This is a genomic window from Bradyrhizobium elkanii USDA 76 (genome assembly GCF_023278185.1).
In the GTDB taxonomy this organism is placed as follows: Bacteria; Pseudomonadota; Alphaproteobacteria; order Rhizobiales; family Xanthobacteraceae; genus Bradyrhizobium; species Bradyrhizobium elkanii.
In genome coordinates this window covers 8590917-8706259 of sequence record NZ_CP066356.1, presented here as the reverse complement: position 1 = coordinate 8706259, position 115343 = coordinate 8590917, and the positions used below count along the sequence as shown (strand labels likewise).

General features: G+C 64.9%; 94 protein-coding genes, 1 pseudogene and 1 riboswitch (1 of these 96 only partly in view). Of the genes and pseudogenes, 34 read left to right on the top strand and 61 right to left on the bottom strand.

Features of this window, described 5'->3' with window-relative positions:
* Window positions 1-29 precede the first annotated feature (29 nt).
* Window positions 30-1040 (bottom strand): UDP-glucose 4-epimerase GalE, encoded by a 1011-nt coding sequence (gene galE, locus JEY66_RS41255; protein ID WP_016847155.1) that lies wholly within the window; start codon window positions 1038-1040, stop codon window positions 30-32.
* A 97-nt stretch (window positions 1041-1137) separates the two neighbouring features.
* Window positions 1138-2058: a LuxR C-terminal-related transcriptional regulator gene (locus JEY66_RS41250; protein ID WP_018269449.1), complete on the bottom strand. Its 921-nt coding sequence runs from the start codon at window positions 2056-2058 to the stop codon at window positions 1138-1140.
* Window positions 2059-2520: 462 nt separating this feature from the next.
* Here JEY66_RS41250 and JEY66_RS41245 point away from each other — a divergent pair, with 462 nt between their 5' ends.
* Complete coding sequence (locus JEY66_RS41245; RefSeq protein WP_240536745.1) at window positions 2521-3177, top strand: LuxR C-terminal-related transcriptional regulator; 657 nt, start codon at window positions 2521-2523, stop codon at window positions 3175-3177.
* Between the two features lie 53 nt (window positions 3178-3230).
* Here JEY66_RS41245 and JEY66_RS41240 read toward each other — a convergent pair whose 3' ends face one another.
* Window positions 3231-3647 (bottom strand): VanZ family protein, encoded by a 417-nt coding sequence (locus JEY66_RS41240; protein ID WP_018269450.1) that lies wholly within the window; start codon window positions 3645-3647, stop codon window positions 3231-3233.
* Window positions 3648-3970: 323 nt separating this feature from the next.
* Entirely contained in the window at window positions 3971-4207 is a 237-nt protein-coding gene (locus JEY66_RS41235; RefSeq protein WP_016847160.1) for a DUF6894 family protein, read from the bottom strand.
* Window positions 4208-4663: 456 nt separating this feature from the next.
* Between JEY66_RS41235 and JEY66_RS41230 the strand changes: the two genes are divergently transcribed.
* Window positions 4664-4924 (top strand): hypothetical protein, encoded by a 261-nt coding sequence (locus JEY66_RS41230; RefSeq protein ID WP_018269451.1) that lies wholly within the window; start codon window positions 4664-4666, stop codon window positions 4922-4924.
* A gap of 207 nt (window positions 4925-5131) precedes the next feature.
* Here the strand turns inward: JEY66_RS41230 and JEY66_RS41225 are convergent, their stop codons facing one another.
* Window positions 5132-5542: a hypothetical protein gene (locus tag JEY66_RS41225; protein ID WP_129964810.1), complete on the bottom strand. Its 411-nt coding sequence runs from the start codon at window positions 5540-5542 to the stop codon at window positions 5132-5134.
* 692 nt (window positions 5543-6234) lie between these two features.
* Between JEY66_RS41225 and minC the strand changes: the two genes are divergently transcribed.
* From minC to JEY66_RS41205, 4 genes are read left to right on the top strand one after another with little or no spacing between them, the layout of a single operon-like run.
* A complete protein-coding gene (gene minC, locus JEY66_RS41220; protein WP_016842306.1) occupies window positions 6235-6951 on the top strand; it encodes a septum site-determining protein MinC in 717 nt (238 codons plus the stop codon).
* Window positions 6952-6972: 21 nt separating this feature from the next.
* Complete coding sequence (gene minD, locus JEY66_RS41215) at window positions 6973-7788, top strand: septum site-determining protein MinD (RefSeq protein WP_016842305.1); 816 nt, start codon at window positions 6973-6975, stop codon at window positions 7786-7788.
* The gene (gene minE / locus JEY66_RS41210) at window positions 7788-8066 is read left to right on the top strand and encodes a cell division topological specificity factor MinE (protein WP_026192121.1); all 279 of its coding nucleotides are present in this window, start codon (window positions 7788-7790) and stop codon (window positions 8064-8066) included. Before minD ends, minE begins: the two co-directional genes overlap by 1 nt.
* Window positions 8063-8359 (top strand): hypothetical protein, encoded by a 297-nt coding sequence (locus JEY66_RS41205; RefSeq protein WP_016842303.1) that lies wholly within the window; start codon window positions 8063-8065, stop codon window positions 8357-8359. The genes minE and JEY66_RS41205 overlap by 4 nt, the downstream gene beginning before the upstream one ends.
* Before the next feature lie 24 nt (window positions 8360-8383).
* On the opposite strand, the gene JEY66_RS41200 is transcribed toward JEY66_RS41205, so the two are convergent.
* Window positions 8384-9226, bottom strand: a complete 843-nt coding sequence (locus tag JEY66_RS41200) for an NAD-dependent protein deacetylase (protein WP_259171311.1) — start codon at window positions 9224-9226, stop codon at window positions 8384-8386.
* Between the two features lie 111 nt (window positions 9227-9337).
* Here JEY66_RS41200 and JEY66_RS41195 point away from each other — a divergent pair, with 111 nt between their 5' ends.
* On the top strand, window positions 9338-9718 hold the full coding sequence (locus tag JEY66_RS41195; protein ID WP_100213783.1) for a c-type cytochrome: 381 nt from the start codon (window positions 9338-9340) through the stop codon (window positions 9716-9718).
* A 20-nt stretch (window positions 9719-9738) separates the two neighbouring features.
* Here JEY66_RS41195 and JEY66_RS41190 read toward each other — a convergent pair whose 3' ends face one another.
* Together JEY66_RS41190 and JEY66_RS41185 are read right to left on the bottom strand one after the other, a co-directional pair.
* Entirely contained in the window at window positions 9739-10908 is a 1170-nt protein-coding gene (locus JEY66_RS41190; RefSeq protein WP_240536744.1) for an Ig-like domain-containing protein, read from the bottom strand.
* Between the two features lie 186 nt (window positions 10909-11094).
* Entirely contained in the window at window positions 11095-11559 is a 465-nt protein-coding gene (locus JEY66_RS41185) for an Lrp/AsnC family transcriptional regulator (protein ID WP_016842299.1), read from the bottom strand.
* Window positions 11560-11720: 161 nt separating this feature from the next.
* Here JEY66_RS41185 and JEY66_RS41180 point away from each other — a divergent pair, with 161 nt between their 5' ends.
* Both JEY66_RS41180 and JEY66_RS41175 read left to right on the top strand, forming a co-directional pair.
* Window positions 11721-12734, top strand: coding sequence for a 1-aminocyclopropane-1-carboxylate deaminase (locus tag JEY66_RS41180; protein ID WP_016842298.1), 1014 nt, complete (start codon window positions 11721-11723; stop codon window positions 12732-12734).
* Window positions 12735-13167: 433 nt separating this feature from the next.
* The gene (locus JEY66_RS41175) at window positions 13168-13410 is read left to right on the top strand and encodes a hypothetical protein (RefSeq protein WP_016842297.1); all 243 of its coding nucleotides are present in this window, start codon (window positions 13168-13170) and stop codon (window positions 13408-13410) included.
* A gap of 930 nt (window positions 13411-14340) precedes the next feature.
* Here the strand turns inward: JEY66_RS41175 and JEY66_RS41170 are convergent.
* On the bottom strand, window positions 14341-14622 hold the full coding sequence (locus tag JEY66_RS41170; RefSeq protein WP_240536743.1) for a hypothetical protein: 282 nt from the start codon (window positions 14620-14622) through the stop codon (window positions 14341-14343).
* A 763-nt stretch (window positions 14623-15385) separates the two neighbouring features.
* Here JEY66_RS41170 and JEY66_RS41165 point away from each other — a divergent pair.
* Window positions 15386-16645, top strand: a complete 1260-nt coding sequence (locus JEY66_RS41165; protein ID WP_018269456.1) for a S1C family serine protease — start codon at window positions 15386-15388, stop codon at window positions 16643-16645.
* Between the two features lie 163 nt (window positions 16646-16808).
* On the opposite strand, the gene JEY66_RS41160 is transcribed toward JEY66_RS41165, so the two are convergent.
* From JEY66_RS41160 to recQ, 3 genes are all read right to left on the bottom strand, one after another.
* A complete protein-coding gene (locus JEY66_RS41160) occupies window positions 16809-17750 on the bottom strand; it encodes a metallophosphoesterase (protein WP_016842292.1) in 942 nt (313 codons plus the stop codon).
* A gap of 80 nt (window positions 17751-17830) precedes the next feature.
* Complete coding sequence (locus JEY66_RS41155) at window positions 17831-19579, bottom strand: flavin-containing monooxygenase (protein WP_016842291.1); 1749 nt, start codon at window positions 19577-19579, stop codon at window positions 17831-17833.
* 285 nt (window positions 19580-19864) lie between these two features.
* Window positions 19865-21733, bottom strand: coding sequence for a DNA helicase RecQ (gene recQ / locus JEY66_RS41150; protein WP_018269457.1), 1869 nt, complete (start codon window positions 21731-21733; stop codon window positions 19865-19867).
* Between the two features lie 132 nt (window positions 21734-21865).
* Here recQ and JEY66_RS41145 point away from each other — a divergent pair, with 132 nt between their 5' ends.
* Genes JEY66_RS41145 through JEY66_RS41135 form a run of 3 tightly spaced genes read left to right on the top strand, consistent with a single transcriptional unit; the run spans window position 21866 to window position 25919 of the window.
* A complete protein-coding gene (locus tag JEY66_RS41145) occupies window positions 21866-23209 on the top strand; it encodes a c-type cytochrome (RefSeq protein WP_018269458.1) in 1344 nt (447 codons plus the stop codon).
* Window positions 23206-23697 carry a (2Fe-2S)-binding protein gene (locus tag JEY66_RS41140; RefSeq protein WP_016842287.1) on the top strand — a complete coding sequence of 164 codons (492 nt, stop codon included), beginning with the start codon at window positions 23206-23208 and terminating at the stop codon, window positions 23695-23697. The genes JEY66_RS41145 and JEY66_RS41140 overlap by 4 nt, the downstream gene beginning before the upstream one ends.
* A complete protein-coding gene (locus JEY66_RS41135) occupies window positions 23694-25919 on the top strand; it encodes a xanthine dehydrogenase family protein molybdopterin-binding subunit (protein WP_018269459.1) in 2226 nt (741 codons plus the stop codon). The genes JEY66_RS41140 and JEY66_RS41135 overlap by 4 nt, the downstream gene beginning before the upstream one ends.
* A 228-nt stretch (window positions 25920-26147) precedes the next feature.
* Here the strand turns inward: JEY66_RS41135 and JEY66_RS41130 are convergent, their stop codons facing one another.
* Both JEY66_RS41130 and JEY66_RS41125 read right to left on the bottom strand, forming a co-directional pair.
* Window positions 26148-27368 carry a DUF2235 domain-containing protein gene (locus tag JEY66_RS41130; RefSeq protein ID WP_016842285.1) on the bottom strand — a complete coding sequence of 407 codons (1221 nt, stop codon included), beginning with the start codon at window positions 27366-27368 and terminating at the stop codon, window positions 26148-26150.
* Window positions 27350-27724 carry a hypothetical protein gene (locus JEY66_RS41125; protein ID WP_157183408.1) on the bottom strand — a complete coding sequence of 125 codons (375 nt, stop codon included), beginning with the start codon at window positions 27722-27724 and terminating at the stop codon, window positions 27350-27352. The genes JEY66_RS41130 and JEY66_RS41125 overlap by 19 nt, the downstream gene beginning before the upstream one ends.
* A 107-nt stretch (window positions 27725-27831) precedes the next feature.
* On the opposite strand from JEY66_RS41125, the gene JEY66_RS41120 reads away from it, so the two are divergent.
* Window positions 27832-28359 (top strand): hypothetical protein, encoded by a 528-nt coding sequence (locus tag JEY66_RS41120; RefSeq protein WP_210291274.1) that lies wholly within the window; start codon window positions 27832-27834, stop codon window positions 28357-28359.
* 15 nt (window positions 28360-28374) lie between these two features.
* On the opposite strand, the gene JEY66_RS41115 is transcribed toward JEY66_RS41120, so the two are convergent.
* From JEY66_RS41115 to JEY66_RS41075, 9 genes are all read right to left on the bottom strand, one after another.
* Window positions 28375-29751: a vWA domain-containing protein gene (locus tag JEY66_RS41115; protein ID WP_016842282.1), complete on the bottom strand. Its 1377-nt coding sequence runs from the start codon at window positions 29749-29751 to the stop codon at window positions 28375-28377.
* 225 nt (window positions 29752-29976) lie between these two features.
* A complete protein-coding gene (locus tag JEY66_RS41110) occupies window positions 29977-30924 on the bottom strand; it encodes an AAA family ATPase (RefSeq protein WP_026192123.1) in 948 nt (315 codons plus the stop codon).
* A gap of 457 nt (window positions 30925-31381) precedes the next feature.
* Window positions 31382-32014: an HAD-IA family hydrolase gene (locus JEY66_RS41105; protein ID WP_174771020.1), complete on the bottom strand. Its 633-nt coding sequence runs from the start codon at window positions 32012-32014 to the stop codon at window positions 31382-31384.
* A gap of 155 nt (window positions 32015-32169) precedes the next feature.
* Window positions 32170-32856, bottom strand: coding sequence for a methyltransferase family protein (locus tag JEY66_RS41100; RefSeq protein ID WP_016842279.1), 687 nt, complete (start codon window positions 32854-32856; stop codon window positions 32170-32172).
* A 97-nt stretch (window positions 32857-32953) separates the two neighbouring features.
* A complete protein-coding gene (locus JEY66_RS41095) occupies window positions 32954-33295 on the bottom strand; it encodes a hypothetical protein (RefSeq protein WP_125459406.1) in 342 nt (113 codons plus the stop codon).
* Between the two features lie 36 nt (window positions 33296-33331).
* Window positions 33332-33511: a hypothetical protein gene (locus JEY66_RS41090; RefSeq protein ID WP_016842277.1), complete on the bottom strand. Its 180-nt coding sequence runs from the start codon at window positions 33509-33511 to the stop codon at window positions 33332-33334.
* Between the two features lie 58 nt (window positions 33512-33569).
* Window positions 33570-33761 (bottom strand): hypothetical protein, encoded by a 192-nt coding sequence (locus tag JEY66_RS41085; RefSeq protein ID WP_016842276.1) that lies wholly within the window; start codon window positions 33759-33761, stop codon window positions 33570-33572.
* A gap of 172 nt (window positions 33762-33933) precedes the next feature.
* Window positions 33934-36387: a S8 family serine peptidase gene (locus JEY66_RS41080; protein ID WP_016842275.1), complete on the bottom strand. Its 2454-nt coding sequence runs from the start codon at window positions 36385-36387 to the stop codon at window positions 33934-33936.
* A gap of 352 nt (window positions 36388-36739) precedes the next feature.
* Entirely contained in the window at window positions 36740-37414 is a 675-nt protein-coding gene (locus JEY66_RS41075; RefSeq protein ID WP_016842274.1) for a LuxR C-terminal-related transcriptional regulator, read from the bottom strand.
* 416 nt (window positions 37415-37830) lie between these two features.
* Here JEY66_RS41075 and JEY66_RS41070 point away from each other — a divergent pair, with 416 nt between their 5' ends.
* Window positions 37831-38592 (top strand): S1 family peptidase, encoded by a 762-nt coding sequence (locus JEY66_RS41070; RefSeq protein WP_026192126.1) that lies wholly within the window; start codon window positions 37831-37833, stop codon window positions 38590-38592.
* A gap of 151 nt (window positions 38593-38743) precedes the next feature.
* Here JEY66_RS41070 and JEY66_RS41065 read toward each other — a convergent pair whose 3' ends face one another.
* From JEY66_RS41065 to JEY66_RS41055, 3 genes and pseudogenes are all read right to left on the bottom strand, one after another.
* Window positions 38744-40966, bottom strand: coding sequence for an acetate--CoA ligase family protein (locus JEY66_RS41065; protein WP_018269462.1), 2223 nt, complete (start codon window positions 40964-40966; stop codon window positions 38744-38746).
* A gap of 170 nt (window positions 40967-41136) precedes the next feature.
* A pseudogene (locus JEY66_RS41060) lies at window positions 41137-41727 on the bottom strand (class GN sortase).
* Between the two features lie 266 nt (window positions 41728-41993).
* A complete protein-coding gene (locus tag JEY66_RS41055; protein ID WP_370146020.1) occupies window positions 41994-44207 on the bottom strand; it encodes a marine proteobacterial sortase target protein in 2214 nt (737 codons plus the stop codon).
* Window positions 44208-44460: 253 nt separating this feature from the next.
* Between JEY66_RS41055 and JEY66_RS41050 the strand changes: the two genes are divergently transcribed.
* A complete protein-coding gene (locus JEY66_RS41050) occupies window positions 44461-45225 on the top strand; it encodes a helix-turn-helix domain-containing protein (RefSeq protein WP_016842255.1) in 765 nt (254 codons plus the stop codon).
* Window positions 45226-45497: 272 nt separating this feature from the next.
* Here JEY66_RS41050 and JEY66_RS41045 read toward each other — a convergent pair whose 3' ends face one another.
* A complete protein-coding gene (locus JEY66_RS41045) occupies window positions 45498-46718 on the bottom strand; it encodes an ABC transporter substrate-binding protein (protein ID WP_018269465.1) in 1221 nt (406 codons plus the stop codon).
* Window positions 46719-46843: 125 nt separating this feature from the next.
* Window positions 46844-48385, bottom strand: coding sequence for an acyl-CoA synthetase (locus JEY66_RS41040; RefSeq protein WP_016842253.1), 1542 nt, complete (start codon window positions 48383-48385; stop codon window positions 46844-46846).
* 215 nt (window positions 48386-48600) lie between these two features.
* Between JEY66_RS41040 and JEY66_RS41035 the strand changes: the two genes are divergently transcribed.
* The 4 genes from JEY66_RS41035 (at window position 48601) to JEY66_RS41020 (ending at window position 52700) form a co-directional block, all read left to right on the top strand.
* Entirely contained in the window at window positions 48601-49737 is a 1137-nt protein-coding gene (locus tag JEY66_RS41035) for an acyl-CoA dehydrogenase family protein (RefSeq protein WP_018269466.1), read from the top strand.
* A 132-nt stretch (window positions 49738-49869) separates the two neighbouring features.
* The gene (locus tag JEY66_RS41030) at window positions 49870-51039 is read left to right on the top strand and encodes an acyl-CoA dehydrogenase family protein (protein WP_018269467.1); all 1170 of its coding nucleotides are present in this window, start codon (window positions 49870-49872) and stop codon (window positions 51037-51039) included.
* Window positions 51039-51695, top strand: coding sequence for a glutathione S-transferase family protein (locus JEY66_RS41025; protein ID WP_016842250.1), 657 nt, complete (start codon window positions 51039-51041; stop codon window positions 51693-51695). Before JEY66_RS41030 ends, JEY66_RS41025 begins: the two co-directional genes overlap by 1 nt.
* Before the next feature lie 174 nt (window positions 51696-51869).
* Window positions 51870-52700, top strand: a complete 831-nt coding sequence (locus JEY66_RS41020) for a helix-turn-helix domain-containing protein (protein ID WP_016842249.1) — start codon at window positions 51870-51872, stop codon at window positions 52698-52700.
* Window positions 52701-52821: 121 nt separating this feature from the next.
* Here the strand turns inward: JEY66_RS41020 and JEY66_RS41015 are convergent, their stop codons facing one another.
* Window positions 52822-54045 carry an ABC transporter substrate-binding protein gene (locus JEY66_RS41015; RefSeq protein ID WP_016842248.1) on the bottom strand — a complete coding sequence of 408 codons (1224 nt, stop codon included), beginning with the start codon at window positions 54043-54045 and terminating at the stop codon, window positions 52822-52824.
* 213 nt (window positions 54046-54258) lie between these two features.
* Between JEY66_RS41015 and JEY66_RS41010 the strand changes: the two genes are divergently transcribed.
* From JEY66_RS41010 to JEY66_RS40995, 4 genes are all read left to right on the top strand, one after another.
* Window positions 54259-55125, top strand: coding sequence for a beta-keto acid cleavage family enzyme (locus JEY66_RS41010; protein ID WP_016842247.1), 867 nt, complete (start codon window positions 54259-54261; stop codon window positions 55123-55125).
* A gap of 142 nt (window positions 55126-55267) precedes the next feature.
* Window positions 55268-56866, top strand: a complete 1599-nt coding sequence (locus JEY66_RS41005; RefSeq protein WP_016842246.1) for an AMP-binding protein — start codon at window positions 55268-55270, stop codon at window positions 56864-56866.
* Window positions 56866-58482, top strand: a complete 1617-nt coding sequence (locus tag JEY66_RS41000) for an acyl-CoA carboxylase subunit beta (RefSeq protein ID WP_018269468.1) — start codon at window positions 56866-56868, stop codon at window positions 58480-58482. The genes JEY66_RS41005 and JEY66_RS41000 overlap by 1 nt, the downstream gene beginning before the upstream one ends.
* Window positions 58479-60509: an acetyl/propionyl/methylcrotonyl-CoA carboxylase subunit alpha gene (locus tag JEY66_RS40995; RefSeq protein WP_018269469.1), complete on the top strand. Its 2031-nt coding sequence runs from the start codon at window positions 58479-58481 to the stop codon at window positions 60507-60509. Before JEY66_RS41000 ends, JEY66_RS40995 begins: the two co-directional genes overlap by 4 nt.
* Here the strand turns inward: JEY66_RS40995 and JEY66_RS40990 are convergent.
* The 9 genes from JEY66_RS40990 to JEY66_RS40950 all read right to left on the bottom strand — a co-directional run bounded on the left by JEY66_RS40990 (window position 60461) and on the right by JEY66_RS40950 (window position 71024).
* Window positions 60461-61456, bottom strand: coding sequence for an ABC transporter ATP-binding protein (locus tag JEY66_RS40990; RefSeq protein WP_018269470.1), 996 nt, complete (start codon window positions 61454-61456; stop codon window positions 60461-60463). The genes JEY66_RS40995 and JEY66_RS40990 overlap by 49 nt on opposite strands.
* On the bottom strand, window positions 61453-62466 hold the full coding sequence (locus tag JEY66_RS40985; protein WP_018269471.1) for an ABC transporter ATP-binding protein: 1014 nt from the start codon (window positions 62464-62466) through the stop codon (window positions 61453-61455). Before JEY66_RS40985 ends, JEY66_RS40990 begins: the two co-directional genes overlap by 4 nt.
* Window positions 62466-63359: an ABC transporter permease gene (locus JEY66_RS40980; protein WP_016848340.1), complete on the bottom strand. Its 894-nt coding sequence runs from the start codon at window positions 63357-63359 to the stop codon at window positions 62466-62468. The genes JEY66_RS40985 and JEY66_RS40980 overlap by 1 nt, the downstream gene beginning before the upstream one ends.
* Before the next feature lie 4 nt (window positions 63360-63363).
* A complete protein-coding gene (locus JEY66_RS40975) occupies window positions 63364-64311 on the bottom strand; it encodes an ABC transporter permease (protein WP_016848342.1) in 948 nt (315 codons plus the stop codon).
* A gap of 90 nt (window positions 64312-64401) precedes the next feature.
* Complete coding sequence (locus JEY66_RS40970; RefSeq protein ID WP_016848343.1) at window positions 64402-65997, bottom strand: ABC transporter substrate-binding protein; 1596 nt, start codon at window positions 65995-65997, stop codon at window positions 64402-64404.
* A gap of 455 nt (window positions 65998-66452) precedes the next feature.
* The gene (locus JEY66_RS40965; protein WP_016848344.1) at window positions 66453-67340 is read right to left on the bottom strand and encodes a TauD/TfdA dioxygenase family protein; all 888 of its coding nucleotides are present in this window, start codon (window positions 67338-67340) and stop codon (window positions 66453-66455) included.
* Window positions 67341-67416: 76 nt separating this feature from the next.
* Window positions 67417-68115 (bottom strand): DUF2270 domain-containing protein, encoded by a 699-nt coding sequence (locus tag JEY66_RS40960; RefSeq protein ID WP_240536741.1) that lies wholly within the window; start codon window positions 68113-68115, stop codon window positions 67417-67419.
* Window positions 68116-68237: 122 nt separating this feature from the next.
* On the bottom strand, window positions 68238-69788 hold the full coding sequence (locus tag JEY66_RS40955; protein ID WP_018269472.1) for an AMP-binding protein: 1551 nt from the start codon (window positions 69786-69788) through the stop codon (window positions 68238-68240).
* An 81-nt stretch (window positions 69789-69869) separates the two neighbouring features.
* A complete protein-coding gene (locus tag JEY66_RS40950; protein ID WP_026192127.1) occupies window positions 69870-71024 on the bottom strand; it encodes an iron-containing alcohol dehydrogenase in 1155 nt (384 codons plus the stop codon).
* A gap of 501 nt (window positions 71025-71525) precedes the next feature.
* Here JEY66_RS40950 and JEY66_RS40945 point away from each other — a divergent pair.
* On the top strand, window positions 71526-71831 hold the full coding sequence (locus tag JEY66_RS40945) for a DUF6916 family protein (protein ID WP_210291191.1): 306 nt from the start codon (window positions 71526-71528) through the stop codon (window positions 71829-71831).
* On the opposite strand, the gene JEY66_RS40940 is transcribed toward JEY66_RS40945, so the two are convergent.
* The 6 genes from JEY66_RS40940 to JEY66_RS40915 all read right to left on the bottom strand — a co-directional run bounded on the left by JEY66_RS40940 (window position 71813) and on the right by JEY66_RS40915 (window position 82443).
* Window positions 71813-72373 (bottom strand): GNAT family N-acetyltransferase, encoded by a 561-nt coding sequence (locus JEY66_RS40940; protein WP_018269474.1) that lies wholly within the window; start codon window positions 72371-72373, stop codon window positions 71813-71815. The genes JEY66_RS40945 and JEY66_RS40940 overlap by 19 nt on opposite strands.
* The gene (locus tag JEY66_RS40935; RefSeq protein ID WP_016839793.1) at window positions 72370-72897 is read right to left on the bottom strand and encodes a phage tail protein; all 528 of its coding nucleotides are present in this window, start codon (window positions 72895-72897) and stop codon (window positions 72370-72372) included. The genes JEY66_RS40940 and JEY66_RS40935 overlap by 4 nt, the downstream gene beginning before the upstream one ends.
* Window positions 72898-72919: 22 nt before the next feature.
* Complete coding sequence (locus tag JEY66_RS40930; RefSeq protein WP_026192128.1) at window positions 72920-73984, bottom strand: IS630-like element ISRj1 family transposase; 1065 nt, start codon at window positions 73982-73984, stop codon at window positions 72920-72922.
* A 42-nt stretch (window positions 73985-74026) separates the two neighbouring features.
* Window positions 74027-74530, bottom strand: a complete 504-nt coding sequence (locus tag JEY66_RS40925) for a phage tail protein (protein WP_016839792.1) — start codon at window positions 74528-74530, stop codon at window positions 74027-74029.
* 12 nt (window positions 74531-74542) lie between these two features.
* A complete protein-coding gene (locus JEY66_RS40920; RefSeq protein ID WP_016839791.1) occupies window positions 74543-75010 on the bottom strand; it encodes a phage tail protein in 468 nt (155 codons plus the stop codon).
* A gap of 314 nt (window positions 75011-75324) precedes the next feature.
* Window positions 75325-82443 (bottom strand): cadherin domain-containing protein, encoded by a 7119-nt coding sequence (locus JEY66_RS40915; RefSeq protein ID WP_018269476.1) that lies wholly within the window; start codon window positions 82441-82443, stop codon window positions 75325-75327.
* Between the two features lie 783 nt (window positions 82444-83226).
* Here JEY66_RS40915 and JEY66_RS40910 point away from each other — a divergent pair.
* The 3 genes from JEY66_RS40910 (at window position 83227) to JEY66_RS40900 (ending at window position 88980) form a co-directional block, all read left to right on the top strand.
* On the top strand, window positions 83227-84492 hold the full coding sequence (locus tag JEY66_RS40910) for an efflux RND transporter periplasmic adaptor subunit (RefSeq protein WP_016839789.1): 1266 nt from the start codon (window positions 83227-83229) through the stop codon (window positions 84490-84492).
* Entirely contained in the window at window positions 84489-87662 is a 3174-nt protein-coding gene (locus JEY66_RS40905; protein WP_016839788.1) for an efflux RND transporter permease subunit, read from the top strand. The genes JEY66_RS40910 and JEY66_RS40905 overlap by 4 nt, the downstream gene beginning before the upstream one ends.
* Window positions 87663-87789: 127 nt before the next feature.
* Window positions 87790-88980 carry an ABC transporter substrate-binding protein gene (locus JEY66_RS40900; protein ID WP_018269477.1) on the top strand — a complete coding sequence of 397 codons (1191 nt, stop codon included), beginning with the start codon at window positions 87790-87792 and terminating at the stop codon, window positions 88978-88980.
* Window positions 88981-89052: 72 nt separating this feature from the next.
* Here JEY66_RS40900 and JEY66_RS40895 read toward each other — a convergent pair whose 3' ends face one another.
* The 5 genes from JEY66_RS40895 to JEY66_RS40875 form a co-directional block, all read right to left on the bottom strand.
* The gene (locus JEY66_RS40895) at window positions 89053-89445 is read right to left on the bottom strand and encodes an MAPEG family protein (RefSeq protein ID WP_016839786.1); all 393 of its coding nucleotides are present in this window, start codon (window positions 89443-89445) and stop codon (window positions 89053-89055) included.
* 95 nt (window positions 89446-89540) lie between these two features.
* The gene (locus JEY66_RS40890; RefSeq protein ID WP_018269478.1) at window positions 89541-90626 is read right to left on the bottom strand and encodes a lipocalin-like domain-containing protein; all 1086 of its coding nucleotides are present in this window, start codon (window positions 90624-90626) and stop codon (window positions 89541-89543) included.
* Window positions 90616-93075, bottom strand: a complete 2460-nt coding sequence (locus tag JEY66_RS40885) for an ABC transporter permease (RefSeq protein ID WP_018269479.1) — start codon at window positions 93073-93075, stop codon at window positions 90616-90618. Before JEY66_RS40885 ends, JEY66_RS40890 begins: the two co-directional genes overlap by 11 nt.
* The gene (locus tag JEY66_RS40880; RefSeq protein WP_016839783.1) at window positions 93072-93725 is read right to left on the bottom strand and encodes an ABC transporter ATP-binding protein; all 654 of its coding nucleotides are present in this window, start codon (window positions 93723-93725) and stop codon (window positions 93072-93074) included. Before JEY66_RS40880 ends, JEY66_RS40885 begins: the two co-directional genes overlap by 4 nt.
* Before the next feature lie 36 nt (window positions 93726-93761).
* Complete coding sequence (locus tag JEY66_RS40875) at window positions 93762-94523, bottom strand: class I SAM-dependent methyltransferase (protein WP_016839782.1); 762 nt, start codon at window positions 94521-94523, stop codon at window positions 93762-93764.
* 223 nt (window positions 94524-94746) lie between these two features.
* On the opposite strand from JEY66_RS40875, the gene JEY66_RS40870 reads away from it, so the two are divergent.
* Entirely contained in the window at window positions 94747-96063 is a 1317-nt protein-coding gene (locus JEY66_RS40870; protein ID WP_016839781.1) for an MFS transporter, read from the top strand.
* A 39-nt stretch (window positions 96064-96102) separates the two neighbouring features.
* On the opposite strand, the gene JEY66_RS40865 is transcribed toward JEY66_RS40870, so the two are convergent.
* From JEY66_RS40865 to JEY66_RS40855, 3 genes are all read right to left on the bottom strand, one after another.
* On the bottom strand, window positions 96103-97200 hold the full coding sequence (locus JEY66_RS40865; protein WP_018269480.1) for an ISAs1 family transposase: 1098 nt from the start codon (window positions 97198-97200) through the stop codon (window positions 96103-96105).
* Between the two features lie 253 nt (window positions 97201-97453).
* Window positions 97454-99172, bottom strand: coding sequence for an N-acyl-D-amino-acid deacylase family protein (locus JEY66_RS40860; protein ID WP_018269481.1), 1719 nt, complete (start codon window positions 99170-99172; stop codon window positions 97454-97456).
* A gap of 167 nt (window positions 99173-99339) precedes the next feature.
* On the bottom strand, window positions 99340-101148 hold the full coding sequence (locus JEY66_RS40855) for a chloride channel protein (protein ID WP_018269482.1): 1809 nt from the start codon (window positions 101146-101148) through the stop codon (window positions 99340-99342).
* Window positions 101149-101226: 78 nt separating this feature from the next.
* On the opposite strand from JEY66_RS40855, the gene JEY66_RS40850 reads away from it, so the two are divergent.
* Window positions 101227-101679 carry a MarR family winged helix-turn-helix transcriptional regulator gene (locus tag JEY66_RS40850; protein ID WP_016846984.1) on the top strand — a complete coding sequence of 151 codons (453 nt, stop codon included), beginning with the start codon at window positions 101227-101229 and terminating at the stop codon, window positions 101677-101679.
* 27 nt (window positions 101680-101706) lie between these two features.
* On the opposite strand, the gene JEY66_RS40845 is transcribed toward JEY66_RS40850, so the two are convergent.
* Entirely contained in the window at window positions 101707-102945 is a 1239-nt protein-coding gene (locus JEY66_RS40845) for an MFS transporter (RefSeq protein ID WP_016846985.1), read from the bottom strand.
* Window positions 102946-103107: 162 nt separating this feature from the next.
* Between JEY66_RS40845 and JEY66_RS40840 the strand changes: the two genes are divergently transcribed.
* Window positions 103108-104355 carry an ATP-grasp domain-containing protein gene (locus tag JEY66_RS40840; RefSeq protein ID WP_018269483.1) on the top strand — a complete coding sequence of 416 codons (1248 nt, stop codon included), beginning with the start codon at window positions 103108-103110 and terminating at the stop codon, window positions 104353-104355.
* A 152-nt stretch (window positions 104356-104507) separates the two neighbouring features.
* Here JEY66_RS40840 and JEY66_RS40835 read toward each other — a convergent pair whose 3' ends face one another.
* On the bottom strand, window positions 104508-104681 hold the full coding sequence (locus tag JEY66_RS40835; RefSeq protein ID WP_016846987.1) for a hypothetical protein: 174 nt from the start codon (window positions 104679-104681) through the stop codon (window positions 104508-104510).
* A gap of 112 nt (window positions 104682-104793) precedes the next feature.
* The gene (locus tag JEY66_RS40830; protein WP_018269484.1) at window positions 104794-107061 is read right to left on the bottom strand and encodes a TonB-dependent receptor; all 2268 of its coding nucleotides are present in this window, start codon (window positions 107059-107061) and stop codon (window positions 104794-104796) included.
* 109 nt (window positions 107062-107170) lie between these two features.
* Window positions 107171-107368: riboswitch (cobalamin riboswitch) on the bottom strand.
* Window positions 107369-107480: 112 nt separating this feature from the next.
* Here JEY66_RS40830 and JEY66_RS40825 point away from each other — a divergent pair.
* From JEY66_RS40825 to JEY66_RS40815, 3 genes are all read left to right on the top strand, one after another.
* Entirely contained in the window at window positions 107481-108524 is a 1044-nt protein-coding gene (locus JEY66_RS40825; RefSeq protein ID WP_018269485.1) for a FecCD family ABC transporter permease, read from the top strand.
* Entirely contained in the window at window positions 108521-109294 is a 774-nt protein-coding gene (locus JEY66_RS40820) for an ABC transporter ATP-binding protein (protein ID WP_016848033.1), read from the top strand. Before JEY66_RS40825 ends, JEY66_RS40820 begins: the two co-directional genes overlap by 4 nt.
* 206 nt (window positions 109295-109500) lie before the next feature.
* Window positions 109501-110316 (top strand): ABC transporter substrate-binding protein, encoded by an 816-nt coding sequence (locus tag JEY66_RS40815; RefSeq protein WP_016848039.1) that lies wholly within the window; start codon window positions 109501-109503, stop codon window positions 110314-110316.
* Window positions 110317-110397: 81 nt separating this feature from the next.
* Here the strand turns inward: JEY66_RS40815 and JEY66_RS40810 are convergent, their stop codons facing one another.
* The 6 genes from JEY66_RS40810 to soxZ all read right to left on the bottom strand — a co-directional run.
* A complete protein-coding gene (locus JEY66_RS40810) occupies window positions 110398-111438 on the bottom strand; it encodes an MBL fold metallo-hydrolase (RefSeq protein WP_016848040.1) in 1041 nt (346 codons plus the stop codon).
* A gap of 311 nt (window positions 111439-111749) precedes the next feature.
* The gene (locus JEY66_RS40805) at window positions 111750-112205 is read right to left on the bottom strand and encodes a DsrE family protein (protein ID WP_016848041.1); all 456 of its coding nucleotides are present in this window, start codon (window positions 112203-112205) and stop codon (window positions 111750-111752) included.
* Entirely contained in the window at window positions 112202-113950 is a 1749-nt protein-coding gene (soxB, locus tag JEY66_RS40800; RefSeq protein ID WP_026192130.1) for a thiosulfohydrolase SoxB, read from the bottom strand. Before soxB ends, JEY66_RS40805 begins: the two co-directional genes overlap by 4 nt.
* A 34-nt stretch (window positions 113951-113984) precedes the next feature.
* Entirely contained in the window at window positions 113985-114299 is a 315-nt protein-coding gene (locus JEY66_RS40795; RefSeq protein ID WP_016848043.1) for a hypothetical protein, read from the bottom strand.
* Window positions 114296-115153, bottom strand: a complete 858-nt coding sequence (soxA, locus tag JEY66_RS40790) for a sulfur oxidation c-type cytochrome SoxA (protein ID WP_016848044.1) — start codon at window positions 115151-115153, stop codon at window positions 114296-114298. The genes JEY66_RS40795 and soxA overlap by 4 nt, the downstream gene beginning before the upstream one ends.
* A protein-coding gene (gene soxZ, locus JEY66_RS40785; protein ID WP_016848045.1) for a thiosulfate oxidation carrier complex protein SoxZ crosses the window boundary here: on the bottom strand, window positions 115150-115343 show its 3' portion. It continues 118 nt past the right edge of the window; only the last 194 of its 312 coding nucleotides appear in the window; its start codon lies beyond the right edge, outside the window — the gene reads right to left on this strand; the stop codon is at window positions 115150-115152. The genes soxA and soxZ overlap by 4 nt, the downstream gene beginning before the upstream one ends.

Here is a 115343-nt window from a genome sequence, read left to right as displayed (position 1 = left end):
TCGCGCAAGACGCAGACGGCTTTCGCCACCTACGCGCCGCGATAGCCATTCGGGTTCTTCATCTGAAAATGCCAATGGTCGGCACACATCTGTGTCAGGGATCGCTTTGATGTCCAGCCCAACAGGTTCTTCGCGAGAGTTGGATCGGCATAGCAGATTGCGACGTCACCGACCCTGCGTTGGTCGATCACATACGGAACTGGCCGGCCACTCACTTCCTTGAATGTCTGGATCACGTCCATGACGCTACTGCCGCTTCCTGTTCCGAGATTGACAGTCAGAAGGCCGGGCTGCCTCAGTTGGCTCAGGGCGCTCAGATGTCCGGATGCAAGATCGACAACGTGAATGTAGTCACGGATCCCGGTGCCGTCCGGAGTATCGTAGTCGTTTCCCCAAACATGCACCTTCGGACGCCGTCCGATCGCCACTTGTGCGACAATCGGCAGCAGATTGTTCGGCACATCCAGAGGATCTTCTCCGATCAGTCCGCTTTCGTGGGCGCCAACCGGATTGAAGTAGCGCAAGATGGCAATCCGCCAATCCTTGTCGGACCCATGAAGATCCTTCAGGATTTCTTCGATGAAGTATTTTGTGCGGCCGTACGGATTGATCGGTGCGACAGGATGCTTCTCGTCCAGCGGCAGGTACGCGGGTGTCCCGTAAACGGTTGCGGATGAACTAAAGACCAGCGTCTTGACGGCTGCTCGCGTCATGGCCGACACGAGCCGCATCGTTCCCACGACGTTGTTGTCGTAATAGGTCATGGGTTGAGCGCTGGACTCGCCCACCGCCTTGAGGCCGGCGAGATGAATGACCGCGGTCACGTCATGGGCGCGCAGGATCTGGTAGATCGCCTCTTCATTGCGGATATCGGCATGCCGGAAAATGACCGATCGTCCGCAGATGGCCCGTATCCGTTCGAGGGAGGTGCTGTTGCTGTTGGAAAGATTGTCGACCGCGACGACATCGAGCCCGGCGTCGAGTAGCGCGACAGCGATATGGGATCCGATATAGCCGGCACCGCCGGTCAACAAGATCATTTCCGCTTCCGTTTCGCGTCTGCGTGGTCAATGCTCGCCGCGCGCGGGAAATCATCCCGCGCGGTGATGTCGATGCGCCAGACCGGACGAGTCTCGGCTATTTTCGCAGTCGGATCGCCCCGTCGACTTTTGAGCTCATGTCCTTGCGGGTATGGCCGTTGGCGAGGGAGGCTTCAAAGTAGTTCTCCGCATGGTCGATCGCGCCAAGTGGCACCGGCCGGCCCGCTCTCGCGATCTTGGAAATTTCCCGGCCAGGCGGGAGAAGCCGCTCGGTTACGTCAACGACCTGATGCGCCGAACTGCTGTTTCTCGACCAGGCCGCAGATCGATGGTTCAATCCCCAGATTGCTGCCTGCGTTCTGTTTTGAACCCGGATCTTGCGAAGGATCGCCTTGATGTGAACCTTCACCGTGGCTTCGGCAATCTTGATCTTGCGCGCAATGCACTTGTTGGAATCGCCCTCAATCAAGCACTGAACGATTGAAACTTCCCGCGGCGAAAGTTGCTGAGCCAACGTGTCATCTGCCGTCGCGACGGCGCGATCGTCATCGTTGGGTACAGGGGCATCGTCCACGTCGCGTTTCTCGCTATCGAGAGCGGACGTCAAGAATGCCGGCGGGAATACCGTCCCGCCCATCATGACGAGTTCGATGGACTTGATGAACGCGTCGCAGTTCATCACGTCGATGAAATAGCCGGTGGCGCCGGCCCGGAATGCGGCAACCAGATCACTCAGATGAAAGTGATCCGCGACAACCGCGACACGTGCATCCGCGCAGCGGCGCTTGAACGAGTCGATCTGCCCGACTGTCGAGCGAAAATCATCGCCGCTATGAACAATGAGGAACAATGCCTGACTGGCGGGGACGTTCTGAAGCGCCTCGTCGCTCGGCCAATCGTCGGCATCGTCTATTGAGGCTAGGACAAAATTCTCCGAATTTAGAATTCTTGCAAGGCCTTCTTTGCGAAGACTATTTTCACCAACCAGCGCAATGGCAAAAGGATATCGCCGTCTCATGGAAACTCTCCCGGACGCTACAATGATACAAGCGGTTGAAGGGTTGAACCCGGTTCATTTTTGGTGGCCCGCCCAGCTAAAAAGAACGACGTAAAAACAAGCTTCCTCAGATTTGGTCGCCTGAACAAACCTGGGACGAAAAGCGCTTAACCCACTCAGAAAATATTTACGAATGTTAGATGCTAATCCCCAATATCCCTATATACCGTTGGTTATAGGCATTTGGGGGCCGCCAACTTGGCGAGGGCGATCTCTCGGTCCTTGCCGACGGACGCTCGCTTGGGGTGCGTCCGGTTGCTGCCGCGATTACACGTTGTGAACCATGTTCGTTGCGGCGCTCCAGGCAGTAAATTCACGGGACCAAGCGACAACAAAACCTTACTGGAATGTCTCATATTAGAGTAGCTTATTGATGACTTGGGCGCCGATCTGAACTGGAGGGGGACTGAGGGTTGATCGGAAATGCATTTCAGTCGTGTTGTAATTGCCAGTAGATATCCAGTCGTTTTATTGGGTCTGAACTGCCTGCTCGAAGCAGAGCGTGATTTCAAAGTTGTTGCGCGCTGCAATGATATTGCGAGCTGCTTCAAGGCAATGCAGACCCTTGCGCCCGACATCGCCATTTTGGACATGTCGATGCCCGACATTTTTGGGCAGGCCATGCTCGAGGTCGCAAATTCCGGGGCGCTTGGTGTGCGGCTCGTGTTTCTTGCCGCCTCGGTTGAGGATCGCGATCTCGCCATGCTCGCAGCAGCGGGAGCTTGCGGTGTTCTTCTGAGTGAGGAGGAGCCTGAGACGCTCTTGCAGACGTTGCGGCAAGTCGCCGACGGCCAGAAGACGTTGCCTTCGCCCTCGTACGAAGAAGCCATCCCTTATGCGCAAACGACGATCCCGGAGAAATATCTTGCGGTGCTGACGGACCGCGAGCGTCAGATCATGCGTTTGGTGTCGGAGGGCTTGTCGAACAAGGAGATTGGCCGCCGTCTAAAGGTGGCCGACGGTACCATCAAGGTTCATCTGCACCACATCTTCCGCAAGCTCGAGATCAGCAACAGGACCGTCCTTGCTACGCTTGCCGTCTCATATTCCGGGCCGGCCGGCTCTCCATCCGCCGAATAGCGGCGACGGATCGGCATTTTTTCATCGAGCTTCGCGCGAGATGAACATTTTGGCTAGATCAACGGGCTGCCTGTTCGCCTGGAGATTGCCGAAAACGAGCGTCTCAAGGCAGTTGCGATGAAAACGCCTGCACAGCAGCCGGCACCTTTGACGAGCATGTCCTTCACGTACCCATGTCTGTCGGGGAGCAGTCTTTGGATGAGCTCGAAGCCGACGACGATGGCTAGCAGGAGGAGCAGTATCGGCAGCACGTGCTTCGGATAGGCGAGCGAAAAGGCGACCCCGATAACGAACAGAGCTGCGAAACGATCGATGTTCGCCGATACCAACGTGTGCGGACGCAATGCCAGCGGTGTATCGGTGACGATGAAGAGGCCCAGGACTAAACCCCAGGCCAAACATCGGAATACGGTTTGCGTCATCCCCTGTGGGTCGGCAAGAACGGAGCAGCTTGGTTTCATCATTCGCATTCGCAACTACTCTCCAGGCGCGGCCGTTTTAAAAGATGGATCGTCGTTTCACGATGGGGTCTGCGGATCACCATGGTGGGCTAAGTCTTGCCAAGCCACTGGTCGATGTCCCTGGATCCGATGACCCGTTTTGGCCGGTACGGGTTGATCGTTCCAGCCGAAAGTCTCTCGATGCGCCGGTCCTCCGCCAGTTTCCTCGTGAACTGCTTCGCATCCTGTTCGGATACGAATGTCGCAGTCCTTCGTGCGTGCCTGTCGGGCGGCGCATCGCGTTGATCAACGAAGGAGACGTACCAGATGTGTCTTGCTGTCATGCGGGACCTTCATACCGCAATGGAAAACTGAAGGACGAACAGCGACTGGCCGCCCGGTTCGGGGCTGTCGCTGATTTCGACGTGCCAGCGAAGATGACGCAAGAATGGCTCCGTCACGTCGTGCTTGAGTATCTCGCCGCTCAGTTCAATCGCCGTCGTCCGTGCGGCGAGAATGTCGGGAAGATCCAGGCCGACATCATCGAGCACTGAATGGCCGCCGTGGATATGAAAAAAATACCGCGGCATTGGTGTCTCCGGATGAGGCGAACATTCCGACGACTGCGCCGAGCTCTACGCGTCAGGATGGTGTCATCGCACCACGGTGAGGCGGACAGCAAGCCGCTATTCTAGGAGGGCGGATCATCATTGTTGAGTACCCCGACGTGGACCTGCATCATCATCGGTTCGGAAGGTCGAACGACGCATCGGGTCGATCGCAGGGCAATCGCATTTGGATGAACCGATTCTTCCGCGCCGTCATGCCCGGGACAAGCCCGGACGCGCCGAGCTCTCTCTCGGACGGTCAAGGAAGCGTGCGGCGATACCCGACGCCCGAAGCTATCGAGCAGCGGTTCACGACGGCCGCTGGTGCCCGCCTGGCGCGCCGGCGATCAACTATTTGTGCAGTGCGGTAATATTGATATTGCATCGCAATAATAGCTGACTAACTCTGCTTCTCACGTGCCATTTGAGGAGCCTTCCGTGATCAAGATTTCCCTCTCCACCCTTGCCGCCGCTCTCGCGATCGCAACCGCCGCGTCAGCTGCGGAGCTTCCGACCTACGAGGCTGCGGGCCTGCCGATCTCGGCCGTGCAGGCCGGCGTGATTGGCGCCGCCAACGCCCGCGAGCAGGCCCCCGTTGCGACCACGTCGGCCACGCCGCATCAGCTCAGCGTCTTGACGCCCCGCAACCAGATGACGACCGCGCGGGCCGCTGCCCGCACCGACCGTTCGGTCCACTGATCGGCATAGTCCTTCCCGGGAGGCCCGCGACGAAGTCGCGGGTCTTCCTCGGGCGTAGAGCAAATACATCGATGCCCGTTGCGTCCGGCGCAAGCTCGTGCCGCTCGCCGCCGCCAAGTGGTGCCTTGCGGCGGGCGGCAAGCGCCATGTCGATTGGTTGAACCCGCGCAGATGCCGATCGGGTAGCCCAGCCTCCCTTTCAGGAGCTCATGGGCAATCCGCGCACCCCAACATGCAAGCAATCTGAGCAAATGGGTCGTCCGGAGGAAGGACGATCAGCTTGCAGGCCTCGAGACAACGGATGCATGAGTCGCTCGCGTGCGTTGCCTTGCCGGTGCTGTCCAGGGCGGGGGCGACCTTCCGCGAAAGCGAGACGATCGCGGTGTTGAGCCCGTCGGTCAGTGCTGCCAAGACTTTTCCCTCAGGCGAGGTCGGCTCCGCGAGCTTGATGCCCACCCTGATGTGAGCGCCTTGTGCCGCCTTGCCGGGCAATTCCTTGATATTCTCGATCAGGCCCCGCGGTATCGATATCCAGGTGTCCGGGGCCAGGTCAGACGCGAACTCGATAACGTTCTGGGATTTGGCGTCTCTTGTGAAGCCTGTCACATACGTGGACATAGAGTTCTCCTCCTGCACAAGTCGTTCGCACAATTCAACCTCATCGCTTGCGAGTTGCATGTGAAGCACCTTACACCGCCAATAATTATTGGAGCGGCGCTCGCGGCCTGCCATACGCGTGACGGTGCAACGAGGAACGCCGCCGCCACGTGGTGCCTGGCGGCGGATGACACGCCTCACGCCGCTGGCGCAAACTCCCGCAGGTGCAGTTTGATTGCGGCGTCGACCTCGTGATTGGGTGATTGGCAGCTGCGAGCCAAGGCATCCTCTGTCATGGCAGGGCTGGCAGCTTGCAAGCTCGGCACTGGAAATCGTCGCCGCGCTCGTCGGTGCGAACTTCGAATTCCTCCGAGACCCGAACAATTCGGTTGCGAAGCGGGGCGACCTCCGAAAGCTCAGCCTAACCCGTGCGTCGGCATTTCGGGCACCGCAGGATCTCAATCCAGCTGGAATGGGTCATGACGTCGCCTGCAAACGCTCGTGAAATAATCCCATCGGCGCGAAGAAAATTGATCCAGCTCAAAAACGCGGCCGCATCTCCTCCAATTCCACAGCTTTTCAAACGCCAAAGCGCGTTTTGAGGCCCCCGGGCGAGCGCTGTCCAAATCGGTGAAAACCCTGACCGCGTTAACCTTTGATTAACCATGCGGTCCGATTGTTAACCATTCGACAAGACAACCGAGTCAGGGGCGATGGACGCAACTCAACAGGTCGCACGTCAGCAGGTCCGCATGCGCGGCCGTTCCTACGTTGCGTTCGTTTTCTCGCCGGTCGTGCCCGTGGTGTCCTGGCTGGCCGAGATCGACGCGACGCTGGCGAAGTCGCCGGGCTTCTTCACCGGCAAGCCCATCGTGCTCGACCTTTCGGCGGTCGACCTCAGCCAGACCGCGATCGCGCATCTGATCGGTAGCCTCGCTGAGCGCAATATCCGCATTCTCGGCATCGAGGGCGTCGACGAATCGAAGCTCGGCGCCAACATGCCGCCGCTCCTGACCGGCGGCCGGGCCTGCGCGATCACCCATGTCGAGCCGCAGAAGCCGCAGGTGCAGGAAAAAACCAAGGACAAGGACAAGACCAAGCTGCCGTCGCTGCTGCTGGAGAGCCCGGTCCGTTCCGGCCAGTCGATCGTGTTCGCCGAGGGCGACGTCACCGTGCTCGGCTCGGTCGGCTCCGGCGCCGAGATCGTCGCCGGCGGCTCGATCCATGTCTACGGCACGCTGCGCGGCCGCGCGATGGCCGGCATCAACGGCAATTCGGCGGCCCGCATCTTCTGCCAGAGGATCGAAGCCGAGTTGCTCGCCATCGACGGCTACTACCAGACGGCGGAAGAAATCGCCGACAGCTTGCGCAACCGGCCCGCCCAGGCGTGGCTCGAGGGCGAAATGCTGCGCATCACACCATTGAACTGACCGACCACAAGGAGAGAGAGAATGGCCAAGGTATTGGTCGTGACGTCTGGGAAGGGCGGGGTCGGCAAAACGACCTCAACCGCCGCGCTCGGCGCGGCGCTCGCGCAAATGGGTCAGAACGTCGTCGTCATCGATTTCGACGTCGGCCTGCGCAACCTCGATCTGGTGATGGGCGCGGAGCGTCGGGTGGTGTTCGACCTCATCAACGTGGTGCAGGGCGTCGCCAAGCTGCCGCAGGCGCTGATCCGCGACAAGCGGCTGGAGAATCTCTGGCTGCTGCCGGCGTCGCAGACCCGCGACAAGGACGCGCTGAGCGAAGAGGGCGTCAAGCGCGTGATCGCCGACCTCAAGACCAAGTTCGACTGGATCCTGTGCGACAGCCCGGCGGGCATCGAGCGCGGCGCGACGCTCGCGATGCGCTACGCCGACGAAGCCGTCATCGTCACCAATCCGGAAGTGTCGTCGGTGCGCGACTCCGATCGCATCATCGGCATGCTCGATTCCAAGACGGTCCGCGCCGAGCGCGGCGAGCGAGTCGAGAAGCATCTTCTGGTCACCCGCTATGATGCCGGCCGCGCGGCGCGCGGCGAGATGCTGTCGATCGACGATATCCTGGAAATCCTTGCGACCCCCTTGCTCGGCATCGTCCCGGAAAGCCAGGACGTGCTGCGCGCCTCCAATGTCGGCTGTCCGGTCACGCTGAACGCAGCAAGCAGCGCGCCGGCGCGGGCCTATACCGACGCGGTACGCCGCCTGATGGGCGAGGCGGTGGAGATGACCGTGCCGGTTCAACGCAAGGGGCTGATGGATCGGCTACTGCGACGGAGGGCGGCATGATGAACGTAATGCGGCTGTTCGGCGGCCGCGCCGCATCGGCGCCCGTCGCGCGGGAGCGGTTGCAGATCCTGCTTTCGCATGAGCGTGGCCGGACTGGCGCGCCCGATCTCCTGGAGACACTTCGCTCGGAAATCCTGAGCGTGGTTTCCAAGCATATCGACGTCGACCCCGACAAGGTCGTGGTCCGGATGGACCGTGGCAAGTTTGTCTCGATGCTCGAGGTCGACATCGAGGTTCCCAATGGCGTGCAACGATCGAAGATGGTGGCGGCTACATGACCGCAGACAGCGATAGTCACATTGCCTGGCAGCGCGCGCAGCTCAAGAAGCTGCGGGCGGCGTTGAAGGCGATCGAGGCCGATCAGCTCGGCAAGGCCAATTGCGGCCGCGCGACGCAGATGACGATCGACGAGTTGCAGCGCAAGATCGGCGAGTCGGGCCGCTGCATCGCCGAGTACGAGCGCCGCACCCGTCGTCCGCTGGCGACGGACCTCGGCAGCCTTGCCAGCGTCAGCTGGACGCACTGGAACGCCAATATGCCGATGGCCAAGGCGCCGCGCCACCGCGCATGAGGGCATAGGCGAGCAGGCGCTGACCTACAGCAAAAAGGACAGCGCCGTCTCGCAACTATCCTCGATCTTGAGGGTGAGCAGCTCGTCGGCGCGGGTGCGGCCGAGATTGACGGCGGCGATCGGCAGGCCGCGCTGCTCTGCCATCCGGACGAAGCGAAAGCCGGAATAGACCATCAGCGAGGAGCCGACCACCAGCACGGCGTCGGCCTGCTCGAGATGCGCCTGCGCCGACGCGACCGTGTCGCGCGGCACGTTCTCGCCGAAGAACACCACATCGGGCTTCAGCACGCCGTCGCAGGCCTCGCAGGCCGGCACCACGAACGACGAAAAATCCTGCTCGAGATCGGCGTCGCCGTCCGGTGCGTCGGCGGCATCGAGCGTGAGCCAGGCTGGGTTCAGTCGCGCGAGCTCGTCCTGAAATCGTTCGCGCGGCATCGTCGCGCCGCAGCCGAGGCAGCGCACCACGTCGAGCCGGCCGTGCAGGTCGATCACGCGCTGGCTGCCGGCGGCCTGGTGCAGGCGGTCGACATTCTGGGTCAGCAGCAGCTCGCAGCGCCCCTGCTGTTCGAGCTTGGCGAGTGCGCGATGCGCGCCGTTCGGCGCGGCACGGCCGAACCGCCGCCAGCCCACCATGCTGCGCGCCCAATAGCGCTGCCGCGTCGCCGCCTCGCCCAAGAAGGCCTGGATGGTGACCGGGCGCGTCCGCTTCCAGTTGCCGTCGCTGTCGCGGTAATCGGGAATGCCGGAATTGGTGCTGCAGCCGGCCCCGGTCAGGACAAACAGGCGCTGGTGCTGATCGATGAAATCACGCAGGGCGGGGTGTTGCATGGCAGCACATCTAGTGCGGCGCGCACGTCTGCGCCAGATGTGGGGCCTGCCACGAGCGGACCTTTCACGCGGCCTCTGCGTTGACGACATGGCACCACGAGACGTGACGCTGCGCGCGCCTGCCTGGCGCAGTTGCCGACGGAGTGATCGATGCGGCCGGGATTCATCGTCGTCGTTTGCGGGCTGATGTCGCTGGCGTCGTCGCCGTCCCATGGTCAGGATGCGGGCGCGTCCGGCGAACAGGCGTTCAACAATTCCTGCCGCACCTGCCACACGGTCAAGGACGGCGACAATCGCGTCGGCCCGAACCTGCACAATGTCGTCGGCCGCAAGGCCGGATCGGTTGCGAACTTTCCTTATTCGGAGGCGATGAAATCATCCGACATCGTCTGGGATGAGAGCGCGCTGCTGCGCTTCATCGAGGATCCCGAGGCCGTGGTGTCGGGTAACGGCATGAAGCCGTATACCGGCGTGCGCTCGGCGGAGGATCGCGCCAGGATCGTGGCGTTCCTGAAATCCCCCGGCAAGTGACCGTTGGCGGAAGGCCGGTCTCACCTTGCCGGCACGACGAAGACCTGGCCGGGATAGATCAAATTGGGATTGCGGATCTGTTGCGAGTTGGCCCGATAGATCACGGCGTAGCGCTGTCCGGCGCCGAATGCGCGCTGGCTGATCCGCCACAGGCTGTCGCCGCGGACGACGGTGGTGGTCGTGATCTTCGGCACGATCACAGCGGAGGGGGACTTCACATCAGATGCGGTGGCGGTTGCCGCTGCCGCGAGCTGCGGTTTGGCCACATCCGCACGGCCGGAGGAGGTTGGCGATACCGGGATCGATGCGGTCGTCATCGTGTCCGGAACGTTGAACGGCACCTCGGCACGCGCGCGAACCTTGCCGGAGGTGGGGTCGACGTCGTCAAGCCGCACCTGATAGTTGCCGGCGGTCACGCCCTTGTTGATCGTGACCGAGAGGTGCCCCGCCTCGTCGGCTGTGGCAGACGTGATCAAGCTGCCGTTGAGATAGAGCCTGACGGTCGCGCCGGGAGCTGCCTGACCGCTCACATGGAGCTTGCCGTCCGGTTCGGTCTCGACGGTCTCGATGGCTACTTTTCCGGCCGCCGCAGTGGCGGCAGGTTGCGACAGCACGCGGACCGGCTTGTCCGGTGCCATCAGCGCCACCATCGGCCGCTCCCTTGTCGCAGCCTCGAGCGCCACCGCCACGCTTTGCTTGGAGGTCACCTGCTTGCCGTCGCGCGTCATGCGCAGGGTCAGGTCATAGTTTCCCGGCGGGAGCGGGCGCGGGACCATGACGAACTGGCCGGACTTGTCCGCCACGGCGCGATCGTGCACCTCGCCATTGCGCAGCAGTTCCACCGTGGTGCCCGGTAGCGCCCGGCCGGCGACAACGGTCTCGCCGGTCGGCTCGATGTTGACGACGTCGAATTCCGGCACCGCGTCGCCGCCTGGTGCTGGCGCCGGCCCTGCCAGCACGTCAGCCAGGGCGGCGGTCTCGGTTTGCGCCTTTGCCAGCGCAGTCTTGTCCTGGTTTCGCGCGTCTTGGTTTCGCGCGGGAGCGCTTGGCGCGGATGGTGCCGTCGCCGTCAAAGGCGTGTTCCCGCCCAGGATTTGCTGGGTTTGGCGGATGCCGAAGACGAGCGCCGCCGTGCCGCCGGCGGCAAGTGCCAGCAACGGAATGACCAGTCGAATCGCCGTGGCGTTCATGATTGTCATCCGCGGATCAATGCCCCCGCGCGTCCGCGCGCGCGATCCCGCACCCCGCGGGGATTCCGCAACAGACTGCGCCGGTTTGCGCCGGCCATCAAGTCGGATGAAGGGATTACTTCTCTCGGGCAGGCCGGCCGACCTCGTGGCTCACGGCGCTGGGCCCGTGCCGGGATCACGTCAGCTTCAAAACTCCAGCGCTGCATTGTCCACCACCTCCTTCATGACGAAGAAGGTGCGGGTCTGCCGTACGCCGGGCAGCGCGATCAGCTGATCGCCATGGATGCGCTTGAAGTCATCGACGTCGCCGGCGCGGATCTTGAGGAAGTAGTCGAAATCGCCGGCGACGAGGTGGCAGTCGAGCACGCATTTGAGCTTCGCCACCGCCTGCTCGAAGCTCGCAAAGCTTTCCGGCGTGGAGCGATCGAGCACGACGCCGACCATGACCAGCGTGCCCTTGCCGAGCTTGCGCGGCGCCACCATGGCGCGGACGCCGCTGAGATACCCCTCGTCGAACAGCGCCTGCGTCCGGCGATGGCAGGTGGCGGGGCTGACGCCGACCTGTTCGGCCAGCTCGGCATTGCTGAGCCGGCCGTTCTTCTGCAGCAATCTCAACATCTTGAGGTCGATGCGGTCGAGTCGCGCGGCCATGGAAGAATCTCTCACCATCGGTGAATTTCGTGGGAGAAAACATATCATCTGGGCCAAATCCAGCAATCTTTAAGAAATCCGCGAGCTGAGTTAGAGAGCACCTTTCGCGCCAGGGGTGATAGCTGTGGCCGCCGTTCCAGACCACCAAAGAGGATGCCAGCATGCTGGAGAAGTTCGCGCGCTATCCGCTCACATTCGGGCCGACCGCCATCGAGAAGCTCGATCGGCTGTCAAAGCACCTCGGCGGCAAGGTCGAGCTCTATGCCAAGCGCGAGGATTGCAATTCCGGGCTCGCCTATGGCGGCAACAAGCTGCGCAAGCTCGAATACATCATCCCCGACGCGATCGCCTCCAATGCCGACACGCTGGTCTCGATCGGCGGCGTGCAGTCGAACCACACCCGCATGGTCGCGGCGGTCGCGGCCAAGATCGGCATGAAGTGCCGGCTGGTGCAGGAAAGCTGGGTGCCGCATGAGGACGCGGTCTATGATCGCGTCGGCAACATCCTGCTCTCGCGCGTGATGGGCGCCGATGTGCGGCTGGTCGACGAAGGCTTCGACATCGGCATCCGCAAGAGCTGGGAGCAGGCGATCGAGGAAGTGAAGGCGGCGGGCGGCAAGCCTTACGCGATTCCGGCCGGCGCTTCCGTGCACAAATATGGCGGGCTCGGCTATGTCGGCTTCGCCGAAGAGGTGCGCGCGCAGGAGCGCCAGCTCGGCGTCAAGTTCGACTACATCGTCGTCTGCACGGTGACCGGCTCGACCCATGCCGGCATGCTGGTCGGCTTCGCCGCCGACGGGCGCGCGCGCAACGTGATCGGCATCGACGGCTCGTTCACGCCCGCGCAGACCAAGGCACAGGTGCTGTCGATCGCGCAGAACACCGCAAAGCTCGTCGAGCTCGGCCGCGACATTGTCGAGGACGATGTCGTGCTGATCGAGGACTATGCCTATCCCGCCTACGGCGTGCCGTCGGAAGAGACCAAGGAGGCGATCCGCCTCAGCGCGCGGCTCGAAGGCATGATCACCGACCCCGTCTATGAGGGGAAGTCGATGCAGGGCATGATCGATCTGGTGCAGAAGGGCTTTTTCCCGGCCGGATCGAAGGTGCTCTACGCCCATCTCGGCGGCGCGCCGGCGCTCAACGGCTACGCCTACGCGTTCAGGAACGGCTGAGGTAGGACGGGGCTTCTGATCTCGTGGCTTCGTAGCCCGGATGAAGCGCAGCGCAATCCGGGTAGATCTCTCGGCGGCGCGAGATTCGCGGATTTCGCCGCGCTCCGTCCGAGCTACGCATTCTCACCTCCCCTTGAAAAGGGGAGGTCGCTTTGCTCGCCAGAGCAAAGCGGGTGGGGATCTGCGCTCTCCGCTTGCAGCGTCGCCTTTGGCCGACCCCCATCCCAACCTTCCCCCTTTCAGGGGGAAGGAGAAGACAGGGCACCTTCCGGGGAAAAGACCGTCCCGGATTTCGCGGAGCCTGTCATCGGGCGCGCGTTCGCGCGACCCGTTGGCTCCATCCGGGCTACGTTCCATGTCCCACGTCAGGTCCGCGTCAGCTTCGCCCGGTATTTTTGCCGGGCCGGGCGAGTTGGGAGACCATCGCGTGAGGATGAATGCATTCGGCCGAGCCGTTGCCGCGCTCGGCGTAGGCATCGTCGCCGTGGGGCACTGGTTCTGGGTCTACCAGGGCCAGGGTGCCGCGCCGCATGCCCGCCTGCTGGCGATGAATCACGCAGTCGAGCTCTATGCCGGCATTTTCCTGATCGGCGTCGGCGTCCATGCCCTCGCATCCCGGTACTGGTTCAGCGAACCAAATCCGCCGTCGCGCTCCTCGGTTGGGGAGCCGCAATAGCGTCCGCCTTGCGGCGAACGGGAAGTGTCCGGGTTGAGGTGCTGTTCTGGTTAGGACACTTGCCTGGGGAAATCAGGACACTCATTCACATATGCAAATGCCCTTCCGTGCCATCGAGGTTCTAGCTCACGCGGGGGTGTCCAGAATCTTTCCCTACCCCACGGGCGCTCCTCGGCCTCAGCCTCCTTGCCCGAGTGCTGGGGCCGTCTGTTTGAGCTCCAAGGCGGGGCATGTCGAATGCGTGCGAACCGATTCAAGAGTTGGACTGAGATCGAAGAGCGCTTGTTGGTTGCGTTGCATGAATCTGGGTTGGATCATCGTCTGATAGCGGATCATATGCGCCGGACCGAAGCCGGGGTTAATAACCGGCTCGCGGTGATCGCCGACAGGGCCAAATGGGCTGAGGGCGCTCAGCGCGGCCTGACGCCGTAGGCATTCCCTCGCTGGGCCGTTTCTTTAGGCCGCCGACCTGGAGGAGAGGAGCGGCGCGCAGTGAGCCACGTTCGGGCTCACGGCTGCGGCGTGGTGATCTAGCTTCTTTGCCTTGGCGGCGAACGGGAAGTGTACGGGTTGAGGTGCTGTCCTGGCTAGGACACTCGCTGCAAGGAACCAGGACACCTGCAATCGGTTAAAGAATTTCGATCCCTTTTCGCCGGAGGGCGGTTTGATGCGATTGCATTCTGAGCGGATAGACGGTGTGGAGATTGCCTTCGCCAGCGTTTTGGCAATGTCGTTCATCGGGCTTCTTGCCAGCATAGCGTGGCTTCTGTTCGCGTGAACGCGGGACCTTGCCGTCGTCTCAGTGTCCCCGGCACTGGGGCGGTGCTTCTACGGAAGTGGCGAGCCCGAGCGCCTTTGTAGCGATTTGTCTGGAGATAGGACGCCATGACTGAGGCGGCCTTACTCAACGACGCCTTTGATATCGGACCTTCACCGAAACAGTCTTGTTTGTCCGATCAGCGGCCGGATCAGATATTTGAAAACAAGGCCAAGACAGATGATCGGCACCAAGATCGGCAAGTATGCCAAAATCGCAAGAGCGGCCAACCATTCCGGACGGCGCTGCTCCCGCCAATAATACACCGACGCCGCGATGACGTGGGCCACCAATAGCGCCGCCCAGATGGCCAGCGCGACGTTGACCGGCTCATCGAATGTCAACGCTTCCCATGCGGCTTCACCCGGCCTTGAAGGCGTGCTTTCGCTTTCCACGGCTTGCTCGACCTCCCTCAGCTTCCAACCCCTGCGACGGCGGGCTTATTCCATGCGGAATGCTACGGGGGACGATAGCAGCGCCCAGGCTGGCTGGAACTCCGTTCACCCACGGAGAACCCCGGATGCCGCCTCTGTTCCGCTCGTTGACTTGGATCAAGAACGAGGTGTCCCATGGACATTGATGGGGCCAGAACATCCGATGGCCGTCTCGATTGTCCGAGAGCGATTGGCCCGCTTCTGACTAAGAGAGGATGGAGCTGACGGGCACTCAAACACCTTGGGGCGTTTGCGCCATAATACCGGACCGTTAAGCATCCGGACGATTTCTTTACCTTTGATTTACGCAAGTTAATTGACTGGCTCACGCTTTGATTCGATCATCCGCGCACTGGGCGGGGAAGGTTTCATTAAGGACAATTTTTTGAGGCCCAGAGGGGCTAGCCCGATTACCGACAGCGGCGGCTCGGACAGGAATGAGAACGACCCCAGCATTACCCTCCAAGGGTGCTGGGGCCGTTTCTTTGGGGATTTTGCTCAGTCCTCTCCGAAATCCAACTCAGGACACGGGGGCTTAAATACGGAAGCACCCCGATTGACATTAGGAACAAAATAGGAACACAAGTTCTGTAACTTGAGGGTGTGGCGGTTGCCTCATCCGCGGCGGGCTTGCGTGGTTGCAGGACCAAAGTCCAAGCCGCGCTCCACTTGCGGATGAATTTCTCCGCCTCCTATGATGGGTTGTGGCTGGGGAGTGTGCGTCATGAGAGTTGCGATCTGGGCGGTCGTTGCGGCCGCGTGGCTGTTTGCGTCTGCAACTCCGTCGAATGCCCGCGGTCCCTACGGTTCGATCAGCGTCGGCAACTGGAAGGGTGGCGCCTTCACCAACGACAAGAATGGCGCCTTCACCCATTGCTCGGCGGGCACCACGTATCAAAGCGGCATCTTCTTCATGGTGTCGATCGCCGAGAATGGCAGCTGGCGCCTGGGTTTTGCCCACGAGAGCTGGCGCCTGACGGCGGGCGAGGCCTTTCCGCTCGCGCTGACCTTCGACGGCCAGCCGGCCTTCAACGTCTACGGCATGCCGCTCGGCACCCAGCTCGTGAATGTCGAGATGCCGGTGAATTCGGCGCTGATCAACCAGTTTCGCAAGGCGCGCCAGATGACCGCCTTCGCGCAGGGCCAGTTGTTTCAGTTCAACCTCAATCAGACCGCGCAGCTGCTGCCGGCACTGCTCAACTGCGTCGTCTCGGTCAAGAAGAACGGCGTCGCCAATGCCGGCGAGTTCGCCGTCGCGACAAAGCCCGCGGCTGCGCCGCCGCAGCAGGCGGCTCCGGGACCCACGCAGAAACCGGCGAGATCGGGGACGGGGACCGGCTTTGTGGTCAGCAGCAGCGGCCACGTCGTCACCAATCACCATGTCGTCGGCGGCTGCAGCGAGATCACGGGCAACCTGAGCGGCGAGGCGCCGGTCAAGCTGCGCCTGGTGTCCGATGACGAGACCAATGATCTCGCGTTGCTGCAGGCGCCGACCCCGTTCAAGGATGTCGTCAGCCTCAGGCAAAACCCCATCCTGGTCGGCAACGGCGTGGTGGCGATCGGCTATCCCTATCACGGATTGCTGACATCCGATTTCACGGTCACCACGGGCATTGTCTCTTCGTTGAGCGGCATCCTCAACGATACCCGTCATCTGCAGATCAGCGCCGCCGTGCAGCCCGGCAACAGCGGCGGTCCGCTGTTCGATCTCACCGGCGCGGTGGTCGGCGTCGTGGCTGCCAAGCTCGACGCGGTCAGGATGGCGCGGGCGACGGGGACCATCCCGGAGAACATCAACTTCGCGATCAAGACCGGCGCGCTGCGCGACTTCCTCGACAACAGCGCGGTGGCGTACCGGACCGCCGAGTGGCGCGAGGAGATGAAGAAGGAAACCGCCGAGATTGCCAGGAATGCGCGCGGCTACACGCTGCTGATCACCTGCACGGTGAACGAGCAGAGCGCGAACGCGAAGAAGGGCAATTGAGACCTCCGCTACGCCTTCTTCCCGTCCTCACGGCAGGGCGGCGGCATCTGGCTACCGGCCACGCGTCTTTCCTTGCGACGTCCGGGCAGCCTCCGGCTACTTTGCATGGGGTTGTTTTCGATATTTTGGCAATGCGCGCCTGCGACGTACGGGCGGGGTGAGTTCAACCGAGCCGCTGCAGCGTGTGCACGGTGATCTCGGCCGGACAGTTGAGCCGCACCGGCGCAAGGCTGGTGCCGGCGCCGGCCGATGTGTAGCCGGCAAGCGCCCCGAACCGCCAGGCGCCGCTGCCCATCCGGCGCGGCAGCCGTGCCTCCAGCTTGATCGCGATGCCGCCGGGCAGGCAAAGCTGGCCGCCATGGGTATGGCCGCTCAGCATCAGGTCGAAGCCGGCCGCCGCCGCCACGCGATAGGATTCCGGCGTATGCGCCAGCAGGATCGAGAATGCATCGCGCGGGATTGCCGCCGCGGCTGTTGCAATGTCGTCGGTGCGATAGAAATGCGCGTCGTCGATCCCGGCGAGGTGGATCGTCGCGCCATCGCGCGTGATCGGCTCCTGCTCATTGAACAGCATCCTGATGCCCATCGCCTCCAGTGCCGGCGTCATGCGGATGCTGTCGTGATTGCCGAGGACGCCGTAGAGCGGCAGCTTGATCCGCGCGCACAGATCCCGCATCAGCGCGAGGCTCGTTTCAAACGGCCCATACGTCTTGCCGCGGTAGTCGCCGGTGAGAACGCAGATATCGCAGGCGATATCGCGCACGATGTCAGCCAGGTGCCGCATCGCGCCTTGGCTGATGTCGGCGTGAAGATCGCTGAGCTGCAGGATGGTGAAGCCGTCGAAGGCCGCCGGCAGCCGCGCCGACGTCACCAGATTGCGCCGCACTTCGACCCTGTCGGCGTTGCGCCGCGCGCGGCCATGGAGGCCGGTCACCTTGAGCGCGGTCTCGATGATCCGCGGCGCCAGCTTCCAGTTCTCGACGTTGAACACCAGCGTGCCCTGGCCGAACAGCTGCTTCTCGTGCGCGGCCTCGATCCCAAGCCGGCGCACCACATGGTCGGCGCCGATCCGCTCGATCAATCCCTGCAGTGCCGTGTCGGCCATGTTCCCCGTCGGCCCGCGGTTTGAAGCGCGGACCGGCGCGACACTATCATGCGCAATCCCGGTGGGGATACCGCCGGCACTCAGATCACGGGAACCCGCTTCGCGGCGACCGCGGCCGGCGAGATCACCTCGATGTCGAGCGGCACCTGCCAGCGCTCGGTGAAACGCACCTGCGGCGGTGCATTGCCGTTGCGCCCGCCCTGCAGCACGAAGCCGTCGTAACCCGAGTTCATCACCTCATTGCACTTCTGCACATAGATCGGGAAGCCGCCGATATAGGGCATGAACACGCGGGGGCGGCCCGGGATGTTGGCGCCGACATACCAGGAGCTGCAGGTCGAGCGCAGCGAGACTGTGGAGACGTCGTTGACGTGGGCGACCCAGGCGTCCTCGTCGTCGCGGACCGCCTCGATCGTGCCGGCGCCGATGTCGCGCATGTGACTGATGCAATCCGCCAGCCAGTCGACATGCTGCTCGATCGCCTGGATCATGCTGGCGAGCACTGATGGGCTGCCGGGCCCGGTGATCATGAACAGGTTCGGAAAGCCCTCGGAGGCAAGGCCGAGATAGGCGCGCGGGCCCGCACGCCATTTCTCGGCCAGCGTCTGGCCGCCGCGGCCGGTGATCGCGATCTTGTCGAACGAGCCCGTCATGGCGGCAAAGCCGGTGGCGGAGACGATCGCATCGAACTTGTATTCGGTGCCGTCGACCACGACGCCTTCGGTCGTGAAGCGATCGATCGGCGTCGTCGACACGTCGACCAGCTTCACATGCGGCAGATTGTAGGTCTCGAAATAATTGGTGTCGACGCAGAGCCGCTTGCAGCCGAACACGTTTCGCGGGCACAGCAGCTCGGCCGTCGCGGGATCCTTGACGATGCCGCGGATCTTCTCGCGCGCGAAATCGGCGATGGTGTCGTTGGCGGCCTTCTCGAACAGGAGGTCGCCGAACGCGCCGAGGAAGGGCAGGCCGCCGCGCTGCCAGGCCTCCTCATAGAGTTGCTCGCGCTCCTGCTCGCTCGCCTGCAACGCGGGCTGGGCGTTGAATTGGAAATAGAAGCCGGTCGGGCGCGCGCGGGCCTTGGCGCGCAGCTCCGGATAATGCGCCTTGGCTTCCTTGAGATATTCCGCCGACAGCCGCTCGTTCCACGCCGGGACCGACCAGGTCGCGGTGCGCTGAAACACGGTGAGCGAGGAGGCCTGCTGCGCGATGATCGGAATCGACTGGATCGCCGACGAGCCGGTGCCGATCACGCCGACGCGCAGGCCGGTGAAGTCGACGCCCTCATGCGGCCATTCGCCGGTGTGATAGATCGGTCCGCGGAAATCCGCCATGCCTGGGAAAGCCGGCCGGTTCGGCGCCGACAGGCAGCCGACCGCCATGATGCAGAACTTTGCGGTGACCCTGTCGCCGCGGTCGGTCTCGATCAGCCAGGTGCCTGCCAGCTCGTCGAAGGTCGCCGCGGTGACGCGGGTGTCGAACACGATCTGGCTGCGCAGGTCGAAGCGATCGGCGACGTGATTGGCGTAGGCGAGAATTTCGGGCTGCGGAGAATACTTCTCCGACCAGCTCCAGTCCTGATCGAGTTCCTCGGAGAACGAGAAGGAATATTGCAGGCTCTCGACGTCGCAACGCGCGCCGGGATAGCGATTCCAGTACCAGGTGCCGCCGACGCCGCCGCCGGCCTCATAGACCCGCGCGGTGAAGCCGAGACTGCGCAGCCGATGCAGCATGTACATGCCGGCGAACCCGGCACCGATCACTACGGCGTCGAACGTTCCGGTTTCGGCAGGGCGCGCAGCCTTGCGCGCGGTGCTCTCCTGAGCCATGGCCCGTCTCTTCCCTATGTCTTGTCGTTATGTCTTGTCGTTTTGTCGTGGCCGCGCCCTCGTTGGACGGGCGAGCGAAAGATTAGGGCGAGGCCGGCGCAGCCCGCAAGCGCATGCGCGGCCGCGCCGGGTATGGCTCCTATGCCGCGGGAACGATGGCCGCGGTATCCGGAGCAGGATCGGTCGACGCAGCCAGGGATTGCATAGAGATGCGCCGCTCCTCGGGCAGCGTGTGATCGCAGTCAAACAAGCGCGCTTGGACCGGTTTGAGATCCTGCGTGCCGCTCAGCCGTCGTTGGACTTCACGATGCGGATCAGCTCGTCGCCGTAATGCTCGAGCTTCTTGTCGCCGATCCCGGCGATGTTGCGCAGCTCGCCCAGCGTGTCCGGCCGCATCGCGGCGATGCCGTCGATGGTCGAATCGTGCAGCACGACATAGGCCGGCACGCCGCGCTGGCGCGCGACGTCCGAGCGCCAGGCGCGCAACGCCGCATGCAGCGCGGGATTTGCGACACCGCCCGGGCTGTCGGCTGCGGGCACAAGCTCGCCGCGGCGCGACTTGCCGCGGACCGCGCGGTTGCGCGCCCCTTCCGGCTGCTCGCGCAGCATCACCGCGGTCTCGCCCTTCAGCACGCCGCGGGCGCTGTCGGTCAGAACAAGCGCGCCGAAGGCGTCGCTGTCGGCGCGCAGATGGCCCATCGCCACCAGCTGGCGCAACACCGCGCGCCATTGCTTCTCATTGAGCTCGCGGCCGATGCCGAACACCGACAGCTGGTCGTGGTTGAACTGCTTGACCCGTTCGGTCAGCCGCCCGACCAGCACGTCGATCAGGTGCATGGCGCCAAAACGCTGGCCGGTGCGGTAGACGCAGGACAGCAGCTTTTGTGCAAGCACCTTGCCGTCGCGGACGCGCGGCGGCGTCAGGCAGTTGTCGCAATTGCCGCAGCTTTCCTCCGTGCGGGTCTCGCCGAAATAGCCGAGCAGGCGCTGCCGGCGGCAATGCACCGTTTCAGCCAGCGCAACCAGCGCGTCGAGCTTGCCGACCGAGACGCGCTTGAAGGCGTCGGAGCCGGTCGATTCATCGATCATGCGGCGCTGCTGCACGATGTCGGAGAGCCCGTAGGCCATCCACGCGGCCGACGGCTTGCCGTCGCGGCCGGCACGCCCGGTCTCCTGGTAGTAGGCTTCGATGCTCTTCGGCAGATCGAGATGCGCGACGAAGCGCACGTCGGGCTTGTCGATCCCCATGCCGAAGGCGATCGTGGCGACGATCACGAGCCCGTCCTCGTTGAGGAAGCGGTCCTGATGCCGGGCGCGCACGCCGGCATCGAGACCGGCATGATAGGGCAGCGCCGCAATGCCGGCCTCGCTGAGCGCCGCCGCGACATCCTCGACCTTGGCGCGGGACAGGCAATAGACCACGCCGGCGTCGCCGGCATGCCGTTCCTTGATGAAGGTCTTCAGCTGCGTGGTCGCATTCTGCTTGTCGACGATCTCGTAGCGGATATTGGGCCGGTCGAAGCTCGCGACGAATTGCGGTGCGTCGGTCAGCTGCAGCCGCTCGGCGATCTCCCTCCGGGTCAGCGCGTCCGCGGTCGCGGTCAGCGCGATGCGCGGCACTTTGGGGAAGCGCTCGGCGAGTGCGGACAGGCCGATATACTCCGGGCGGAAGTCATGGCCCCATTGCGAGACGCAATGCGCCTCGTCGATCGCAAACAGCGCGATCTGCGCCTGGCCGAGCAGATTGAGGCAGCGCGGCGTGAGCAGCCGCTCCGGCGCCACATAGAGCAGGTCGAGATCGCCGGCGAGCAGCCGCCGCTCGACCTCGGAGGCTTCCTCATAGGACAGCGTCGAATTCAGCACCGCGGCGTTGACGCCGGCTTCAGTGAGGCCCGCGACCTGGTCGCGCATCAGCGCGATCAAAGGCGATACCACGATGCCGCAGCCGTCGCGCAGCAGCGACGGCAATTGGTAGCACAGCGACTTGCCGCCGCCGGTCGGCATCAGCACCAGGCAATTGCCGCCATCGGTGACGTGGCGGATGATGTTTTCCTGCGCGCCGCGGAAGCCCGACAGGCCGAACACGGAACTGAGCACGGACAGCGCGTCGCGAGACGGGGCGGATGCGCGATCGAGGGCGGGCTGGGCGGTCATGATCCCTTGCGCGATCCCTTTGGGATTTTCCAGGATTCCTTGAGGTCAACAGGCGGTGATCGAGGTCTTCTGGCCGAACGATACCGGAATGAAAGGTGTTAATACACGTCCCAACAACAAACTCAATTCAGCATGACCGGTCAGCTGCGGATCATCACAGGCATTGCCGCGATCGTACTGGTCGCGGGCGCGGCGGCAGCCTTTGCCGTCGCCTGGCGGCCGCAGATTGCCGCCATTGCGCCGCCGCGGGCCGATACCTTCGACCCTGACGTGGTCAAACGCGGCCGCGAACTCGCCGCGATCGGCAATTGCAACACCTGCCACACCGTGCAGGGTGGCGCGACTTATGCCGGCGGGCTCCCGGTTCCAACGCCGTTCGGCATCGTCTTCTCATCCAACATCACGCCGGATGCCGAAACCGGCATCGGGCGTTGGCCGGAGGAGGCGTTCGTCCGCGCGATGCGCTCGGGTGTGGCGCGCGATGGCCAGCATCTCTATCCGACCTTCCCCTATGACCATTTCACCAACGTCTCGGATGCGGACGACCGGGCACTGTATGCGTTCCTGATGACGCGGCAGCCGGTCCACGCGTCACCGCCGGCGAATCAGCTTTCGTTTCCGTTGAACTATCGACCGCTGATTGCAGGGTGGAAGCTGCTGTATCTGCGCAGCGGCGATGCCCCTCAGGACGCGGCGAAGGGTGCGGAATGGAACCGCGGCGCCTATCTGGTGGAGGGGCTCGCGCATTGCGGCGCCTGCCACACGCCGCGCAACGCGCTCGGCGCCGAGCGTGTCAATGCGCAGTTCTCCGGCGGCGAGGTCGACAATTGGCACGCCTACGCGCTGAACGACACCTCGCACGCCCCGGTGCGGTGGACCGCCGACACGCTGTATGCCTATTTGCGCCACGGCTGGCAGGCCGATCATGGCACCGCGCGCGGGCCGATGGCTGAAGTGGTCGGCAATCTGGCGACGGTGCCCGATAGCGACGTGCGGGCCATCGCCGTGTACATGGCCGATATCTCGGGCGCGCGGGCGCCGGATCGCAAGCGGCCGGCCGACGTCATCGCGCAATCGTCTTCCGATGATGCGGCGCAGACCCATGCGGCCGGCGCAGCGATCTATGCCGCGGCGTGCGCCTCCTGCCATGAGGGCAACCGCGCGCTGCCCTATGGCGGCGTCAATCTCGCGCTCAGCACGGCGATCGCAAGCCCCGACCCGCGCAACCTCCTCAATATCGTGCTGTCGGGCGTCGGCGCCGTCGAAGGCGAGCGCAGCCCGATCATGCCGGGCTTCTCCGCCAGCATCGATGATGCGCAGATGGTCGCGCTCACGGCCTATCTGCGCGAGCGGTTCGGCAAGCGGCCGGCGTGGGCCAATCTCGACAAAGCGGTGCGCGATGCGCGCGCGGTGCAGGCGACGTCGCTTGCGGCGCGCGACACGCCAGCGGAATCCAGACAGCGAGGCAAGCCATGATGACATTGAAGGTCAATGGCAGGGATCATCAGGTCGATGCGGAGGCGGATACGCCGCTGCTCTATGTGCTGCGCAATGATCTAGCGCTCAATGCCGCCAAGTTCGGCTGCGGGCTCGGGCAATGCGGCTCCTGCACGGTGATCGTCGACGGCAAGGCGGTGCTGTCCTGCGTCACGCCGCTGGTTCTGGTCGAGGGCAAGCAGGTGACGACGCTCGAGGGGCTCGGCACCGTGGCCGCGCCGGCACCGATCCAGCGCGCCTTCATGGAGGAGCAGGCGGCACAGTGCGGCTACTGCATCGCCGGGATGATGATGCGCGCGCAGGCGCTCTTGATGCGCAACGCGAAGCCATCCGATGCGCAGATCCGTGCCGAACTGGAGCCGAATCTCTGCCGCTGCGGCACCCATATGCGCATCCTGCGCGCGGTGCACCATGCCGCCAGGTTGATGGATACGGCCGACGCCGCAAGCGACAGGAGCGTCCGATGACCGCGCCGGTGGTTCTCGATCGCCGCAGCGTGCTGGCGGGCGGCGGCGCGCTGATCGTCAGCTTCTCGTTGCGGCATGCGGTGGCGCAGGAGCAGACTGCTACGCAGAGCCCGGAGTTGCCGGGCAGTCTGGCGAAATCGCCCAATCTGGATTCCTGGATCCGTATCGATGCCAATGGCCAGGTCACGGCCTTTACGGGCAAGGCCGAACTCGGCCAGGGATTCCGCACTGCGTTCCAGCAGATCGCGGCCGAGCAGCTCGATATTCCCTTCGATGCGCTGAAGGTGATCACCGCTGACACCAAACTCACGGCGAACGAGGGCTACACGTCCGGCAGTCATTCGATGCAGGACAGCGGCACGGCGATCCTGCATGCCGCAGCGCAGGCGCGCATGTTGCTGGTGGCCGAGGCGGCAAAGCGTTTCGACTTGGCGCCCGATGTCTTGCGAACCGAGAACGCCGCCGTCGTCGCTCCCGATGGCCGGCGTCTCGGCTATGGCGAGCTTGTCGCCGCGGACATGTTGCACGTCCAGGCGCAACCGACATCAAGCCTGAAGGATCCGGCGAACTTCAAGGTGATGGGCCAGCCGGTGCCGCGCGTCGACATTCCGGCCAAGGTCACGGGCGGCGCCGCCTATGTGCAGGACATGCGGCTTCCCGGCATGGTGCACGCGCGCGTGGTGCGCCCGCTGAGCTACGGCGCGCAGCTCGTGGAATGCGACACGGCCGCAATCGAGAAAATGCCCGGCGTGATTCAAGTCGTGCGCGACGGCAACTTCCTGGCCGTGGTGGCGGAGAAGGAATTTTCAGCGGTCAAGGCCATGCACGCGCTGGCCGCCGCCGCGAAGTGGCGGGAGAGCGCGAAGCTGCCGAACCAGCACGATCTGGCCAACGTGCTGACTGCGCTGCCGTCGCAGGATTTCGCGATCTTCCAGCGTAGCGATCCCACGGTGAGCGGCGCGCGGTCGCTCCAAGCGACCTATACGCGGCCTTACCAGTCGCACGGCTCGATCGGGCCGTCCTGCGCGGTCGCGCAATTCGTCGATGGCGCGATGACGGTGTGGACGCACACGCAGGGCGTCTATCCCGACCGGCAGGCGATCGCCGAGATGCTCGGTATGACGCCCGCCAGCGTCCGCCTGATCCATGTCGAAGGCTCCGGCTGTTACGGCCACAATGGCGCCGACGATGCCGCGGCCGATGCCGCGCTGGTCGCCCGGGCGCTGCCAGGGCGCCCAATTCGGGTGCAGTGGATGCGCGAGGAGGAGCACGGCTGGGAGCCGTATGGTCCGGCGATGGTGACGAAATTGAGCGCGTCGCTCACGGCCGACGGCAAAGTTGCCGACTGGAATTTCGCGGTGTGGAGCAACACTCATTCGATGCGGCCGGGCGGCGCCGGCGCGCTGCTTGCGGCCCAGCACATGGCGCGATCATTCGCGGTGCCCGCACCAAAGCCGTTGCCGTTGCCGGAAGGTGGCGGCGACCGCAACGCGATCCCGATCTACAACTTTCCGAACGCGCATGTGATGCATCACTTCATCCCCGCGATGCCGCTGCGGATCTCCGCGATGCGCGCGCTCGGTGCGTATCACAACGTGTTCTCGACCGAGAGCTTCATGGATGAACTGGCCGCTCTCGCCGGCGCCGATCCAGTCGAGTTTCGCCTCAGGCATCTCGACGACCAGCGCGGCCGCGCGGTGGTCGAGAAAGCCGCGGAGGAATTCGGCTGGACGCGCGGGCGGCAGCCGCCGCGGAATGGCGGCTACGGCTTTGCGTTCGCGCGCTACAAGAATCTCGCCGCCTATTGCGCCATCGCGTCCGAGGTCGAGGTCGATCGCGAAACCGGGCGGGCCCGGCTGGTGCGCGCGGTCGCCGCCGTCGATGCCGGCCAGGTCGTCAATCCGGACGGCATCACCAACCAGATCGAGGGCGCGATCGTGCAGTCGACGAGCTGGACGCTGTATGAAAGCGTCACCTTCGACGACACAAGGATCACCAGCATCGACTGGCAGACCTACCCGATCCTGCGCTTCAATGCGGTGCCCGACAGCATCGCCGTCCACATCATCAACCGTCCGGGCCAGCCGTTCCTCGGCAGCGGCGAGACCGGGCAGGGGCCGGCCGCCGCCTCGCTCGCCAATGCCATCGCGCATGCAACCGGCAAGCGGCTGCGCGACCTGCCGCTCAGCCGCAAACGGATCAAGGACGCGATCGACGCGTGAAATGAAACTGATTTGGATTGATCTCACCGCAAACTCGTTGCACCTCTCCCGTTTGCGGGGTCGAGACGAGCGAAGCTCGCTCTTAGGTCGCATCGCATCGAAGATGCGATGCGGGTGGGGGCTCTTTCCTCGATGTGACTCGCGGTGATACCCCCACCCCAACCCTCCCCCGCAAGCGGGAGAGGGAGCAGGCTGCCTTCTCGGTTGCTAAATCATTCTCTAACGCTGTCAGGCCGTCGGGGCGGGTGGCGCCGGGGGCGGCGTCATTGGCTCGACGTTGTAGGTCTTCGGCATATTGATCGGCTTGTAGGCAGGATCCTTCTCCATGCGCTCCAGCACCGAGGCATGGATGGTCGCGCCGTCCGCAATCGGCCGCGGTTCGCCGCGCGGCAGATAGAAGCCGAGGAAGGATTTCCGCTCCGGCCATTCCTTCCATTTGTCGCTCTTCGGAATCCATTCCAGGATTTCCCAGGCGGCGGTCAGCGAATTGTGCAGCGGACCGGTCGCGCTCGGCGGCACATAGTCGTGCTTGTGCGGCGGCAACGGCATCCCCCAGGCGAGATGATCGATCAGCGCCTGATCCATCTGCAGCCCGGCCGCCTTGGCCTGTTCGAGCATCCAGATCAGCGGAAACTTTGACGGTCCGCTCTGGTCTTCCGGATAGCCGCCGCCGACGTCGGAATGCACGCCGGCAAACCAGACCTGGCGGATGTCCTGCTCCACCTCCGTTGCCGGATCGAATGGATCCGAGCGGAATTTTTGCGGCTCGATCCAGCGATTAAGTCGGAACATGCGCCTGCGCTCGTCGATCGCGATCGCCTGGCGGAACCGTTTGACGCTGGAATTGGTCCGGGTGAACAGCAGCGTCTGCAGGTCGAACAGGAAGTTGTCCTGCCGCGGCACGATGATCGAGGCCACCGTGTCCCAGACCCCGACGAACTCGATGTCAATGTTGCGGCCGCCGGCAATCTGGCTGAAATGCCAGGCTTCCTTCAACGGAGCATAGTCGAACGTGCCATCGGACTTCTGGGCGTCAGAGCTGGCTTTCTTGTAGGTGCCGAAGGCGTAGCTCGCGAGGTCGAGCTGGTCGACCGGCAGAAGGCCCATCGCGTGGACGAAGGCCGCGAGCACGCGCACCGTGTAGGCACCGCGGCTGAAGCCGAACATCCAGACCCGGTCACCGGGCTCCCAGGTTCGGCACAGGAACAGGTAGGCGCCGAGCGTGTCCTGGTCGAGACCGGCGCCGAAGGCCAGCCCGAACAAGCCGCGCATCTGCTGCTTGAAGCGGCCCCAGGCGTTTTGCAGGCCGATGGTGCCGAGGCCGGGATGATAGTAGATCCGCTGCCGGTCATTCTTGTCGGCGACGCGGAACAGCTTCAGCACGTTGGAAATATTGTCACCGATCTCGTTGCCGGTGCCGTCGCAGCAAATCACAATATCCTTCGGCATCCGTTGCCCTCGCGGCCGCCGTGAAAATTCGCGGCCTCTATGTACGGCAGAATGCGGTGAAAATTCAATCTCCAATTGAAGACGGTTATGTGGCGGCGGCGTGACCGCCGGTGGTGCCGGGTCGCCGAAGCGCGATGCGCGCCGGCGTTGCCTGCCTCTGGATCGAATTGAATCTCGCCACGGCCGGCCAAAGCTGCGCCAAGGACGGCGTCGCTTGAGCTCGTCGATGCCCGGCCATGACGGAGTTTCCGTGAGAGACCCAATCGCGTTCGCGGTGTCTTGAGTCGATCGCCAATGGCGCTCCCAGAATTCAATTGCAACACTTCGGAAAAGATGGAAATCTGCTTGTCGATCATTGCTATATGCGTCGACATTTTCTCCCTTTCAGGGACTCCGCGGTGCACGCGATCATCTTTCCTGCTGCCTCCCGCAGCTTCCTCGACAACAGCAGGAACAGGTCGGCATGAGCCCGCAAGCTCTCGTGACGGCCATTCTCTCAGGACTTGTGGTGGCGGCGTTCGGGCTATTCTGGTGGGTCGGCAGCTATTCCGATCGCGTGTTCGCAAGCAGGTTCCGCACCCGCTTTCCGGAGAAGACGCTGAGCTACACCGGCGACCAGCTTGGCGAACTGGTGCAGTCGGATCTGCGGATGAAGTATGTGTTTCCGATCCTGTTTCCGCTCGATCTGATCGTCATGCTGGCGCTGGCGGGCGCGATGGGCGCGGCGTCATCGCACTGGCTCAGCCGGATCTACCCGTCCGCGGCGTGGCTCGGCCTGGTCGTGCCGGCGGTGTACCTGCTCAGCGATTTGATCGAGGATTGTCTCCTGGCATGGCTGCTGCTGCACGGCGACCCGCATGCGGCGGCGCGGTCGGTCTCGATCCTGAAGGCGATCACGACGATCAAGCTGGTCGGCATCTTCGCCTCGATCGCGCTGACATTGGCGGCGTTCGTCGGGTGGCTGTTCCACGGCGAGACGCTTGCCATCTAAAGCGCGGCCGGCGACCTACTGATACGTCGCGACGATATCCGACACGGCGCGCTCGAGCTGCTGCGCGGTCGCGCATTGCCGCACCACGCTGCAGAAGGTCGCGTAGCGCGGCATCTCGGAATCGCCAAAACCCCAGACCATGCGGCCTTCGGGGTTGAGCCAGACCAGCCGCTTGGAGCGCTCGCCGATACGGCGCAGGATGTCGGCGCGCGGATCGAGATTGTTGCTGCGGGCGTCGCCGAGCACGATCACCGTGGTCTGCGGCGTGATCGCGCTCATCCAGTTGTCCTCAAAATCGGCGAAGGAATTGCCGTAGTCGGACGAACCGAAGCCGACCTTGGACATGATCTCCTTCATCGCCTCTTCCGGCGATTTCGATTCCAGGATGTCGCTGACCTCGATCAGGTGGCCCGAGAAGGCGAACGAGCGGACGTCGTCCACCACCTCGTGCAGGCTGTGGATCAGGAGCAGGAAGAAGTCCGAGACGCGGGCGACCGAGCCCGAGACGTCGCACAGCGCGACAATCTTCGGCCGGTCGCGATGCTTGCGCTTCCACGCGGTGAGGAAGGGGACGCCGCCCCAGGCCGCGTTGCGGCGCAGCGTGCGGCGGACATCGAGATGGCCGCGGCGCTGGCGCTTGCGCGGCTTGGAATAGCGCTCGCGCAGCCGGCGCGCGATCTGGCGGATCAGCGTGCGCATCTGCTCGACCTGCCGCGGCTCGATCCGTGCCAGCGGCGCGTTGCGCAGGATCTCGTTGCGCAAATTCTCCGCTTCCTCGCGCCCGTACAGCAGCAGGGCTTGCGAGACCGCATCGCGAACGGTGCCGCGCAGGCCGTTGAGCGCCTCCTGCAGCCGTTCGGCGAGCGCGGGATTGCGCGCGGTCAGGTCGTCGATGTCGTCGCGCAGGCGCTGGATGCCCATCGCATCGAGGATGCGGGTCTGGAAGATGCCGCGCTGGGTGAAGTAGCGGATATCCGGCAGCGAGGCGGCGCCGGAGGCGTTGGCGATCGCGCTCGATATCGCAGAGCGATCCTGCGACAGCAGCATCTGCGCCAGCGGCCCGATAGTCTCGTTGGCGGAGCCGCCCGACGCGTCGCCATGCTCGTCGGCCGATGGGTTGGCGCCGGATTCGCTGCCGTCGTCGGTCTTGCTCTGCTCGGCGTTCTCCTGCTGCGGCTCGGGCTGGCTGAAGAACAGATCGAAGCATTCGCCGAGCGCGCGCTTCTCGTCCTGCGTCTTGGCAAGCGTCAGCAGGAAGGTGTCGCGCAGGATGTCGCGATCGGCAAAGCCGACCTGGGCGACCGCCCGCATCGCATCGATGCTTTCGGCGGGCGAGACCCGGACCCCGGCCCCCCGCGCCGCACGAAAGAAGCGATGCAGGTTCTCGCGCATGGTGATCTATCGGTAGAAAAAGTGATGTTCAGTCGATCTGGCGGCAGGCTCGCTGTACCTCTCCCGCTTGCGGGGGAGGTCGTATCGCATCGAAAGATGCGATACGGGTGGGGGCTCTCTCCGCGAAATGACTCGCGGTGAAACCCCCACCCCAGCCCTCCCCCGCAAGCGGGAGAGGGGGCGCTGCTCGCTCTCGGCTATGGTTCGAACCAATCGCATCATGCTTTAGCTGAACACGCCCTGGCGCGACGCCTTGGCGATGAAGGACGAAATCTGCGGCGTCGCGGCCTCGATATCGGCCTCGTATTTCAGCAGCACGTTGAGCGTGTCCTTGACGATCTCGTGGTCGAGCTCGCTGGCCTGCAGCAGCACCAGCACGCGCGCCCAGTCGATCGCCTCGCTGACCGAGGGCAGCTTCTTCAGGTCCAGCGAGCGGATCTCGTGGATGAAGCCGACCATCTGCTTGCGCAGGGTCTGCGAGATGCCGGGCACCCGGCTCTCGACGATGCGCTCCTCCAGCTTCTGCTCGGGGAAGCCGATGTGCAGATGCAGGCAGCGCCGCTTCAAGGCGTCGCCAAGATCGCGCTCGCTGTTCGAGGTCAGGATCACGGTCGGCGGCGCCACTGCGGAGACGGTGCCGAGCTCGGGGATCGTGACCTGGAAGTCCGAGAGGATTTCCAGCAGCAGCGATTCGAATTCGGCATCCGACTTGTCGATCTCGTCGATCAGCAGCACGCAGCCGGCGGGCTGCTCCAGCGCCTGCAACAGCGGCCGCGGCTCGACGAATTCCTTGGAGAAGAACACGTCGCCGAAGGTGTGGAGCTGGTCGAGCGCCGCGGCCAGCGACTGCGCGCCGCCGAGCACCTCACCGAGCTTGTCCTTCAGGATCTGGGTGTAGAGCAGCTGCTTGGCGTATTTCCACTCATACAGCGCCTTGGCCTCGTCGAGGCCCTCATAGCATTGCAGGCGGATCATCTTCATGCCGCGCCAGGCGGCGATCGCCTTCGCCAGCTCGGTCTTGCCGACGCCGGCAGGGCCCTCGACCAGGATCGGCTTCTCGATCTGCTGCGACAGATAGACCGCGGTCGCGATCTGCCGGCTCGCAATATAGCCTTGCGCGGCGAGGCCGCTTTCCACGGTCTCGATCGAGGCGGTGGGCCTGGTGTCAGCCACGAGGATCAGCTCCGAATTTACCTTGAACTCGGACCTGTTCTGCGCCCGTTGCGGGCAAAGCACAAGGCTCGTTTGGCCCGCAAAGGCATGAGGGCTAAAGGCTGGCGTTAGCGCAAGGGTTCCGGGGTATTTCCGCCAAGCGCAAATACAGTTGTTAGCGTGTGGTTCGAACCTCCCCTTGAAAAGGGGAGGTCGCTTTGCTCGCCAGAGCAAAGCGGGTGGGGATCTACTCTCTCCATTAACACTGGTGTCTGCGGCTGACCCCCATCCCGACCTTCCCCCTTTCAGGGGGAAGGAGAACAGTCTCGTAGCCCGGCTACCGTCAACCCGCGCAGCTCTCGACGAATTCCTTGCGCTGCGGGCCAACGATCTTCTGGTCGATCGCCTACTTCAGGCAGTCCAGATACGCATGCGCCATGCAAAGCTGCATCTGGTCGTGCCGGCTGCGTAACCCGCTTCACCTCAGCGTGAGGCCGGTCGCGGCTTCAAGCTCGCCGATCGCCTGCGCGGCATTCGCGACCTTGATCGTGGTTATGCCCATCTCGCGCGCCGGCTTCAAATTGACGCCGAGATCGTCGAGATAGACGCAGTTCTTCGGGTTCACCTGCAGCGTCTCCACCATCATCTGGTAGATGCGCGGGTCGGGCTTGCGCAGGCCGATCTTCGCGGACTCGATGACGTGGTCGAACAGCGCCATCACCTCGGCGACATAGAGCGTACGTCCGCTGCGGCTGCCGATCGCATTCGCCGGCAGATTGTTGGTGATGCAGCCGGTCTTGAATTTCGCCTTGATGCGCTTCAGCGCCTCGACCATCTCGGGGCGGAGGTCGCCGGAGAGCAGCGGCAGCACGTCCTTGCCGCGCACCTCGGCGCCGAGCGCCTTCGATTCCGTCGCGAACAGCACGTCGAATGCGTCGATATCGATCTCGGCGCGCTCGAACTTGGCCCAGGCGTTCTCGAGATGATTGGCAGCGTTGGTGCGGCGAATGATGTCGATCGGCAGGCCGCGCTCGATCTCATAGCGCGCGAACGCCTCGAACGGCGAGGTGGTCAACACGCCGCCGAAATCCCAGATCACTGCCTCAATCATCAAAGTCCTGCCCGTTGCAAAGCGGCGGCTTCGCCTCGGATCGTCCGGCCGATTGCAGGACAACAGGGAAACGCGCGTCCAGCCTTCTTTATTGGAATTGCCGCCGATCAGGCAAGCCGCCAGTTCGCGGCAAAAATCCGCCACGCGGAACCAGCTCACCAGACCATCGGCACCAGGCGATAGCGCACCCGCGCGAGATACTCGGCATAGCCGTCGAGCTCGGCGGTCAGCATCCGCTCCTCCATCAGCGACCGCAAGCCGAGCAGCGCCGCCATCACAGGCACGATGGCAAGGCCATACCAGGATCCCAGCAGCAGCGGCGTGCCGACATAGGTCAGGAGGCCGCTGGCATAGATCGGATGCCGCACATAGGCGTAGGGTCCGGTGGTCACCGCCGCATGCCCGCGCTCGCGCTGGATCTTCACGACCGGCGCGGCGTAGCTGTTTTCGCGGTAGGTCCGGTAGACGATATAGAACGATGCCGCGATCATCGCGGCGCCGGCGCATTGCAACCAGAAGGGCGCGATGGATGTCTGGTAGCGGACTGCGTCGAGCGCCATCAGCGGCAGCCATGTCAGCCACAACAGCGGCATGATCATCGTGATGACGCGATCCCATCCGGCCTGGCCGCGTGCGGTGCGCCGCTCCGCCAGCAACCCCGGATCATGCCGGGCGAGCCAGGCTTCGGTGATCAGCCCGCCGATCGTGATCTCGAGCAGGAACACCCAGGCGCCGGCCCATCGCAGCGTGCCGGCCGCGAGAAACAGGAATGTGCCGAGGCCCACACAAGTGAAGGAGGCGCGGCGCAGGTTGACGCGAGGGGGATTGCCGTTCTCGTTCATGTTGCTCTCCGGCGAACGGCAACGGCCGCGCCGCCGGATCGGGCGGGCCGTTGCGTGCACGGTTGCGGATCGCGGCCTGTTCGGCGCGCAAAGCCGATTACGGTCTGCGGGTCCAGTTTCGCGCCTGTCCGGAATAGACCTTGCTCGGCAGCGCGCGCGCCGTGGGATCGAGCAGGATCTTCATCGCGGTGTTGAGCCGCTCCTCCGAATGCGGTGAGCCATCATGGCGCATTTGCTGCGGAGCCCCGGGGCCCTGCGGCGGCGCCAGATAGGTCGGCGTTGTCGGCGGAGTGGGAGTGGTGGCGATCTTCGGACGGGCGACAACAGCTGCCTCCATCGGGCGCCGCGCCTGGGCCATGCGTGACGCTGCGGAAGGTGCTTCCGCCGGCGGGGGCGAGGCGGCGCTGTCGGATCCGGATTTGCGGGGCGGTCTTGCCATGGCATCGGCTCCATAGGTTCGGTGACGACGACGACGTCAGGACTTGTCTTCGTCGGATGTGGTGCGTTTGGCGATGATCGGGTTGCGGTCGCTGATCGCGGCGATCAGCGAGGCGTGGCTCACGACTGACGACACGACGATCTTGCCGGATGGCTCGATCCGGCGACCGTTCTGCTGCTGTTGCTGTGGGCTCCTGGCGGTGGATTTCTGCATCATGTCGGCCTCCTCGAAGGTGGGGGTGGGGCCCGACAGCGCCGGGCCCCGAGTTTGGCGATCAGATGCCGAAGGCGCCGAGGACACCCGGCAGCGCCTGCGCGACGCCGCCGAGGATTTCTCCCCAACCCTGCGGGTTGACCGACCCGTTGGTCGCCACGTCGGCAATCCGCTTCGGACCGCGCTCGATGCCCTCACACTGGATCGGGCTACGCACGCTGCCGAAGGTCTCAAAGTCGTTCCTTGCGTACATGTTCAGCTCCTTCTTTCGGTTTGAATTGACGGCAACTACGGGAGGTGGGCACCGACCGGGGCAGCCGTCGCTGGACGTCGCCCAGGGGATCGCTCATCACGTCGATCCCCTGGACCACGTGACGCATTCGCGCCACGTTCTGATCTCCTCCGGACGCAGAGGAGCAATCGCGTCAATAGACCTGCCACTGCCGCAGCGGTCCGACCGCCACCGGCACCACGTCGCTCACGTCGATCGTGTACTGATAGACTTCGCGCGCCTGGGTCAGGACCTGGGTCGGATTGAAGAAGCGGTAAGTCACGTCGTGACAAACCGAGTCCGGGCGGCAGATGACGCTCTGGTCGACCTCGACGGTATCGAGCCGCAAGCCCTTCTTGGCGACGTCGGTGAAGATCTTCCGCGTGTTGTAGGCATTCATCGCGGAATAGTTCAGCGCGCGATCCTGCGGCGAGAGGCCGACATTGCGGAACTCGTTGTAGATCCGCTCGAGGAAGCCTTCCGCGCCGGCCGGCCAGGTGTCGGGATCGGGCCCGAACAGCGTGTAGAGATCCCACTGGTAGAAGCCGCGCCAGTCGGTCACCAGCGTCGGCACGACGGTCCCGTTCAGGAGCTTGGTCGTGTTGGCGCTGTCGACCCAGCCGGCCATCGAAATCCGCGCAACACCGCCGCGCGGCGGGAAAGCCGGGGGCGTGGTCGGTGGCGTATCGTCGCCGCCGCGCGCGGCCGGGACCACGGTTCGGGTGTTCGATGGATCGTCATGCGAGACCTCCTGATGCCAGAGCGCCAGGATCAGCGCGGCGAAGAATCCGAGACCGAACACATCGAGCGGCTTGACCGCATAGATCGGGATCGAGTCGATCGTCATCGTCCAGATGATGGCATCGGCATCCGGGAAGTTGTTGCCCGAGCCGCTCGGTGTCGCGCTCTCACCTTCGGCCTGGTTCAACAGATAGCGCGCCATGATCGCCGGATTGTACGGCGCCGAGGTATCGCCGGAGCGGTCGCGCTCCGGCCCGAACGCCGGATCGCCGCGTCCGATCAGGCTGTCGCGCCAGTTGGCGATGGCCTGCACGAAGTAGTCGAGGCGCGCCTCCTTGCCGAAGTCGTAGAACAGCCGGCCGATCGGGAACGCGAGCTGTCCGGTGGATTCCGCCGCGGCGCCCTGCGGACGCAGGCCGCCGCCACAGCCGCAGCTGTTCTCGCTGGTGCGAACCGCGGGGGCTTCGTACATCGGCAGCGCCTGCGGCATCGCGACGGGAAGCGCGTTGCTCGGCATCAGCGCAGGCAGCTGCTGCGGCTGCAGCCAGGCCTGCGGCATCATGCCGGCCGCCGGCATTGCCATCTGCGGCATCATCATCGGCGGCATGACCATCTGCGGTGCCGGCGTCGGCATCCAGACCATGTCGCCGCCCGCATGGGGCGCGTGATACGGATAGGGCGCCGGCGCTGCGATCGGCGCGGCGGCGACGCCGTGATCAACGGGCGCGGCGACGGCCGCAGGCGCTGCCGGCGCAGCAGGCTGCGCTTCGCTTGGCATGATCCCGGCGCTGCTGCGCAGAACCGAGCCGTCCGGCCCGAATATGCGCGGAGCCGATGGTGCAGACATTGCTGATAGATCTCCCATGGAACCCTCTCTGGTTGCAGTTGGCTGAGCGGCGGATAACGGTTGGACGAAAGGGCGCGCGGACACTCCCCGGAAATGGGGAGCCGCGGCCGTGGTACCCGACGGCATGACGGCGTCCGCCTGCTCGCCAAGCAGGGCGGCGACAGCCGCGGGAATATCGAGCCGCCCGGCGAGACAGCGCGAGGCACTGCCGTCGCTGCGGCAGGGCACCGCGCTTTCGAGCAGCGCGGCACGGATGGCTTGCGGATCGGCCTTGCGTCCGGTCTGGCGCAGGCATGAGAGCAGCAGGGCGACGACGCCGGTGACGATCGGCGCCGCAAAACTCGTTCCGGAGCGCAGGCTGATATTGCGGACCGGCGAGGCGCCGGCGATGTTCTCGCCCGGCGCGAGGATGCCGTTCTCGAGATAGGCGTCGCCGAAATTGCTGAAGGGCAGCGGATTGCCGACCGGATCGCACGCGCCGACCGCAAGCACCGAAGCGAGGCTGCCCGGCACCTGGACGCAGCGGCATCCGTCATTGCCTGCAGCGGCGACGATCAGCTTGCCGGCGCGCTCGCAAGCGCGGACCGCGTCGACCAGAATGCGGTCGGCCTGACCGGTCGCGGATTGCTGGCCGCTGCTGATATTGATGACGTCGGCACCGGCGGCGAGCGCCTGGTTGATCGCGAGCGCCAGGGTGCTTTGCGAGGACGGCTCGATCTGACCGGAGGCATTCTCGCGATAGATCGAGAACACGGTCGCGCTGCAATTCGGCGCGACGCCGAGCACCGGGCTGCCGGGCGTGCCCATCAGCACGCTCGTCACATGCGTGCCGTGCTCGGACTGGATCATCGGCGAAGCCGGTGCAACGAACTCGCCGCCGCTGGCGACGCGGGCCTGCCGGAGCGAAGGATGATTGAGATCGACGGGGCCGTCGATGATCGCGATCTTCACCGCGGGGTCGCCGCCCGACGTTTTCTGCCACAAGGCAGCCAGACCAGCGATGTCGGCAACTGGATTCATGAAATCAATCCCGACCGGCCTGCCGCAAATCCGTGCAGCCGATCCATCTTCCGCGGCAATTTGCTTTCACGCAGCGATCCAGCAGAGCGGCAGGTCGTTGCGTTGGTGCAGTTGTGGCAGCTGTGACGCCTAAGGCCTATTCGCCGCGGTGGATCAGAAAGGATCGAGCCGACGATACGGATCGATCGGTCCATGAGATCGATCCTGCAGCTCGGACGATCGATCGAAGGGTTTAGCCGAGACCGATCTCGCCGCACCATTGCGCGCGCCCGGGGCAAACACGTGTGCATCTGCGCTCCGGTGCGCGAACGCGTCTGCGCGTCGGCCGAACACGGAATTCGGGATGCTGGTGTCAGTCGAGCTCGCGGGCCCGATCGGGGATCGCTGCCGATGATGCGATCCACGGTGCTTCGCGCACCCGTCGCATCGCCTGTGCCCGGCGCGGCAGGCCGAGCTTCTGCAGCACGTGATGGACGTGGTGCTTGACCGTCGCAAGGCTGAGATTGAGATCGCGCGCGATCTCCTTGTTCGACATGCCTTGTCCGATCAGCTTGAGAACCTCGCCTTCGCGGCGCGTCAGTCCCTGGTCCGCGTCGATCGTATCCGTCTGACGTTCCATGCAGAACAGCGCGCGCAGCAGGCCGCCGGAAATCTCGGCGCTGCAGGCGAGCCGCCCCGATGCCACGTCCGACAGCGCGCGGCATAGCTCATCGAAGCTGGCGTTCCGGGAGATGTAGCCGCTGAAACCGGCCCGGCCGCAGCGGACCACGTCGCGCCGATCTTCGTTGAGACCGAGCGCCACCAGCGCGACATCCGCATGATCGCTGGCAATCACGCGCACTTCGTCGAGATCGATACCCTGTGTGACGTCGATCAGAATGACATTCACACTGCCGGTCTCGAGGGTCTCGCGCAGGCCGGCGAGATCGGACACCGCCGCCGCAATCGCAAACTCGGCGTGGTTCTGGAAACTCGAGGTAAGCCCCTCGCTGAACAGCCTGATCGGCGTGACGACCGCTATCCTCATCGTTATCCTCTAACTCAACGAAATGGCGGATGGAAACGCCGTGTTGAGATCAACGGCACCGGCATCCAGAAAGTCATGAAAGTAAGTATGCGATATGCTGCCGGAGGTTGTATTAGTATCACGCCGAAATTACGACCCCGATGCAGGCAATCAAGAGACGCAGTTCACATGAGGCGCGCGATCCGACATGGTGCGTCTCGCGACAGACGTCGATGTGTGGCGCCGGCGCGCGATGGCGGTGCTGGATTCCGGCGGCGACTTCAACGCCGTAGTGATCGACGCCTAGATATTTAGACAATTGACGCATGCAGGCCTGGATGCTCTGTACAATATTGCGTGTTCTCCAGAGCCGGGTGCGAGCGACGCGATGCCGCGGCTCGAATGGGCTCGATTCAGAAGCAGACCGACGGGGTTCCATGACGAGCGTAATTCGAGCGACGGCTTTTCTTAGCCTGTTGGTGGCAACGCCGGCGCTGGCCATCGTCGGCGGCGGCGCGCCGTCGACGGATGGCGTTGCGCGCTCCGTCGTCACCATCGTCGGCTCGCGCGGCAATTTCTGCACCGGCGCGCTGATCGCGCCGAAGGTCGTGCTGACCGCGGCGCATTGCGTGCAGCCCGGCGCCGATTACAAGATCGTCGAATATGGCGCGGACAGGCAGCCGAAGCTGCAGGACGTCAGGACGGTTGCGATCCATCCCGGCTTCCGGATGCAGGCGATGACCAATCATGTCGCGACCGCCGATGTCGCGCTGCTGCAGCTCGCGGCGCCGGCCGCAGGCAAGGCGCCGGCCGCGCTCGGCATGCCAAACATTCCGATCCAGGTCGGCGGCCGCTTCACCATCGCGGGCGTCGGCGTCACCGTGCGCGGTGACGGCAAAAGCGGTGGCGCCACGCGCGTCGCCGGCCTGATCGCGAGCGGCAAGCCGGGCACGTTGCAGATCCGTCTCGTCGATCCGGTCGGGCAGGGCGTGCGCGAAGGGCTCGGGGCCTGCACCGGCGATTCCGGCGCGCCGGTGTTCGAGGACAAGCAGGGCGGCCCTGCGATCGTCGGCGTGGTGAGTTGGTCGACGGGGCCGAACGGCGCCGCCGGCTGCGGCGGCATCACCGGCGTGACGCCGCTGACACTCTATCGCGACTGGGTGATGCAGACCGCGCGGCAGTGGGGTGCGAGCTTTTAAGTCACCTCGCCCCGCATGCGGGAAGAGGTCGGATCGCATCGTGAGATGCGATCCGGGTGAGGGGGTACAGGTCTTTCGTCTGGTACCGCCTCGCGGAGAGAGCCCCTCACCCCGACCCTCTCCCCGTAAGAACGGGGAGAGGGAGTGAAGCCTAATGCCCTGCGGCCTTGTTCGCGGCGGCGTTGTTCAGCACGATCAGGCCGTCGACGGCGACGCCGAGCTTGCTGTTGATCAGGAACGGGTTGACGTCGATCGAGGCAATGCGGCCATTGGCGTCGGCCATCAGGTTGGAAAGACCGACCAGCGCCTTCACCGCCGACGGCTCGTGCAGCGCGGGCTTGCCGCGATAGCCCTTCATCTTGACCCCGGCCTTGGTCCTGGCAATCAGCTCCTTCGCCTCGGCGGCGTCGAGCGGCGCGCCGGCGAGCGCGACGTCCTTCATCAGCTCGATATCGACGCCGCCGGTGCCGAACAGCACGACGGGGCCCATCTCGGCGTCGAGCGAGGCGCCAACCACGAGCTCGAGGTCGGCCTTGACCTGCTGCGCGATCAGGATGCCTTCGAGCTTCGGCTTGCCCTTCAACTTCTTCACCCGCGCGGTGATGTCGTTGAACGCCTTCTTCACCTCGGCCGCACTGGCGAGATTCAGCTCCACGCCGCCAACATCGGATTTGTGCAGGATGTCGGGGCTGACCACCTTGGCGACCACCGGGAAGCCGATCTGCTTGGCGATCTTCACGGCCTCCGCCGCGGTCTGCGCAACCTCTTCCTTTGAGATCGGGATGCCATAGGCCCTGAGCAGCTTCTTCGAGGCGACCTCGTCGAGCGCGGCGGCGCCGTTGGCGGCCTTCAGCGTCTTCTCCAGCACCGCGCGCGCCGATGCCTTCGAGCTCGACGCGATATCGGGCACCTCCTTGCGCAGGCCGGCATATTCGATCAGCGACTTGATCGCGCCGACCGCGCGGTCGAGGCCCTGCATGACCGCGATATCGGGCAGCGACTTGCGCAGCCCCTTGGTGAATTCGGTGAAGCCGATCGACATCGCGCTGATATAGATCACCGGCTTGTTGGCCTGGCCCGCCATCTCGTTGACGATGCGCAAATTGCGCTCGCGCAGCTCGTGCGGCGCCTTCGGCAGCTCGGCATCGATGATGACGATATCGGTGTCGGGATCGTCGATCATGATCTTGATCGACTTCATGTAGACGGAGGGATCGACCACCGCGGCAAAGCCGGCGTCGAGCGGATTGCCGACGATGCTGCCGGGGCCGAGCATCTTCGCCAGCTGCTCCGAGGCGTTCGGGCTGAGCGGCGCAAAATTCAGGCCGGCGGAATAGAACGCGTCGATCAGAAGCCCGCGCTTGCCGCCCGACAGCGACACCGCCGCGAGGCGATTGCCCTTCGGCGGATCGGCATGGACGAAGCATTCGGTGGTTTCGATCAGTTCATCCAGTCCGCGCACCCGGATCACGCCCTCGCGGGTCGAGATCGCATCGAATGTCTCGATCGAACCGGCGAGCGCGCCGGTATGCGCCATCGCCGCAGCGCGGCCGCCTTCGGAGGCGCCGAGCTTGAGCGCGATCACCGGCTTGCCGGCGGCGCGCGCGGCCTTGCAGGCATCGCGGAACACTTTCGTGTTCCTGACGCCTTCGAGATAGACCACGATGACGCGGATGCTCGGATCGGCGGCGAAATAGCTCATCAGGTCCGGGGTCTCGAGCCCGGATTCGTTGCCGGTCGTGACCATGTAGCCGACGCCGACGCCGCGATCCTCCAGCGCCTGCCGGATCGCCATCACGATCGCGCCGGATTGGCCGGCGATCGCCACCGCGCCCTGCTCCATGGTGACGATGCGGTCGTCGATATTGGTGAACAGGTTCTCGCCGGCGCTGAGATTGCCGAGGCAATTCGGGCCGGTGACGGCAAGCCCGGTCTCCTTGATCGCCTGCTTCAGCTCGACCGCGAGCCGCTGGCTCTCTTCATCCTGCAATTCGCTGAAGCCGGAGGTGACGATGGTCGCCGAGCGCGCGCCGGCCGCGGCCGCATCGCGGATCACCTGTACCGCAAACCGGGCCGGCACCAGCACCAGCACATGGTCGGGTTTTTCGGGAAGGCTGGCGAAGTCCTTGTAGCAGGTGACGCCCCAGATCGCTTCGCGCTTGGCGTTGATCGGATAGAGGCCGCCGGCGTAGCCGTATTTGACCAGATTGTTCCAGATCCGTTCGGCGTAATTGCCGGGCTTGTCGGTGGCGCCGACCAGCACGATGTTGCGCGGATGCAGCATCGCGTGGATGCTCTTGACGATATCGCTGGCGTCCGCGGGCGGCGCCCATTTGTGGGACACATGAGACGCGGTGCTTGCGAAAGCTTCCATGGAGCCTGCCCTTATCCTTGTTGTCGTTGTTTCCTGTGGCCACGGCGGATCACCGTGAGGCGCGCGATTTTTCATTGTTTTTATGGCGAGGGAAAGGGGGTAGCAACTCATGCCGGCGCAGGTCAGGGCACCGCGCGCAATATCCCGGCAGGCGCAAAATTGATTGCCTATCAGGAACCCGATTCGCGCGGGCGCGTATCCGTTTCGATCAAGGTCGCGTGCAGCAGATAACGCTCGGGCCCCGATGTCAGCGCATCGAACGGCCAGCAGGTCGATAGCACAAGTTCATGTCGGTCAGTAATCGGATCGACCCCCGATTGATCGAAGCGGACCACCGAGCTGCGATCGGCCCGATAGCGAAACATCTTGCCGTCGCTTCGTGTGACGTCGATCTCGTCACCGATTGTGACATCCCTGAGAAAGCGAAAATGCGTGTCACGGTGCGCGGAATAGACCGCCACGCCCCGCTCGCCGGGATCGACGGTCTGTTCGACATGGCCGGGGCCGAATGCCAGCGCCTGGCCGCTGCTGCCGGCAAGCGCAATCGCGGACGCGTGCAGGCGCTTCACCTCGATCCGCGCCACCGGCCAGGTATCGGCCCAGCTCTACGGCTTCACCGGCTGGCCGGTCGCGATGCTCTGTGCGAAGGCGCGCTCCAGCAGCACCTGCGCGAGCAGCGCCTTGGCGTGGATATAGGCGCCCTGGCCGAACAGGATCAGGCCGATGAGGGCGAACGCGATGGGTGGAATGAAGCGGGGCATTTTGTTCTGCTCTGGCCATTGCGAGAAGCGACTGTCTGACCCTCATCCCGAGCAGCGCGCAGCGCGTCTCGAAGGATGAGGCCGGTCCGGTGGCCTCGCCCTTCGAGACGCCCGCTTCGCGTGCTCCTCAGGGTGAGGGTTGGAAATTCGCGCGATGCCTTCCTCGGGCGGGAGAAGCTGCGCGCGCGGCCCCTGGGGGACGGATGGAAGGCCGCGCGCGCTCTTGAAGGAGGAGGTTGGGGGGCGCCTCCTCCTTTCATCCGACGTCATTGGGGCGACGTCTGACGCCGGTTGAACACCAGGAGAAGAAGGCTGACCGTGAGCAGGATCACGCCCGCGATCATCTTCAGCTCCGCATCGGTCGCGGTCTTCGGCAGCTGGATCGTGCCGGGAGCTTGCGTGGCGACCGGTGACCGCTTCAGCGCAGCGAGCTGCACCTTGCCGTCGCCACCGTCGGCGCGCCGCTCGCCCGGGACGGCCGGCAGACTCGGGCGCTCGCCGAACAGCTTCGCAAAATCCCAGCCGGCGGGCAGGTTGAGCGGGAGTTCGCTCAACTTCAGCGGCTCGCCTTCGGGACGGCTCGGCGTCTTGTCGACCGCGACAAGGCTGGTCAGCCGCGTCACGAGCTGATGCTCCAGCGCCAGCGCGAGGATGGTCTTGTCGGCGTCCTCGGGACTCTCTTGTCGCGTGGTGCGCGCCACCTCGGCATCGGCGATCTTGCGGCGCGCCCACAGTTTCGACAGGCCCTTGCCCTCGGCGGCATTCGCGAGCGGCAGCGTCACGCTCCACGGACGGTCGCCGATGCGGCCCTTGATCTCGACCGAGCCGGTCAGCTTGTCGAGCTTGGCGGCCAGCACCAGCGGCTCGTCGCGATAGACGTCGGGCAGCGCCGACGGCGTCAGATCGGCCGTCGCCTCGGAGAATTTCGCCGAGAGGTTCGTCACCGCCGGGTTCTCGAGCCTGGCGAACAGGCCGCGCATGCGCTCGTCGACCTGCTCGACCGAGCCGATATGGGTGAAGGTGCCGCGGCCGAGCTCGGCGGCGCGCGTCATCAGATAGGTGTTCGGCGCCGAGCCGATCCCGACCATGAATACCCGCGAGCGTCCGCGGAGCGCGCTGATGGTCTCGAACAATTGCTGCTCGTTGCCGATGGCGCCGTCGGTCAGGAACACGACCTGCCGGACGTAATTGGCGTCGTCGTGGTTGGTGTCTGACAGCGCCGCGCGCATCGCCGGCACCATCTCGGTGCCGCCGCGGGCCTGCAGCGCGCTGACGAACGCCGTCGCGTTGCCGATATTGGCGCTGTTGGCCGCGACCGGTGCCGGAAACAGCGTATCCATGGTGTCGTCGAACCGGATCACGTTGAAGCGATCGGTCGGCTGCAGGCGACCGAGCGCGTAAGTCAGGCTCGCCTTGGCCTGGATGATCGAGGTGCCGCCCATCGAGCCGGAATTGTCGATCACGAAGATCACCTCACGCGGCAACGGTTTCTGCTGCGGCTGCTCGACCGACGGCGGGGTGACGAAGGCGAGCAGATAGTCGGAATTGCCGACATGCTCGCGGAACAGCCCGACCGACGGCGCCTTCTCGGCGGCCGGCTTCCAGGTCAGCTCGAAATCACGATCGGCCGGCACCGGGCCTTCGGCGAGCTTGACGATGCGCGTGGTGCTGTCGGGGCTCTCGATCCTGACCTGATGGAAATGGCTCTTCACCTCGCCGAGCGGGAAGCCGGCGTTGAGGTGCACCGTGACGTTGGTTGGATTGACCGGCGCATTCTGGGCGGGATCGAGCACTTCGGAGGAGATGCGGTCGCGGTCCGGCACCGGATCGGTGGTGCCCCAGCCGTTGCCGTCGGCGCGAAGGTCGACGCTCTGCACCACCGGGCGCGGATTGTAGCGTGGGCCGACCACCATCGGCACCCGCAGCGAGAATTCGCTGCCGTTCTGCTGCACCGGCTCCTGATACTCGATCTGCACCAGCACGGTTTCGCCGGGGCCGATATTGGCGACCGAATTGGTGAAGATGTTGGGCCGCTCCTGTTCGGTGAGCGCGGCCTTCTGGCCGTTCTGCTTGGCCTGCTCATAGATCGCGCGAGCCTGCTGCCGCTCCTTGATGTCGCCGACCACGACGCGGTCGCCGACCACCATCTTCAGCGTGTCGACCGCGCCGCCCGCCGGCAGCGGATAGACATAGGTCGCCTCCACCCAGTCCTTGGTCGGGTTGCGGAAGATCTGCGTGACGCGGGCGCGGACGGTCGGGCCCGACACCGTGAGGTCGACATCGACGCCGAGCCTGAGCGCATCCCTGTAGCCATCGTCGGTCTTGAACAGCAGCGAGCCGGAGCGCGCATCGCTTGGCCGCAGCACCGCCTGTTGCGGCAGCTCGGCCGACCACACCGGATCGAAACTCACGAATAAGGCCGCAAAGCCGATCACCAGCGCGGCCACACCTTCCACCAGGAAGAACAGCGCAATGCGCATCCTGCGCGACAGGCGGATCTGCGGGCTGCTCTCACATGCATCGTAAATCGTCATTTTCGTCACTCCCGAGCGAGGCTTTCGCTGCCTCGCGATCATGGAGAACGGCGGTTTTGGCGCGAGCAGAATGATCGGCAATGATTGGCCGCGGTCCGGCGCGGCCCGCCGCCGCGGGAGGCGGGTTTGTGCGGTTTTGTGATGGGTTGTGCGGTCTGCTAGACTGCGCGGAATCAAGGGGAACCGGGCAGGAATCTGGATGCCGACGCCTGACAAGCAGCTGTCCGCCGAGCAGAGCCGGCAGGTCGCGGAGACCATTCGCGAGGAAATCGCGCGCCGCCGAATCTCGCGGCAGGCGCTGGCCGAGCAGGCGAAGCTGAGCCTCTCGACGTTGGAAAAGGTGCTCGGCGGCCGCCGCCCGTTCACGCTGGCGACCACGGTGCGGCTGGAGCAGGCGCTGGGTGTGTCCCTGCGTAAGCTGCCGGAGACGATCACGGTGGCCGCACCCGCCAATGGCGGGATCGCGCCCGACAGCCTCGGATCCTACTCCCGCCGCGCGGTGGCGCGGATCGAGGGCACCTACATCACGGTGCGTCCGTCGTTCGGCGAACAGGGCGCGCTCTATGCCTATCGCACCGAGATTACCTGGGACGAAGCGTCATCGTCGCTCGGCTTTCGCGAGGGCGAACGGCAGGATGCCGATTACACCCAGTATGGCGAGGTGGCGGTGCCCAATGAATCCGGCTTCGTCTACCTCGTGACCAACCGACACGGCCAGCATCGCGTGATCACGGTGTCGCGCCCGCGCAATTCCGGCGAGATGTACGGCATCATCACGACCTTGCTTGCTGGCCGCGGCTCGCTGCTGACGCCGGTCGCCGCGCCGATCGCGTTCCTGCCGGTGAAGAACGTGCCCAAGCCGAGCCTCGGCCGGGTGTCGGCGGACGATGCGAACTACGCCGCCTATCGCGAGCATCTGCGTCGCACGATCGACGAGCCGTTCGCGATCTTTTTGCCGGGATAATCGACCGGCTACGTCAACTTCACGATGCCAATCCCGTCATCCCCGCGCAAAGGCTTCGCCTTTGTCGCTGGAGGAGCGCGTAGCGCGTCTCGAAGGATGCACGGCCACCGACCGGGCCGTCGACCCTTCGAGACGCCGCTTCGCGGCTCCTCAGGGTGACGGTGAGATAGCTTGCGCGTCGCTCGGCTCGGCATCACCAGCGATCCGTAAAAACAACGAAGCCGCCCGGATGGGCGGCTTCGCGATGGCTGATGTGGGCGTCCTGCGCTGCGCTAGCCGCCGGTCTCGGCGCTGATGATGTCGCCGAACAGCTCCCACTGCCCGTTCTTGAACTGCATCATCTTAAGCTGCTCGACCGGCGCGAAGTCGGTCGCGCTGGTGTTGATCCGGATGCCGGGGATCAGCGTGTCGGGCGTGAAGTCCTTGAGGCTGGCGGCCTGCTTCATCACGTTTTCACGCGTCAGGTTGTCACCGGCCTGCTTCAGCACCTGCACCATGGTCTGCGCCGCGGCGTAGCCATAGACCAGATTGGCGTCGGCGAGGTTGGCGCCCGGCATGTACTTCTCGGCGAAGGCCATGAACTTCTTCATGCCCTCATCATTCTTCCACTGCGGATCGGACGCGTCCTTCAGATAGCCGGCCGACAGCACGCCTTCCGAGGCCTCGAGCCCGGCGGGCTTCATGACCGCGCCGATCGAGATCGAGACGTCGGTCATCACCTGCACCGGCTTCCAGTTGAGCTCGGCGATCTTCTTGATCGCCTGCGCCGCGAATTTCGGCGTCGAGATGTTGACGAATACGTCGGCGCCGGTGTCCTTCAGCTTGACGATGTGGGAGTCGATCGACGGCTCGGTGGTCTCGTAGCTCTCTTCGGCGACGATCTTGACGCTCGACTTGTCGAGGATCTCCTTCAAGCCGACCAGGTAGTCCTTGCCGAAATCGTCATTGGCATAGAAGATCGCGACCTTGGCATCCGGCTTGGCCTTCAGGATGTACTTGCCGAAGATCCGCGCCTCGACGCGATAGCTCGGCTGGAAACCCATGGTCCAAGGGAAATCCTTCGGATCGTTCCACTTGCTGGCGCCGGTAGCGAGGAACAGCTGCGGCACCTTCTTGGCGTTGTGATACTTCTGCACCGCGGTCTGGGTCGGCGTGCCCAGCGCGTTGAACACCAGGAAGACTTCGTCGCTCTCGATCAGCTTGCGGATCTGCTCCACGGTCTTCGGCGGCGAGTAGCCGTCGTCATAGGAGATCCAGTTGATCTTGCGGCCGTTGATGCCGCCCTGGTCGTTGATCATCTTGAAATAGGCTTCTTCGGTCTTGCCGATGACGCCGTAGGCGGAGGCAGGACCGCTATAGGCCTCGACATTGCCGATCTTGATCTCGGTGTCGGAGGCGCCGGTATCATATTTCTTTTGAGCAAAGGCGGCCTGGGTGGAGAGCAGGCAGAGCGCCGTGGCGGCCGCCAGCAGCGGCAGTGTTGTTGTTTTCATAAAGGCAATTTCCTCGATTGATCTTGGTTGGGGACTTACGCAACGAACCCGCAGCCGGTCCCGGCAGACGGCAACGGGGTAATCCTTGTCGCGGCGAATTCCGGAACGCGCGGCGCGCGTCTGGCTCACGCCGCGGTATCGGTTGGCTTCGGCCGGCTGAATTGTTGCCGGAGCGTCGGCTTATGAATTTTGCCTGTCGCGTTCCGCGGCAGGACCTCGATGAATTCGATCAGGCGCGGGCACTTGAACCGCGCCAGATTGGCCTGGCAATGCGCGTGGACCTCGGCCGGGGTCAGCGAATGGCTTGGCTTTACGGCAATGATCGCCATGCCGACTTCGCCCCATTGCTCGTCGGGGATGCCGATGACAGCGGCCTCGGCGACGGCGGCCAATTGATGCAGCACGCTCTCGACCTCGGCCGGATAGACGTTCTCGCCGCCCGAGATGTACATGTCCTTCCAGCGGTCGACGATGTAGTAGAAGCCTTCCTCGTCGATCCGCGTGGCGTCGCCGGTGTGCAGCCAACCGTCGGTGAAGGAGGAGGCGTTGGCGTCCGGCCTGTTCCAGTAGCCCGGCGTGATGTTCGGGCCCTTGACCCAGAGTTCGCCGAGCTCGCCGACCGCGGCGTCGCTGCCGTCGGGCCGCACGATGCGGACCTCGGTGTGCAGCACCGGCTTGCCGGAGGAGCCGGCCTTGCGCGCGGCATCCTCGCGGTCGAGCACCATCACCGCCGGCGAGGTCTCGGTCATGCCGTAGCCCTGCTGCAGCGCGACGCCGCGCGCCTCCCAGGTCTTGAGCAACGGCACCGGCATCGGCGCGCCGCCGACGCCGCCGATGACGAGGCGGCTGAAATCCGCTGATGCGAAGGCCGGATGCTGCGCCATGAACTGGTAGATCGCGGGGACGCCGAAGAATACGTTGATGCCTTGCGCCGGGTCGCTGATCAGCTTCAGCGCCTCGCCGGGATCGAAGGCGCGCATGATCAGCACAGTGCCGCCGGCATGCAGCACCGGGTTGGTGTAGCAATTCAGCCCGCCGGTGTGGAACAGCGGCAGCACCGTGAGCAGCACCGAGGCCGGCGAGATGTAGGCGGGGCCGCCGAGATTGACGCAATTCCAGAACGTCATCCCATGCGTAATGATCGCGCCCTTGGGCTGGCCCGTCGTCCCCGAGGTGTACATGATGGTCGAGATGTCATCGAGCATGACCTCCTCGAACCGCTCGAGCGGCGTGGCTGCCGCAATGCCGGCCTCATAGGCGCCGCCCGGGCCGAGCCTCACGGTCGCAGCGACATCGCAGAGCTTTGCCACCGCAAGCGCGGTCTCGGCGAGGTCGTCGTCGTGGACCATCACCTTCGGCGCGGCGTCGCCGGTGATGTAGCGCAGTTCGGGAACGGTGAGACGGGTGTTGAGCGGCAGGAAAATCGCGCCGATCCGGAAGCAGGCGAACTGCAGCTCCAGCGTATCCGTCGTGTTCAGCGCCAGCACTGCGACGCGGTCGCCGCGGGCGACCTTCAGCGCGTCGCGCAGCCAGGCGCCGAGCCGCGACACGCGGGCGTCAAGCTCCTTGTAGCTGAAGCGGCGTCCGCTGGCGAGATCGACAAGCGCCATCTTGTCCGGCGTGCGCCGGCGATGATGCGCGATCCAGTCGTAATAACGAACCGGCAAATTTCCCTCCTCCGGAACGGCAGTCTTGCGCCGCCTGTTCCTGGCTCAATTGATGCCATGAATTGGCAGTGGAGGGGGCGTATTAGGATACTGTCTTGCGTTTAGTGGCTGGCAGATCGCCGGACCGGACGCCGGCACCGATGGCAGCCACTCGACGCAAGTGAACCGGGAAAAATCCGGACATCGTCGACGGGAAGAATCAACGGAGCATGCGGATGGCAAACCCGTTCTACACCGGCGAGCATGAGGCCTTTCGCGAGGTGATGCGGCGCTTTGTTGCCAGGGAAATCGAGCCATATGCCCATCAATGGGACGAAGACGGCGAGTTTCCGCGCGAACTCTATGCCAAGGCATCCGCGATCGGGCTGCTCGGTCTTGGCTTCCCCGAAGAGTATGGCGGCATCGCCGCCGACCAGTTCATGAAGATCGTGGCTTCGCAGGAGCTGGCGCAGGCCGGCGCCGGCGGCGTCTCCTCGAGCCTGATGAGCCACACCATCGGCTCGCCGCCGATCGCCCGCGCCGCGCGGCCCGAGGTCAAGGCGCGGGTGCTGCCGGAGGTGCTCGCGGGCAAGAAGATCTCCGCGCTCGCGATCACCGAGCCGAGCGGCGGCTCCGATGTCGCGAACCTGCGCACCAGGGCGCGGCGCGAGGGCGATCATTACGTCGTCTCCGGCGAGAAGACCTTCATTACCTCGGGCATGCGGGCCGACTACCTGACGGTTGCGGTGCGTACCGGTGGCGAGGGCTCCGGCGGTGTCAGCCTGCTGTTGATTGAAGGCAATACGCCGGGCCTCTCCCGCACCAAGCTGAAGAAGATGGGCTGGTGGGCGTCGGATACTGCGACACTTCATTTCGACGAATGCCGCGTGCCGGTCGAGAATTTGATCGGCGAGGAAGGTCAGGGCTTCAAGATCATCATGCAGAACTTCAACAGCGAGCGCATGGGCATGGCGGCGAGCTGCACCGCCTATGCGCGCGTCTGCCTCGACGAGGCGGTCGCCTATGCCAAGGAGCGCAAGACGTTCGGCAAGCCGATCGCCCAACACCAGGTGATCAGGCACAAGATCGTCGACATGGCGCAGAAGGTCGCGGCCTCGCAGGCGATGCTGGAGATGCTGGCGTGGCGGCTCGGCCACGGCGAAAGCCCGGTCGCCGAGATCTGCATGATGAAGAACCAGGCGACCCAGACCATGGCGCACTGCGCCTCCGAGGCGGTGCAGATCTTCGGCGGCGCCGGCTTCATGCGCGGCGTCAAGGTCGAACGCATCTACCGCGAGGTCAAGGTCAACGCGATCGGCGGCGGTACCGAGGAGATCATGAAGGATCTCGCCAGCCGGCAGATGGGATTGTGAGATCAGTGTGTCGTCATGCCCGGGCTTGTCCCGGGCATCCACGTCTTTCTTTTCGGCGACAAACAAGACGTGGATGGCCGGGACAAGCCCGGCCATGACGGAATAGAAGCTTTGACGGAGTTACATAGCAAAATGCTCTTCACCGCCGACCACGACGAACCGCGCCGCGCTCTACAAAAGTTCATCGCGGCCGAGATCAACCCTCATGTCGACGAATGGGAGAAGGCCGACATCTTCCCGGCGCATGAGCTGTTCAAGAAGCTCGGCGATCTCGGTTTCCTCGGCCTCAACAAGCCGGTCGAGTTCGGCGGTCAGGGACTGGATTATTCCTACGCGCTGATGATGGCCGAGGAGCTCGGGGCCATCACCTGCGGCGGCGTGCCGATGGCGATCGGGGTGCAGACCGATATGGCGACGCCGGCGCTGGCGCGGTTCGGCTCCGACGAGGTGCGGCGCGAATTCCTGGTGCCGGCGATCGCCGGCGACCAGGTCGCCTGCATCGGCGTCTCCGAACCCGGCGCCGGCTCCGACGTCGCCTCGATCAAGACCCATGCGCGCTCCGACGGCGACGACTACGTCATCAATGGCGGCAAGATGTGGATCACCAACGGCACCCAGGCCGACTGGATCTGCCTGCTGGCCAATACCAGCGACGGTCAGGTCCACCGCAACAAGTCGCTGATCTGCGTGCCGATGAAGACCAGGGGCGTGCAGGTCGCGCGCAAGCTCGACAAGCTCGGCATGCGCTCGTCCGACACCGCGCAAATCTTCTTCGACAATGTGAGGGTGCCGAAGCGCAACCGGATCGGCGAGGAGGGCCAGGGCTTCACCTACCAGATGATCCAGTTCCAGGAGGAACGGCTGTGGGGCGCGGCGGCCTGCCTGAAGGCGCATGAATTCATCATCAACCAGACCATCGACTACACCCGCGGCCGCAAGGCGTTCGGCGGCTCGATCCTGGACAATCAGGTGGTGCACTTCAAGCTCGCGGAAATGCAGACCGAGGTCGAGCTGCTGCGCTCGCTGATTTATCGTGCCGGCGAGGCGCTGGTCGCGGGCGAGGACGTGACCCGGCTCGCGACCATGGCCAAGCTGAAGGCCGGCCGGCTCGGCCGCGAGCTCACCGACGCATGCCTGCAATATTGGGGCGGCATGGGCTTCACCAACGAGACGCCGGTCAGCCGCGCCTATCGCGACAGCCGCCTGACCTCGATCGGCGGCGGCGTCGACGAGGTCATGCTCATGGTATTGTGCAAGATGATGGGCACGCTGCCTGGCCTGAAGCAAAAGGGAAACGCCTGATGATCACGCTCTATCACTGCGACGCCGCGCGCTCGTTCCGTCCGCTGTGGATGCTGGAGGAGCTTGGGCTGCCCTATGAGCTGAAGATGCTGCCGTTCCCGCCGCGCGTGTTCGCCAAGGAATATCTCGGCATCAATCCGCTCGGCACCATCCCGTTCATGATCGATGGCGAGACCAGGATGACGGAGTCGTCAGGCATCTGCCATTACCTCGGCACGAAATACGGCCCGACGCCGCTGATTGTCGGCGTCGACGAGCCGGCCTATGGCGCGTTCCTGAACTGGATGTATTTTTCCGACGCGACGCTGACCTTCCCGCAGACGCTGGTGCTCCGCTACAGCCAGCTCGAACCGGAGGAGCGGCGCAACCCGCAGGTCTCGGGCGATTATGCAAAATGGTTCCTGGGCCGGCTGCGCGCGGTGGAAGCTGCCGCCGCGAAGTCGGAATTCCTCTGCGCGGAACGCTTCACGGCGGCCGACATCACGAACGGTTATGCGCTGCGGCTTGCCAGCAATATCGGTCTCGCCAAGGATTTCGGGCCGAATGTCGCGGCCTATTGGGCGCGGCTGCAGCAGCGCGACGGCTACCAGCGCGCGGTGGCGGCGGAGCAAAAAGCCGGGCAGGAACAGAACGTTGCGCCGCGGACGCGGCCGTAAGTTTTCCGTCGTTCCGGGGCAATGCGCAGCATTGAACCCGGAACCTCGAGATTCCGGGTTCGATGCGTCGCATCGCCCCTGAATGACGACATTTCGCATCGGTGACAGCTTGCGAATTTGCGTTATGGTAGCTCCGCCGCAGCGGCCCAAAGAGTCGCGCGAGGAGGAACCGCCATGGACGCGATCGTGGACGCGAAGTGCCAGAGCTCCAGCCAGCAATCCGGTCACCGGATGCTGATTACGCCGGAACGGGTGTTCTATGCCGGGCTGCTCGGACGCCCGCGCGAGCGCTGTCCCGGCGCATTCCATGTCTATGTCGCGATCCGCGACGGGCTGCATCTGTCGACCAGCGACGGCCGCGAGTCGCATGGCGAGATCGCGGTGACGATGCCGAACCTGCGCCACACCATCACCAGCGAATATCGCTCGGCGATCTGCGTCGCGATCGAGCCGGAGAGTGTGCCCGACGGCACGCTTGAGGCGGTCGCCCGCCGTTTGCAAGGACCGGACTCTCATCTGTTCGCCAATCGCATCCGGAACGCCTATGCGACGCTCGCCGAGATGCAGCATCGCGATGCGATCGCGAATGCCGAGTTCGATACCATGTGCTTCGGCGACGCGCTGCCGCAGCGTGTGCTCGATCCGCGTGTCGTGCGCGCGATCGGCCGCATCGGGCAGTTCTCCGGCGAGCCGGTGACGGCGGCAGGCTGCGCCGCCGAGGCCGGGCTATCGCCCTCGCGCTTCCTGCATCTGTTCAAGGAGGAGACCGGGATCTCGTTCCGCTCCTTCCGCGCCTGGAAACGCGCGCGGCATCTGCTGCACTTCGCCAACCAGGACATCAACCTCGCGCATCTCGCGCAGGATATCGGCTATCCCGACTCGACGCATTTCAGTCATTCGATTCGTCGCTTCTATGGCTTGAAGCCGCGCGCGATCTTCTCCGGCTCGCGGGACCTTGCGATCTATCGCACCGGACAGGCGGCAAGCGAGCGCGCGTTGACTTAGACTGTCGTCCCGGCGAAAGCCGGACCCATACCGCGTGATCTATCCGTCATGCGGGATGGCAACGCGCTGTTAAACAATAAGCAGCGGTGGTTATGGGTCCCGGCTTTCGCCGGGACGACGGCTAGAAATTCGCGCCCTGGATCACCTCGCCGAACCGCAGCCAGCCGGGCCCTTCGATCCGTTGCAGCTGAAGCTGCTGCAGCGGGTGATGATTGGTCGGGCTGGTGTTGACGCGGATGCCGGGCAACAGCGTCGGGACCTCGATGTCCTTCAGGTTGTTGGCCTGCGCCATGATGTTGTCGCGGCTGAAATTGCCCTTGCATTGCTCGAGCACGATCTTCAAGACCTGCGCCACCGTGTAGGCGTAGAGGTTGTAGCCCTCCTTCGGATTGCCGTCGGGGAAGTACTTTTCCATGAAGGCGAGGAAGTCCTTCACGCCGGGATCATTGGCCCAGGCAGGGTCGGCGACGTCCTTGACATAGGCCGACGAGATCGTGCCCTGCGACTTGTCGAGGCCGACAGGCGCAATGGTCGATGAGATCGAGGCGGCGCCGCTGGCGATGAAGTGCATCGGCTTCCAGCCGAGCTCATAGATCTTGCGAATCGACTGCGCGCAGAACTTTGCCGTGGTGCCCGAGATCAGCACATCGGGATTGGCGCCGCGCAGCGCCACGATCTGGGAATCGATCGTGGGATCGGTGACCTCGTGCGAAGCCACCACGGCTGCGGTCGCGAACCGCTCGCCGAGCACGTCCTTGGCTCCGGCGACGAAATCCTTGCCGAGATCGTCGTTCTGGTAGAGCACCGCGAATTTCGCGTTCTTGTTCTGGCTCAGCGCGTATTTGACGAACACCTGCGCCTCGGTCCGCGCGCTCGGCGCAAAGCCCATGGTCCAGGGATAGGTCTTGTAGTCGCCCCATTTGTCGCCGTTCACCGACAGGAACAGGTGCGGCACCTTGGCGGCGTTGATGTATTTGACGACAGACGAGTTCGGCGCGGTGCCGAGCATGTTGAACAGGAAGGCGACATTGTCGCTTTCGATCAGGCGGCGCACCTGCTCGACCGTCTTCGCCGGATTGAACGCGTCGTCGTAGTAGATGTACTTGATCTGCCGGCCGGCGATGCCGCCCTGCTCGTTCAGCATCTTGAAATAGGCTTCCTGGCAGCGCGCCTGTACGCCGAGCGCGGACACCGGGCCGCTCAGGGAGGTGGTGCTGCCGATCCTGATCTCGGTCGCGGTGACGCCGGGCGTGTCCTCGGCAAGTGAAGCTCGGACGCCTGCGACTGCGGCAAGCCCCACGCCTGCCGCGCGGGTAAGCCATGCGCGCCGGTTGATCGAGATCATGACTTTCTCCCCGTGATGCCGGCTTGTTGCGCCGCTTCTGCTTACAGCAAGGCTATGCGTCACGCGGGCGTCGCGTCTTGTGTTAACCGGCTGGCGGCGGATTGTGTCGTGAGCGCATCCACTTAGCCAGTCAACGCAAGATGGCGCGAAGGCAAAGTTCTCATCATAGCAAGATCAGCAGCGCATGTGCGCTGCAAAGCGGACAAGAGACCCATGAGCGACAAGGCCGTCATCACCTGCGCGCTGAACGGCGTGCTTACCGACCCGAAGCAGCACAACGTTCCGGTGACGCCGGAACAGATGGCGCGCGAGGCCAGGGCCGCGTTCAACGCCGGCGCCAGCATCATGCACATCCATCTGCGGCAGCAGGAGCCGAACAAGGGCCATCTGCCGTCGTGGGACGTCGGCGTCAGCAAGGAGATCCAGCAGGCGATCCGCGAGGCCTGCCCCGGCGTGATCATCAACCACACCACCGGCACGTCAGGCCCGAACTACCAGGGCGCGCTCGATTGCGTGCGCGAAACCCGGCCCGAGATCGCGGCCTGCAATGCCGGCTCGCTGAACTATCTCAAGGTCAAGGCCGACAACACCTGGGCCTGGCCGCCGATGATGTTCGATAACGCCGTCGAGAAGGTGCAGGACTATCTCGACGTGATGAAAGCGGCCGGCACCATCCCCGAATTCGAATGCTTCGATGTCGGCATCGTGCGCTGCGTCGGCATGTACCGGCAGACCGGGATGTATTCCGGCCCGCTCGAATACAATTTCGTGATGGGCGTCGCCTCGGGCATGCCGGCCGATCCGGAGTTGTTGCCGATCCTGTTGAGGCTGAAGGCGCCGGAGGCGCATTGGCAGGTCACCGCGATCGGTCGTGCCGAGATCTGGCCGCTGCACCAGCGCGCCGCCGATCTCGGCGGCCATCTGCGCAGCGGGCTCGAGGATACGTTCTATCTCGGCGACGGCACCAAGGTGACGTCGAACGGGCAGCTCGTCGAAGGGCTCGCCGCCTGCGCGCGCCGCGCCGGCCGCGAGATCGCGAGCCCCGCGGAAGCGCGGCAGATTTTCGGGGTAAGGCAATAGGGACACGCCAGCCGTCATTGCGAGCGCAGCGAAGCACTCCATCTTGCCGTTTGGACAGTATGGATTGCTTCGTCGCTTCAGCGCAAAATTGCTTTGCAATCTTGTCGCGAGCTCCTCGCAATGACGAGGCAGGAGGACATACATGCACAATCTCGCAGCACCCGGTGGCGTCACCGGGCCGGGCCGCATCGGGCGGGTCGCGATCGGTGACCTCCTGAAGCGTGCCGCGCGGCGATTTCCGGATCGCATCGCGCTGACCGATGGCAACCGGCAGGTCACCTTTACCGAGCTCGAGCGCGACGCCAATCGCTTCGCCAATCATCTGGTGCAGCGCGGGCTGAAGCCAGGCGAAAAGATCTCGACCATCTGCAACAACTCCGTCGAATTCGTCAAAGCGCTGTTCGGCATTCACCGCGCCGGCCTGGTCTGGGTGCCGATCAACACCATGCTCGGACCGTCTGACATGGACTACATCCTCGGCCATGCCGAGGTGCGTTTCGCCGTCATCGACGACGCCCTTCATGCCCAGGCTGACCGCCGCGCCGCGCTGGAAGCGCGCGGCATGGAGATGATCGCGATCGACCTGACCGGCAATGCCGGCAAGACCGGATTGCAGGAGTTCAACGGTCTGCTGGAGGGACAGTCCGATATCGAGCCTGACATCGAGATCAACGACCGCGACCTCGCGATGATCATCTATACGTCAGGCACGACCTCGCGGCCGAAGGGCGCGATGCATTGTCACCTCGCCGTGGTCATGGCCGTGATGAGCAACTGCATCGAGATGCAGCTCTCGCGCGATGACGGGATCACCGGGCAGTTTCCGCTGTTCCACTGCGCCGGCCACGTGCTGCTGCTCAGCTATCTCTCGGTCGGCGGCCGCATGGCGCTGATGCGCGGCTTCGATCCGGTCGCCTGCATGGAGGCGATCGTGCGCGATAAGCTCACTGTGTTCGTCGGTCTGTCCTTGATGTACCAGGCGATCCTCGACCATCCGCGCCGGCGCGACTACGACCTGTCGGGTCTGCGCTGCTGCATCTACACCATGGCGCCGATGGGCAAGCCGCTGCTCGAGCGCGCCATCGCCGATCTCTGTCCGAACTTCGTGCTGTCCAGCGGCCAGACCGAGATGTATCCGGCGACGACGATGTCCCGCCCGGAGGTGCAGCTCGACCGCTTCGGCAACTATTGGGGCGAATCGCTGATCGTCAACGAGACCGCGATCATGGACGACAATGGCAACCTGCTGCCGCGCGGCGAGATCGGCGAGCTGGTGCATCGCGGGCCCAATGTGATGATGGGCTACTACAAGGACCCCAGATCGACCGAGGAGGCGCGCAAGTTCGGCTGGCATCATACCGGCGATCTTGCCCTGATCGACGGCAATGGCGAGGTGCTGTTCCTCGACCGCAAGAAGGATATGATCAAGTCGGGCGGCGAGAACGTTGCCTCCGTCAAGATCGAGGAGACGTTGCTGGCGCACCCCGCCGTGCAGAATGCCGCCGTGGTCGGCCTGCCGCATCCGCAATGGGGCGAAGCGGTCTCCGCCTTCGTCAAGCTGAAACCCGGCGCGGTGGCCGACGAGGCCGGCATCGAGGCGCATTGCAGAAAGCATCTCGGTGGCTTCCAGGTGCCGAAGCTGGTGCGTATCCTCGAGGAGATGCCGATGACCGCGACTGGCAAGCTGCGCAAGGTCGAACTGCGGCAGCAATACAGTGGGCATTTTGTGGAGCGCGCCTAGTGGCCATCATCGAGAACACGATTTCCACCGGCAGCGCCGCGTTCCAGGGCAATCGCGACGGCATGCTGGCGTTGATCGCCCGGATGCGCGCCCTGGAGGAGCGGACGCGCGCAGCCTCCGCCGTGGCAAAGGACCGCTTCCACAAGCGCGGCCAGCTGTTGCCGCGCGAGCGCGTCGCGCTGGTGCTCGATCCCGGCTCGCCCTTCCTCGAACTGTCGACGCTCGCCGGCTACATGTTCGACGTGGCGGATGCGGACAAGAGCGTGCCCGGCGGCGGACTGGTCGCCGGTATCGGATTCGTCTCCGGCATCCGCTGCATGGTCAGCGCCAATGATGCCGGCATCGACGCGGGCGCGTTGCAGCCCTACGGCCTCGACAAGACGCTGCGGGTGCAGGAACTTGCGCTGGAGAACAAGCTGCCCTATGTGCAGCTGGTTGAGAGCGCCGGCGCCAATCTGCTGCGCTACCGTGTCGAGGACTTCGTCCGCGGCGGCAACATCTTCCGCAACCTGGCGCGGCTGTCGGCGGCGGGGCTTCCCGTCGTCACCGTCACCCACGGCTCCTCGACCGCGGGCGGCGCCTACCAGACGGGCCTGTCCGACTACATCGTGATGGTGCGCGGCCGCACCCGCGCCTTCCTCGCCGGTCCGCCTCTGCTCAAGGCCGCCACCGGCGAGATCGCGACCGAGGAGGAGCTCGGCGGCGCCGAGATGCACACCTCGATTTCGGGCCTCGGCGATTATCTCGCCGAGGACGACCGCGACGCACTGCGCATCGCGCGCGACATCATGGCCAAGCTGCCTTGGGATCGTCCGGACCGCGAACCGGCTGCGTTCAAGCCGCCGCGCTATGACGCCGAGGAACTGCTCGGCATCATGCCGATGGATCACAAGCGTCCCGTCGACATGCGCCAGGCGATCGCGCGCTTCATCGACGATTCCGACTTCACCGAGTTCGGCGCCAATTACGGTCCGGCGACGGTCTGCGGCCATGCCCGCATCCAGGGCCAAGCGATCGGCATCATCACCAATAATGGCCCGCTCGATGTGCCCGGCGCCAACAAGGCGACGCATTTCATCCAGGCCTGCTGCCAGTCGCGCACGCCGATCCTCTACATGAACAACACCACCGGCTACATGGTGGGCCGGGCCTATGAAGAGGCCGGCATGATCAAGCACGGCTCGAAGATGATCCAGGCGGTGACCTCGGCGACGGTGCCGCAGATCACGCTGTATTGCGGCGCCTCGTTCGGCGCCGGCAATTACGGCATGTGCGGCCGCGGTTTCCACCCGCGCTTCTGCTTCTCCTGGCCCAACGCCAAGACCGCCGTGATGGGCGGCGAGCAGGCCGCCGAAACCATGGCGATCGTCACCGAAGCCGCCGCCGCGCGGCGCGGCAAGCCGATCGAGAAGGAGAAGCTGGACGCGATGAAGGCGCAGATCACAGGGGTGTTCGACAGCCAGATGGACGTGTTCTCGACCAGCGCCCGCGTGCTCGACGACGGCGTGATCGATCCGCGCGACACGCGGACGGTGCTGTCAGAGGTGCTTTCGATCTGCCGCGAGGCCGAGGCCCGCACCCCGCAGCGCATGCAGTTCTCGGTGGCGCGGCCATGAGCGGTACCATCGTGAAGCGGACGCCGTTCTTCAAGATCCTGATCGCCAATCGCGGCGAGATCGCGCTGCGCATCATGCGGTCGGCACGGCGGCTCGGCCATGGCGTCGTCGCGGTCTATTCGGACGCCGACCGCGACGCGCTGCATGTGCGCGAGGCCGACCAGGCCGTGCGAATCGGCGAGGCGCTGCCGGCGCAATCCTATCTGAAGATCGACGCGATCATCGCCGCCGCCAAGGCGAGCGGCGCCGGCGCGGTGCATCCCGGCTATGGTTTCCTCGCCGAGAACGAGGATTTTGCGCAGGCCTGCCGCGATGCGGGTCTGGTGTTCATCGGTCCGTCGCCGGAAGCGATCCTTGCGATGGGTAACAAGGCCGGCGCCAAGGAGATTATGCAGCGGGCCGGCGTGCCCTGCGTGCCTGGCTATCAGGGCGCCGACCAGAGCGATGCCGTGATGCTGGCGGAAGCCAGGACGATCGGCTTTCCCGTGATGATCAAGGCGGTCGCCGGCGGCGGCGGCCGCGGCATGCGGCTGGTTACCGATGCGGCGGCATTTCCCGATGCGCTGCGCAGCGCGCGGTCGGAGGCGCAGGGCGCGTTCGGCGATCCAACCGTCATTCTGGAGCGCGCGATCGTCAATCCCCGCCACATCGAGATCCAGGTGTTCGGCGACCGCCATGGCAACGCCATCCATCTCGGTGAGCGCGATTGCTCGGTGCAGCGGCGGCACCAGAAGCTGGTCGAGGAGGCGCCGTCGCCGGCGGTGACGCCGGAACTGCGCGCGCGGATGGGCGCGGTCGCGGTGCAGGCGGTCAAGGCGATCGGCTACGAGGGTGCGGGCACGCTGGAGTTCCTGCTCGATCGCGCCGGCAATTTCTACTTCATGGAGATGAACACGCGGCTGCAGGTCGAGCATCCCGTCACCGAGGCGATCACCGGGCTCGATCTGGTCGAATTGCAGCTGCGCGTCGCCAGTGGCGCGCCGCTCGGCTTGACCCAAGAGGACATCAAGTTCTTCGGCCATGCCATCGAAGTCCGCCTCTGCTCGGAGGATGCCGCGCACGATTTCATGCCGCAATCCGGCACGATGGCGCGGTGGCAGATGCCCGACGGCATCCGCGTCGAGCACGCGCTGCAGTCCGGCTCGGAGATTCCGCCGTTCTATGATTCGATGATTGCCAAAGTCATCAGCCAAGGCACGACCCGCGCGGAGGCACGCGGCAAGCTGATCTGCGCCCTGGAGCAGCTCACCGCCTTCGGCATCACGACCAATCAGGGCTTCCTGATCGATTGCCTGCGCCATCCGGTCTTTGCCAGGGGCGAGGCGACCACGGCCTTCATCGGCGACAACCGCGAAGCGCTGCTCGCGGTCCGGCCCGATCGCGGCAGCGATGTCGCGCTTGCGGCGCTGCTGCTCTACGTTACCCATCCGCACGCGCCGCCATGGCAGCGCGGCCGGTCGCTGTCAGCGACATTCCCGCTCGGCCTGCGAATCGATCTCGGCCACGGCGTGCAGGAGATCGAGATTGTCCGCGAGCGCGACGGCAGCTATCTCGCGATCCGCAACGGCGATCGCTTCAGCTTCGTCATCGACGAGCTCGGCCAGGACAGCATCCGCTTCCACCACGATGGGGTGATGGAGCATGCCCAATTCCTGCGCGATGGCGATCGGCTCTATATCCTGCATCGCGGCGTCACGCTGGCCGCACGCGATCTCACGCTTGCGCCGCCGGAGAGCGCGACGGCGGCCGGCGGCGACGGCAAGGTCCGCGCCGCCATGAACGGCCGGGTCGTCGCGGTGCTGGTGAAGCCGGGCGACAAGGTCGCGGCCGGCCAGCCGGTGATGACGCTGGAAGCGATGAAGATGGAGCACGTCCACACTGCCGGCGTCGCAGGCACGGTGTCGTCGATCGATGTTGCCGAGGGCGAGCAGGTGACGACGGGGAAGATCGTGGTGGAGATCGAGGGGACGACACTGATTTATGAGGCCGCTTGCCCCGTCCCTTCATTCAGCCAGCAGGCGACCTGATGCGCCGGGCCGGCCGCCTGCAGCACCGGGCGTTCGGTCTTGCAGCGATCCATCGCGTAGCGGCAGCGGGTGTGAAAGGCGCAGCCTGAAGGTGGATTGATCGGGCTCGGGACATCGCCGTCAATCAGGGGAGCGGTGCGTTTCGCCTTCGGATCGGCGATCGGCACCGAGGCGAGCAGCGCCTGGGTGTAGGGATGGCGCGGATTGGCGAACAGCTCGTGCTTGTCGGCGATCTCGACAATGCGGCCGAGATACATCACCGCGACGCGGTGGCTGATATGGGCGACGACAGCGAGATCGTGCGCGATGAACAGATAGGAGAAGTTCTGCTGGCGCTGCAGGTCGATCAACAGATTGATCACCTGCGCCTGGATCGAGACGTCGAGTGCCGAGACCGGCTCGTCGCAGACGATCAGCCGCGGCCCGAGCGACAGCGCGCGCGCGATGCAGATGCGCTGGCGCTGGCCGCCGGAGAACTGGTGCGGGAAATTCTTCATCTGGTCGGGCCGCAGGCCGACCTGCTGGAACAGCTCCGCGACACGCTCCTGTTTTTTCGCGCCGGTCGCAAGGCCATGTACAATGAGGGGCTCGCCGACGATGTCGCCGGCCGTCATGCGCGGGTTGAGCGAGGCGAACGGATCCTGGAACACGATCTGCATCGAGCGCCGGTACGGCCGCAGCGCAGTCTTGCTGAGCGGCGCGATGTCCTCGCCATCCAGCTTGATGGCGCCGCTGGTCGGCTCGACCAGCCGCAGCACGGTGCGCGCCACCGTCGACTTGCCGCAGCCGGATTCGCCGACCAAGCCAAGTGTCTCGCCGGCGCCAAGCGCGAAGCTGACGCCGTCGACCGCATGCACGGTGCCGACCTGCCGGCGCAGCACACCGCCGCGTACCGCATAGTGCTTGACGAGGTCGGTCACCTCGAGGAGCGGGCGTTGTTCGGTCATGACGCCTCCGCTATCTCGCCGGCGCGCCAGCACGCAGCCCAATGATTGCTCTTGATCTCGTCGAGCGGTGGATACTCCTGCCGGCAGCGGTCGACCGCCAGCTTGCAGCGCGGCGCGAAGGCGCAGCCCGGCGGCAGCCTGGTCAGCGACGGCACCATGCCGGGGATTTCGGTCAGCCGCGCATCGGTCTTGGCGCCGAGCGCGATCACCGCCGGCATCGAGGCCATCAGCCCGCGCGTGTAGGGATGCAGCGGCGTCTCGAACAAAGCTTCGACCGTCGCCTCCTCGACCTTTTTGCCGGCATACATCACGATCACGCGCTGCGCGGTTTGCGCGACGACGCCGAGGTCGTGGGTGATCAGGATCAGCCCGGTGCCGAGCCGCTTTTGCAGATCGACGATCAGCGCCAGGATCTGCGCCTGGATGGTGACGTCGAGCGCCGTGGTCGGTTCGTCCGCGATCAGGAGCGCCGGCCGGCACGCCAGCGCCATTGCGATCATGGCGCGCTGGCGCATGCCGCCGGACAGCTGATGCGGATATTCCTGCGCGCGGCGCTCCGGCTCCGGGATGCGCACCAGCCGCAGCATGTCGACGGCCTGCTTCCAGGCCTCCTTGCTGCTCACCTTCTGGTGCAGCCGCACCGCCTCGATGATCTGGTCGCCGATCCGCATCACCGGATTGAGCGAGGTCATCGGCTCCTGGAAGATCATGGAGATGCGGTTGCCTCTGATATCGCGCATCGCGGCATCGTCGAGCTTCAGCAGGTCGGTGCCCTCGAGCGTCACCGAGCCGCCGACGATGCGGCCGGGCGGATCGGGCACCAGCCGCATGATCGACAGCGCGCTGACGCTCTTGCCGCAGCCGGATTCGCCGACGATTGCCAGCGTTTCGCCGCGACGGACCGAGAACGAGACGTCGTCGACCGCGCGGAACAGACCGGAGTTGGTGAAGAACACCGTCTGCAGGTTCTTCACGTCGAGAATCGTATCGAGCGTCTTGGCCTCGCTCATCAGCCGCGCTGCCTCGGATCGAGAATATCACGCAACGCATCGCCGAACAGATTGGTGCCGAACACCGCGAGGCTGATCGCAATGCCGGGGAAGATGACGAGCCACGGCGCGGTGCGGACATATTCGGCGGCGGATTCGGACAGCATGCGACCCCAGGACGGATAAGGCTCGGGGATGCCGAGGCCAAGGAACGACAGCGACGCTTCGGTCAGGATGGTCGAGCCGAGTTGCGCGGTGGCGAGCACGATCAGCGGCGCGATGGTGTTGGGCAGCACGTGGCGCAGCGCGATCCGCATCTCGCTCATGCCGATCGATTTGGCGGCCTCGACGAACGGTTGCTCGCGCAGCGCCAGCGTGTTGGCGCGGATCACGCGTGCGACCGTCGGGATCAGGGGAATTGCGATCGCCAGGATCACGTTCGGCAGCGAGGGGCCGAGCGCCGCCGTCATCACGAGCGCGAGCACCAAGAGCGGCAGCGATTGCAGGATGTCGGTCACCCGCTGGAACACGAGGTCGACCCAGCCGGAGAGATAGCCGGAGGCGAGGCCCACGATCACGCCGAGCGTGGCGCCGAGCGTCGTCGAGCCGATGCCGACCGCGAGCGAGATCCGCGCGCCGTGGATGATGCGGCTCCAGACGTCGCGGCCGAAGGAATCGGTGCCGAACCAGTGCAGCGCGGACGGCGCAGCCAGCCGGTGCGCGGAATCGACGCTGAGCGGATCGTAGCGGCTGATGACGTTAGCGAAGATCGCGGTCAGCACGAACAGCAGCATGATGACGAGGCCGACCGTGCCGAGCACATGGCGCTGTGCGAGGAACGCAAACCGTCCCCAGCCGCCGGTGGCGTTGGCCCCGGCACGTCGCAATTCGCTGTCGAAATTGATCGTTGCCAAGCGCTCAGTCTCCAAACCGGATACGCGGGTCGATTGCCGCATAGAGCATGTCGACGATGAAGTTGACCACCACCACGACGACGGCGATGAACATCACGAGGTTCTGCACGATCGGGTAGTCGCGCCAGCGCAGCGCCTCGACCAGGAAGCGGGCGATGCCGGGGATGTTGAACACGGTCTCGGTGACGATCAGCCCGCCGATCAGGAACGCGGCCTCGATGCCGATCACGGTGATGACCGGCAGCACCGCGTTCTTCAGCGCGTGGTGATAGTTCACGGAGGCTTCGGAGGCGCCCTTGGCACGTGCGGTGCGGATATAGTCCTGGCGCAGGATCTCAAGCATCGAGGAGCGGGTGATGCGCATGGTGAGCGCCGCGCTGCGGAAGCCGACCGCCATCGCCGGCACGGCATAGATGGTCAGCGCCTCGAGCCAGGTCTTCGGGTTCGGATTGAAGATCGGCATGGTGCCGAACAGCGAGACCGAGGCCATCAAAATCAGCAGGCCGAGCCAGAATGACGGCAGTGACAGGCCGCTGAGGCTGACGACGCGCAGCGCATAATCGAGCCGTGAGCCCTGGTGGACCGCGCTGATGACGCCGAGCGGAATGCCGATCGAGGCGGAGAACAATAGCGCCAGTCCGGCAAGCCGCGCCGTAATCGGAATCCGCGGCAGGATTTCCTCCAGCGCCGGCTTCTCCGAGACGTAGGAGTAGCCGAGGTCCCCGTGCAGCAGGCCGCCGATCCAGTGCAGATACTGGATCACGATCGGCTGGCTCAGGCCGAGCTCGCGCTCGAGATTGGCCTTGTCGGCGGGATCGACGAAGCCCGCAGCGTCGAACAGGATGTCGACGATGTTGCCGGGAACGACGCGCAGCAGCACGAAAATGATGATCGAGATCCCGAACAGGGTCACGAGCATCAGGAACAGCCGCCGCACGATATAGGCAAACACCCTGGCTCTCTCCCTGATCCCGCCTGTGTCTTGTCTTCCGACGCGTTTCTTGACGCGAACCGGTATTCACTTCGCTCGAAAACGCTACGCCTACTTGTCCAGCCAGACGTCTTCGTAACGATAGCCGTTATATGAGCTGTTGGACATGATCGTGACATTCTTCACGTAAGGCTGCCAGCAGGTGCCGGTGCGGGCATGGAAGATGATCGGACGCGCGACGTCTTCCTGCAGCTTCTTGTCGATCTCCCAGACCAGCTTCTTGCGCTTGTCGGTGTTGGTCTCTTCCGACTGCTGGTCGAACAGCTTCTCGATCTCCTTGTTGCAATAATTGGTGTAGTTCCGCTCCGAGCCGCAGGCATAGTTCTCGTAGAACGACTGGTCGGGCTCGTCGACGGCATTGCCGGTGAGGTTGAGGCCGAGCGAGTAGTCCTTGCGGGCGATCTTCGGGAACCATTGCGCGGTGTCGACGACGTCGAGCTCGGCGTCGATGTAGATGCTCTTGATCTGGTCGATCAGGATGATCGCGGGGTCGCGATAGACCGCGATGTTGCGGGTCGAGACCTTGATCTGCAGGTGCTTGTCCGGGCCATAGCCCGCCTTCTGCATCAGCTTGCGGGCTTCCTCGCGGTTCTTCTCGATGTCGGGACCGTAGCCGGGGATCTGCTCCAGCATGTCCTTCGGCATCGCCCACAGCCCGTCCGGCGCGGGCTCCATGGTACCGCCGATGTCGCCCTGGCCCTCGAACATGATCTGGATGAACGCCTTGCGGTCGAGCGCCAGCGCCAGCGCGCGGCGGATGTCAAGATTGTCGAACGGCGGCGCGGTCGAATTGATGATGATGTTGGTGGAGACGTTGTTCGGTTCCACCACGCAGACCGCATTGGGCGCCTGCGACTTGACGTCCTTGAGCAGCGGGATCGAGACCTCGGTCGGGAACGTCATGTCGAACTTGCCGGAGACGAAGCCGAGGATCGCGGTCGAGCGGTTCGGGATGATGGTGAACTCGATACCGTCGAGATAAGGCAGGCCCTTCTTGAAGTAGTCCGGGTTCTTGGTGAGCTTGATCGACTCGTTGGCCTTGAACTCGACGAACTTGAACGGGCCGGTGCCGACCGGCTTGGTGCGCATTTCGGCCGGCGACACATGGCAGGGATAGACCGGCGAATAGCCTGAGGCGAGCAGCGACAACAGCGCGGGCTGCGGCCGCTTCAGCTTGAACGACGCCTCATAGTCGCCGTTGGTCGTGACCTCCTCGACTTGTTCGTACCAGGACTTGCGCGGGTTTTGCCGGAACTTCTGCTGCGACTTGCCCATCAGCATGTCGAAGGTGCATTTGACATCGGCCGCGGTGAACGGCTTGCCGTCGTGCCATTTCACGTCCTTGCGCAGCTTGAAGGTCAGCGTCTTGTTGTCGCCGCTCCAGGCCCAGCTCTCGGCAAGCTCGGGCCTGATCGTGCTGGCGCTGTTCTGGGCGATGTGCTGGTCGAAGATGACGAGATTGTTGAAGATCGGCATGAACGGAACGTTCAGCGAATAGGTCGCGCCCTCGTGGATCGAGGCGCTGCCGGGGCTGTCGCGGTGATAGATCCTGAAGATGCCGCCTGATTTCGGCTCGGCTGCGCGTGAAACGTCGCTGATGATCAGCACAGACAACACCGCGACGGCCAGCGCTTGCACGCTCCGCATGGTCCCCTCCCACATTTCGGTCTCAATGGCCGATTGGCATCGACGATACCACGGTGAGGCTGTCGGGCAACCAGCGAGGATCGCGCGGGGATTGGCAATTCGGATGACCCCACAACATTAAAATTTCCACGGATCGGGAAGAATGGCTGTGATTGCGGGGAACTCCGGTTGTTTTGCTCTGCAGCGGCGAATCTCCGTTTGAATTCGGTTGCCGACGCCGATGTGTGCGGCGTGAGACTTTCCGCAATCAGCGACAGTTTGTCGCCGATCAAATCGCGATGTAGCTCCGTCATCCATGCTCAGGGACCAAAAACAATGGCAACCCGCTTGACGAAGAACACAGTCGCTGAGGCGCGAGCGGAGCGAGCCTCGAAGGATGAACGCCACCAGCCGGGCCGTGCATCCTTCGAGACGCGCTACGCGCTCCTCAGGATGACGGTGCATCGCCATTCACCTCACTCCGCCGCCTGCGGCGAGGGCAGGTGCATGTTGGCGACGCCGTCGGCCTCGGTCGCGGAGATCGTGGTGCGAATCATCAGGCGGCCTTCATGCGCCGGCCAGGGGCGGCCGCGGTGCATGGTGGCGCGGTTGTCCCACATCACGACGTCGCCCTGCTTCCATTGGTGCAGATAGCTGACGCCGGGCGCGGTCGCGGCTTCGGTCAATTGCTCGATCAGCGCCTTGCCGGCCTCGGCGTCCATGCCCTCGACGCCATAGGCATGGGAGGCGAGATACAGCGCGCCGCGGCCGTTGACGGGATTGCGCCAGACCATGCGCCAGCATACCGGCGGCAGCGCGTCGACTTCCTCGGTTGTTGCAAGTCCCGTGGCCACCTTGCTGCGCGAATGCGCGTAGGAGTGCCAGGCGAACGAGTTCTCCAGCCGCTTCGCCGTGTCCTTGTCGAGCCGCTCGAAGGCAAGCCGCATCGAGACGAATTCGGTCTCGCCGCCATGTTCAGGAATGATGCGCGCCGACAGGATCGAGGTCAGCGCCGGCAAGCGCTTGAAGGAGGAATCGGTGTGCCAGAGCTGGTTGGCCCTGGCACGCAGCTGCTGCCGGTGATCGGATGGAACCACCTTGCCGTCGGGCCCGAAGGTCGAGAGGATCACGAAATGCGATCCGGTGCCCATCGAACCGACCTTGGTCACCTCGGGCGGTCCGAACCGGCGCGAGAAGGCGAGCTGGATGTCGTCGCTGACCTCCTGGCCGCGGAACACCAGCACCGAATGTTCCTCGAACGCCGCGCGCACCGCCGCATAGGCGGCATCGCTGGCGGCAACGTCCGACAGCGTGACGCCGCGCAGTTCGGCGCCAAAGCCCTGACGCAGTGGGATCACTTCCATCGGCAAGTCCTCCCTGACTTTTCTTGTTGGGGTGAGGTTAGGGGAAAAGCCCGCCACCGGCAACGCGGCTCGCGCCTCATCCCATTGCGATCAGATTGCGCCGCGCGCGCCGATCGGCGATCTCGATGCGATGCGTGACGAACGCGAACAGCGCCCAGCTGGAGTGGAATGCGACGCCGGCCAGAACCACGATGGCTCCGGGAATCGGGCCGATCGAGGCGCGATCCCAGATCTCGCTCATCGTGGTCAACGGCAGCGGATGGATCGCGAGCTTGCCGTAATAGGCGATGGCCTGGATCGCGAAAATCCAGCCATAGGTTCGGCGCAGCCGCCGGCCGATCGCCCGGACATAGCTGATATGGTATCTCGGGTTGCGGTAATCGTTGGCAAGCAGCTCGGTCCAGGCCGAGTTCGGCGAGGGACCTTCGCCTCGGATCATCGGCGCGTAGAAATCGGTTTCGAGCAACCGTGCGCGGGCGCGCCAGACGTTGAAGTAACGGTAGCGCCGCGCCTCGAACAACAGGAACACCGTTACCAGCAGGCCGACCAGCACCATCGGCAAGGGCGAAGCCTCCGCGCTGCTGTAGGTCGCCGACAGCGCGATCCCGGTCGTCACCACCGCCCAGTTGGTCGAGCTGTCGAGGCGGGTGCGCCAGACCGTACTGCGGTAGATCTCGCCACGATAGAGATGGGCGAGAGCACCGATCTCGGCGGCGGTGAATTCGAGCCTTCCGGCCTGTACCGGCTCCGGCTCGCGCGGCTGGGGCGACGGCATGACGGCCTCCGGCGAAGCTGGCTTGCGATCGCTGAGCATAGCGCGAAATCTGCGCGACGGGCGAGTTTGTTACGCTGTCCGGCGCTTCCGGCTGCATTCGCCCGGCCCGACGCATCGCCCGTTCACACGATCCGCGAGGTCTTGTTGCCCCAATAGCGGTCACGCAGCAGGCGCTTGTAGAGTTTGCCGGTCGGCAGCCGCGGCAGCTCGGCCTCGAAATCCACCGAGCGCGGCACTTTCTGGCGCGACAGCGAGCTGGCGCAGAACGCGATCAGTTCCTCGGCAAGCTCCGGCCCCGGCGCGATGCCGTCGACCGGCTGCACCACCGCCTTCACCTCCTCGCCGAGATCGACATTGGGCACGCCGAACACCGCGGCGTCGGCGACCTTGGGATGGGTGATCAACAGGTTCTCGCATTCCTGCGGATAGATGTTCACGCCGCCGGAGATGATCATGAAAGTGGCGCGATCGGTGAGATAAAGGAAGTTGTCGTCGTCGACATAGCCGACGTCGCCGACCGTGCTCATGCTGCCGTCGGCCGAGCGCGCCTCGGTGGTCTTGGCGGGGTCGTTGAAATATTCGAATGGCGTGGCGGTCTTGAACCACACTGTGCCCGGCGTTCCCTTCGGGCAGGGCTGCATGTTCTCGTCGAGGATATGCAGATCGCCGAGCAGGACCCTGCCGACGGTGCCGCGATGCGCGAGCCACTCCTCGCTGTTGCAGGCGGTGAAGCCGAGCCCCTCGGTCGCGCCGTAATATTCGTGGATGATGGGACCCCACCATTTGATCATGTCGTCCTTGACCAGCGCCGGGCAGGGCGCGGCGGCATGGATCGCAATCTCGAGGGTCGACAGATCGTAGCGAGCGCGAACTTCCTCGGGCAGTTTCAGCAGACGTGAAAACATGGTCGGCACCAGCTGGCTGTGGGTGATGCCCCATTTCTCGACCAGCTGCAGATAGCGCTCCGGATCGAAGCTCTCCATGATGACGACCGTGCCGCCCATCCGGATGGTGAGATTGACCGCGGCCTGCGGCGCCGAGTGATAGAGCGGCGCCGGCGAGAGGTAGACCATGCCCTCGCGGTAGTGCCAGAGCTTGGTCAGGAAATCGAACAGCGGCAGGTTCTGCGACGGCGGCTGCTCCGGCAGCGGCCGCACGATGCCCTTGGGCCGGCCGGTGGTGCCGGAGGAATACAGCATCGCGGTGCCGGCATATTCGTCCGCGATCGGCGTTGACGGCAGGCCCGCGGTGGCCTCGCGCAGCCCGACGATGCGCTCGCTCTCGCTGTCGCCGTCGACCACGATGCAGAGCTCGACCTGCGGACACTCCTTCAGCGCCTCGCGCGCGATGTCGAGCTTCAGCTTCGAGGTGATCAGGATCCGCGACTGGCTGTTGGTCAGGATGTAGGCGAGCTCGCCCGCGGTGAGGTAGGAGTTGACGCAGGTGAAGTAGAGCCCGGCGCGCTCGCCGGCGCCGCAGGCCTCGAGGTAGCGGTTGTTGTTCTCCATGAAGATCGAATAATGGTCGAGCCGCCCCAGCCCCTGCTTGCGGAACAGATGCGCGAGCCGGTTGGAGCGCGCCTCGAGCTCACGATAGGTGACGGTCTCGCCGGTCCCGGCCATGATGAAGGCGGGTTGCAGCGGGCGCAGGTAAGCATGCTTGCCGGTGTACATCGAACGTCACATCCCCCTTTAGATTCTTGTCTTGACGCGTTTCCCTCACGCGAACCGGTACCCACCTCGCTCGAAAACGCTCTATGCAGCCATCTCCAGAATCTCGCGAACCTGGGACGGATCGTCGATCTTGCGCGGATTGCGCGGCACCCAGGGCGTTCGCATCGCTTGCGTTGCGATGCGGTCGAAATGCTCGGGGCCGACGCGCACCTCTTGCAGGCTGCGCGGCATGCCGAGGTCGCGGATGAAGCGGTCGAGCACATCGCCGGCGTCCGCGCCCGCATGCCCCATTGCGGCCGCGACCAGCGCCTGCCGGTCGGCATTGTCGCGCTTGTTCCAGCGCATCACCGCGGGCAGCATCACGCACGAGGTGTAGCCGTGCGGCACGTCGAACTCGGCGCCGAGCACGTAGCCGATGCCGTGGCTCGCACCCATCGGCACGCCCGAGGCGAGCGGGCCGGTGGAGAGCCAGGTGCCGATCTGGCAATCCATCCGCGCCGAAATATCCTTGGGGTTGGCTTTCACCCGTGGCAGGCCGGTCGCCAGCATCTCGAGGCCCTTCAGCGCCTGCGCGTCGCCGTAAGGATGCGCCTCGCGCGAGCAGATGCCTTCGACGCAATGGTCGACGGCGCGGATACCTGTCGACAGGAACAGCCATTCCGGCGTGTGCACCGACAGTTCCGGATCGAGGATGGTGGCGCGCGGCATCACCAGCGGATGCCGCAGCATCTCCTTCTGCCGCTTGGCCTCGTTGGTGACGCCGGCGATCGAGGAGAACTCGCCGCCGGCGATGGTGGTCGGCACGCTGATCTGGCGCACGGTCGGCGGATGCATCGCGGGTGAGACGCCGCCATGGGTGCGGATCGTCTCGATGCCGTCGGACGTCGTGACGTTGTTGGCGAGGCAAAGCTGCACCGCCTTGGCGCCGTCGGTGATCGAGCCGCCGCCGATCGTGACGATCAAATCCGCTTTCGCGCCGCGCGCCTGCTCCGCCGCCGCGATGACCGCGGCGCGCGGCGTATGCGCCGGCATCTTGTCGAAGGTGCCGACGCAGCGGGGCCCCAGCGCCGCGCGAACCTTCTCGATCTCGTCGGTCTCGCGGTTCAGCGTGCCCGACACCATCAGAAAGGCGCGCTCGGCGCCCAGCCGGTCCAGCTGCTCGACGATGGCCTCACGCGCGGGCCGCCCGAACACGACCTCGTCCATGGCGCCGAATACGACACGGCCTCGATGCACGCGCCTGTCCTCCCTCAACACGGTCCGCCTTGCTGGCGGCCCTTTGCGGCGAGGTTAGCGGAGGAAATCGGAGCCGTCATCAGGGTCCTGCCGGTGGTTTGATACGGTCGCGTCGCCCATTCCGGTGTCGTCCCTGCCAAAGCAGGGACCCATAACCACAGGGTTGCGTTGTTGAAGTGAGCTGTGGCCCGAGCGCTGGCTAAACAATTGGCATCGGTGGTTATGGGTCCGGGGTCGCGCGGAGCCTGTCATCGGGCGGCGCTTCGCGCCGACCCGTTGGCTTGCCCGGGACGACATCGAATATGTGGCGCCCGCGTGAGTCATACATCCGCATCCTCGCGGCGCGCTGCATCCGAGTCTTGCGTTTACTTGCCTCCCCCTGGAAGCAGAGGGCGCCCCGGAATGACGGTGAAAGCTTCAGGTCGAATCGGATGACCGGCAGAAATCTTGACGGCAACATCTCGGCGTGTGTTACACCTCGAAAGCAACAGGGACGTGCGCATGACATCCACCGTCGATCTCGCCAAACTGCACATTGACGATTTCACGCCGCATCAGGATGCGGAGTTCGAGATGCAGGCGGAGAGGGATCGCGTCGTCGCTCTGAAGCTCGCCAAGGTCGAGCCCGCGGGCAACAGCGGTCGGCCGGGCGGTGCGTTCTCGCTGTTGTTCACGGGCCCGAAGGGCGCGTGGCTGCCGCAGGCGATCTATCCGGTGCGGCATCCGGCGCTGGGCATGATGGACATCTTTTTGGTGCCGGTCGGTCCGCTCGCGGATGGCAATGGCTATCAGGCGGTCTTCACCTGACGGTCGGAAGCTCCCGCCGCCCGCCAGCGCATCAGGTCGTAGACGCCCTTGTCTTCCTCGGTGATGAAGCCGAGCCGCCGGTAGAGCCGCATCGCGGGATTGAATTTCTCCACGTGGATCGAGACGGCCTTGCCGGCGCGGGCGGCCTCGTCGAGCACGTCGCGCATCAGCGCGCCGCCGAGACCCGATCCGCGATGTTCGGGCAGGAAGGCGATATCGATGACGCAATGCTCGCCCGGCCAGCGGTCGACATAGAGACGACCGATATCCTCGCCGCCGCGCATCGTCACCAGCCAGTCAGCCGTCGGATAATACTGCTGGTAGTGCCTATGCTGGGCCTGGAACTGCATCGCCAGGAAAGCAGCCTTCTGTTCGGCGCTCCACGGCGTCACAGCCAGTTCGTCGGTTCGGGTCGAGGCATAGAGCCGCGCAAGGAAGGCTAAATCGCTGTCCGCAATACGGCGAAACGTCAGGCCGGCATCCGCGGCGCGTGTCCACCCAGACGCCGCGGGAACAATAGCCGTGCGCAAACCATCCGTCATGGCCGCTGCGGGAAAATGCCTTGCAATGCGATGCAGAAACTCAGGGTGAGATAGGGCATCATATTATTATGGGGCTGGCTGCCGCCGATCGGCATAATCGAACTGATGGCCGAAAACGGCGAAATGTTGGTCAACGTCGCCGTGTAGGCTTGCCCCGGGTTTGCGCGTGCAAGCGACCGCACCGGACTGGGCGTGGCGAGGTTCGACGGATTGATGTTGCCCTGAACCCCGTGGTTGTGCAGGGGCATTTCGGATTGCAGCAGCGTCACCGTCGTCGTGCCGCCGGACTGTCCGAGACCATACAAGGTGCCAAACGAGCTTTGCCCCGGTTGCATCGGCGAGCTGCCTTGCAGGTCGGGCAACGCAAAGGTGCTCTTGCCGTCACCGCCATAGGTGGTGCCGAGCAGGGAGAACAGCGCGGTGTTCTGCGAGATCGGCATGAGCTGGCCGTTGCAGAGGGCCCACCCGACGGGGGCGAAGTTGAACGGAAAAATACGGATCTCGGCCAGGAATTGGTCAGACATGGTCCCGTCCTAGTACCCGGAATCAGAGCTGAGTGATACGGCGGCCTTTGAAACGGCGTTGACGGACCTTTTTCTTGGTCCAGACGAAGGGCTCGGCTCTGTCGTTGTATGCGTTGACGTAGGCATCGATGTGTTCCTGAAGCTGCTTGAGGCTCGTGAAGGAGGTGCCGCTGAGCGACTGCCCCTGCAAGATGGAAAACCATACTTCGACCTGATTGAGCCATGACGCACTTGTCGGCGTGAAATGAAATTGCACGTTGGGGTGGGCCTTGAGCCAGTCCTCGTTCTTTTTATGGGTGTTGAGGTTGTCGAGGATGACGTGAAGCTTGCGGTTCGGAAAAGCCGCGGTGACGCTGTTCATGAAATCGAGAAACTCGACGCGGCGCCGGCGTTTTGAATGGGTCGCGATGATCTTTCCGGTGGCGACTTCGAGCGCCGCAAACAATGTTGTGGTGCCATGCCGCTTGTAATCGTGGCTTTGGCCGGTCAAGGCGCGGCCATTGGGCAACTTCAGATAACCCTGCGCTCGCTCCAAAGCCTGGATCGAGGGCTTCTCGTCCACGCACAGCACAATGGCCTTCGCCGGCGGCGCGACATAGAGGCCGACAACATCGGCGGCTTTGGCCGTAAAGTTCGGGTCGTTGCTCTCGCACCAGGACTTGCGAGCCACCAGGTCAATCTTGTGGCTGCGCAGGAACCGCCAGACATATTGGACATCGACATCGCCCAGCGCCTCGGCCAGCAGGGGGCCGGTCCAGCGCGCAAACCCTTGCGGTGGCGGCTTATCCAGCAGCTTCAGAATCCGCTTGTCGGTCGTCTTCGTATAGATCGGCTGCTTGCCAGGCCGCGGCTTGTCTTGCAGCCCTTCAAGGCCATGGTCGGCATAGCGATGCCGCCAAAGGCTGACAATCCGCGGCTGGACCCCAACTTCCTTGGCGATCGACCGGGTGCTGCGCCCATCCGCCGCCAACAGAACTATCCGCGCCCGCTTCAAATCGCGCTGCAACGTCACCGGTGAGCGACAGCACGCCTCAAGCACCTTGCGATCTTTCCTCGAAAGGTGGACTTCTCTTGCTTCGGGTATCATCCCGACCTTGAATCACGACTCACGTTCCAAGAAAAGTGGGTACTAGGTTTGGCTCGGGTAAACGCCGAACATTGAAATGATGAAGCTGACGCAGAGGTAAGGTTGCATGTTGTCGTGCGGCTGGTTGCCGCCGACGGATGTGCAGGCCTGGTTCGCCATCGCCGAACCTGCCGGGACCTCGCGGTAAATCTGCGTAGCACCCACGGCGCCGACGACGTTGCCCGTCACCGTGCTGCCGGTCGCGTTGTTCAGGGATGCCGCCATCGGGTGGGAGTGGATGGGCAGTTGCTGGGTGGTCAGCGTCACTTGCTCGACGCCGGCGCTCTGCCCCATGACGAAGCTGCTGCCCTGGTGCATGGGCAGGCGTCCCTGCAGGTTCGGCAGAGCGAACGTCGACTGGCCGTCGCCGCCATACGTGGTACCGATCAGGTTAAACAAAACGTCGTACTGGGAGATCGCCAGGATTTGTCCCTGGCAGAACATCCAGCCGTTCGGCGCAAAATTGCCGCCGAACATGCGTATCTCGCCAACATATGGCTCGCCCATGGCGCGCGTCCTTCAATTCCGGGAGGGGAAGATGCCCTGCAAAGCGATGCAGAAGTTGACCGTGAGATAGGGCTGCATGTTCTCGTGAGGCTGCGAACCTCCGGCATTGGCGACGGTGCTCGGGTCCAGCGTCGTCAGATTGTTCGCGGCCGTATAGAGATTGGCTGACGTCGCCATCAGATTGCCGGTGAGCACGGCGTTGTCGGCATTGTTGGTCGTGCCCTGAAATGTGTGCGGGTGCTGCGGCATCTCGGAGATTGTCAGCGTGTGGGACGTCTCGCCGCCGGTCTGCCCCTGCGTGAAGCCCTGACCCATATGCAGCGGCACTTTTCCCTGCAGATTGGGCAGCGCGAAATTCGTCGTGCCATTCCCGCCATAGGTCGTACCAAACAGCGAGAACAATGCCTGGTTCTGATTGATAGGCAGCAACTGACCGTTGCAGAGCGCCCAGCCCTTGGGCGGGTAGCCGAACGACATCATCCTGATTTCCGAGAGATATGGTTGAGACATCGATCCTCCGCCCAGACGATCCGTCTTGTCAGTGACTCAGTTAATGAAAATGCAAGGCAAATGCTGTCATGCGATAACGAAATGCACGATAGCGTGTTTTGTACCAAGTGCAACCTCAACGATTGTCTGGCTTTCGTGAATTTTTTCGAAGGGCGTGACGCATAAATGTCGTTGTAATGGCGTGGACCTTCGCCACCAGGGTCGACACGAATGCGGTCTCACCAAATCAACAACGCCTGCCGGATCGATTCGGCAGGCGGTGGTAGGGCCGTCGCAACGTTCGATCAAACAACCAGATCGTGATGGGTTTGGAGATGATCGGTCGGCGTGCCGCCCATGGCGGCGAAAATCGTCTCGTGGCCAACCCACCATGGCGTGGCGGCATTGGCATGCCCGCTGAACAGATCGGACAAGGTCTGGTTGGTCAGGTCCACATGGCTTGTGTTGGTCTGCGATTGCGTCTGGGTCGATGACGAGAAGTCGAAGCTGTCGCGGTTGGTCAGGTTGACCGTCGACGTATTGGTCGTCTGCGAGGCTACGGAGCCTTGCGTCGGCATGGCCTTCTGCAATGCCAGGTTGGATTGAGCGACATCCGTAGCCGTTGGCAACCGCCGCTCGCCATCGGCGAGGCCGATATACATCAGACTGTTGGCATCGGACGGCGAGACGGTGTCGGGAAGGCCGAGAACGTGGCCCAATTCATGCACGACGGTGGTCAGCAGATCGAGATGGCCTGCCGCGGCCGTCGACGGGTCGGTCAAGAGATCGGTGCCGGCGGCATTGACGGCGTGCGCGAACTCGAAATTGTCCGATGGCGTCGGGTCGATGAACCAGCCATGGCCGGCCGCATCGGTATCGATCGTGATATGCCCGGCACCTTCCTGACCGACAATCTGGCCGGCGAGGTCGACGACGCTGAAAGTCGTCGCATGCAGGAGAGCGAGCTGCGTCGCGCTGGCGCCCGCACTCGCCCACTGCGCAATCGCCGCCGACACTACCGAGTTGAGCTCAGCCTGCGTCAGGTGCATCTCGCCTGTGCCCGGAGTCGACACCTGAACGCCGCCCGCTTCGGCGAGCAGTGGCGCGACCACCGCGGGAAGCGTCGGCAGCGTGTTGACCAGCGTCGTCGTGCCGACGCCGCCCGTGGTGTCGACGGTGATGGCGCCCGTGCCGCTGGTGTTGTCGTCGGTGATCACGCCCGCAGCGGTGCCCGATGCCGAACCGTTCCGCGAGAGGTTCAGATGGGTGTTGGCGTTGAAGTTGCTCAGCTCGACGTCGGTGGCATAGCTGGCGTTGTGGTTCAGCGTGTTCTTGCTGCCCGTGCCGCCTGCGCCCATGCCGATGACGACATTCGTCGTGCTGGTGTCGGTCGCCGTCGCGCCGTTGTCGACAAGCATTGCGGCAAACGGATTGGCGGAGGTCGGAGACGACACCGAGTTGCCGTAAAGCGTGGCGTTCAGGGTCGAGCTGCCGTCGTTGTTCTGGAGATGGATGCCGTTGTTGCCGACCCCGGTGATGGTGTTGTTCTGGATCAGCGTCGTCAGGCTGCCGGCGCCGGCGTCGCGGACGAAGATGCCGTCGGAGTTGGATCCCACCTTCGCCGGGCCGATAACGTTGCTGGCGATGGTGCCGGACATGGTGCCGTTGTCCTGGCCCTTCGCCACGAAGATGCCGACCGTGTCGAAGGCGTTAGCGCCGCCGTCGGTCAGGGTGTTGTGCGAGATATCGAACGTGGTGGTCGCGGCAGAGACGAGACCGCCGGATCCGCTCCTGATGTCGACCGCGGTGCCGCCGCCGGGAATGATGGCCTGTCCGTTGTGGAACGTGTTGCCCCGAACAACGGCGTCCATCGACGCATTGTTGTTGGCGGTCATCGCGATGAAGTCGGCGCGCGTGCCGGCGAACGTGCTGTTCGTCAGCGTGTAGTTGGCGGTCGCGGAATTGTAAACCTGCGCGCGGACATTGTCATTGCCGCCGATGGCATTGATCAGGCCGAACGTGTCGTTGTCCATCGTCAAGCGGTTCAGCGTGCCGCTGGTGTTGTAGAGATCGATGTTCTGATTGTATCCGCCGGAGATGCCGGATCCGGTGATCGAGGCGGTGCCGAGCAGATTGTCGAACCGGATGCTGCTTTCCTCGCGGTCACCGGCATTGGTGGTGCCGTTGACGCCGCTGATGGTTCCGTCCGCGAACGTGAATCCGGTGACGTTGTTGCCGTAGATCGCGAAGTTGCTGAAGTCATGCAGCGTCATGTCGCTCAGCGACACGTTCGAGGTGTTGTGCAGGTAGATGCCGGTTCCGCCGGTGCCTGACGTCGTCTGCCCACCGGCGTCGGTGCCGCTCAGGATGTCAGCCCCGGTCTTGTTGTTGATGGTGCCGCCGGAGCCGGCGGTTCCCGTGCCGGTGACCGTGAGCCCGCCGGCCGCTCCCGTCGTGTCGAGGATGATGCCGGCGTTGCCCGACGAGCCGGTCGACGAAATGCTCTTGAAGGTGAGATTGCCCGCGCCGATGTTGGTGTGCTCGACATCGAGGGCAGTGCCGGTCGTCGACGTGATGGTGTTGTTGCTGCCGGTGACGACGATCGTGCCGCCATGGGTGAAGCTCATGCCGCTGCCGCTGGCGGTCTTGATCACGATGTCGGACATCGTGACGGTGCCGACATTGAAGCCGTCGTCGCTGATGCCCATGCCGGTCGAGGCCGAGGTATCGATGCTGACACCGCTGATGCTGTGGCCCGACGTGCCGAGCAGGTCGATGCCGTTGTCGGCGCCGGTTACCTGGATCACGGGATCGGTGCCGGTCGCGGTGTTCGCGGTCACCACGGCGCCGGTCACCGGATTGGTGAAGGTCAGGCTGTGGCTGCCGCCGACCAGGTTGACGCCGTTGGCGAGATTGATGCCGTTGGCCTCGGTATAGGTGCCGGACCTCAGCACGACATAGTCGCCCGAGCCCGCCGGATTGGCCGCGTTGTAGGCGGCGATCGAGGTGTATGGATCGGCCGCGGTGCCGAGATTGGCGCTGTTGGCGAGCGCCGTGGGCGAGTTGTCGATGTAGAACACCTGCGGGACGACGCCGACATGGAAGGTCTGGGCGCCCGACGTGAGCGGCCCGCCGGTGCCGGTATTGCCGTTGTCGTTGATGTTGAGCGTGACGGTGTCCGAGCCGGTGAAGCCGTCGTCGCTGTTGTAGGTCAGCGTGGCGAGCGCGGTGTTGACCTGCGCGACGGTGCCGGTCAGCGTCACTGTGTGGCTGCTGTTGTTGGTGAAGCTGGCGAGCCCGGCGGTATTGAAGGTCAGGTTCGCATGGCTTGAGGCAATCGTCGCCGTGACGTTGCCGCTCGCGGCATCGATGTCGGCGACCGAAAGCCCTGAAATCGCGAAGTTGGTGTGCGAGAACGCCGTGCCGATCGAATTGTCCGCCGGCACCGACGCGGTGGGCCCGTCGTCCACGGCAGTGACGCTTCCCGTCGTCGATCCCGACCCGGTGTTGCTGCCGCCATTCGCGGTGCCACCGTCATCGTGCACGGTCAGGGTGTAGGAACGCGCGGTGGTATCGGGGTTTTCGCTGGTGTTGTTGAACTGGATCAGGTCCAGCGCCGCATTGTAGTGCGCGAGTGTGTCGGTACCGGTGAAACTGATCGTCTCGGTGCCCGCGGTGCTCGTGATCTCGAAGTGGATGCCGCCGATATCGCCGCTGTTGCCGGCGTGGCCTGCGATCGACAGCGCATCCGACGGCTTCAGATTGTTCAGCACGAAGGTCGCATCGGTCAGGTTGTTGCCTTCGGCGTCCGTGATCGTCAGGTTCGGCGTGATCGTGACCGGCGTCGAGTTGGCGGCCGGCGTGCCGTTCGGCGGCTCGGAGAAGCCGGTGATGGCACCGAAGCTCACGACCGGCGCATCGTTGACCGGCGTGACATGGATGGTCGAGGTCGAGGTGTTGCTGCTGTCAGTGCCGTCGGTGACCGTAAAGCTGACGGTGCGATCCGCGCCGGACGGATTGTCGCTCGAGTTGAAATAGGTGATGGAATCGAGCGCGGCCTTGTAGTTGGCGACGCTGGAGGAGCCGGTCAGCGTCAGCACGCCGGTCGCGGAATTGTACGATCCCGAGATGCCGATCTGGCCTGCGAAGCCCAGCACGTCCTGGCCGGCGGCGAAGCCGCCGGTGATCTGCACCGTCGCGCCGGTCAGGTTGGCGCTGTCGATGTCGGTCACGTTGACCGACGCGTCGATCACGGTCGCAGCCTGGTTTTCGGTGTAGTTCAGCGTGCCGCCGGCGGTCGTGACCGGCGGATCGTTGACCGGCGTGACGTTGATGGTGCCGGTGACCGGCGTGGAGGTCGCCGTGCCGTCGTTTGCGATGATCGTGACGGTGCGCGCCAGACCCGACGGGTTGTCGCTGGTGTTCTGATAGGTCACCGAGGCGAGCGACGCCTGATAATCGGCGACGCTGGCGGTGCCTGTCAGCGTCAGCACGCCGGTTCCCGCATTGAACGAGCCGGTGATGCCGTTCTGGGACGTAAAGGCGAGGACGTCCTGACCGTTGGCGTAGTTACCGGTGATCTGCACCGTCGCGCCGGTCAGCGTAGTGTTGTCGACGTCGGACACGATGATCGCCGGGTCGAACGCGGTCGCGGCCTGGTTCTCGGTGTAGTTGAGGGTGTGACCGGCGGTGACGACGGGCGGGTCGTTGACCGGGGTGACGTTGATGGTGTCGGTGACCGGTGAGCTGTCGAGCGTGCCGTCATTGGTCGTGATGGTGACGGTGCGCGCCAGCCCGGACGGATTGTCGCTGGTGTTGATGTAAGTCACCGACGCCAGCGCGGCCTGGTAGTTCGCGACGCTGGAGGAGCCGGTCAGCGTCAGCGTTCCGGTTGCGGCATCGAACGAGCCGGTGATGCCGTTCTGGTTGGTAAAGCCGAGGACATCCTGGCCGCTGGCATAGTTGCCGGTGATCTGCACCGTCGCGGACACCAGATTGGCGTCGTCGCCGTCGGTGACGGTGATCGCCGAATCGATCACGGTCGCGGCCTGGTTCTCGGTATAGTTCAGCGTGTGGCCAGCGGTGACGACCGGCGCCTGGTCGACCACCACGGCGATGGTGAAGGTCTGCTGGCTGTGCAGGGTGCCGTCGCTTGCATCGACTGTGACGTCATAGGACGGGTCGGCAATGTTGATCTTGCTGGGATCGGCGACCGTGATCTTGCCGGTGGTCGCATTGATGGTGAAGCCGCCGCCTGAGGTGTCGCCGACCAGCGAATAGGTCACCGCGGGGCCGTTGACGTCGGTCGAGGATGCCGTGACGCCGGTTCCCGCGCCGACCGGCGCGTTGACCGCAACGCGGTTGGCGCCGGCGTCGGCATCGACCGGGGCCGACGGCGCGACGTCGGTGACGGCGATGGTGAAGGTCTGCGAGCTCGCCGTCGTGCCGTCGCTGGCCTGCGCGGTGACGATGTAGGCGTGGCCCGGCGCGCTCTCGTAATCGAGCTTGGTGCTATCCGCGACGGTGATGACGCCCGTTGTCGCGTTGATGGTGAAGCCGCCGCCGGAGGTGTCGCCGATCAGCGCATAGGTCACCGGCGGGCCATTGACGTCGATCGACGACGCCGTGACGCCGACGGTCGAGCCGTTGGCCGCGCCTTCGGCGATCGCATTGGCGCCGGCGTCGCTGTCGACCGGAACCGAGGGCGGAGCTTCGGTGACGGCGATGGTGAAGGTCTGCGAGGTCGCAAGGGTGCCGTCGCTGGCCTGCGCGGTGACGGTATAGGCGTGGCCGGGCGCGCTTTCGTAATCGAGCTTGCTCGGGTCCGCGACGGTGATGACGCCCGTTGTCGCGTTGATGGTGAAGCCGCCGCCGGAGCTGTCGCCGGTCAGCGAATAGGTCACCCCCGGGCCGTTGATGTCGGTCGAGGATGCGGTGACGCCGACCGTGGTGCCGACGGCCGCGCCTTCGACGACGGTATTGGCGGCAGCATTGTTGTCGACCGGAGCCGACGGCGCAACGTCGGTGACGTTGACGGTGAAGGTCTGCGTGCTGGTCTGCGTGCCGTCGCTGGCCTGTGCGGTGATGGTGTAGGCGTGGCCGGGGGCGGTTTCGAAATCGATCTTGGTGGGATCGGCGACGGTGATGACGCCGGTCGCGGCGTTGATGGTGAGGCCGTGGGCATCGCCGACCAGCGAATAGGTCACGGTGCCGCCATTGATGTCGGTGGCGTGCGCGGTGATGCCGACGGCGGTGCCGATGGCGGCGCCTTCGACCACTGTGTTGATCGCGGCGTCAGAGTCGGTGGGCGCCGACGGCGGAGCGTCGGTCACGCCGATCGTGAAGGTTTGCGTCGTCGAGGTCGCGCCGCTGGTGGCCTGGACGGTGATGGTGTAGGCGTGGCCGGGTGCGCTCTCGTAATCGAGCTTGTTCGGATCGGCGACGGTGACGACGCCCGTCGTGGCATTGATGGTGAAGCCGCCGCCTGAGGTGTCGCCGGTCAGCGAATAGATGGTGGTTGCGGGGCCGTTCGGATCGACCGCGGAGGCGGTGATGCCGACCAGCGTGTTGACGGCTGCGCCTTCGACGACGCTGTTGGCGGCGGCGTTGACGTCGACCGGCGCGCTGATCGCGACGTCGTTGACGTTGATCGTGAAGCTCTGCGAACTGACGCCGCCATGGCCGTCGCTGGCCTGGACCGTGATGGTGTAGGCGTGACCCGGCGCGGTCTCGAAGTCGATCTTGGTGGAATCGGCGACGGTGACGATGCCGGTATTGGGATCGATCTTGAAGCCGCCATGGGAGGAATCCGATGTCAGCGAGTAGGTGACGCCGGGGCCGTTGACGTCGGCCGACGACGCGGTGATGCCGACCGAGGTGTTGACCGCAGCGCCCTCGTTGACTGCGTTGGCGGTGGCGTTGCCGTCGGTCGGCGTCGAGGGCGGCGCGTTGCTGACCGCGATCGTGAAGCTCTGCGACGAGACGAAGATACCGTCGGTCGCCTGCACATTGACGACGTAGCTGCCGCCGGAGCTCTCGAAATCGACCTTGGAGGGATCGGCAATCGACACCACGCCGGTATTCGGATCGACCTTGAAGCCGCCATGCGAGGAATCGGACACCAGCGAATAGGTGACCGGAAGACCGATCAGGCTGGTGGATTGCGCGGTGATGCCGACCGATGTGTTGGCTGCGGCGCCCTCAACGACCGTGTTGGCGCCGGAATTGGCGTCGGTCGGAGGCGACAGGAAGCCGGGCACCGGCGGCCACGGTGTGCCGGGAGGACAGCCCAGGTAAAGATATTGCAGGCCATAGGTATTGACGAACGCCTGCGCGGCCGGATCCAGAATGATATTGCCGCTCGGATCGAGATGAAGCTCGGGGCGTGTTAAACCACCGATTGTATAGGCAGGTATGGTCGTCATGAGCACTCCCGCGATCGGCGTGAAAGCCGATCAATAACTACAATTGTTGGGGACGACGACGTGTGAAGCGGTTCACACGTTGAGGTTGACCACTCGCGACCCGAGATCGCGCCGGTCCGCTCGCAATATGCGGACACCGCGACGGTTGCGGAGTCCCGACATCAGCAAGTTCAAATACGCCTGCCATTACGTAATCGCTTCCACTCACACTCGCCGCGAGAAAAGCCCAATGAATGTTCGAGAAAAGCGCGGCGGCCAAGAAAATTTACCGGTTGGCAACCACGACCGTATTGTCGATGTTTCCGAGTGTCAATGTGTGTCCGCGTGACACCGCGTCGTTAACCACGATTCGGCCATGCAGCGGGAGGTAGAGTATCGGAATTCGACCATTTTTGATCTTGTGCGACCCCCGGTGGTTTCTGCGCCGCAGACCGAGTTGGCGTTGTGTGACGAATATGTGTCGGCGATTCGCCTTGTGATTGATTCCCGACGCGCCTTCTGTGATCTCTTCTCACCCGAAAGGCCAGTGAATCTGTCCCTTCCCGTCGTCACGGCTTCGCGATCACGTCGTAAGGCTTTCAGATTGCGCAACTATTTGCTTGATCCGGCGGCCATCTTGAACAGACTGGGGAGCGGCTACATCTGTGACGTCCGCTGCCGCGACATTGCGGTGGTCCATCCGCGTTGAATCACCGCAAGTTTAATTGCGACTTTCGTAGCCCTGCACTGATCCTGGGGGAGAGGGAATTGAGTTCGATTGACAGAACGGGGCGTGCGGCTCCGATGGCCGGCGTCGAGCGTCATTTGCTTCGCCGCCATGCCTCACGCGGCCTGTCGCTCAGGCCTTGGCTCGCCCTTGCGCCGATCGGGCTGCTGGCGGCGCTGGCGCTCGGCGGCTGCGACAACAAGAGCGCGCAATCGCAGGCCGCGCCTCCGCCGCCGCCCGTGACCGTCGCGCAGCCGGTCAAGCGCACGGTCACCGACTGGGACGAGTTCACCGGCCGCTTCGAGGCGATCGAGGAGGTCCAGGTCCGCGCCCGTGTCGGCGGCTTCGTCAACAGCGTCGAGTTCAAGGACGGTGCGATCGTCCACGCCGGCGATCTGCTCTACATCATCGATCCGCGGCCGTTCGAGGCGGTCGTGCTGCAGGCCGAGGGCCAGCTCGCCGACGCACGGGCCAAGGGCGAGCTTGCCAAGCGCGATCTCGAGCGCGGGCTGAACCTCGTGCAGACCAGCGCGGTCTCCGAGCAGGTCGTCGACCAGCGCCGCCAGGCGTTGCAGGCGGCGCGCGCGGCCGAGACGCAGGCCGAAGGCACCCTGAAGGCCGCGCAGCTCAATGTCGAATTCACCCATGTGCTGGCGCCGATCACCGGCCGCGTCAGCCGGCATCTGGTCACTCCGGGCAATCTGGTGCAGGGCAGCGAGGGTGGCGCGACGCTGCTTACCTCGATCGTGTCGCTCGATCCGATCTACATCTATTTCGACGTCGACGAGGCGACCTATCAGCGCAACAGCAAGCTGTGGTTCGAAGGCAGGCGGCCGAGCTCGCGCGACACGGCGAACCCGGTGCAGATCGCGTTGACCGGCGAAACCAAGCCCTCGCATGAGGGCAAGATGGACTTCCTCGACAACCGGCTCGACGTCTCGACCGCGACGCTGCGCAGCCGCGCGGTCGTTCCGAACAAGGATCTGTCGGTCCTGCCCGGCCAGTTCGGCCGCGTCCGAATCATCGGCTCCTCTCCCTATGAGGCGCTGCTGATCCCGGACAGCGCGGTTGCCACCGACCAGTCGCGCAAGATCGTGTTCGTGGTCAAGGACGACAACACGGTGGAAGCAAGGGCAGTCACGCTCGGGCCGCTCGACGATGGCCTGCGCGTCGTCCGCGAAGGCCTCAAGGCGGAGGATCACGTGATCGTCGACGGCCTGCAGCGCGCCCGCGTCGGCGCCAAGGTGACGCCGAAAATGGCGCAGGCTCCGGCGGATTCCAAGCCTGCGGCAGGCGACAAGCCCGCGGCCGCCGACAAGCCCGCCGCAGGTGCCAAACCATGAATCTCGGCAGGCTCTCCATCAACCAGCCCATCCTCGCGATGGTGCTGTCGATCGTGCTGCTGATCGTCGGCGCGATCGCCTATCCGACGCTGCCGGTCTCGGAATATCCGCAAGTGGTGCCGCCGACCGTCGTCGTCACCACGCAATATCCGGGCGCCTCGGCGCAAACCGTGTCCGACACTGTCGCCGCTCCGATCGAGCAGGAGATCAACGGCGTCGAGGACATGCTGTATCTCTACAGCCAGGCGACGTCGAACGGCCAGCTCACCATCACCGCGACCTTCAAGCTCGGCACCGACCTCGACAAGGCTCAGGTGCTGGTGCAGAACCGCGTCGCGATCGCGCAGCCGCGGCTGCCCGAAGAGGTGCAGCGCAACGGCGTGACCACGCGCAAGAACTCGCCCGACATCCTGATGGTCGTGTTCATGCTGTCGCCCGACGACACGTTCGACCAGCTCTACATCTCCAACTACGCGCTGCTGCAGGTCCGCGACCAGCTGTTGCGGCTCGATGGCGTCGGCGACATCCAGATGTTCGGCGCGCGCGATTACTCGATGCGGCTGTGGCTCGATCCCGACCGGATCGCCAATCTCGGTCTGACCTCGACCGAGGTGCTGGCGGCGATCCGGGCGCAGAACCTGCAGATCGCCGGGGGACAGATCGCCGAGCCGCCGATCGCCGATCGCGCATTCCAGCCGAACCTCGTCTTCACCGGCCGCCTCAAGGACATCAGGCAGTTCGAGGACATCGTGGTGAAGGCCGGCTCCGACGGCCGCACGGTACGTCTGCGCGACGTCGCCCGCGTCGAGCTCGGCGCGCTGTCCTACGCCACCAACAGCTTCCTGCTGCGCAAATCCGCCGTCGCGCTGCTGGTGACGCAACGGCCCGGATCGAACGCGCTCGCCACCGCCAAGAGCATCTCCGACACGATGGAGCGGATGAAGGCGAGTTTCCCGAAGGGGCTCGACTACAATATCGGCTACAACCCGACCGAATTCATCGCCCAGTCGGTCCACGAGCTGATCAAGACGATCTACGAGGCGATGGCGCTCGTCGTCATCGTGGTGCTGGTGTTCCTGCAGGGATGGCGGCCCGCGATCATCCCGATCATCGCGATCCCGGTGTCGCTGGTCGGCACCTTCGCGGTGATGGCCGCGCTCGGCTTCTCGATCAACAATCTGACGCTGTTCGGCCTGGTGCTCGCGGTCGGCATCGTGGTCGACGACGCCATCGTGGTGGTCGAGAATGTCGAGCGACATCTCGAGCACGGCATGAGCAGGCGCGACGCTGCGCTCAAGACCATGGAGGAGGTCGGCGGCGCGCTGGTCTCGATCGCGCTCGTGCTGTGCGCGGTGTTCGTGCCGACCGCCTTCCTCGGCGGCATTTCCGGGCAGTTCTTCCAGCAATTCGCGGTGACGATCGCGGTCGCGACCGCGATCTCCTGCTTCTGCTCGCTGACGCTGTCGCCGGCGCTGGCCTCGCAGATCCTGGTGCCGCATGAGGAGAAACGCCCGCCGGCGCGCTGGAACATCATCGCGCGCGGCTGGGATAGTTTCACCGCGCTGTTCAACCGCGTGTTCGACCGGCTCGCGCACGGCTATGCATCGGTGGCCGACTTCGTGATCCGGCATACGGTGGTGATGCTTGCGCTCTACCTCGTGCTGATCGGCAGCGCCGGCTGGCTGCTCGCGACCACCTCGCAGGGCTTCATTCCGGCGCAGGATCGCGGCTACGTCATCATCTCGGCGCAGCTGCCGGGCGCCGCGTCGCTGGCGCGGACCACCGCTGTTGTGCGCGAGATCGAGCGGATTGCGCTGGATACGCCGGGCATCGTTCGCGTCGCGGCTTTCGCCGGCTTCTCCGGTGCGACGCGCACGCAGCAGGGCAACGCCGCGGCGCTGTTTCCGGTATTCGACGAGCCGGAGGCGCGCCTGAAGAAGGGGCTGACGGCGAACGCGATCACGGCCGAATTGCGCAAGCGTCTGTCGGTGATCCAGGGCGCCTTCATCATCGTCATTCCGCCGCCGGCCGTGCCCGGTATCGGCACCGGTGGTGGCTTCACCATCCGTGTCCAGGATCGCCAGGGACGCGGACCCGAACTGCTGGCTTCCGCGACCGATGAACTGGTGACAGCCGCGCGCAAGTCGCCGTCTCTCACGTCGGTGTTCTCGCCGTTCACCGCGAACACGCCGCAGCTGTTCGTCGACATTGATCGCGTCAAAGCGCAGAAGCTTGGGGTGCCGATCGCCAACATCAATGACACGATCCAGACCTATTTTGGTTCGACCTATGTCAACGACTTCAACCTGTTCGGCCGCACCTATCACGTTACCGCGCAAGCCGATCTGCCGTTCCGGAAAGACAGCCCCGATCTCGCAAGGCTGCGCACCCGCAACGTCGCCGGCGACATGGTGATGCTCGGCAGCATCGTGGACTTCAAGGACGTCTCGGGACCCGACCGCGTCGCGCGCTACAATCTGTACTCGGCGTCCGAACTGCAGGGTGAACCGGCACCGGGCGTGAGCTCGACGACGGCGCTCAACACCATCAAGCAGCTCGCCGACCAGACATTGCCGAGCGGCTTTTCCTTCGAGTGGACCGACCTGTCCTACCAGCAGGTCACCGGCGCCAATGCCGGCCTCTACGTGTTCCCGATCTGCGTGCTGTTCGTCTATCTGGTGCTGGCCGCGCAATATGGCAGCTGGACCTTGCCGTTCGCGGTGATCCTGATCGTGCCGATGTGCCTGTTCGCGGCCACGATCGGCGTGCGCATCATGGGCCAGGACGTCAACATCCTGACCCAGATCGGCTTCGTGGTGCTGGTGGGGCTGGCCGCCAAGAACGCGATCCTGATCGTCGAGTTCGCGCGCGACATCGAGCTCGAGGGCCGATCGCGGCTGGACGCGGTGATCGAGGCCTGCCGGCTCCGTCTGCGGCCGATCCTGATGACCTCGTTCGCCTTCATCCTCGGCGTGCTGCCGCTGGTGGTGTCGACCGGTTCGGGCTCGGAGATGCGGCAGGCGGTCGGCGTTGCCGTGTTCTTCGGCATGCTCGGCGTCACCCTGTTCGGCCTGGTCTTCACGCCGATCTTCTACATGGTGGTGCGCAACCTCGCGGAGGGAAAGAACGAGGGCAAGCCCGCGGAGCCCAAGGCAACTGTGGCGGGGTGACGGGAAAGTAGCAAGTGCTGTCGACGCAGCCCATACTTTTGGCTGAGCGGAAATCGATGGGCAGGCGTGGGGTTATAAAATAATGTCGCGCCGATTTTCCTGATAGAAACTGCTGGGAGAGCATGAAATGAAGTCCGGATTTTTGGCCGCGGTCGCGGCTTGCAGCCTGATGCTTGCGGCGCCGGCGATGGCCCAGGGCGTCAAGATCGGCATCCTGAACGATCAGTCCGGCGTCTATGCCGACTACGGCGGCAAATATTCGCTTGAAGCCGCGCGGATGGCGGTCGAGGATTTCGGCGGCGAGGTGCTGGGACAGAAGATCGAGATCGTTACCGCCGACCATCAGAACAAGCCGGACCTTGCGACCGCGATCGCGCGGCGCTGGTACGAGGTCGAGAACGTCGACATGATCACCGAGCTCACGACGTCGTCGGTCGCGCTCGCGGTGCAGGAGCTGTCGAAGGAAAAGAAGAAGATCGACATCGTGGTTGGCGCGGCGACCTCGCGCATCACGGGCGATGCCTGCACGCCCTACAGCTTCCACTGGGCCTATGACACCCGCGCGCTCGCCGTCGGGACCGGCGGCGCGCTGACGGAGGCGGGTGGCGACACCTGGTTCTTCCTGACCGCCGACTACGCCTTCGGCTACGCGCTGGAAAAGGACACCAGCGACATCGTCGTGTCGAAGAAGGGCAAGGTGGTCGGCTCGGTCCGCGTGCCGCTCAATTCGTCGGACTTCTCGTCCTTCCTGCTGCAGGCGCAGAGCTCGAAGGCCAAGATCATCGGGCTTGCCAACGCCGGACTCGACACCACCAACTCGATCAAGCAAGCGGCCGAGTTCGGCATCGTGCGCGGCGGCCAGAAGCTTGCCGGCCTGTTGATGACGCTGTCGGAGGTGCACGGTCTCGGGCTCGAGGCGGCGCAGGGTCTCGTGCTCACCGAGGGCTTCTACTGGGACCACGACGATGCCTCGCGCGCTTTCAGCGAGCGCTTCTTCAAGCGCACCAGCCGGATGCCGAGCATGATCCATGCCGGCACCTATTCGGCGACGCTGAGCTATTTGAAGGCGGTGAAGGCCGCCGGCACCAAGGACAGCGAGGCGGTTGCCGCCAAGCTGAAGGAGCTGCCGGTCGATGACGCCTTCGCCAAGGGCAAGGTGCTCGCGAACGGCCGCATGGTGCACGACCTCTATCTGTTCGAGGTCAAGAAGCCCTCGGAGTCGAAGAAGCCGTGGGACTATTACAAGCAGATCGCCGTGGTGCCCGGCGACCAGGCCTTCTTCACTGCCAAGGAAAGCGGCTGCCCGCTGACCAAGTGAGGCGGGGCTGGTGAAACAAACATCGGTGTCGTCCCGGCCTTCGCCGGGACGACGGCGGAATATGTGGCGGCGTTACGCGTGGACCAGCCGCCACACCGCGCCGCCGATCGCGCCGACCCAGAGGATGACGCAGGCCAGCGCCTGGATGGCGAAGCCGGGGCTGCGCTTCGCCACCGCTTCGCGATAGCCGATGAAATAGACGATGCGGCCGATCACCCAGATCGCGCCGACCGCCGCGGCCGCGGCATCGCCGACATAGATCGCGAACAGCCAGAGCGACGGCAGGAAAATCGGCATCCATTCCAGCGTGTTCATCTGGATGCGGTAGATGCGCTCGAAATCCGGATTGCCCGTGATCGCCGGCAGCTTGACCCCGTAGACCGCGCGGGCGCGTGCGACTTGTAGCGCGAAGAAGAAGTGCAGCGCGACCGCAAGGCAGGTGACGATGGCGGTGTAGTGGTACATGTCAGGCGTGTCCTCTTTCCATTGGCCCCGATGTCATGACGGGACAGCGAAGCCCGGTGTGACATGCGGAGCGGCGCCAATCTTCCGTCGGCGACCTAGTATCCGGTCATCTCAAGATAGCCGATTCCGGCGTGGCTGCCTGCAAAGCGGATCGGGCCTTCCCAGTAGGGGAAGCTGGTTCCCATCCAGGCCTTCGGATTGAGCGGCGTGGTCTCGATGGCAAGGCCGCGTGCGGGCAGGCTGACGCGCCATGACGTCGGCAGCTTGCGGCCGTCGATCTCGGTGGTTGCGAGCGGCGCGATGCTGTTGCCGTCGGCGGCGATCTCGGCCGAGCGGCCGTCCGGCATGATCCAGTTGCCGAACAGGTTTTCGCGGCCGTCCTTCTGGCGCAGCCGGTACAGCATCAGCTTCTCGTCGCCGGGCAGATGCAGCGAGAACCAGTCCCAGCCGGTCTGGTCGGCCGCCAATGGCTGGCTGCTCCATTCGCGATCCATCCAGGCCATGCCCGTGACGTCGACCGGTCTGTCGTCGATCACGATGCGGCCGGACGCCTTGTAGAACGGCTGGCTGTAGTAATAGGAGGCCTGTCCGCGATCCGACTTGCGGCTGTAGCCGTGGTCGCCCTGCAGCACCAGCGCGCGGTCGGCTTCGAGCCGCAGCGCGGTGCTGAAGTCGGCGGCGGAGGCCTTGAGCTCGAGCGGCGCGACACGCTGCGCATCGAACGCATCGCGCCCGCGCAACTCCCAGGCGTCGATCCAGGCGCGGAACGGCGTGGCTTCCACAGCGGCCTGCCCGACGCCGCCGCGGGCAAAGGTCTCGCTGAAGCGGTGCGTGCCGGTGCTGGTCACGGCGGCGTGGCCCATCCAGAGCTGCTGATTGGCCCAGCCCTCGGCCGGTCCGCCCGCTTTCATCGCCTGGCGGAACAGCGTCCATTGCGCGCCATAGGCCGCGCCGCTCGTGTCGGACAGGTTGGCGGTCACGTACCACCACTCGATCCGGAATTCCGGATGCGGACCATGGTCCGCGGGGAAGGTGAACGGCTTGCCCGGCGAGACGGCGGCAAATCCTTCCGCCGTCTCGCCGAGCCCGGCAAAGCCCTGCGCGAACGTCTTGCCGCCGAGCGCCAGCCCCAGCGCACCGCCGGCAAAGGCGCGACGGGTGATGGTGCCGCTAGCGCTCATTGACAAAGATCCTGATCAGGCTGGCCGGCTGCATGCGGGCCAGCCTCACGACCGGAAGCGCCGCGGCACAGAATGCAGCGGCCAGCGCCACCGCGAGCAGCTCGAGCAGCTGCAGCGGGAAGACGTGGAACGGCAGCCGCCAGCCGAACGCCTTGACGTTGACGATCGCAAGCAGGCACCACGCCACCAGAAGGCCGAGCGGCAGCGCGAACAGCGCAGTGATCAGCGCGACCGCCATGGTCTTCAACAGCTCGAGCGCGGCGAGCCGCCGCCGCGTCAGGCCGATCGCCCAGAGCGGCGCCAGCTGCGGCAGCCGCGAATTGGCCAGCGTGAGCAGGCTGGTCAAAAGCGCGATGCCGGCGACGCCGAGCGTGAAGGCGTTGAGCGCCGCGGTTACCGAGAAGGTGCGGTTGAACACCCGCTTCGATTCCATTTTCATCCGCGCCTGGTCGGCGATGTTGCGATCATCGAGCCCGAATGTCTCCTGCAGCGCAGTGACCAGCGGTGCGATCTTGTCGGGCGCTACGCGGACGCCCATCCGCGTCATTGGCGTCTGCGGGAAGCGCCGCGTCAGCGCGGCGAAGTTGACCGCGATCTGGCCCTTGGGGTTGCCGTAATCGGCATAGATGCCGACGATCTCGAGCGGCCAGTTGCCACCGGGGGCGGGCACCTCGATACGATCGCCGATCGCCAGCTTCATCCGTCGCGACAGCTGCTCGCTGACGAGGCAGGCGTCGCCGGGCCGCAGCCGAACCCACGCATTCGCGGCGCTTTCGAGCAACGGCCAGTTGTCGCGATAGGTGGCGTGGTCGGGCAGGCCGAGCACCTCGATCGGCGCGCCGCCGAGCTGGGTGTCGGCGCGGCCGCCGGGCAGGATTGCCTGAATCTCGGGCCGGTCGCGCAGCCAGGCCTTGATCTCCTTTGCCTGCTGATCGCTGGCGGCGCTGATGTAGACGTCGGCGGCGAGCCGGCCGTCGAGCCAGACCAGGAAGGTGCGGTTAAAACTTTCCACCATGGTGCCGACGCCGACATTGACCGCGAGCGCAAGCAGCAGCGCCATCAGCGCCAGCGACAGGCCCGACAATTGCTGGCGGCTGTCGGCCCAGAACCAGATGCCGACCGGCGCCCGCGCGCTGCGCTGGCCGAACGCGAGCGCGATTTGCAGGACCATCGGCAGAATCAGCGCCGCGCCGAGCATCAGCGCGGCGAGCACGGCAAAGCCCGCGATCAGGGAATCGCCGAACCAGATCAGGCCCGCGGCGACCGCGAACACCGCAAGTGCCGCCGCGCTCTGGATGATCAGCCAGCGGCGCTGCGCCTGCTGCCAGGCCTGCGGCTGCGCCGTCGCCAGCACCGGCATCCGGATCGCCTTGGCAAGGCTCGCGGCCGCCGCGGCGAGCGCGCCCAGGATGCTGATGGCGATGCCGGCGAACCACCAGACGGGTTTGAGCGAAAGCTGCCCGGGGATCTGCGCGCCATAGAGCCCGCGCAGCGAGGCCGCGACATCCGGCAGCAAGGAAGCCGCGATGAAGTAGCCGCAGACGAGGCCGATGAGGCCGGCGACCAGCGCCAGCGACACCAGCTCGATCACCAGCACGGTGTTGAGCATTCGCGCCGAGACGCCGCAGGCGCGCAGCGTGCGCAGCATCGGCAGCCGCTGCTCGAAGGCGAGGCCGATCGCGGAGTTGACGATGAACAGGCCGACGAAGAACGACAGCAGGCCGAACGCGGTGAGATTGAGATGGAAGCTGTCGGTGAGGCGTTCGAGCTCGCTCTCGGCGCTCGGCTCGACCAGGCGGAGCTTGTCACCCGCCACGCTTTCCAGCGCTGCGTGCGGCGCTTTGGACTTGCCGACCAGCAGCCGCGAGACCTGGCCGGGCATTTTGAGGATGTCCTGCGCGATGCCGATATCGACGATCAGTGCGCCGGGCGCGAGCTCGGCCTGCACGCGCAGCGGCGGCAAGCTCGTGCCGTTGGCCTGTGGCCGCTCGCCTTCCCTGAGGCCGAAATCGCGCAGCGTTTCCAGCGCCACCAGCATTTCGCCCGGCGGCGTAACGAAGGCTTGCAGGCTGCCGCGTCCGACCGTCGGCGCGTTGCCGACCTCGGACGGCAGCGTCACCGGCTCGACGCCGAGCAGCCGGAAGCTGCGGCCGTCGATCTGGACCCGGCCCTCCAGTATTGGCGACACCGGCCAGCCGGCACGGCGCAGATCGACGAACAATGTTTGCGGGAAGGTCGCGCTGTCCTTGGCGACCAGCATCGCGGTGCGCGATCCGCCGAAGGTCGCGGCGGCGCGGTCATAGGCGATGCGCGCCTGCTGGTTCAGCGCCTGCACGCCGCTCCACAGCGCGGTGGCCGAGATCAGTCCGATCAAGAGCGTCGCGAGCTGCATCGGATGCCGCCGCCAGTGGCTGAGCAGCACCGCGAGGATCCACAGCGCGCGCCTCATGCGACGATCCCGGCATGCAGGGTGACCTGGCGGTCGAGCGTCGCCGCGAGCCGCGCGCTGTGCGTGACCATCAGGAAGCCGCAGCCGGTGCGGGTCACGAGATCTCGCGCCAGTGCCAGCACCTCGTCGGCGGTGTCCTCGTCGAGATTGCCGGTCGGCTCGTCGGCGAGCAGCAACAGCGGCTTTGGCGCCAGCGCACGGCCGATCGCGACGCGCTGCTGCTGACCGCCGGACAATTGCTCGGGATAGCGCCTGAGCAGGCTTTTCAGGCCGAGGCGCTCGACCAGTTCGTCGTGCCAGGCGGCGTCATGCCGGCCGGCGATGCGCGACTGAAACACGAGATTGTCCGCGACCGTCAGGCTCGGGATCAGGTTGAACTGCTGGAAGACGAGGCCGAGCCGGTCGCGGCGCAATTCGGCGCGGCCGGCGTCGTTAAGGCGGGAGACGACGATGTCGGCGAGGGCGATCTCGCCGCTATCGGCGGCATCGAGCCCCGCGATCAGATGCAGCAGCGTGCTCTTGCCGCTGCCGGATTCCCCCGTCAGCGCCACGCTCTCGCCGGTTGCAACGGCAAGGTCGACGCCGCGCAGCACGGCGACGTGTTCGCCGGCAGAGCGGTAACTCTTGGTCAGGCCGGTGACGCGAAGCACCGCGGCGGTCTGGTCAGATGAAGCGATGGCCGTGCCTCATTGCGGCTTCTGGTATTTCAGGACGAACTCGTCGATCGGCACCGGTGCCTTGAAGACGGGAATGTCCTTGGGGTCCTCCGCATGATGCAGGAAATCGCCCTCGGCCACCAGCTTGAAGCCGGCCGCCTCGATCTCCTGCTTCAAGGTGCTCTCCTCGATCCGGTGCAGCGTCTTGGCGACACTGGTGCCTTCGCCCGCCTTGGCCGAGTGATCCGCGATCACGAGGAAGCCACCCGGCTTGAGCGCGGCGAACATCTTCTTGTTCATCGCGGCGCGGTCGACCGGCAGATAGGCGATGTCGTGATAGAAAAAGAAGAAGGTGATCATGTCGAGGTCCTTGACCTCGGGCGGGATCGGGTCGTCATAGTCCCGCACCACATGGACCACATTCTTCATCGCCGGCGCCTTGGCGCGGGTGTCGAACCTGTCCTTGACGAAACGCTCGAGCACGGTCGCGGAATCCTGCGCGTAGACCTTGCCCGACGGGGCGACGGTGCGCGCCAACAGTTCGGTGCTGTAGCCCGCGCTGGCCGCCATGTCGAGGATCGTCATGCCGGGCTTGACGCCGGCAAAGGCGAGCATCTTGGCCGGTTGCCGGCGCTGGTCGACCTGGCGATCCGCATCGCTGCGATCGGGTGCAGCGACGATCGCGGCGTAGTCGGGATTGGCAGCGTCTTCCGCGCGAACTTGAGGCACGACAAGCAGCGCGGCGGATACGAATGCAATGCAGGCGGCCGCACGTAGGATCGATCTGTTCATGAAATAACCCCGGGCTTTTCGTTGCCCCTGAACATAGCAGCCGGGGCATGACAGTTCACCGCTCCACCGGCGCGACCGACGCGATCGTGATCAGGCCGCTGGAAGCGCTCCGGGTCGTACTTCCCCGAAGAAATGCGGTGTTGCGTTGCACGGCGAGGCGTGGCTAGCATCGCCGGACGGGGCCGATTTACGAAGCCAAAAACGAAACGACGGGGAGCCGGACATGACGACGCAAGCGACGTCCAAGAGGACGTCAGAGGGGACGCCGAAGGGCGCCTGGCAGATCACCTTCCTTCTGTTCCTGTTCATGGTGGTGAACTTTGCCGACAAGATCGTGGTCGGGCTCGCCGGCGTGCCGATCAAGAAGGAAATGGGCCTCACCCAGGAGCAGTTCGGCGATCTCGGCTCGTCATTCTTCCTGCTGTTCTCGATCTCGGCCATCGTCGTCGGCTTCATCGTCAATCGCGTCGCCACCCGCTGGGTGCTGCTGATCCTGGCGGTGATCTGGTCGCTGGCGCAATTTCCGATGGTCGGCACCGTCAGTTTCACGACGCTGGTGATCTGCCGCATCATCCTCGGCGCGGGCGAGGGGCCGGCCTTCTCGGTCGCCGCGCACGCGATCTACAAATGGTTTCCGGACGAGAAGCGCACGCTGCCGACCGCGATCCTGTCGCAGGGCTCCGCGTTCGGCGTGATCCTCGCCGTGCCCGCGCTGAACTGGATCATCGTCAATCACAGCTGGCACCACGCCTTCGGCGCGCTCGGCATCGTCGGCCTGATCTGGGCCGTCGCCTGGTTCGCGCTCGGCAAGGAAGGGCCGCTGGTGTCGACGTCTGCCGTGACGGCCGACGAGCCGCGGATTCCTTATTTGAAGCTTTTGACCTCGCGCACCTTCATCGGCTGCGTGGTGGCAACCTTCGGCGCCTATTGGGCGCTGTCGCTCGGGCTGACCTGGTTCACGTCCTTCATCATCGAGGGGCTCGGCTTCTCGCAGCACCAGGCCGGCTTCGTCTCGATCCTGCCCTGGATCTTCGGCGCGACGATCGTGCTGCTGACCGGCTGGATCTCGCAGCTGATGCTGACGCGCGGCTTCACCACCCGCGGCGCGCGCGGCGTGCTCGGATCGGTGCCGCTGATCGTCGGCGGCGCCATTCTCGCGATGCTGCCCTATGCGCCGCCCGGCGGGATCATGATCGCGCTGCTGGTGATCGGCTCCGGCCTGTGCGGCTCGATCTATGTGGTGTGCCCGCCGATGCTCGGCGAGTTCACGCCGGTGTCGCAGCGCGGCGCGATCATCGCGATCTACGGCGCGCTGTACACGATCTCGGGCATTCTGGCGCCGATGGTGATGGGCAATGTGATCCAGCACGCGGCCACGCCGATGGCCGGCTACATGTCCGGCTTCACCATCAACGCCGCGATCATGGCCGGCTCCGGCCTGCTCGGATTGCTGCTGCTGTGGCCGAATACCGAGCGGGCGCGGCTGACCGGCACGTCGCAGCCGGCAGGCACGATCAAAGGCGCGATGTCGCCGACGTAAGGGGGCGCGTGACCTTCCACCCTCCCCTCGAGGGCAGGGCTATCGCATGTGACCGAGGAGTTCGAAGAGGAACGCATCGTTCCATCCGGCGCGTTTGAGCTTGCCGCGCAGGGAGCTTGTCGTGTCCGGGTGGGCTTGGGCGACGTTGAGGGCCAGGCGCCTGAGCACGGCCAGGTTGGCCGGCCCGTTGTCCTTGCGGTTGCGGGCGAGGTCCTCGTCGAGGGTGACGTCGAGCGGCCAGTGCAGGTTATTTTCGATGCCCCAATGAGCGCGGACGATACGCAGGACGTCTTTGCGGCTGTAGGGGCGGCTCATCAGGAAGTAGCGCTCGACCGTGTCGTCCTGTCCACGCTTGCTGGTGATGCGGGCGACGGCTTTGAGGCCCGGGAAGTCGTGCTTCTTGGCCATGCCGGGAGCCGGCGCAACGAGAGCAACACGCTTGTCGGTGCGTCCATGGTCCGCATCGGTGGTAGTGAGCGAAGTCTTGCCCTTGCGTTTGACGGCGCAGATTGCGGCTTTGGCATCCTCCAACAGAGCGGGCTGGTTCGCCTTCACCGCCAGCACGTAGTCACCGCCCCGTGCCACGATCGCTTTGGCCATCGCGCGGTGGCAATGCAGGGCATCGGCCGTGACTACGCAGCCCTTGAGCTGCAGGAGCTCAAGCAACTGCAGGGCGCCATCGACTTCGTTGTTGTTCGGCGCCAGCACATTGGCAAGCGCCATGCGCGTCTGCGCCGCCCAGGCGGTCACCATCACCGGCGGCATGTGGCTCCTGCCGCGTTCGTAGCCGCGTCGCAACGCTTTGCCGTCGAGCGCGATCACACCGCGCGGCCGCTTGATCTTCGCGCCTTGCGCAAAATCCTTCATAAAACGCCGGAACGCGACCTCAAACGCCTTCGGGTCGAGCATCCGGAACACCCGACTGAACGTGTCGTGGCTCGGCAGGCCGTTCCTGAGCACCAGAACATCCTGCCAAAGGTAGGCCTTCATCCGGGCAAACAGCGCCATATCCGTGCAACTCGTCGCCCCACACAGCGTCGCCATCAGCGCGATGAACAAGATCTCGGTCAGGTCATGCAGCGCGTTGTCGGCCCGCGGGTCCGGCAAATCCTCAAAGCACTCGGCAAATCGTTGCATCGGCCGCTCCCTTCAGATCAGGAGCTGCCTTCAGAATCCCTTTCCTTCGATTTGGCAACTACTTGCATGCGCACCACATGCGATTCCCCTGCCCTCCAGGGGAGGGTGACGCGGTGGCCGCAGTTCGCATCAATGTCGAGCTCTCTGTAGCCCGGATGAAGCGCAGCGAAATCCGGGGCTGCCCCATCTGCGGACAGAGCTGCCCGGGATTGCGCTTCGCTGCATCCGGGCTACGCGCCGATCGCTGTGTCTCTCAGTTCAAGCCCTGCGCGCCGCGCACCAGTCTGCCCGGGCGCGCGCCGGTGGCCTTGCCCTCGCGCTGGGTCACGATGCCCGACACGATGGTGGCGTCATAGCCGTCGACCTGTTGCAAGAGGCGGCGGCCGCCGACCGGCAGGTCGTAATGCACCTTCGGCGGGTGCAAATGCAGCCGGTCGTAATCGATCACGTTGACGTCGGCCTTGAAGCCAGGAGCGATCACGCCGCGATCATGCAGGCCGACCGACAGCGCGGTCTTGCGCGACTGCGCCGCGACGACGAACGGGATCGAGAGCTTCTCGCCGCGGCTGCGGTCGCGCGTCCAGTGCGTCAAGAGATAGGTCGGGAAGCTGGCATCGCAGATAATACCGCAATGCGCGCCGCCGTCGGAGAGGCCGGGCACGGCACTCGGCTCGCGCAGCATCTCATGCACGGCGTCGAGATTGCCGTCGGCATAGTTCAGGAACGGCACATAGAGCATGCCGCGGCCCTCGTCAGTCAGCATTGCATCATAGGCGAGCTCTTCCGGCTGCCGGCCCTGGCGGCGCGCCTGCGGGCCGAGCGCGTTTTCCGGCGGCTGCTCGTAGTCCGGCGGATTACCCAGGAGGTACATCTTGTCGTAATTCGGCCGGAAGAACAGCGGATCGTCGGTTGCCGTCGCGCTCTCGCTCAGGATCGCCGCGCGCACCTCGGGCCGGCGCAGCTGCGCGAGCCGCTCGGCCAGCGGCAGCCTGGCGATCTCGCGATAGCTCGGATGGGTCTGGAACGGGTTGCGCGACAATTCGAGCCCGAGCAGCAGGCCGACCGGCCGCGCCGCGATCTGGGTCGTGATCGACAGGCCGCGGGCGGCGGCTTCATTGATGGTGTCCATGGTCTGCCGCCAGCGCCGCGGCGCCTTGTCAGCCTGGGCGACCGAGAACGAGATCGGGCATCTTGTGTTCTCGGCGACCCGCAGCATCATCGGCAGGTCTTCGTGCACGGTGCTCTGGTCGAGCACGAATTGCAGCACGCTGCGGCCGACGCCGTGCATCGCGCCGGCGATCGCGGTCAGTTCATCTTCGCCCGCTTTGAGCGTCGGCGTGTAGTCGCCGGTCGAGGTGCGGTGATTGAGCGTGCGCGAGGTCGAGAAACCGAGCGCGCCCGCACGCACGGCGTCGCCGGCGAGCGCCGCCATCGCCTTGTTGTCGTCAGGCGTTGCCGGATCGCGGCGCGCGCCGCGCTCGCCCATGACATAGACCCGCAGCGCCGCATGCGGCAGCTGCGCGCCGACGTCCATGTCGAAGCTGCGCTTCGACAGCCACTCCATGTAGTCGGGAAAGCTCTCCCACGCCCAGGGAATGCCGGCGGAGAGCACCGGCTCCGGAATGTCCTCGACGCCTTCCATCAGCTGGATCAGCCTGGTGTGGTCGCTCGGCCGGCACGGCGCGAAGCCGACGCCGCAATTGCCCATGATCGCCGTGGTGACGCCGTTCTGCGACGACGGCGTGATGTCCTGGCTCCAGGTCACCTGGCCGTCGTAATGGGTGTGGACGTCGACGAAGCCGGGCGCGACGAGCTTGCCTTTGGCGTCGATCTCTTCCGTGCCTTTTGCCGAGACCTTGCCGACCTCGGTGATCTTGCCGCCTGAGATCGCGACATCGGCTTCATAGAGGTCGCCGCCCTTGCCATCGGCGATCGTGCCGCCGCGGATCACGAGGTCTGGGGTCGAGGTCATGGCATTTCATCCCGAGGCTGTTTTTGGTTGACGGCATCATGGGTCAGCCCCTGATGCTGTCAACCAGCGCCGATGAAGCTCTGGGATGCGCTGGCGACGATTTGCCAGCTGGGATCGAGCGTTGCCGCCCGGCGGAAATTTGTTCCGCCGGGCAACTCGCCGCGAACCTATCGAGCGCCGAAGAACGCGGTCTTCTGGGTCTCTTCGGCCTGCAGCCTGGCGCGCACGCGCATCAGGTCCTTCCAGCCGATATAGCCGACGAGGCGCTGGTCCTCGCGGGAGATCACAGGCAGATGCGAGACGTTGACCTGCATCAGGCGATCGGCGAGCCGGTCGAGATATTCGTCGGGATAGGCGACGGTGATCTTGCTGCCGGCCAGCAGCTGCTTGAGCGTCGCGGTGCGATGCTTGCCGGCGCGGCGCCAGCGCAGCACGGAAGGCGGGTCGATCACGCCGAGCACGTTGTGGTTGGCGTCGACGACTGGAAAGCTCGGGTGAGCTGTCTTCGGGTTGGTCAGGAAGGCGGCCGCGCCGTGCAGCGTCATGGTGTCGGCGACGGTCTCGACCGCCTTGGTCATGACGTCGCGCACGCGGGTCAGCGCGAACGGATCGACGCGGTACTCACGGACCAGATGATGGCCGCGCCGCGCCACCTTCTCGGTCAGGATCGAGCGCCGCATCAGCAGCACGGTGACGCCATGCGCGGTGCCGCAGGCTGCGATCAACGGCAACAGCACATGGGTGTTGCCGGTGAGCTCGACGGCGAAGAAGGTCGCGGTCAGCGGCGAGCGCATCGTGCCGCCCATCGTCGCCGCCATCGCCAGCAACGCCCAGAAGCCGGGGCTCGCCGCCGGCAGATAGCCGCTCAGCGCCGTTCCCATCGCGCCGCCCATGATGAGCAGCGGCGCCAGCACGCCGCCCGACGTGCCCGAGCCGAGTGCGACCGACCAGATGACGGCCTTCACCACGAGCAGCAGCAGCGCGGCCTTCAGCACCACGTCGCCGCTCAGCATCGACGCGAGGTTGTCATAGCCGACGCCGAGCGCCTGCGGCTCGATCAGTCCGCCGAGGCCGACCACCAGGCCGCCGATCAGCGGCCACCACATCCAGTGGATCGGCAGCTTGAGGAAGACGTCCTCGCAGCCATAAACCAGTTGGGTGAGCACGCCCGACAGCAGCCCGGAGAGGATTCCGATCAGCATCCAGGCGCCGAGCTGCAGCACCGAGATGTCGACGCCGCCGGTGAACGGAAACAGCGGCGCGGGCATGTGCAGGAAGGTGCGTCCGACCGCCGCCACCACGGCGGCGACGGTGACGGGAATGAAGCTGCGCGGCGTCCATTCGAACAGCAACAGTTCGACCGCGAGCATGATCGCGGCGATCGGCGTTCCGAACACGGTGGTCATGCCGGCTGCGGCGCCCGCCACCAGCAGGGTCTTGCGCTCGTTGTCGCTGACCGGGAGCATCTGCGCGATCAGCGAGCCGATCGCGCCGCCGGTCATGATGATCGGGCCCTCGGCGCCGAACGGGCCGCCGGTGCCGATCGATACCGCCGACGACAAGGGCTTGAGGATCGCGACCTTGGGGTCGAGCCGGGAACGGCCGAGCAGGATGGCCTCGATGGCTTCCGGGATGCCGTGCCCGCGGATCTTCTCGCTGCCGAAACGCGCCATCAGGCCGATGATCAGCGAGCCCGCGACCGGCACCAGCACGGTCCAGAGCCCGAGCGGCGAATCCTGCAATTTCAGGTCGGCGAAGCTGAATTGGCCGAAATAGGCGATGTTGGTGGCGAGCTTGATCAGCTGCAGCAGTCCCGCACCGGCCAGCACGCCGGCGGCGGAGACGAACACGGCGATCGCCGAGATCACCACGACGCGGGGATCGGTCGTGAAGTCGCTCAGGAGGTGGCTCGCTTTGTCGCCGATCTTGGCACTGGTCTTGGCGGAGGCGCTCGATTTGGTGGAAATGACACTCATTGGTGGCGTAAGGCTCGGATGAAGTGGACGCGGGGCGTCATATCGCATTACGATATAATTACAAGCGGGAGACATCGAATGACAGCGTTGAAAGGACCGTCGAAATCGCCGAGGCAGGACCCAAAGCGGGTTCCCAACCAGGCCGATTACGAGGCGCTGTCGCAATTTCGCTATCTGATCCGCCGGTTTCTGGAGTTCAGCCAGGATGCCGCGAAGGCCGCGGGCCTGACGCCGCGGCAGCATCAGGCCTTGCTGGCGATCAGGGGGTATCCGGGCGGCGGGCCGGTTGCGGTCGGTGATCTGGCCGAACGGCTGCGGCTTCGTCACCACACCACGGTCGAACTGGTCGACCGGTTGTCCGAGGCCGGGCTGGTCGAGCGCGTGCTCGATCCCGCCGACCAGCGGCGGGTGCTGCTGAAATTAACCGGCCTTGCGGCCGATCATCTCGCCGAATTGTCGGCGGTCCATCTCGATGAGCTGTCGCGGATCGAGCCGCTCCTGAAACAGGTGCTGTCGCGACGGTCGGAATGACCGCGCCGCACGCACGACGTTCGCACGTCAGGCGCGCGGGCTGGCGGTCTCGGCCTGATACGCCGAAGCCTGCGGCTTGCGCTCGGTAACCAGAGCAAGCAGCACGGTCAGCACCATGAACACCACGGAGGCGCCGAACACCCAGTGCGGCATGTGCTGGTCCATGATCCAGCCGAACAGCAGCGGGCTGACGATGCCGCCGAAATTGAAGCCGGTGGAGACGATGCCGAAGGCGCGGCCGGCGGCGCCGGGCGGAGCCGCGTTGCGCACCATCATGTCGCGGGACGGCGCGATCACGCCGCCGAGGAATCCGGCGAGCCCCATCGCCAGCGTGAGCGCCACGGGCGGCAGGTTGAGCAGCGCAATCAGCAGCACGAGGGCGGCATTGACCGCGAAGCAAGCCGCGGCGACCTGGCTGTGGCGGTGGGTCCAGTCGGCGAGATAGCCGCCGGCGAGCACGCCGGCCGCGCTGGCGCCGAGGAACGCGGTCAGCGCGATATTGGCGGTCGAGAACGACGCGCCGTAACCGCCCATCAGTGCGACCACGCCGAAATTGTTGATGCCCGAGGTCGACAGGCTGAGCAGCGTGAAGAAGGCTGTCAGCACCATCAGCGCTGGCGTGATCACGCTCGCCTTCGATGCCGTGTCGTCCTTTGACTTATTCTTGTTGGCGCCGGCATCGGGAATGCCGAGCACGATCAGGAACAGCGCCACCAGCGGACCGACCGCGCCGGCGACGATCAGCGCGCCGAGGCCGCCGATCGAGGCCACGAGTGCCGCCATGATTGCGGGCGCAACCGCGCCGCCGAGGAAGCCGGCGAAGGTGTGGATCGAGAAGGCGCGGCCCATCCGCGCCTCGTCCATATGAGCCGAGAGGATTGCATAGTCGGCCGGATGATAGACGCTGTTGGCGAGGCCAAGCAGCACCGCGCAGACGATCAGCGACGTATAGCTGAGATGCAGGCCGAGCCCGATCAGCGCGCAACCGCCGACGGTCAGTCCGATCAACAGGATCTTGCGCGCGCCGATATGGTCGGCGAGGTAACCGATCGGCGCCTGGGTCAGCCCGGAGACCACCGCGAACACCGTCAGCGCGAGGCCGAGCTCGACATAGCCGACGCCGAGCTGCTGCTTCAGGAACGGGAACAACATCGGCAGCACGAAGATATGGAAATGGCTGACCCAATGGGCGACCGAAATCCCCGTCAGCGTGCGCAGCGCACTGTCGGCTTTCGCTTGCTGCGGTGCGGCCAGAACGTCGACCATCTGCCTGAAAACCCTAATTCCGGAAAGCCCGCCGAAAATAGAGATTGGCCGCTAATTGTCCATGAACGCGGGCGCATGGCTGCCCCCGGCACGGGCGTGCCGGATCGACACATGCGGCATTAAATGCGGCGACAAAGCACGGCAGCACGGCGATGATCGGCCATGATCGACGCCAAAAAGCAGCTCCGCGTGCTGGTGTCGGAGGGCTCCAGCACCTCCGGCCGCGAGGCGATCACGATCCTCGGCCTGGCCGGCCATCACGTCGAGGTTTGTGACCCCTCGCGCTGGTGCCTGGCGCGCTACTCCCGCTTTGTCCGCAAATACCACCATTGTCCGCCGCTGCGGTCAGATCCGGCCGGCTTCCTGCGCTTCGTCGAGCGCCTGTTGGCCTCGCGGCATTTCGATGTGCTGCTGCCGACCCATGAACAGGGCTTTCTGTTCGCTCGCGCTGCGGCGGGGCTGGCATCACGTACCGGCCTCGCGCTGCCGGATTTCGCCAGCTATCGCGCCGTGCACAGCAAGGCCGGCTTCAACCGCCTGCTCGACCGGCTCGGCCTGCCGCAGCCGCCGACCCGGATCGTGACCTCGGCCGAGGAGCTGCGCGAGGCGGTGCGGTTTCCATCCGTGGTCAAGACGTCGGTCGGCACCGCCAGCCGCGGCGTCTGGTTCGTGCGCGATACCGGCGATCTCAATCGCGCGCTCTACGACCTCGAGTCCGCGGACGATTTTGCCGGCGAGGTGCTGGCGCAGGATCTGGTCACCGGCACGGTCGAGAAGGCGCAGTCGGTGTTCTGCCACGGCACGCTTGTCGGCTTCCATGCCTACCGCCAGATTGCGGCCGGTGTGGGCGGTGGCGAGGCGATCAAGGAGAGCGTGAGCCGGCCGGCGATCCGCGCTGGCCTCGAGACCATCGGCGCGCATCTTGGTTGGCACGGTGCGCTCTCGGTCGACGTCATCATGCCGCTCGACAGCGCGACGCCGCTGTTGATCGACTGCAACCCGCGGCTGGTCGAGCCGATGAACGCCTTTCAGTCGGGCGTCGATCTGGTCGATTTGCTGCTGCGCGTCTCGCGCGGCGAGACCCCGGCGCCGCTGGCCGAGGGCCGCGCCGGGGTGCGGACGCATCTGGCGATGCAGGCGCTGCTCGGCAGTGCATCGCGTGATGGCACACGGCGTGACCTGATCCGGGAATGCGGCCGCATCGCCACGGGCGAAGGGCGCTATCGGGGAAGCAGCGAAGAGCTGACGCCGGTGCGGCTCGACTGGCTCAGCGCCGTGCCGCTGGCAATGACCACGGCGTTGCTGCTGGCATCACCGCAGATCGCCTCATCGCTGGCGCGCGGTGGTTTTGGCGCGCATCTGCTCGATCGCAGTAGTATCAGGATGATCGAGGGCGAGGATTTCGCCTAACTCTATCCCCAGGTCGTCCCGGCGAAAGCCGGGACCCATAACCACGAATGGTTATTGGTGGGCGATGGTGGAACGACGAGTCCCATTCACGACAGCCGCCGCGGAGTATGGGTCCCGGCTTTCGCCGGGACGACGCTGGGATGGATATCGTCCTACAACGGCTCGTCATCATTGCCGTAGCGGTCGAGCTTCGGCGTGGCGATGTCGCCATCCTCGTAATAGTCATCGTCCTGCAGCGCTGCGGGCGGCGGAGGTTTCTTCGACTTGTCGTCGGTCTTGTCTTTGGTCTTGGCGCCGTCCTTGCTTGTCTTTCCGGCCTTGGCCATGCGTTTCCCCTGCACGGGTCAAATCAGCTGCCGGAATTCTACTCCAGTTTGCGGACGCTTGTAACGTGATGAGAGGGTACGGCGGAGTCACACCCCGTCCCACCGGATAGCTCTAAAACGTCGCGCCGGCCTTTACCATGTAGGTGCGGCCGGGCAGCGGATAGGCCGAGAAGCGGCCCTCCGTGAACGTGCTCGCGATGGCGTAGTCGTAATAGAGCGCGTTGAACAGGTTGTTCACGCTCAGCGACCAGAAGAAGCGGTCATATTGCCCGCTCAGCTTGATGTCGGCGGTGGCGTTGCCGGGAATCCGGCTCTGGGTGTTGGCCTGGTCGTTGTCCATGATGCGCGAGCTCCAGGCCCGCACCGTGGCGTCGAACACCAGATAGTTCTGCCAGATATTCCAGGTCACGCCGAGATTGCCGGTGTAGCGCGACACCAGCGGCACGTCGTTGCCGGCCCAGATGCCTTCGCGGAAGACCGCGCGGGTGATCGCCATGCCGCCGCGCAGGGTGACGCTGTCGCTGACCTTGAGCGCCGCGCTGGTCTCCGAGCCATAGCGGCGGGTGGGGTCGAGGTTGGTGTTGAAGAACAGCACCGGGTTGAAATGGATCTCGTTCTCGAGATCCATCAGATAGACGCTGGTCTGGACCTGGAAGCGGTTGGTCCTGACGCGAAAGCCGCCCTCGACGTCCTGCGAGGTCTGGGTCTTGAGCTGGAACGTCTGCGGGATCGGGGCGAAGGTCAGCGGGTCGAATGACGGACCCGACGCGACGCGTTCGTCGACATCAGGCGTGCGGAATGCGCGCGCCGCGCGGCCGAACACCGAGAAGGTGTCGGTCAGGCGATGCTCGACACCGACATGCAGCGCGTATTGCGTCTCGTTGCTGTCGAGCGGTGCCGCCTGCGCGTCGAACGCGAACGGCGCGTTCGGGTCGTAGCGATCGCGCGCCGAGACGCTGGTGTTCTGCACGCGCGCGCCGTAGGAGAAGTCGGTCGTCGGCAGCACGCCGATCGTGTGCTGCCAGTAGCCGGCCACGGACTGCTGCTCGATATTGTAGATGTGGAACGGGTCGACGCCCCGATAGGCGCCGCGCGCCTCGCGGAAAGTCGAATCGTAATAGTCGATGCCGGTCAGGATCGTCGACGGCATCCCCAGCATCACATTCTTGACGCTGAGCCGCGGCGTGAGCGACCAGGTCTGCAGCGCGGCGTCATTGTAGGTCGAAGCGAAGCTGATGGTCGGCACCGTGCCGAAGAAGCCGCTCTGCGTCTCGCGCTGTCGCCAGCCGCCGTCGACGATCAGGTCGACGCCGTTGATCAGCGTCCTGGTGAAGCCGGCGGTGATGCTCGCGGTCTGCTGGTTGGCGTAGTCGAAGGGCGTCGCGGCGCCGCGGCGATCGGTGAGCAGCTCGTTGACGCCGATCGACGGATCGACCAGCCGTCCGCCGGGCAGGCCGAGCTTCTGGTCGCTGCCGGTGACGGTGAGGAAGGCGGTGAGATCAGGCGTGGTGTAGTTGATGTTGCCGACCGCGTTGCGCTGGTCGAGCGCATTGTTGACGCGGTAGCCGTCGGATTTGATGCCGTTGCCGTAGAGTGAGGTGGACCACGGTCCGGAATTGAGCGCCGCGGAGACCGCGGCCATGCGGGTGTTGAACGAGCCGATTCCGGCCTCGGCCCGCATCGTCGTCGGCGGGCCGCCGACGCCGGTCTTGGTGATGATGTTGACGACGCCGCCCACCGCGTTGTCGCCGTAAAGCACGGCGCCGCTGTTGCCGCGCGTGATCTCGATTCGCTCGATGGAATCGAGCGGGATCGTGGTGAGGTCGAAGCCGGCCTTGTCGACGTCGTTAAGGCGGCGGCCGTTGAGCAGGAAAAGGGTATTGTCGGTCGCGAATGCGCCGAAGCCGCGCAGGTCGACCGAGGTCTTGGCGCCGTTCGGCCCGCCATAGGGCGTTTGCAGCTGCACGCCCGGCACCTGCGCGAGGATCTCGGGCAGCGACTGCACCGGCGAATGCGCGATGTCGTTGGCGGTGATCACGGCCGAGGAGGAGCCGACAATGCCGGCGAACTGGCGGCCGCCGCCAGCGCCACCCGTTCCGTTGGCCACGCCGGTCCCTGTCGTGCCAGATCCGCTGCCGCTGCCCGTATTGTTACTCTGCGTGGTGCCCGGCGCCGGGCGGCGCGGCGCCGGCGCTTCGTCTGCGGCCGGCCTGGCGCGCGTGACGTTCTGGTCGCCCGGCTTGGTGACTTCGATCGCCGGCAGCTGATCGGGAGCGGGCGCCTGCTGCGCCCGCGCGGCGGGGACAAGGATAGCCGGCGCGATCACCGTCGACGCGAGCAGAAGCGCGCGGTGCCGCCGATGAAAAGGGAAGGAGAACATAAGCGAGGCCTCGGCAACGTCAGTGGCACGTCACCGCGAACCAGTCTCACCATCGTGCTCACGGCATCAGGTGAAGCTCATGCCTGTACTCCCCGACCGGCATCCTCGCGTGTGACCACGGCTGACGGCAGGTCTCCTGGCTCGCGGGTCGTTACCCTTCGTCGCCTTCCCAGGACCGAGATTCCCAGTGGCCTGTGACGAAGGATTCACCGCATACAGTTGCGGGGGCAGCCGCGGCGTTGGGGAAGTTTCCCCGCACCGCATTCCCTTTTCATCTCATGAAAGAACCGTCATGTTCATCTAGGGTTCGGCCGGGCAGCAAAGTCAATCCGGCGGAAGTCGGGCGGCGGCCGGGCGGCCACGGTTTTTGTCGAGTGTCGCTTGTCTGCCACGGCGATCGCTGTAAGAGCATGGATTCAATGAGCGTGCAGGATTTTGCCTTGGCGGCCGAGGTCGCGGCGCGGCGCCGGTGGGGCGCCACCGCGGCGTTGCTCGCGCTCGTGGTCCTGCTGCTGCTGATCTCGCTCGGCATCGGGCCGGTGCGGCTGTCGCCGCTTGCGGTGATCGAGGCGCTGTTCGGCGGCGGCAGCGATGTGGCGCAGGTGATCGTGCGCGAGATCCGCCTGCCGCGCACCATCCTGGCATTCGCGATCGGCGCTATTCTCGGGCTGTCGGGTGCGGCGCTGCAGGGGCTGCTGCGCAATCCGCTGGCCTCGCCGTCGCTGTTCGGCGCGCCGCAATCGGCGGCCTTCGGCGCGGTGCTGGTGATCGCGCTGGGCCTCGCCGATGTGCGCTCCTACGCGCTGCCGGTGGTGGCGATCATCGCCGCCTTCGGCTCCGTGTTCGCGCTGCTTGCGATCGCCGGCCGCAATGCCGGGCTCTTGATCCTGATCCTCGCCGGGCTCGCGATCTCGAGCTTTGCGGGGGCGGCGACGGCGCTGGTGATGAATCTCTCGAGCAATCCGTTCGTGGTGCTGGAGATCGCGTTCTGGCTGCTCGGCTCGCTGGAGGACCGCAGCTTCCAGCACGTGGCGCTGGCACTGCCTTTCATCGTCGCGGGCGCCGCCATCCTGCTCAGCCAGGCGAGCGCCTTCCGCGCGCTGACGCTTGGCGAGGAGGCGGCGCAGAGCCTCGGCGTCGATGTCGGACGGTTGCGGCTCCTCGTCATCACGGGCGTGGCGCTCGGCGTCGGCGGCGCGGTCGCGGTGACAGGCACGATCGGCTTCATCGGGCTCGTCGCGCCGCATCTGATGCGTCCGCTGATCGGTCACGATCCGGCGCGGCTGTTGGTGCCGAGCGCGCTCACCGGCTCGGCGCTGCTGCTCGCCGCCGATATCGCGGTGCGCATTATCCCCTCGACCTCGGACATCAAGGTCGGCGTGCTGACCTCGATCATCGGCGTGCCGTTCTTCCTCTATCTGATCATGCGCGAACGTCGCGCGCTCGGCGGAGGCGTGGCATGACGCTGCTCTCCGCCGCTGCTCTCAATGCCTCGCTCGGCAGCCGCAAGGTGCTGCACGATGTCTCGCTGTCGCTGCCATCGGGCCATCTGGTCGCGCTGGTCGGGCCGAACGGCGCCGGCAAGACCACGCTGCTGCGCGCACTGGCCGGGCTGATCCCGTCGGGCGGCGAGATCCGGATCGGCGGCGATCCGCTGGCGTCGCTGCCGCTGCGCGAGCGTGCGAAGCGCTTCGCCTATCTGCCGCAGGGCCACATGGTGCACTGGCCGCTGCCGGCACGCGACATCGTCGCGCTCGGCCGCTACCCGCACGGCGCGACCGATCCGGCGCGGCTGTCGCAGACGGATATGGAGGCGGTGCTGCGCGCGATGCAGGCGGTCGACGTCACTGAATTCAGCGATCGCCGCGTCACCGAACTCTCCGGCGGCGAGCGCAGCCGCGTCGCGCTGGCCCGGGTGCTCGCGGTGGAGGCGCCGGTGATCCTCGCCGACGAGCCGACCGCCTCGCTCGATCCGCGCCACCAGATCGACGTGATGCAGAAGCTGCGCAACGTCGCCGACACCGGCGTGCTGGTCATCGTGGTGACGCACGATCTCGGACTCGCCGCGCGCTTCGCCGATCATGTTCTGGTGCTCGCGGAGGGACGGCTGGCCGCGCAAGGCGCGCCTGTCGAGGCACTGTCGGAGAGCGTCCTCGCCAGCGTGTTCCGGGTCAGCGCCTATCGTGCCGAATTTCAGCGCGAAGCCGTCATCGTGCCGTGGGCGGACGTGTGATGAGGCCGCGGCCTCACCACGAGCTCAGTTCACCTCTCCCGCTTGCGGGGGAGGTCGCTGCGCTCGAAGAGCGCAGCGGGTGGGGGCTCTCTCCACTCAAAGAGTGTTCATTGCGGGACGACCCCGACCCCGACCCTCCCCCGCAAGCGGGAGAGGGGGCTCAGCGTCAGCGTGGCAGCCATCTCGCTTCACACTGTTTTGCGCTTATGTTTTCGGTTCTTGCTTGGTTCATGCCGGTGAGCATCTCATTTGCCGCCGGACCGCGCATCGCCTCCATGAATGTCTGCGGCGACCAGCTCGTGCTGTCGCTGGCTGATCCGGACCAGATCATCGGCCTCAGCCGCTTCTCGCGCGATGCCTGGCAATCCTGGGCCGCGGAGAAGGCGCGAAACTTTCCGCGTCTGTCCGGCGAAGCCGAGGACGTGCTGCTGCTCAAGCCCGACCTCGTCGTGGTCAGCCTGTTCGACAAGCGCGCGACGCGCGACCTGTTGAAGGCCAACGGGCTGCACCTCGTCGAATTCACGGTGCCGCGCACGCTGGACGAAGTGAAGGACCAGATCCGCGCGATGGGCGATGTGGTGCAGCATCCCGATCGCGCGGAAGCCGAGATCGCGCGCCTCGATGCGGCCACCGCCCGGGCGCGGGCGGCGGCAAGCGCGCATCATTATCGCGTGCTGCCGCTGGAGCGACGCGGCTTTGTGCCTGGCGACGGCAGCCTGGTCAGCTCGCTGCTGGCGGCAACCGGCCTCGCCAACGCCGCCGGCGAACTCGGCTTGAGCGCTGGCGGATTTGCCTCGCTGGAGGCGATCGTAAAACTGCGGCCGGATTTCATCCTGGTGTCGGAAGCCGGCGACCGCGCCGAGGATGACGGTCGCGCCTTCCTGCTGCATCCGGCCCTGGAGCGCTTCTATCCGCAAAGCAAGCGCATCGTGCTGCCCGAGCGGCTCACGGTGTGCGGCGGCGTGATGCTGGCGGATGCGCTGGACCGGCTGACGGAAGAGTTGCAGCGAGTGAGGCGGTGATCCTTCGTCATCCGTCGCCCTTCGAGACGCGCTGTGCGCTCCTCAGGGTGACGGTGGTAGAGATTGTGCGCGGTAGACGGACTATCCCATCACCACCGGCCCGCCGGCCTTCTTCCAGGCGTCGATGCCGCCTTCGATATGAGCGGTGTTGACCAGCCCCGCCCTCTTCGCGGCGGCCACCGCCATCGCCGAACGCTCGCCGAAGGCGCAGAAGAACACCACGCGGCGGCCGGTTGCGGCCGCGACTTCGCGCAGCATGCCGCCGGGCTGCAGGGTGGCGCAGATTCCGGGATAGGGCGCGTGCAGCGCGCCCGCGAGCGTGCCGTGCTTGGCCCGCTCGCCGCTTTCGCGCAAATCGACCAGGAGGATATCGGGCCGGCCGAGGCTCGCGATGGCGTCGCGCGCGCTGAGGGAGAGGCCTTCCTTGGCGAGTTCGTCCTGGTGCAGGCCGACATGCATGTTGGCGGGCACCGCGACATCCATCATCTTTGGATTCGGGAGATGAAGGTTGTTCATCAGCTCGACATAGTCGTCGATCGATTTCACCTGCAGCCGCGGATTGTAGCGCTTCTCCTCGCCGATGGTGGAGACGGTGTCGCCCTTGTAGTCATGCGCGGGGAACACCATGGTCTCCTCCGGCAGCTTCAGCAGGCGGTTGAAGATCGAATCGTACTGCGCCCGCGCGCTGCCGTTCTGGAAGTCGGTGCGGCCGGTGCCGCGGATCAGTAGCGTGTCGCCGGTGAAGACGCGGTCGCCCATCAGGTAACTATAGGAATCGTCGGTGTGGCCGGGCGTGTACAGCGCCTCAAGGCAAAGGCCCTCGATCGTCACCCTGTCGCCGTCGGAGACGCGCATCGACACCACGTCGGCCTTGCTCTGCTCGCCCATGATGGTGATGCACTGGGTGCGGTCGCGCAGCTCGCCGAGGCCGGTGACGTGATCGGCATGCAGGTGCGTATCGACGGCCTTGACCAGCCTGAGGTCGAGTTCCTGCAGCAGCTTGCAGTAGCGATCGGCCTTCTCGAGCACCGGATCGAGGATCAGTGCCTCGCCGCCGGCGCGGCTCGCGAGCAGGTAGCTGTAGGTGCCGGATACGCTGTCGAAGAGCTGGCGAAAGATCATGACGGCTTACCTATTCTCCGGGCCGAGTCACATGGAGGATATTATTCCATAGATAGGATCCATTCAAAGCAAATCCATCCCCTGGACAAGAATTGACCCCGTCACCCTGAGGAGCCGCGCAGCGGCGTCTCGAAGGGTGAACGGCCCGGCTCGTTCCGGGAAAGGGGCGTGCGGAGAGGCATCGGGGCCGATTCATCCTTCGAGGCTCGCTCGCGCTCGCACCTCAGGATGACGGGTTTTGCAACGATGCGAGCCGAACGTAACTCCTGCGGCGAAACACGGATTGCTTCGCTTCGCAATGACGCGGAGGTTTACGGCCTCACCAGCGTGTATCCGTTCTCGGTGAGCAGCAAGATCTGCGCGACGCCGACCTGCACGGGGGTGGCGGCGGCGATGTAGTCCGGCCGCTTGCCGCTGTCGCGCTCGATCGTGTCGACGGTGTTGAGGCAGATGTCGACCCGCGCGCCCTGCGCGACCAGGCTCTCGACCAGCTTGCGGTTCGGGTTGTCGGGCTTGAGCAGGTCGATGCCCGGGCCGAAGGCGACGATCTCGACCGCGACCTTGTCGGGATCGTAATGCTTCATCAGATTGTTGGCGACGCTGATGACGAGGCCTTGCTTCCTCGGATCGTTGTCGGAGAGCTGCAGCACGACCTTGTGCTCGGCGAACGGCTTGTCCTGCAACGGCGCCAGCTGGGCGCGCGCGAGCGGCGTCGCCAGCGCGATCGCCGCAAAGCCGAGCGTCGCGATCAGCGCGCGGCGTGTCATCCGTGCCTCGCGATGCCCGGGTTGTCCTCGACGCCTTTCAGCGTCACGCCGGGTTCGTCGCGGTTCGGCGGCCGGCCGGAGCGCAGGTGCCTCGCGACGACATCCCAGATCGGCGCGCCGCTCTGCTGGTTGACCGAGGCCCAGCCTGCGACCTTGTAGTGCTTGCCGGCTTCGAGATGCTTGCCGTTGCCGAGCTTCAGCTCGGAGATGCGCTTGCCGACATTCTCACCCGGCGTGCAGGTGTAGGCGAGGCCGCCGACGCGGACCATATCGCCGCCCTGCTGATAATAGGGATCGACGTTGAACAGATTGTCGCAGACGTCTTCCAGCACATCCTTGATCTGGCTGCCGGTCATCGTGGCGACGTAGGTCTCCGGATAGGTGATCGCGGTTTCCGACAGCACGTCTTCCATGGTCAGCGGCTGGCCGGCGAGCGTGGTGATGCCCCAGCGGAAGCCCGGCGACAGCGCGATCTCGGCGTCGAGCTCGTTCAGCAGCGCATCGCAGATCAACTGGTCGACGGTGCCGGAGAAATTGCCGCGGCGATAGAGCAGCCGGTCGGCCGAGGCAAGCTTGCTGTTCCATTCGTCGACATGCGGATCGCGCATCTTGTCGATCAGTGTCTGCATCGCAGGATCGGGTTTCAGCAGTTCGGCGAACACCGGCAGCAGCCGGTAGCGGACATTGGCGACCTTGCCCTTGGCCAGATCGAGATCGAGCACGCCGATGAACTTGCCGTTGGAGCCGGCATTGGTCACCAGCGTGACGCCGCCGGCATTGGTCACCGTGATCGGGATCGGGATCGCGTCATGGGTGTGACCGCCGAGAATGACGTCGATGCCGGTGACGCGGCTGGCGAGCTTGAGATCGACATCCATGCCGTTATGCGACAGCAGGATCACCGCCTCGACCTTGTCGTTGTTGCGATGGCCGTCGACGAGCTTCTGCAGCTCCTCGTCGCGGATGCCGAACTTCCAGTCCGGCGTGAAGCGCTTCGGATGCGCGATCGGCACGTAGGGGAAGGCCTGGCCGATGATCGCGACGCGATGGCCGCCGATCTCCTTGATGACGGACGGCTTGAACACCCGCCCCGAGGCCGGGTCGAACGCCTTGGCGTCGTTGAACGCGGCTTCCTCGGTCAGGAACACGTTCTGCGCCAGGAACTCGCCCTTGAAGCGGGAGAGGTTGTCGCGCAGCACCTGTTCGCCATAGGTGAATTCCCAGTGCCCGGTCATCGCCTCGATGCCGAGCAGATTGGCGGCCTCCACCATGTCGGCACCGTTCATGGCATAGGCGAGCGCCGAGCCCTGCCAGAGGTCGCCGCCGTCGAGCAGGATCGAACGCTTTTCGCCGACATCGGCGCGCAGCTTGTCAACCAGCGTCTTCAGGTGGGCGAAGCCGCCGAGCCGGCCGAAGCGGCCGGCGGCCTTTTCGAACTCGACGCAGGTGAAGGCATAGGCGTCGGCGCTGTCGGGCCGGATGCCGAAGCGGTCGAGGAACGCCTTGCCGACGAGGTGCGGCGGCTGGCCGGCCATCGCGCCGACGCCGAGATTGACGCCGGGCTCGCGGAAGAACACCGGCTTCAGCTGCGCATGCGTGTCGGTCATGTGCAGGATGCGGGCGTTGCCGAACCGCTCGAGGTCGTAGACGCTGGCGGTGTCGGCGCTGCGCGCAAGGCGGGGCAGGCCGGCCGTCAGCGTTGCGGCGGCCGCAGCTTTCAGGAATTCCCGGCGGCGGATGATCATCATTCTCTCCGCGCGGCCCCTGGCCTGCGCGCTCTTAACGAACTTCCATGTCCTTCCAGCGTTCCTTTTCGCTGGTGGCCTGGAAGATCGAGGCCTTTGCCAGTGCCTCGGCCTCCGTGGCCTTGGCGACTGCGGTGTCGAAATCACCAGCCTCACCGGCCTTTTTTGCGGCAGATAGCGTCGAGGCGGTGGTGGTCCACTGGTTGCGCAGGGCGCCTGCTTCCTTGTTGGCGGCCTCAGCCGCGGCATAGGCCGCCTTGTAGTCGGCCTCGGAGGCGGCGAGGGCGCCGGTCGCGGCTGCGACCAGCAGGGTCGATGCTGCGAGGACAGCTTTGATGGCCGCGCTCATGGCCGTGCTCCCGGACCCGAAATCGGCAGGCCGTTGCTGACATAGGACAAATAATATTCGAGGTTGCGGTACTCGTCGTCCTGCGGATTGAGCGGCACGCCGCGGATCTGGCTGTTGCAGGTGGTGAAGCGGCGGCTGGTCGTGCCCATGCCGCTCCATTCCGAGCGGTAGATCGGCATCGCGTTCAGGATGCCGAGTGCCGGCGCCAGCACCTCGGCGCGGATCCGCTCGCCCGGGCTCTGGATGTGGCAGGTGGCGCAGGAGAAATTGAGCTGGCCGCGGCGGGTGTAGAAATATTCCTTGCCCTTCTGATAGGCCTCGAGCGCGCGCGGATCGTTCGGGATCTTGATATCCATCGGCTTGCCGCGCGAGGTGAAGGCCATGTAGGCGGTGAGCGCCGCCATGTCGTCCTTCACATAGGAGAACGGCGCCTCGCCATTGGCTTCGCGGCAGCGGTTGAGCGCGAGCTCGAGCGTGACGACCTTGCCTTCCTTCTCGTCGAAATAGGGATAGTTCTGGCGGATACCGATGCCCTTGTTCGGGAAGCAGTCGGCGTAGGTCTTGCCGTTCTTGAACGGCGTTGCGAACATCTCCTTGCCGGCTTCGAGCGAGAACTCGTAGGGCGGAAACTGCTCCTTCTCCTCCCACTGCCTGTGCAGGTCCTCATTCATCGAATAGGGACCGTTGACGAAATCCTCGAGCTTCAGCTTGGGGAATTTTGTGGTGAAGAATTTCTGGAACGCGGCCTTGTCGGCGGCGGGGTCGACGCTGTCGGCCGCGCGCGCCGGCACGCACGCCAGCATGCCGAGCGCAAGCGTGACGATGGTGGCGCGGATTGCGAGGCGCCGCGTCATTGAATCTTCGCCGTGGTGGTGTCGGTCGCGCCTTTGTTGTCGACCCAGCTGACCTTCAGATCGTCGCCCTTCTTGCCGCCCTTAAAGGCGAACTTGACATAGGGGTCCTTGGAGACGCCGCCGCCCCAGTCGGCGACGAACACCGGCTTGCCGTCATATTCGAAAGTGAGCTGCTGGATGAAGTGCGGCG

Bases quoted from the DNA above. Each gene is read 5' to 3' on its own strand.
- JEY66_RS40900 (WP_018269477.1), top strand. From the start codon at position 87,790: ATGAAGTCCGGATTTTTGGCCGCGGTCGCGGCTTGCAGCCTGATGCTT.
- JEY66_RS40795 (WP_016848043.1), bottom strand. From the start codon at position 114,299: ATGAGCGCGGCCATCAAAGCTGTCCTCGCAGCATCGACCCTGCTGGTC.
- JEY66_RS41105 (WP_174771020.1), bottom strand. From the start codon at position 32,014: ATGATTGAGGCAGTGATCTGGGATTTCGGCGGCGTGTTGACCACCTCG.
- JEY66_RS40810 (WP_016848040.1), bottom strand. From the start codon at position 111,438: ATGATCTTTCGCCAGCTCTTCGACAGCGTATCCGGCACCTACAGCTAC.
- JEY66_RS41050 (WP_016842255.1), top strand. From the start codon at position 44,461: ATGCCGACGCCTGACAAGCAGCTGTCCGCCGAGCAGAGCCGGCAGGTC.
- JEY66_RS41155 (WP_016842291.1), bottom strand. From the start codon at position 19,579: ATGGCTCAGGAGAGCACCGCGCGCAAGGCTGCGCGCCCTGCCGAAACC.
- JEY66_RS41035 (WP_018269466.1), top strand. From the start codon at position 48,601: ATGGCAAACCCGTTCTACACCGGCGAGCATGAGGCCTTTCGCGAGGTG.
- JEY66_RS40860 (WP_018269481.1), bottom strand. From the start codon at position 99,172: ATGACCTCGACCCCAGACCTCGTGATCCGCGGCGGCACGATCGCCGAT.
- JEY66_RS41010 (WP_016842247.1), top strand. From the start codon at position 54,259: ATGAGCGACAAGGCCGTCATCACCTGCGCGCTGAACGGCGTGCTTACC.
- JEY66_RS41080 (WP_016842275.1), bottom strand. From the start codon at position 36,387: ATGAATCCAGTTGCCGACATCGCTGGTCTGGCTGCCTTGTGGCAGAAA.
- JEY66_RS41075 (WP_016842274.1), bottom strand. From the start codon at position 37,414: ATGAGGATAGCGGTCGTCACGCCGATCAGGCTGTTCAGCGAGGGGCTT.
- JEY66_RS40995 (WP_018269469.1), top strand. From the start codon at position 58,479: ATGAGCGGTACCATCGTGAAGCGGACGCCGTTCTTCAAGATCCTGATC.
- JEY66_RS41095 (WP_125459406.1), bottom strand. From the start codon at position 33,295: ATGGCAAGACCGCCCCGCAAATCCGGATCCGACAGCGCCGCCTCGCCC.
- JEY66_RS41195 (WP_100213783.1), top strand. From the start codon at position 9,338: ATGCGGCCGGGATTCATCGTCGTCGTTTGCGGGCTGATGTCGCTGGCG.
- JEY66_RS41020 (WP_016842249.1), top strand. From the start codon at position 51,870: ATGGACGCGATCGTGGACGCGAAGTGCCAGAGCTCCAGCCAGCAATCC.
- JEY66_RS40910 (WP_016839789.1), top strand. From the start codon at position 83,227: ATGGCCGGCGTCGAGCGTCATTTGCTTCGCCGCCATGCCTCACGCGGC.
- soxA (WP_016848044.1), bottom strand. From the start codon at position 115,153: ATGACGCGGCGCCTCGCAATCCGCGCCACCATCGTCACGCTTGCGCTC.
- JEY66_RS41235 (WP_016847160.1), bottom strand. From the start codon at position 4,207: ATGCCGCGGTATTTTTTTCATATCCACGGCGGCCATTCAGTGCTCGAT.
- JEY66_RS41180 (WP_016842298.1), top strand. From the start codon at position 11,721: ATGCTGGAGAAGTTCGCGCGCTATCCGCTCACATTCGGGCCGACCGCC.
- JEY66_RS40915 (WP_018269476.1), bottom strand. From the start codon at position 82,443: ATGACGACCATACCTGCCTATACAATCGGTGGTTTAACACGCCCCGAG.
- JEY66_RS41250 (WP_018269449.1), bottom strand. From the start codon at position 2,058: ATGAGACGGCGATATCCTTTTGCCATTGCGCTGGTTGGTGAAAATAGT.
- JEY66_RS41130 (WP_016842285.1), bottom strand. From the start codon at position 27,368: ATGCCGAAGGATATTGTGATTTGCTGCGACGGCACCGGCAACGAGATC.
- JEY66_RS40965 (WP_016848344.1), bottom strand. From the start codon at position 67,340: ATGGAAGTGATCCCACTGCGTCAGGGCTTTGGCGCCGAACTGCGCGGC.
- JEY66_RS41065 (WP_018269462.1), bottom strand. From the start codon at position 40,966: ATGGAAGCTTTCGCAAGCACCGCGTCTCATGTGTCCCACAAATGGGCG.
- JEY66_RS40815 (WP_016848039.1), top strand. From the start codon at position 109,501: ATGTTTTCGGTTCTTGCTTGGTTCATGCCGGTGAGCATCTCATTTGCC.
- JEY66_RS41120 (WP_210291274.1), top strand. From the start codon at position 27,832: ATGAGCCCGCAAGCTCTCGTGACGGCCATTCTCTCAGGACTTGTGGTG.
- JEY66_RS40905 (WP_016839788.1), top strand. From the start codon at position 84,489: ATGAATCTCGGCAGGCTCTCCATCAACCAGCCCATCCTCGCGATGGTG.
- JEY66_RS40840 (WP_018269483.1), top strand. From the start codon at position 103,108: ATGATCGACGCCAAAAAGCAGCTCCGCGTGCTGGTGTCGGAGGGCTCC.
- JEY66_RS41090 (WP_016842277.1), bottom strand. From the start codon at position 33,511: ATGATGCAGAAATCCACCGCCAGGAGCCCACAGCAACAGCAGCAGAAC.
- JEY66_RS40830 (WP_018269484.1), bottom strand. From the start codon at position 107,061: ATGTTCTCCTTCCCTTTTCATCGGCGGCACCGCGCGCTTCTGCTCGCG.
- JEY66_RS40885 (WP_018269479.1), bottom strand. From the start codon at position 93,075: ATGAGGCGCGCGCTGTGGATCCTCGCGGTGCTGCTCAGCCACTGGCGG.
- galE (WP_016847155.1), bottom strand. From the start codon at position 1,040: ATGATCTTGTTGACCGGCGGTGCCGGCTATATCGGATCCCATATCGCT.
- JEY66_RS40875 (WP_016839782.1), bottom strand. From the start codon at position 94,523: ATGAACAGATCGATCCTACGTGCGGCCGCCTGCATTGCATTCGTATCC.
- soxB (WP_026192130.1), bottom strand. From the start codon at position 113,950: ATGATCATCCGCCGCCGGGAATTCCTGAAAGCTGCGGCCGCCGCAACG.
- JEY66_RS41175 (WP_016842297.1), top strand. From the start codon at position 13,168: ATGAATGCATTCGGCCGAGCCGTTGCCGCGCTCGGCGTAGGCATCGTC.
- JEY66_RS41015 (WP_016842248.1), bottom strand. From the start codon at position 54,045: ATGATCTCGATCAACCGGCGCGCATGGCTTACCCGCGCGGCAGGCGTG.
- JEY66_RS40825 (WP_018269485.1), top strand. From the start codon at position 107,481: ATGAGCGTGCAGGATTTTGCCTTGGCGGCCGAGGTCGCGGCGCGGCGC.
- JEY66_RS41135 (WP_018269459.1), top strand. From the start codon at position 23,694: ATGACCGCGCCGGTGGTTCTCGATCGCCGCAGCGTGCTGGCGGGCGGC.
- JEY66_RS41205 (WP_016842303.1), top strand. From the start codon at position 8,063: ATGACCGCAGACAGCGATAGTCACATTGCCTGGCAGCGCGCGCAGCTC.
- recQ (WP_018269457.1), bottom strand. From the start codon at position 21,733: ATGACCGCCCAGCCCGCCCTCGATCGCGCATCCGCCCCGTCTCGCGAC.
- JEY66_RS40940 (WP_018269474.1), bottom strand. From the start codon at position 72,373: ATGACGGATGGTTTGCGCACGGCTATTGTTCCCGCGGCGTCTGGGTGG.
- JEY66_RS40970 (WP_016848343.1), bottom strand. From the start codon at position 65,997: ATGCGGAGCGTGCAAGCGCTGGCCGTCGCGGTGTTGTCTGTGCTGATC.
- JEY66_RS41115 (WP_016842282.1), bottom strand. From the start codon at position 29,751: ATGCGCGAGAACCTGCATCGCTTCTTTCGTGCGGCGCGGGGGGCCGGG.
- minD (WP_016842305.1), top strand. From the start codon at position 6,973: ATGGCCAAGGTATTGGTCGTGACGTCTGGGAAGGGCGGGGTCGGCAAA.
- JEY66_RS40845 (WP_016846985.1), bottom strand. From the start codon at position 102,945: ATGGTCGACGTTCTGGCCGCACCGCAGCAAGCGAAAGCCGACAGTGCG.
- JEY66_RS40945 (WP_210291191.1), top strand. From the start codon at position 71,526: ATGACATCCACCGTCGATCTCGCCAAACTGCACATTGACGATTTCACG.
- JEY66_RS40890 (WP_018269478.1), bottom strand. From the start codon at position 90,626: ATGAGCGCTAGCGGCACCATCACCCGTCGCGCCTTTGCCGGCGGTGCG.
- JEY66_RS41005 (WP_016842246.1), top strand. From the start codon at position 55,268: ATGCACAATCTCGCAGCACCCGGTGGCGTCACCGGGCCGGGCCGCATC.
- JEY66_RS41190 (WP_240536744.1), bottom strand. From the start codon at position 10,908: ATGAACGCCACGGCGATTCGACTGGTCATTCCGTTGCTGGCACTTGCC.
- JEY66_RS41240 (WP_018269450.1), bottom strand. From the start codon at position 3,647: ATGCGAATGATGAAACCAAGCTGCTCCGTTCTTGCCGACCCACAGGGG.
- JEY66_RS40960 (WP_240536741.1), bottom strand. From the start codon at position 68,115: ATGCCGTCGCCCCAGCCGCGCGAGCCGGAGCCGGTACAGGCCGGAAGG.
- JEY66_RS41140 (WP_016842287.1), top strand. From the start codon at position 23,206: ATGATGACATTGAAGGTCAATGGCAGGGATCATCAGGTCGATGCGGAG.
- JEY66_RS40955 (WP_018269472.1), bottom strand. From the start codon at position 69,788: ATGTACACCGGCAAGCATGCTTACCTGCGCCCGCTGCAACCCGCCTTC.
- JEY66_RS40930 (WP_026192128.1), bottom strand. From the start codon at position 73,984: ATGATACCCGAAGCAAGAGAAGTCCACCTTTCGAGGAAAGATCGCAAG.
- JEY66_RS40985 (WP_018269471.1), bottom strand. From the start codon at position 62,466: ATGAGCGAGGCCAAGACGCTCGATACGATTCTCGACGTGAAGAACCTG.
- JEY66_RS40920 (WP_016839791.1), bottom strand. From the start codon at position 75,010: ATGATGTCGTTCGGCTACCCGCCCAAGGGCTGGGCGCTCTGCAACGGT.
- JEY66_RS40895 (WP_016839786.1), bottom strand. From the start codon at position 89,445: ATGTACCACTACACCGCCATCGTCACCTGCCTTGCGGTCGCGCTGCAC.
- JEY66_RS40990 (WP_018269470.1), bottom strand. From the start codon at position 61,456: ATGACCGAACAACGCCCGCTCCTCGAGGTGACCGACCTCGTCAAGCAC.
- minC (WP_016842306.1), top strand. From the start codon at position 6,235: ATGGACGCAACTCAACAGGTCGCACGTCAGCAGGTCCGCATGCGCGGC.
- JEY66_RS40935 (WP_016839793.1), bottom strand. From the start codon at position 72,897: ATGTCTGACCAATTCCTGGCCGAGATCCGTATTTTTCCGTTCAACTTC.
- JEY66_RS41125 (WP_157183408.1), bottom strand. From the start codon at position 27,724: ATGATCGACAAGCAGATTTCCATCTTTTCCGAAGTGTTGCAATTGAAT.
- JEY66_RS41070 (WP_026192126.1), top strand. From the start codon at position 37,831: ATGACGAGCGTAATTCGAGCGACGGCTTTTCTTAGCCTGTTGGTGGCA.
- JEY66_RS40855 (WP_018269482.1), bottom strand. From the start codon at position 101,148: ATGAGTGTCATTTCCACCAAATCGAGCGCCTCCGCCAAGACCAGTGCC.
- JEY66_RS41045 (WP_018269465.1), bottom strand. From the start codon at position 46,718: ATGAAAACAACAACACTGCCGCTGCTGGCGGCCGCCACGGCGCTCTGC.
- JEY66_RS41165 (WP_018269456.1), top strand. From the start codon at position 15,386: ATGAGAGTTGCGATCTGGGCGGTCGTTGCGGCCGCGTGGCTGTTTGCG.
- JEY66_RS40870 (WP_016839781.1), top strand. From the start codon at position 94,747: ATGACGACGCAAGCGACGTCCAAGAGGACGTCAGAGGGGACGCCGAAG.
- JEY66_RS40850 (WP_016846984.1), top strand. From the start codon at position 101,227: ATGACAGCGTTGAAAGGACCGTCGAAATCGCCGAGGCAGGACCCAAAG.
- minE (WP_026192121.1), top strand. From the start codon at position 7,788: ATGAACGTAATGCGGCTGTTCGGCGGCCGCGCCGCATCGGCGCCCGTC.
- JEY66_RS41145 (WP_018269458.1), top strand. From the start codon at position 21,866: ATGACCGGTCAGCTGCGGATCATCACAGGCATTGCCGCGATCGTACTG.
- JEY66_RS40925 (WP_016839792.1), bottom strand. From the start codon at position 74,530: ATGGGCGAGCCATATGTTGGCGAGATACGCATGTTCGGCGGCAATTTT.
- JEY66_RS41225 (WP_129964810.1), bottom strand. From the start codon at position 5,542: ATGTCCACGTATGTGACAGGCTTCACAAGAGACGCCAAATCCCAGAAC.
- JEY66_RS40820 (WP_016848033.1), top strand. From the start codon at position 108,521: ATGACGCTGCTCTCCGCCGCTGCTCTCAATGCCTCGCTCGGCAGCCGC.
- JEY66_RS40805 (WP_016848041.1), bottom strand. From the start codon at position 112,205: ATGACACGCCGCGCGCTGATCGCGACGCTCGGCTTTGCGGCGATCGCG.
- JEY66_RS40865 (WP_018269480.1), bottom strand. From the start codon at position 97,200: ATGCAACGATTTGCCGAGTGCTTTGAGGATTTGCCGGACCCGCGGGCC.
- JEY66_RS41160 (WP_016842292.1), bottom strand. From the start codon at position 17,750: ATGGCCGACACGGCACTGCAGGGATTGATCGAGCGGATCGGCGCCGAC.
- JEY66_RS41055 (WP_370146020.1), bottom strand. From the start codon at position 44,207: ATGCGCATTGCGCTGTTCTTCCTGGTGGAAGGTGTGGCCGCGCTGGTG.
- JEY66_RS41025 (WP_016842250.1), top strand. From the start codon at position 51,039: ATGATCACGCTCTATCACTGCGACGCCGCGCGCTCGTTCCGTCCGCTG.
- JEY66_RS41100 (WP_016842279.1), bottom strand. From the start codon at position 32,856: ATGAACGAGAACGGCAATCCCCCTCGCGTCAACCTGCGCCGCGCCTCC.
- JEY66_RS41245 (WP_240536745.1), top strand. From the start codon at position 2,521: ATGCATTTCAGTCGTGTTGTAATTGCCAGTAGATATCCAGTCGTTTTA.
- JEY66_RS41085 (WP_016842276.1), bottom strand. From the start codon at position 33,761: ATGTACGCAAGGAACGACTTTGAGACCTTCGGCAGCGTGCGTAGCCCG.
- JEY66_RS41030 (WP_018269467.1), top strand. From the start codon at position 49,870: ATGCTCTTCACCGCCGACCACGACGAACCGCGCCGCGCTCTACAAAAG.
- JEY66_RS40835 (WP_016846987.1), bottom strand. From the start codon at position 104,681: ATGGCCAAGGCCGGAAAGACAAGCAAGGACGGCGCCAAGACCAAAGAC.
- JEY66_RS41185 (WP_016842299.1), bottom strand. From the start codon at position 11,559: ATGGCCGCGCGACTCGACCGCATCGACCTCAAGATGTTGAGATTGCTG.